We start from the raw sequence: 81,966 nt of genomic DNA, 5'->3' as shown, positions 1-81,966 counted from the left end.
CGAGCGGCCTCGCGGGCCTCGTCGGTGTCGGCGGCGGATGCCGCGGGCACGAGGTCGACACCGGAGGCGCCGGCGTTCGCGTGCTGGGCGGCAGCGGTGGTCGCGCTCGTCGCGCGGCGCGGCTGACGGCCCTGGCGGGTGCGTGCCGGAGCCGCGGGGGCTTCGGCGTCTGCTGCGGGAGCCTCGGCGACGGGCTCGGCCACGGCCTCGACGGCCGCAGCCACGGGCTCGGAGGCCTCGGGCGCGGCCGGTGCCTCGACGGCCGGAGCCTCGACCGGCGGCGCGTCGACGGCGTCGGCCGTCTCGACGTCGGGAGCCTCGCCGATCTGGTGGGCCGAGATCAGGTCCACGAGCTCGCCCTTGCGGCGCTTGGAGGCGCCGGAGATGCCGAGCGAGGAGGCGAGCTCCTGGAGCTCGGCGACCTTCAGGGTGGAGAGTTTGGTGCGGTTCGCCGCGCTCAGTTCAGCGTGGTCGGATGCGTTGGTCACTGGGTATGTTCCTTTCCCCTGGTCGCAAGATATGCGAACCCAGAAGAGCTGGTCGCTGACACGTCAGAGGTCATGCGCCGGGGGCGCAGACGTGCGCGAGCGAGAAAGCAATGATTGCCGGGAATTGCACGATGCGACGTTGAACGCGAACAGTGCGTCGCTCGTCGGGTGCGCTCCAATGCTATCACCCGACGAGCGATGCGCCGATTCGTGACGCGCCCTGTGGAGAACGAAACGGAGAACGGGCTCCCCGCTCAGTCGACCACGGGCGTGACGGTCGCACCCAGGAAGTCGACCGCGAGCGGCAGCGGCTGCCACGCGGTCTCGGCCGACTCCTCGACCAGACGCACGGCCTCGGCGCGTGCGCTCGGGTCGCTCGCGAGCACCAGGATCGACGGCCCGGCGCCGGACACGACGGCCGGGTGGCCGGCCGCGCGGAGCGCCTGGATGAGCCGATCGGTCTCGGGCATCGCCTGAGCCCGGTAGTTCTGGTGCAGCTTGTCTTCGGTGGCCTGGAGCAGCAGCTCGGGGCTCTGGATGAGCGCGGCGATGAGCAGCGCCGAACGCGACACGTTGAACACCGCGTCTTCGTGGGGCACCGACTGGGGCTGCAGCGATCGGGCGAGCGCGGTCGACATCTCGTGCTCGGGGACGAGCACGAGCGGCGAGACGCCGCGGTGCACGATGAGCTTCTTGTGGCGCGGACCGTCGGGGGTGACCCACGCGATGGTCAGTCCGCCGAAGAGGGCGGGCGCCACGTTGTCGGGGTGTCCTTCGAGCTCGGTCGCGATCTCGAGCAGGTCGTCGGCGCTGAGGTCGACGACGCCCTCGAGGAGCCCCGATGCCGCGACGACGCCGGCCACGATCGCCGCACCCGACGAGCCGAGTCCACGGCCGTGCGGGATGCTGTTGTGCGCCACGAGGCGGATCGAGGGCATCTCGACGCCGACTCGGGCGAAGGTGTGCGCGATGGCGCGCACCACGAGGTGCGTCTCGTCGAGCGGCACCTCGCCCTCGCCGACGCCGTGCACCTCGATGTCGTGGGCCGCGGCATCGATCGCCTCGATCTCGAGCTCGTCGTAGCGCGCGAGCGCGAGGCCGAGGGTGTCGAAGCCGGGGCCGAGGTTCGCGCTCGTCGCGGGCACCTTGACGTGCACGCGGCGGCCGACGAGGTCGACGGCGCCGGCCGAGGCCTGGGGCACGGTCACGCTCATGAGGTGAGTCCGAGCACCGCGGCGATCTGAGCCGTGTCGACGGGCACGATCGTGGGCTGCACGTCGGAGCCGTCGGCCGTGCGGAGCGCCCACTGGGGGTCCTTCAGGCCGTGCCCGGTCACCGTGAGCACGACGCGCGCGCCGGCGGGGATGACCCCGGCAGCCGAGCGCTCGAGCAGGCCCGCGACCGAGATGGCCGACGCGGGCTCGACGAAGATGCCGACCTCGGCCGAGAGGATGCGCTGGGCCTCGAGGATCTTGTCGTCGTCGATGGCGCCGAAGTAGCCGTCGGTCTCATCGCGCGCCGCGAGGGCGAGCTCCCAGGAGGCCGGGTTGCCGATGCGGATCGCGCTCGCGATGGTCTCGGGGTTCTTCACCGGCTCGCCGCGCACGATCGGCGCGGAGCCCGAGGCCTGGAAGCCGAACATGCGGGGCATGCGCGTGGCGTTGCCCGCGGCGATGTCTTCGCGGTAGCCGCGCGTGTAGGCGGTGTAGTTGCCCGCGTTGCCGACCGGGATGAAGTGGAAGTCGGGTGCGTCGCCATGGGCCTCGACGATCTCGAACGCCGCCGTCTTCTGCCCCTCGATGCGGTCGTTGTTGACCGAGTTGACGAGGTGCACCGGGTAGTTCGCCGCGAGGTCGCGGGCGATGTCGAGGCAGTCGTCGAAGTTGCCCTGCACCTGCAGGAGCTCGCCGTTGTGGGCGATGGCCTGGCTCAGCTTGCCCATGGCGATCTTGCCCTCGGGCACGAGCACCGCGGCCTTGATGCCGGCGTGCGTCGCGTAGGCCGCGGCCGACGCCGACGTGTTGCCGGTCGAGGCGCAGATGACGACCTTCGCACCGCGCTCGACGGCCTTCGTGACGGCCATGGTCATGCCGCGGTCCTTGAAGGAACCGGTCGGGTTCATGCCCTCGTACTTGACCCACACGTCGGCACCCGTGCGGCGCGAGAGCGCCGGCGCGGGCAGGAGCGGCGTGCCGCCCTCGCCGAGGGTGACGACCGGCGTGGCGTCCGTGACGTCGAGACGATCGGCGTACTCGCGGATGACGCCTCGCCACTGGCGGGACGTGGCCTTGGGGCTGGGCTGGTTCACAGTGTTCCTTCGACTCGGAGGACGGACGCGACGGATGCGACGACGGGATTCTCGGCGAGCGAGGTGACGGTCTCGGCGAGCGCGGACTCCGTCGCCTCGTGCGTCCCGATCACCAGCGTAGCCCGCTCGGACCCGCTGCTCACCGTCTGCTGGAGTTGCTCGACCGACACCCCGTGCTCGCTGAACACGTGGGCGATGCGCTCGAGCACGCCGGGCTCGTCGACGACCTCGAGCGTGATCGCGTAGCGCGTGGTGATGCGGCCGATGTCGAACATCGGCAGCTCGGCGTGCGTGGATTCGGCCATGCCGGGGCCGCCGATGACGTGGCGGCGGGCGATGGCGACGAGGTCGCCGAGCACGGCGGAGGCGGTCTGCACTCCCCCGGCGCCGGCGCCGTAGAACATGAGCGGTCCGGCGGCGGACGCCTCGACGAAGACGGCGTTGTTCGCGCCGCGAACCGAGGCGAGCGGGTGCTCGCGGGGCACGAGGGCCGGGTAGACGCGGGCGGAGACGCCCTCTTCGCCGGTCTCGGCGTCGACGAGGCGCTCGCAGATGGCGAGCAGCTTCACGACGAAGCCGGCTCGGCGGGCCGAGTCGACCTGCGCGGCGCTCACCTCGGTGATGCCCTCGCGGTACACGGATTCGACCGGAACGTTCGTGTGGAACGCGATGCTCGCGAGGATCGCGGCCTTCTGCGCGGCGTCGTAGCCGCCGATGTCGGCCGTGGGGTCGGCCTCGGCGTAGCCGAGCTCGGTCGCCGTCGCCAGTGCGTCTTCGAGCGAGGCGCCCGTGGTGTCCATGCGGTCGAGGATGAAGTTCGTGGTGCCGTTCACGATGCCGAGGATGCGCTCGACGCGGTCGCCCGCGAGGCTCTCGCGGAGCGGGCGCAGGATCGGGATCGCGCCGCCCACGGCGGCCTCGTAGGAGAGCTGCGCACCGACCTGCTCCGCGGCGGCGAAGAGCTCGGGGCCGTGGGTCGCGAGCAGCGCCTTGTTGCCCGTGACGACGTCGGCGCCGGAGGCGATGGCCTGCAGCACGAGCGTGCGGGCCGGCTCGAGGCCGCCCATGAGCTCGATGACGATGTCGGAGCCGAGGATCAGGGCGTCGGCGTCGGTCGTGAACAGCTCGCGGGGCAGCTCGACGTCGCGCCTGGCGTCGACGTCGCGCACGGCGATGCCGACGAGCTCGATGCGCGCGCCGATGCGCTGCGCGAGCTCGTCGCCGTGCTCGAGGAGGAGCCGGGCGACCTGCGAACCGACCGAGCCGGCTCCGAGGAGGCCGACCCGGATGGAGCGGTACTCGATCATGCGGTGATTCCTCCGGTGGAGTTCGGTGCGGGGCGCGTCGCGGTGAGGCCCGCGTCGCGCGCGAGCAGGTCGTCGACCGTCTCGCCGTGCACGATCACGCGCGCCTCGCCGTCGCGGACGGCGACGACCGGCGGGCGTGGGACGTGGTTGTAGTTGTTCGCGAGCGACCAGCAGTAGGCGCCGGTGGCCGCGACCGCGACGAGGTCGCCCGGGGCGACGTCGTGCGGCAGGTAGTCGGCGTCGACGACGATGTCGCCGGATTCGCAGTGCTTGCCCGCGATGCGCACGAGCGCCGGATGCTCGTCGGACACGCGGCCCGCGAGGCGCACCGTGTAGTCGGCGCCGTAGAGCGCGGTGCGGGCGTTGTCGCTCATGCCGCCGTCGACAGAGACGTAGTGCCGCCATCCGCCCTCGATCGGCACGGGCTTGACCGTGCCGACGGTGTAGAGCGTGACGCCGGCGGGGCCGATGATCGAGCGCCCGGGCTCGAAGGCGAGCCTCGGCACGGGCACGCCGTGGTCGCGGCACGCGCTCGCGACGGCGTCGGCGATGCCCTGCGAGATCTGCTCGATGGGCGTCGGCTCATCGGCCGAGGTGTAGGCGATGCCGAAGCCGCCGCCGAGGTTGAGCTCTGGCAGGGGTTCGACGCGCGCGAGCTCGGCGTGCGCGGCGAGCAGCCGCTCGGCCGACTCGGCGAAACCGGCGGAGTCGAAGATCTGCGAGCCGATGTGGCAGTGCAGTCCGAGGAAGTCGAGCGACGCGTGCGAACGGATGCGCGTGCCGAGCTCGACCGCGCGATCGAGCGAGACGCCGAACTTCTGGTCTTCGTGCGCCGTGGCGAGGAACTCGTGCGTCGAGGCGTGCACGCCGCTGTTCACGCGCAGGCGCACGCGCTGCACGCGACCGGCGCGCGCTGCGGCCTCGGCCACGCGCTCGATCTCGATCTCGGAGTCGAGGATGATCGCGCCGACCCCCGCGCCGACCGCGCGCTCGATCTCGGCGTGCGACTTGTTGTTGCCGTGGAACCCGATGCGGGCCGGATCGGCGCCGGCGGCGAGCGCGACCGCGAGTTCGCCGCCGCTGCACACATCGACGGCCAGCCCCTCGCCCGTGACCCAGCGCACGATCTCGCTCGAGAGGAACGCCTTGCCCGCGTAGTAGACGGTGACCTCGGTGCCGACGGATGCCGCGGCGGACTCGAATGCGGCCAGCAGGCGCCGCGCGCGGGCGCGGGCGTCGGCCTCGTCGACCACGTAGAGCGGCGTGCCGTAGGCCTCGGCGAGCGTCGCGGCGTCGATGCCGCCGATGACGAGACGGCCGGCGTCGTCGCGGTGCGCACCGATGGGCCAGACCTGCTCGGCGAGGGCGTTCGCGTCGGCGGGCGCATGCAGCCATCCGGGGACTGCGGTGGTCGTTGCCACGGGGAAACCTTCAGGGACGTGATGGATCGAGAACCTCGCTCGAGGCGAGCGAACCCGGATCGATTCGGCGAAGCCTGCTGCGAACCGTCCTTGTGGGGCGGCCTCCGGGGAGTCTATCGAGTGCTCGGGCAGCCGCCGAATCGGGTGACGCCCGGCTCAGCCGCAGGTGCCGAGCACCTGCAGGGCCTCCTCGCCGAGCGGCAGGTCGCTGGCCTGGAACGACACCGTCGCCTGACCGGGCGAGAGGTCGACGCCGTCGACCTCGGCTCCGGCAGGGAGGTACTTCGCGACGCACACGTCGATCGGGTTGCGGAGCAGGCTCGGCATGTTCTCGAGCACGAGCGCTCGGTCTCCGGAGCCGATCTCGACCCCGACGGGCGTGAGCACGACCGAGGTGCCGGCCGCCTCGGCCTCGGCGGTCACCGAGTAGGCGATCGAGAGTCCGAGCACCTCGAACCGACCGGTGTACCCGAGGGTGCCGTCGCCGAACACGATCTCGCCGTCGACGCCCGGCACGTCGACGAGCGCGTTGACGGATGCCGCGTCGGCCGTCACGGTGCCCTCGACGAAGTCGATCGTGCCGCCCTGCTGCACGGGCACGCCGTGCGCGACGAGATGCACGTCGATCGGGTTGCCGTCGACCTCGAGCTCGGGCGCATCGGCGGTGATCTGCGCGAGCGAACCGGTGAGCAGCTGCGCGAGCACCGAGAATCCGCCGACCTTGACGTCGACGTCGCCCTGCACGTTCGCGGGCAGCGACTGCCGCGCCTCGTCGGCGATGCGCTGCTCGATCGCCGAACGCGTCAGCAGGTCGGCGACGACGAGCACCGCGGCGATCACGAGCACGACGACTCCGGCGATGATCCAGCGACGACGCGTCCGGCGGCGGGCGGGGTCGGCCTGCGCCGTCTCGGCCGCGGGCGGCTCGACGGGCGCCGAGGCCTCCGTCGCGGTGCCGGCCGCCGGCGCCGATGCGGCCGCCGCAGCGGCAGGCACGACGCCGTCGCGGATCACCTCGGTGGGCTGGTGGTCGGCCGACAGCGGCTCGAGCACCGCGGTGGGCGCGAGCCCCTCGTCGGCCGGGCTTCCGTCGGCCGGGCTCTCATCGGTCGCGGTCTCGTCGGGCGCGGCCTGGTCGGGCACGACGGCCTGGTCTGGCACGGTGACGTCAGACGCCGCCCCGGGTACGACCGCCCCGTCGGGCTCACGGCCGCCCGCGGCATCCGTCTCGTCGAAGCCGTCGCGGGGTGTGCTCACGTGGTCCTCCGTGCTCTCGATGCGGGTCGGGCGACCGCGCACCCAACCTACATGCGCTCGGGAGCCGAGACGCCGAGCAGGTCGAGGCCGTTGCGGATGACCTGGCCGGTCGCGTCGTTCAGCCAGAGGCGCGTGCGGTGCAGGTCGCCGATGGGCTCCTCGCCGAGCGGCAGCACGCGGCAGTTGTCGTACCAGCGGTGGTAGAGGCCAGCCAGTTCCTCGATGTAGCGGGCGACGCGGTGCGGCTCGCGCAGCTCGGCCGCCTGGGCCACGATGCGCGGGAACTCCTGCAGCGCGCCGAGCAGGGCCGACTCGGTCTCGTGCTCGAGCAGCTCGGGCGCGAAGCTCGAACGGTCGACGCCGACGGATGCCGCGTTGCGGTCGACCGCGGACGTGCGCGCGTGGGCGTACTGCACGTAGAAGACGGGGTTGTCGTTCGTGCGCCGGGTGAGGATCTCGGGGTCGATCGTGAGCGGCGAGTCGGCGGGATAGCGCGCGAGCGTGTAGCGGAGCGCGTCGGTGCCGAGCCAGGCCTGCAGGTCGTCGAGCTCGATGATGTTGCCGGCGCGCTTGGAGAGCTTCGCGCCGTTGATCGACACGAGCTGGCCGATGAGCACCTCGACGTCGCGCTCGGGGTCGTCGCCCGCGGCGCCCGCGAGGGCCTTGAGGCGGTGCACGTAGCCGTGGTGGTCGGCGCCGAGCAGGTAGATCTTGTGGCCGAAGCCGCGGTCGCCCTTGTCGAGGTAGTAGGCCGCGTCGGCCGCGAAGTAGGTGTAGATGCCGTTGCCGCGGCGGATGACGCGGTCCTTGTCGTCGCCGAAGTCGGTCGTGCGCACCCAGACGGCGTCGTCCTCGTCGTAGACGTGGCCCTGCGCGCGCAGGCGCTCGACGGCCGTGTCGATGTCGGAGAGCCCGTCGTCGCCCTTGGCGTGCAGGCGGCGCTCGCTGGTCCAGACGTCGAAGTGCACGTTGAAGCGCGCGAGCGAGGCCTCGATCTCGCCGAGCTGCAGCTCGTAGGCGATCTCGGTCGCGGTGTGCAGCGCGACGTCGTCGGCGAGGTCGAGCAGCTTGGGCTCGCGCTCGAGCACGCGGGTCGCCAGGTCGCCGATGTAGCTGCCGGGGTACCCGCCCTCGGGGGTGGGCTCGCCCTTGGCCGCCGCGAGCACCGAGAGGCCGAAGTTCTGCATCTGGTTGCCGGCGTCGTTGATGTAGTACTCGCTCGCCACGTCGGCGCCCGCGGCGCGCAGCACGCGCGCGATCGAGTCGCCGAGGGCCGCCCACCGGGTGTGGCCGATGTGCAGCGGGCCGGTGGGGTTCGCCGAGACGAACTCGAGGTTGATGCGCGAGCCCGCGAGCTTCTCGGTGCGGCCGTACGCGGCGCCCGCATCGACGATGGTCTTCGCGAGCGCGCCGGCGGCGGCCGCGTCGAGGCGCACGTTGATGAAGCCGGGGCCGGCGACCTCGGCGCTGGTCACGCCGTCGACGCCCGCGAGGCCCGCGGCGAGCTCGGTCGCGATCTCGCGCGGGTTGGAGCCGAGCGGCTTCGCCAGGCGCATGGCGACGTTCGACGCCCAGTCGCCGTGCTCGCGGTTCTTCGGGCGCTCGAGCACGATCTGCTCGGGCGAGAGGGAGAGCTCGACCTCGGCGCCGGCTTGCCGACGTCGCTCGACCATGGCGGTCACGAGGTCGAACAGGGCGCGCGAGAGGTCGTCGGGAGTCACCCGCAAATCCTACCGTTCGACGTTGTACAGTCTGTCCATGCCCCGCCCTGCCCTGCGCCGCCCTGCCCGAAGCCTCCGTTCCGTCGTGGGTTCGACGCTGCTCGTCGCGGCATCCGCGTTGCTGCTGAGCGGCTGCAGCCCGGCAGGTGCCGACCCCACGCCGCCGGCGTCCGACCCGGCCGCATCGGGCTCGCCCGCGGCATCCGACCCTGCGGTCACGCCCGAGCCTTCCGAGAGCGTCGAACCGCCCACGCCGTTCGCGATCGCGTGCGATGCGCTCGTCACGCCCGACCAGCTCTACGCGTTCAACCCCAACTTCGGCGCCGCACCCGACTACGCCCCGAAGGCGGCCACCGTGAAGACCGTGGCGACGGATGCCGCGGGCACCGCGTGCGGCTACCTGAACCAGACGAGCGGCGACCTCATCGAGGTGGCCGTGGCCACGCCGTCGGCGAGCGCGCTCACGGGCTACGCCAACGAGGCGGCCGCCTCGAGCACCGCGGTGCCCACCTACGGCACGCCGCCCGCCGTCACCGGATTCTTCGAGCACAGCGGCTCGAACGGCCAGGTGCAGGTGTTCACGGGCGCCTACTGGGTCGTGCTCGACTCGCCCGAGTTCTTCGAGCCCGGCGACGCGCAGCGACTCGTCGAGGGCGTGCTCGCGAACCTCCCGGCGAGCTGACCCGACCCGACCGACCGAGCAGGACCGACCCCGAGGAGCGACGCGGTGGCGCCGAACACACCTGGAACCCCGTCCTGGCTCGGTGCGGTCAACGACCGGGCCGGGCTGGCCGTTCTGCTCGACCACGGGCCGCTCACGCGCAACCGCATCTGCGAGCTCGTCGGCGTCTCGAAGCCCACGGCGTCGCAGATGATGAGCCGCCTGCTGCAGCTCGGCGCGATCGAGGAGCAGGGCCTGCTCGCCGGCGCCGCGGGCCGTGCCGCCGTCGTCTACGCGGCGCGCACCGACCGGCGCGTGGGCGTCGCGCTCGACCTCGACGCGTTCGAGCTGCGCGCGACGGTCGTCGACGCGGCCGGCACCGAGCGCCCGATGGTGCGGATGCCGCTTCCGCGCGACCCGACGGCGCGCTCCGCCGTCGAGGAGGTGCGCCGGGCGATCGACGCGGCGAGCGAGGCCGCCGGCACCTCGCCCGACGCCGTGCACACGGTGTGCCTCGGCATCCCCGGATACGTCGACCCCGGCACGGGCGGCGAGCTCTTCAGCGAGACCCTGCCCGGCTGGCCCGTTCGGGGCCTCCGCGGCATCCTCGAGGCCGACCTGGGGCGCTCCGTGCTCATCGAGAACGACGTGAACCTCGCCGCCCTCGCCGAGCGCGAGGTCGGCGTCGCCGTCGGCCGCGACGTGTTCGCCCTGCTGTGGCTCGGCAACGGCGTCGGCGCCTCGTTCGACGTCGCCGGCGACCTGCACCGAGGGTCGTTCGGCGGCGCGGGCGAGATCGGCTTCCTCCCGGTCTCGTCGGAGGCGAACGTCATCGACCCGGCTGCACGCACGGTGCAGGACCTCGTGGGCGGGCGCGCCGTCGCGCTGCTCGCCCAGCGCCACGGCATCGACGCCGACGGCTTCCACGCCGCCCGCGAGGCGCTCGCCGCGCCCGGCGCCGACGACGCACGGCGCGCGGTCTTCGACGATCTCGCCCTGCGCGTGGCGCACATCGCCCTGCCCGTGATCGCGACGCTCGACCCCGGGCTGATCGTGCTCGCCGGGCCGACCGCCAACCTCGGCGGCGAGGCGTTCGCGCAGGCGGTCGCGAGCGGCATCCGTCGCATCAGCCGGTGGTACCCCGAGGTGCGCGCGACGACCGTCGAGGGCGATGCGGTGCTGCGCGGCGCGAAGAGCCTGCTCGGCACCCGTGTGCGCGACGAGCTCCTCGACTCGGTCGCCGCGCTCGGCCGCGCCTGACGTCCCCGCGGGCTGAGCGATGCCGCGAACGGTGCTAGTGTTGCTGGCTGTGCGCCTCCGTAGCTCAGGGGATAGAGCGCCGGTTTCCGGTACCGTAGGTCGGGGGTTCGAATCCCTCCGGGGGCACAGAATCCCGTCGATTTCGACGGTCACCCAACGAAACGCGTCATCCGTTCGTCTCTTCAAGTGACGGCGGACCCTCCGCCGTCGGGAGGAGCCCGACTTGGCCCGCACCTGGGACGACGTCGCGACACGACTGGTCGCCGAACGCGGTGATGCGCTCACGCGCTACGCGTACCTGCTGACCGGCAGCGTCGACGACGCCGCCGACCTCGTGCAGGACGCCCTCGTGCGCACGTTCGGCACCCCGCGGTTCCAGCTCGACCTGCCGCGCGCGGAGGCCTACGTGCGACGCGCGATCCTGAACGCGGTGATCGACCGTTCGCGGCGCGAGGGCACCTGGCGCCGTGTGCGGCACCTGGCCGTCGCGCCGTCGGTCGCCCAGTCCGAGTCGGCCGGCACCGACGAACGCCTCGACCTCATGCGCCGCGTCCGCTCGCTCGCGCCGCGTCAGGCGGCGTGCATCGTGCTGCGGTACTACGAGGACCTCACGGTCGACCAGGTCGCCGCGACGCTCGGGCTCAGCTCGGGCGCGGTGAAGCGGTACTTGAGCGATGCGCTGCGGGCGCTCTCCTCCTCGATCCTCGCATCGGATGCCGCGACCCCGCGTCCGATGCCCACCCGGACGGAGGGTGACCATGTCGCCTGACCCGATGTCGCCCGACGACCCCATGTCGCCCGACCCTCACGACCTCTCCGAGGCGCTCGCTCACGAGGCGGATGCCGCGGCCCAGCGCCCGGTCGACCTCGACGCCGTGCTGCGCGGCAGCCGTGCGAGGCGCGTGCGCCGCCGCCGCGCGGTCGTCGGCGCGACCGCGTCGGTCGCGGGCCTGCTCGTCGTCGGGGCGCTCGCGTTCGGCGTCGGCGCGCTGACGCAGGACGCCGCGACCACCGCGGGCTCGATCGCCGAGGACGCGCCGGTGTCCGAGGGCGCCGACGGCGCGGGCTCCGCCGAGCCCGATGCCGTCGCGCCGCGCGACGGCGAGCAGTTCGGCGACGACCTGCTCGTCGTCGGACCCGATTCGCTGAATCGCTGCGATGCTCCGATCGCCCCGGCGACGGATGCCGCGACCGGCCCGATCTCGGTGGTGCTCGTCGCCCCGGCCGAGCCGGTCTCCCCCGGCGCCGAGGGCGTGGTGCTCGTGCGCATCGCGAACGAGGGCACGACGACGGTCGAGGGGTCGGTTCGCTCGGCGCCCGCGGTGACGGTCTCCGACTCGGGCAAGACCGTGTGGCATCCGTCGCTCGCCGTCGACGAGGACTTCACGCCGGTGCGGCTCGCGCCGGGCGAGCAGATCGAGCTCGAGGGTCGGTTCGCCGCTGCGGCGTGCACCGCGGCCGACGAGCAGGGCGGTGCGATCCGGGCCGACCTGCCGCCGCTGGCGCCCGGCGCCTACGAGCTCTCGGCCGTCGTCTCGTTCGTCGCCGCACCCGGTGCCGCCCCGATGCTCGTCGTGTCGCCGACGGTGCCCGTCACCGTCGGCTGAGGCTCGCCCGACGGCGCGCGGTGTCCACCGGTCGCCGCGCGACGCCTGCCGGTCGTGGACGGCGTCGGCGGCGCGCCATAGACTCGAAAGCGGTCCGTTTCCGGGGTCTGGAAGGCATTGGTGCATGACGTCGAACCGTCGTAGTCCGGCGATCATCGCGAGCGTGCTCGGGCTCGCCGTCGCGCTCGGAGGGGTCGTGCTCGGCGGGGCGGCCCCCGCATGGGCCGAAGACCCGGTGGAGTTCGGCACGAGCCCGATCGTCGACACCGTCGGCGCGCTCGGCGACCGCGACGACGACGTGCTCGCCGCGATCGAGCAGACGTACGGCGCCACCGGCCGCCAGCTCTTCGTGGCGTACGTGAGCGAGTTCACGAACCCCGAGTCGGCGGTGACCTGGGCCAACGACACCGCCGTCGCGAACAACATGGGCGACGAGGACTACCTCCTCGCCGTCGCCGTCGACGGCCGCGCCTTCTACCTGTCCGCGGCCGACGGCGCAGGCGTCTCCGACGCCGAACTCGACCGCATCAGCGGCGAGGTCATCGAGCCCCGACTCGCCGACGGCGACTGGGCCGGCGCGGCGATCGCCGGCGCCGAGGCGCTCGACACGAGCTCCTCGGGTTCGGGCTGGGGCTGGGTGTGGTTCCTCGTCATCGCCGGAGCCGTGATCGCGGTCATCGCGATCGTGCTCTCCCGCAGGTCGAAGAAGAACCGGGCGACGGATGCCGCGGGCGGCGGCCCCGGCTCGGCCCCCCTCGTTCCGCTCGACGACCTGCGCCGCACGGCGGGCTCGGCGCTCGTGCAGGCCGACGACGCCGTGAAGACGAGCGAGGAGGAGCTCGGCTTCGCCACCGCGTCGTACGGCGACGAGGCGACCGCCGCGTTCCGCACCGCACTGGCGGCCGCGAAGGCCAAGGTCGCCGAGGCTTTCGGCCTGCAGCAGCGGCTCGACGACGACACGCCCGACACCGAGGCCGAGCGCCGCGCGGCCTACGAGGGCATCGTCCGCCTCACGGCCGAGGCCGACGCCGTGCTCGACGCGCAGGCCGAGGCGTTCGACGCGCTCCGCGACCTCGAGCGCAACGCGCCGGCCGAGCTCGAACGCGTCGCCGCCGAGACGACGGCGGCCGAGGCCGCGATCGCCCCGGCCACCGAACGCCTTCGCACGCTCGGGCAGGCCTACGCGGCATCCGCCCTCTCCGCCGTCGCCGACAACCCGGCGCAGGCGACCTCGCGCGTCGCCTTCGCGACCGAGGCCCTGAGCCGCGCACGGCAGGCCGTCGCCGCCTCGCAGAGCGCAGAGGCAGCGGTCGCGATCCGCGCCGCCGAGGAGTCCGCCGACCAGGCCGTGCTGCTCACGGGCGCCGTCGACCGGCTCGCCGACGAGCTCGCCCAGGCCGATCGCGCGATCGCCGCCGGCATCGCCGACCTCGAGGCCGACGTCGTCACTGCGCGGGCGCTGGGCGGCGCCGCCGCGCAGACCGCCGAGCGCACCGCCGCCGTCGCGGCCGAGCTCCGTGCGAGTGCGGCCGCTCCGCTCCGCGACCCGCTCGCGGCCGGTGCACGGCTCACGGCCGCCAACCAGGAGATCGACGCCGTCATCGCCGGCGCTCGCGAGGCCGCCGAGCAGGCCGCACGCGCGCAGGCGCTGCTCGAACGCTCCATCGCCGGCGCGCGCGTGCAGGTGCAGACCGCCGAGGACTACCTCGTGGCCCGTCGCGGCGCCGTCGGCACCGAGGCCCGCACGCGACTCGCCTCGGCCGCGCAGCTGCTGCAGCAGGCGCAGACCGGCACCGACCCGGCGTTCGCGCTCGAAGCGGCCCAGCGCGCCGAACGACTCGCGTCCGAGGCGCTCTCGCTCGCCCGCAACGACGTCGAGGGGTTCGGCGGCGGGTTCGGCGGTCCCGGCGCGAGCGTCGGCGGCACCCGCAGCGGTTCGGGCGGCGGCGACCTCATGGGCGCCGTGCTCGGCGGCATCCTCATCGACTCGATGCTCGGCGGCGGCCGGCGCTCCTCCGGAGGTTCCGGCGGGTTCGGCGGCTTCGGCGGCGGATCCCCGGGCGGAGGGTTCGGCGGCGGCAGTCGCTCCGGCGGCGGGCGCTCGGCCGGCAGCTTCGGCGGCAGCGCGACGCGCGGCCGTCGCGGAAGCGGAGGGCGATTCTGACCCATCGGCACCGCGTTGGGGCGCGGCGACGACGCCGGCCCCCGACATCCGCACGACCCCCGATCAGCCTGTGACGACCTGTACGTGACCAGCACCCGACGAAAGGAACCATCATGACCAAGCAGTCCATCTTCGGAAGGATCTCCACCCTTCTCCGCGCGAACGTGAACGCGCTCATCGACCAGGCCGAAGACCCGCAGAAGATGCTCGACCAGATGGTGCGCGACTTCACGAACAGCATCGCCGATGCCGAGGCCGCGATCGCCGAGACCATCGGCAACCTGCGCCTGCTCGAAGACGACCACCGCGAAGACGTCGAGGCCGCCCGCACCTGGGGCGAGAAGGCGATCGCCGCGAGCCGCAAGGGCGACGAACTGCGCACCGCGGGCGACACCGCCGGCGCCGACAAGTTCGACAACCTCGCCAAGGTCGCGCTCGGTCGCCAGATCTCGTCCGAGAACGAGGCGCGCGCCGCCGAGCCGCAGATCGCCGCGCAGTCCCAGGTCGTCGAGCAGCTGAAGTCGGGCCTGAACGGCATGAAGGAGAAGCTGGTCCAGCTGAAGAACAAGCGGTCCGAGCTCGTCGCCCGAGCCAAGACCGCCGAGGCGCAGCGCCAGGTGCACGACGCCGTCAAGTCGATCGACATCCTCGACCCCACGAGCGAGCTCGGCCGCTTCGAGGAGAAGATCCGTCGCGAGGAGGCCGTCGTGCGCGGCCAGGCCGAGCTCGCCGCCTCGAGCCTCGACGCCCAGTTCAACGAGCTCGACGACCTCGGCGAGCTCACCGAGGTCGACGCCCGACTCGCCGCCCTCAAGGCCGGCGGCGGCAGCCAGGGCGCGATCTCCGGCTGAGCCGCGCCCACGCGCGGGCGATCCGCCCGACGACCCGTCGGACGGATCGTCGCGAAGATCCTCCGTCCCGCGATCGGAACGGCTGGCACCAGCCGTTCCGATCGCGGGATACTGGGCACATGCCCGCAACGTTCGTCGTCGTCCCGCTCTGGCAGGGATCCGTCTCCTCCCGCGCGATGAGCCTCGCCGATGGCGCAGCCGCCATCCTGGGCGACCTCCCCGCGACCGCGACCGTGACCGTCGAGGTGCCCGTCGAGGCGGGCGAGTCGCTCGGCACCGGCATCCGGCGCTACAGCGCGGTGCGGCGAACGCGCGAGCGCACCGAAGAGGCGCTCTCCACCGTCACCGGCACGGCCATCACGGTCGGCGGCGACTGCGGCGTCGCACTCCCCGGCGTCGCCCACGCGGCTCGACGCTCGAACGGCGAGCTCGCCGTGCTCTGGCTCGACGCCCATCCCGACCTCAACACGCCCGACTCCTCGCCGTCGGGCGGCTTCGGCGGCATGGCCCTCCGGCACATCGCCGGCGAGGGCGCCGACGGCCTCGCGCTCCAGGGCGAGAGCCGCGTCGCACCGAACCGTCTCGTGCTGGGCGGCGTGCGCGCGATCGACGCCGAGGAGCACCGCTTCATCGAGGAGCACGGCATCGACGTGCTCACCGTCGAAGACCTCTCCGACCCGACCGTGGTCATCTCCTCGCTCGAGGCCACCGGCGCATCGCGCGTGTTCGTGCACATCGACCTCGACGTGCTCGACCCGTCGGCTCTCGCCGGGCTGTCGTACCCGATGCCGTTCGGCGTCGACGCCACGACGCTCGTCGCCCTGGTGAAGGCCGTCGTCGCCCGGTTCCCGCTCGCGGGCGCCGCGATCACGGGGTTCGCGCCGAGCACGCCCGAAGCCGCCGACGACGACCTGCCGACGATCCTGCGCCTCGTCGGCGCGCTCGCGAGCGGCGTCGCGACCGATCCCGCGGGCGAGCCCGCGGCATCCGTCTCCCCCACGCCCTGACCCCGGCGCGCAAGGGGGTGCCGTCGCGCTGCCGCCGTGCCTAGGCTTGGGCCATCCGTCCGCACCGGCGGGTGCGAGAGGAGACCGATGCAACGCGAAGTCGACGTCGTCATTCTCGGCGCAGGACCCGTGGGCGAGAACATCGCCGACCGGGTGCGCGCCGCCGGACTCGAGGTGGTGGTCGTCGAGCACGAACTCGTCGGCGGCGAGTGCTCCTACTGGGCGTGCGTGCCCTCGAAGGTGCTGCTGCGGAGCGCCGCCGCGCTGCGCGCCGCGAAGCGGGTTCCCGGCGCTGCCGAAGCCGTCACGGGCGACCTCGACGTCGAGGCCGTGCTGCGGCGCCGCGACTATTGGGTCTCCGACTGGAGCGACGACGGCGCAGCCGGCTGGCTGGCCGATGCGGGCATCGGGCTCGAACGCGGGCACGGGCGACTCGACGGGGTGCGGCGCGTGGTCGTGTCGCGCGACGGCGACGGCGACGGCGACGTGACGCTCGTCGCCCGGCACGCCGTGATCGTCGCGACCGGGTCCGACCCGGTGATCCCGCCGATCCCCGGGCTCGCCGAGGCGTCGCCGTGGACCAGCCGCGAGGCCACGAGCGTCGAGCGCCCGCCGGCGCGGCTCGCGATCCTCGGCGGCGGCGTGGTCGCCTGCGAGATGGCGACCGTGTTCGCGGGCTTCGGAACCGAGGTCGTGGTGCTCGCGCGCAGCGGACTGCTCGGCGGCATGGAGCCCTTCGTGGGCGACGCGGTGACCGCGGGCCTGCGCGGGCTCGGCGCGACCGTGCGCACGGGCGTGCAGGCCACGCTCGTCGAGCGCACGGCCGACGGCGAGATCGTGCTGACCCTCGACGACGGATCGACCGTGGTCGCCGACGAGGTGCTCGTGGCGACCGGCCGCAAGCCCCGCACCGACGCGATCGGCCTCGAGCGGGTCGGGCTGGAGCCGGGCAGTTGGCTCAGGGTCGACGACGGGCTGCAGGTCCAGGGCGCCGACGGCGACGATGGGGGCGCCGCATGGCTCTACGCCGCCGGCGACGTGAACCATCGCGCGCTGCTCACCCATCAGGGCAAGTACCAGGGCCGTGCGGTGGGCGACCTCGTCGCGGCGCGGGCCGCGGGGCGTCCGGTCGACCTCGGCGAATGGGGCGTGCACGCGGCGACCGCCGACCACGCGGCCGTGCCGCAGGTGGTCTTCGCCGAGCCCGAGGCGGTCGCGGTCGGGCTCACCGAGGCCGCCGCGACGAAGGCCGGGCACGCGGTGCGCACGGCCGAGGTCGCGATGACCTCGGCGAGCGGGGCCGGCATCCTCGCCGACGGCTACGAGGGCCGCGCGAAGCTCGTCATCGACGACGAGCGCGGAACCGTGATCGGGGCGACCTTCACCGGGCAGGACGTCGCAGAACTGCTGCACGCCGCGACCGTCGCGATCGTCGGCGAGGTGCCCGTCGAGCGGCTGTGGCACGCGGTGCCGTCGTTCCCGACGATGAGCGAGGTCTGGCTCCGCCTGCTCGAGGCCGACGGACGACCGGAGGCACGTGCATGAGCCGGGGCACGATCCGGCTCACCGATTCGCCCATCAGCCGCGCCGGCTTCTGGTGGGCGACGTGCGTGGGCTTCGTGTGGGGCTCACTCTGGAGCACGGGCCGCGTCGAGCGCCGCAACGGCCTGTTCGTGTTCACGGGCATGCCGAAGTGGACGTTCGGCCGCGGCGGCTCGTGCGTCGGCGCCTGCTACCTCACGAACCGCAACGACTCCGACACCGTGCTCGGCCACGAGGCCGTGCACAAGCAGCAGTGGCTGAAGTACGGCATGCTGCTGCCGTTCCTGTACCTGCTCGCCGGGCGCGATCCGCTGAGGAACCGCTTCGAGATCGAGGCGGGGCTCGAGGCGGGCGGCTACCTGCCGAAGCGACGACGACCGGATGCCTCGCGGCGGGCGAGCTGAGCGACGCCACCGGTGCCGACTCGCCGCCGCGGCATCCGCTCGCCCCGATGCGCGTGCGTACCCGGCTCGCGTGAGACGACGACGGCCGGCGAGCCCCGCGGAACGGGGTTCGCCGGCCGTCGGCCGTGAGGATGCGACTACTCGGCGAGCACGCCCGCGATGGCCGTGACGAGCGCGGGCATGCCGCCGGCCCAGTCGAAGCTGAGCGCGGTGGGCGGCGAGACCGACGACACCGTGACGGGGTCGTAGACCTGGGCGACCTTGCCGGCCGCGACGGCGGGGATCGCCTGCGTCTCGGGCTTGGTGAGGAAGGCCTCGGCCTCCTCCTGCGAGCTGGAGTAGTTCACGATGAAGTCGGCGTCGAGCTTGTCGAGCTGCTCGTAGCTGAGCTCGTAGAAGAAGCCTCCGTCAGTGGTGTCGAGCTCGGCGACGCTCGGTGCGACCTCGAGGCCGAGCTCGGTGAGGATCGAGATGCGCGGGTCGGCCTCGGTGTAGACGTAGACGAGTCCGTCGCCGTCCCAGACGCCCGCGAAGGTCTTGCCCTCGAACTCGGGGTGCGCGGCGGCCTCGTCGGCGAGGTAGCCGTGGATCTCGTCGAGGACGGCGTCGCCCTCGGCTTCGAGGCCGAGCGCCGTCGCGGTGATCGAGATCGTCTCGTCCCACGGCGTGGTCCAGGGAGCCTCGGGGTACGCGACGACGGGCGCGATGTCGCTGAGCGTGTCGTACTGCTCCTCGGTGAGGCCCGAGTACGGCGCGATGATCAGGTCGGGTGCGGCCTCGATGAACTCCTCGTAGGGGATCGTCGCGCCGCCCTCGTCGTCGTTGATCACGACGGGGTGTTCGACGCCCGCGGCGTCGTAGGCCTCTTCGACCCACGGCAGGAGGTTGCCCTCGCCGACGGTCCAGCTCTGCTCGGCGACCGCGACGGGGTAGACGCCGACCGAGATCGCGGCCTCGGTGGAGCCCCAGCCCCAGGTGGCGACGCGCTCGGGCGCGGACTCGACGACCGTCTCGCCGAACGCGTGCTCGATCGTGATCGGGAAGCCGGTGCCGGCGACCGAGTCGGAGGCCGACGTGGTCTCGTCGGTCGTGCCGGAGGCGCAGGCGGTCAGGGCCAGGGCCGCGGCGGCGAGGCCGGCCACGGCGATGAGCGGACGTCGAAGACGCACGGGGAACTCCTCGTTCGATGGGTGGGGATAAGGCAAGGCTAACCTAAGCGTGCGCAGGGAGCGAACCCGTTGCGTCACGGGCGCGTCACGATTCGCGCGACGCTCCCCCGCCGAGCCCGGCCGTGTGGAATCGGCCGACCGGCACGATCATCGGCGAACCGGCGACCGGGTCGGGGATCACCGACGCCTCGAGCGCGAACGCCCGGAGCACGGTCTCGGGCGTGAGGATGTCGGCAGGGCCGCCCTCGGCGATGATCGAGCCCGCCGACATGACCACGAGGTGGTCGGCGTACCGCGCCGCGAGGTTCAACTCGTGGAGCACCATGACGACCGTCGTGCCGCGCTCGCGGTTCAGCTCGGTGAGCAGGTCGAGCAGCTCGAGCTGGTGCGTCACGTCGAGGTAGGTCGTCGGCTCGTCGAGCAGCACGATGTCGGTCTGCTGCGCGAGCACCATGGCGATCCAGACGCGCTGGCGCTGGCCGCCCGAGAGCTCCTCGAGGCGACGCTCGGCGAGGTCGGCTATGCCCGTCGCGGCGAGGGCCTCGGCCACGAACCGGTCGTCGTCGCTCGAGTGGCGCCCGAACCAGCCCTGATGCGGATAGCGCCCGCGGCCGACGAGCTCCGCCACGCGCACGCCATCCGGAGCGATCGAGGACTGCGGCAGCATGCCCACCCGGCGCGCGAGCTCGCGACGCGGCATCGCGGAGACGTCGCGTCCGTCGAGCGTGACCCGGCCGCCCTCGAGCTGGTGGAGCCGGGCGAAGCCGCGCAGCAGGGTCGACTTGCCGCACGCGTTCGGGCCGACGATGGCCGTGATGCGACCGCTCGGGATCACCAGGTCGAGGCCGTCGATGACCCGGCGGCCGTCGTATCCGAGGCTCACGCCCTCGGCGGCGAGGCCGCCGGGCGCGGTCGGGACGGGCGCGGTCGAGCCGACGCGGGCGGTGGTCGGCTCGGAGCCCGACGAGGGCGGAACGGGTGCGGGCGCTGCGGTCATGCGCGGGACTTCCTCTCGGTGCGGGCGAGCAGCCACAGCATGTAGGGCGCGCCGATGAGGCCGGTCACGATGCCGACGGGCGCGGTGAACTCCGGCAGTGCGAACTGGCCGATCACGTCGGCGCCGAGCGTGAGCACGGCGCCGGTCATAACCGATGCCGTGAGTGCGGCGCTGCCGTCGTCGACGAGTCGTCGGGCGATGGCCGGGGCGATCAGCGCGACGAACGCGACGGGCCCCGCGACCGAGGTCGCGATCGCGATGAGCAGCACCGCGACGAGCAGCAGGATGCCGCGGCGCACGTCTGTGCGCACGCCGAGCGAGGCCGCGTGGTCGTCGCCGAGCGCGAGCACCGGCAGCCCGTGCGCGAACACGGCGGTGAGGAGGCATCCGATCACGACCCCGATGATGAGCATCGTGAGCGCGTCGCCGCGGACGTCGGAGACGCTGCCGACGGTCCAGAGCAGGGCGGCCTGGGCCTGCCGCACCTCGGCGCGCGCGAGGAGCCACGCGATGAGCGAGCCGCAGACATAGGCGAGGCCGACGCCGACGAGCACGAAGCGGATGCCGTGCAGCCCCTGCCGCCACGCGGCCGCCCAGATGATCAGGGCGACGAGGAGGGCGCCGGCGAGGGCGAAGCCCGACACCACGACGCCCGCGAGCCCGAGGCCGAGGATCGCCCAGACGGCGCCGAGGCTCGCGCCGGTCGAGACGCCGAGGATGTCGGGGCTCGCGAGCGGGTTGCGGAGCACCGCCTGGAAGACGGCTCCGGCGAGGCCGAACGCGGCGCCGACGAACACGGCCGCGAGGATGCGCGGCAGGCGAAGCTTGAACACCACGAGCTGCTCGGTGCGATCGCCCTGGCCGAAGAGGGTCGCGAGCACCCGGTCGGGCGACACGCTCGCCGCGCCCGACGAGATCGCGATGAGCGCGAAGGCGAGTCCGAGGGCCGCGCCGACGGCGAGCGTGACGACGAGTCGCCGCCGATTGCGATGGCGGACGGATGCCACGACGAGCCGCACGGCCTCGACGTCGCGGGCGGGCCTGGTCACCGGATCGGTCGTCGTCGTCATCAGAGCCCCGCCACGGTGCGGCTGCGCGCGATCGCGATGAGCACGGGGGCACCGAGGAACGCGGCGACGACGCCGGCCTCGAGCTCGGCGTTCGGCACGATGAGGCGCCCGATGACGTCGGCCGCGAGCAGCATGATCGGCCCGAGCAGGAGCGCGGTCGGCATGATCCATCGATAGTCGGTGCCGACGAGCCGGCGCGCGGCGTGCGGCACGACGAGGCCGACGAGCGCGATCGGCCCGGCGAGCGCGGTCGCGGTGCCGCAGAGCAGCACGAGGGCGATGCCGGCGATGGCGCGGGTCGTGCCCACGCGCTGGCCGAGCGAGTTCGCGACGTCGTCGCCGAGGGCGATGAGGTTGAGCCGGTTGGCGAGCACGAACGCGACGACCGCCCCGACGAGGATGAACGGCCAGAGCACGGCGGCGACGTCGAGGCCCCGGCCCGTGAGCGAGCCGACGGCCCAGAAGCGGTACTGGTTGAACGTCTCGGGGTCGCGGATCAGCACGAGCGCGATGAGGGGCGTGATGAACGCGGTCACCGCGGCGCCGACGAGCGCGAGGCGAACGGGCTGCCCGCGCCCGATCGAGAACACGATGGCCGCCGCGGCGGCCGCGCCGCCGAACGCGAACCAGATGTACCCGAGCGGCGAGCTCACGCCGAGCACGGCGATGCAGAGCACGACGGCGAGCGAGGCGCCGGAGTTCAGGCCGAGCAGGCCCGGGTCGGCGATCGGATTGCGCGTGACGCCCTGGATCAGCGTGCCGGCGAGGCCGAGCGCGACGCCGGCGAGCAGGCCGATGACCGTGCGCGGCACGCGCAGCTGCCAGACCACGTTATGGTCGGCGTTCGCGGGGTCGGGCCCGATGACCGCCTGCCAGACGACACCAGGGTCGATCGAGCGCACGCCCAGGGCGAGGCTCGCGGCGACGATCGCGACGAGGGCGAGCGCGCACGCGGCGAGCACCACGATCGCGCGCCCGGAGCCGATGTGCCGTGCGGAGCGCCGCCGAGGCTGCCCCACGGACGCCCCGGATGACGCGGCCGCCGAGGAGACGTCGGGTTCGGTCCGCGAGGTCGTCGCGCCCGACACGGCCTGCGACCCGCTCACTCGAGTTCGGCGCGCCCGCGGCGCCAGTAGCCCATGAACGCGACCTGGCGGCGGTCGAGCCCGGCTTCGCGCACGAGGAACCGGCGGAGGCCAGTGATGACCGACGCCTCGCCCGCGAGCCACGCGTAGCAGGCGCCGTCGAGGCTGTGCCCGGCCGGCACGTCCCAGAGCGGCGTGTCGGGCAGGTCGTCGCGTTCGGCCGCGGCGAGCGCGGCGGCGGACTCGTCGGTGCCGGCGCGCGAGACGCCGAGGTCGGCGAGGTGGCGCACGACCCAGTCGCGAACGGCGGGTGCGAGGAGCGAACCGTGGTCCGCGTGCGCGGAGCCCGGGGCGGCGTGCGCGGCACCCGGGACGGCACGCGCGAGCCAGCGCACCTCGACGCCGGCGGGCGCGCGCACGTCGAGCCGGTCGCCCGACTCGGGCACCTCGAGGAACGCGGCACCGGTCGCGTCGGCCGGCAGGGACTCGAGGATCGCGCAGATCGCGGGGGTCGCGGTCTCGTCGCCCGCGAGCAGCAGGGTGTCGACCTCGCCGGGGCGCCAGTCGATGCCGAGGGTGCGGCCGGATCCGAACTCGTCGGGGCCGATGAGCACGATCTCGTCGCCGGCCTTCGCGCGCCCGGCCCAGGCCGAGGCGGGTCCGACGTCGCCGTGGCAGGCGAAGACGACGTCGACCTCGCGCTGCTCGGGGCGCACCGCGCGCACGGTGTACGTGCGGAACGGGTTGCGCTGCTCACCCGGCAGTTCACGCCAGGTCGTGTACCAGTCCTCGCCGTCGGGGAACGATGCGAAGCCGTTCGCCTCGAGGGGCAGCACGACCTTCACGCGCTGGTCGAGCCCCGCCGTGCCGAAGTCGGAGAGGTCGTCGCCCGTGAAGGTCACGTTCACGAAGGTCGGCGACAAACGCTCGACACGCGAGACCGCGACGCGGAAGTTGCGATATGCGGGTCGCGCGCGCCGAGGGGCTTCGGTCGGTGAGGTAAGCATTACCTAAGTCTGACACACGGCCCCGCGGCATCCGAACCGCCGATGGGCCCGGGTGCGCTGGTCACCAGACGGGCGGATGCCGCGGCGGCCGACGCAGGCGGCGCTCGAGCTGCGCCGCGAGCGCGAAGAGCGTCGCCTCGCCGCCGGGCCGCCCGATGAGCTGGACGCCCATCGGAACCCCTGCCGGCGTGTACTCGATCGGCACGGTGATCGCCGGCAGGCCGGCGACGTTCACGAACGAGGTGTACGGCGTGACCTGCACCTGCTGGGCGAAGTTGCGTTCGCCGTCGTCGCCGTCGTACCAGCCGACGGCCGGCGGTGTGAGGGCGAGCGCGGGTGAGATCACGGCGTCGTACGAGGCGAACCGCGCGATCGTGCGCCGCTCGAACTCGGACAGCCACGAGAGCGCCTCGGCGAGCTGCCTCGCCGGGAGTGCGCGCCCGCGTTCGAGCAGCCACTGCGTGAGCGGTTCGAGCCGCCCGAGGAGCTCGTCGTCGACGGGGATCGTGGCGGCCCCCGCCTGCCAGATCGTGCGGAACGCGGCCGGGTAGCCGGGCTCGGGGGCCGACGGCACCTGCTCGACCCCGTGGCGGCCCGCGTCGAGCACCTCGATCGCCCGATCGAGCGCCGAGCGCGCCTCGGGCGCGATCGTGATCTCGTAGCCCTCGTCCCACGGGGTCTCGGTCAGCACGCCGACCTGGAATCGCCCCTCGCCGCGGATCGCCTCGCCGAGGTACGGGCCGTCATCGCCCGGCGCGCGGACCGCGAACGGGTGCGCGGCCGGGTACCCGGTGGGGGCGATCATGCCGTCGAGCAGCAGTGCGGCGTCGGCGACCGTGCGGCCGATCGCGCCCGCGACGCCGAGCCCCGCGAGTCCGCCGAGCCCCGACCCGGACGGCACGCGCCCGCGCGACGGCTTGATGCCGACGAGCCCGCAGACCGCGGCCGGGATGCGGATCGATCCGCCGCCGTCCGAACCGGGCGCGAACGGGAGCATGCCGGAGGCCACGGCGGCCGCCGCTCCCCCGCTCGACCCGCCGGCGCCGAGCGTCGGGTCCCACGGGTTGCGCGTCGGACGCCCGACGAGCGCCTCGGTGTACGACGGCAGCCCGAACTCCGGCGTCGCGGTCTTGCCGAGGCTCACCGCGCCGGCGGCGTCGACGGCCTGCACGAGGTCGTCCGAGGCATCCGGCACGAAGCCCTCGAACGCGCGGGAGCCGAAGGCCGTTGCGACGCCCGCCCGCGGGTGCAGGTCCTTGTCGGCGAGCGGCATGCCCCAGAGCGGCGCGACCTTCGGCACGTGGGCGGCGACGAACTCGGCTCGTTCGAGCGCACGCTCGGGTGTGAGCGTCGCGAAGGCGGCGATCTCGGGATCGAGGCGCTCGGCGCGTTCGAGGTAGTGCCCCGCGAGTTCGACGGGCGACACCTCCCCGCGCTGGAGGAGGCGGTGCTGTTCGAGGGCGGTCAGCTCGTGCAGGTCCACGCGTCGAGCCTACGGCCGCCGAAGCCGGACCTGCCGCTAGCATGGCGCCCGTGGGCACGAATCCGGTCACGACCAGGGTCACGAACTCGATCACGCGGCATCCGCTGGTCTGGGGCGTCGGGTGGAGCGTCGTGTTCGGCGCCGCGCTCGTCGTCGCGGTCTCGCTCGACTGGCACGGCCTGGTCGACTGGCTCCTGATCGGCCTGCTCGTGCTGCCGTCGACGATCGCGACCGTGCTCGTGCTGGCGGCGACGCCGAGAACGCATTTCGAGGAGATGAGCTCGGTCTTCTCGCACTTCTTCGTGCGCTACCTCGCGCTCGTCTTCGGCCTCTCCGCATGGGGACTCTCGGTGGTCGTCGGAGCGGCCATCTCGCAGTCGATCCAGCTCGGAGCCGAGGGCAAGGAGGACGAGATCATCGGCATCGGGCTCGACCTCATGCTCGTCGTGGTGCCGGTCGTGGCCGCCGTGCTCTGGGCGGCGTTCGTGCTGCGCTGCGCGTGGTTCCTCGTGCGCGTGCGCGGCTGGTCCGAGGCGCCGACGGCCGACCGGGTGCCCTCGCACCTGTTCGAGACGAGGCCGGCGCTGCGCCGGGTCGTGGTCGGCCTCGCCCATCCCGCGCTCTTCGCGGTCACCGGGCTGGTCGTGGCGATCGCGGGGCCGTCTGCCGCCGGGACCCTCGAGATCAGGTTCTGATCGCCGGCACGACCGGCGTTCCCGCGTCGCGTCGCGCCGAGGGCCGGCGCTACTTCAGCGAGCGCTGCAGCAGCACGGTGCCGAGCCACCGGTCGAACTTGAACCCGACGCGGCCCATGCGCCCGATCTCGGTGAAGCCGTACTTCTCGTGCAGCGCGATCGACGCCTCGGCGCCCTGGTCGGCGATGACCGCGAGCATCTCCTTCAGCCCCGCGGCCTTCGAGCGCTCGATGAGCTCGCCGAGCAGCGCCCGGCCGAGGCCCTTGCCGGCCGCGGCGGGACCGAGGTAGATCGAGTTCTCGACCGTGAACCGGTAGGCGCGCTTGGGCTTCCAGGGCGCGACGAGCGCGTAGCCGAGCAGCTGGCCCGACGGAGACTGGGCGACGATGAAGGGCATGCCGAGCTTCGACAGGTAGGCGAACTTCGCCTTCCACTCCCTGAGCGTCATCGCGTCCTCGTCGAACGTGACCGTGGAGTTGGCGACGTAGTAGTTGTAGATCTCCCGCACGGCGGGCAGGTCGGCGGCCACGGCGTTGCGGATCTCGAAGGAGAACGGCGGCTCGGGCTGCGCGGGCTTGCGCAGGTGCGGTGGCAGTTCACGGCGCGGCTGGTATTCCTCCTCGAGCATGGCGACCACCCTACGCCGCGCACGTCACGGGCAGATGTCACGGGCCGGATGTCACGGGGCTGATGTCACGGGGCTGATGCCGCGGCATCCGCCAGGCGATCAGTCGAGCGCCCAGCCGACCGGCGTCGCCCCCTGCGCCGCGAGCAGCTCGTTCGCACGGCTGAACGGCCTCGAGCCGAAGAAGCCCCTGCGGGCCGACAGCGGACTGGGGTGCGCGGACTCGATCACCGGGGTGTCGCCGAGCAGGGGCTTCAGCTGCTGCGCGTCGCGCCCCCAGAGGATCGCCACGAGCGGGGTTCCGCGCGCGGCGAGGGTGCGGATCGCGTGGTCGGTGACCCGCTCCCATCCCCGGCCGCGGTGCGAGCCCGCCTCGCCCGGACGCACCGTGAGCACGCGGTTCAGCAGCATGACGCCGGTGCGGGTCCACGGCGTCAGGTCGCCGTGCGCGGGCGGCGAGACGTCGAGGTCCGCCGCGAGCTCGGCGTAGATGTTGGCGAGGCTCCGGGGCAGCGGGCGCACGTCGCGGTCGACCGCGAACGAGAGGCCGATCGGATGCCCCGGCGTCGGGTACGGGTCCTGGCCCACGACGAGCACGCGGACCTCGTCGAGCGGCGCCTCGAACGCCCGCATCACGCGATCCGCCGCAGGCAGCACGCCGCGCCCGGCGGACGCCTCGGCGGAGAGGAACCCGTCGAGCTCGGCGATCGCGGGCGCGACGGGAGCGAGCGCTCGGGCCCAGCCGGGATCGACGCGACCTGCCGCGACGAGGTCGTCGAGCGTGCCGAGCCCGTCGAACCCGGTCGCGACGGGTGAGGCGGCGGCGCCCGTGGACGCCGTCTCGAGCCCGTCGAAGACCCCGAAGCCGTCGAGCGGCTCGCCGCGAGCCGCGGCCATGTCAGGCGCCGATGGTCGAGACCAGCACGCCGCCGTCGGCCGGGAGCACCCGCCAGACGCTGCCGGATCCGACGACCCGCAGTCCGCCCTCGCCGATGATCAGCGCGGTGCGCTCGTCGATGCCGAGCGCACTCTCGATGAGCCCGGACTCGACGGCCGCGACGAGGCGCGACAGGTTGCCGCGTTGGGCGACGTGCGCGTCGACCGCGACGTCGATGAGTCCGAGGCCCGCCTCGACCGCGAACTCCGTCCCGGCCTCCGAGGGGTCCTCCGGCGAGACGACCACGCCGTCGATGCGCGACCCGCCGCCGAGCGATCCCTCTGCGGCGATCATCGCGCCCGCCGAGATGCCGAGGTAGGGCACGCCGCTCGCGACCTGCCGCCGGATCTCGCCGAAGACCGGCTCGACGCCCGCCCTGACCTCCTCGACGATGCCGCCGCCCACGACGAGGCCGTCGACGTCGGCGATGGACGCGAGCTCGACCGTCGCGCCGCGCTCGGCCGCGGTCACCTGGGCGTCGAACTCGCCGGCGGCGCGCAGGACCTCGACCAGCACCTCTGCCTGGTGCGCGCCCCCCGGATGCACCGAGAGCACGGCGACGCGGGGCCGGGATCGGCCCGCGGCGCGACCGCGGGCCGCCGCCTCGACGAAGAACGGCGCGTACAGCGCGGCGTGCTCGGCGCCCAGCGCCCCGCCGCCGACGAGGTGCACGCTCATGCGCCGGCCCCCTCGACGTCGTCGGCGGCATCGAGCAGCTGCACGGGAGGCAGCGCCGACCAGGGGAACACGATCCAGTCGTCGGTGCGCTTGTAGTCGAAGTCGGGCTCGAGCACGGTGTGCGACTTCGTGTAGAGCGTCGCGCTGCGCACGTCGGCGCCCGCGTCGCCCAGGATGCCGACGACCTTCGCGAGCGTGCGCCCGGAGTCGGAGACGTCGTCGACGAGCAGCACGCGCTTGCCGCTGAGGGCGGGCGCGTCGAGCATGGGCGGGTGCAGGATCGGCTCGGCGAGGCGTTCGTCGACGCCCGTGTAGAACTCCACATTGATCGAACCGCAGGCCTTGGTGCCGAGCGCGTAGGCGATCGACCCGGCGAACAGCAGGCCGCCGCGGGCGATCGCGATCACGACGTCGGGGCGGAACCCCGAGGCGAGCACCTCTGCGGCGACCTTTCGCGAGGCCACGGCGAAGTCGTCCCAGGTGAGGATCTCGCGGGTGATCCCGTCGCCGGTCGTGCCGGCGTCATTCGCATCGAACGTCATGCTCCAAGGCTAGTCGGCGCGCCGCCGCCGCCGGGTCAGCGATCGCGGTCGTCGGGCGGGCCGCCCGCCTGGCCACGGTCGGGCGAGCCGCCCGCCGGGCCGTCGTCGGCGACCGGCTCGTCGGCGGCATCCGGAGTCCCGAGCATCTCGAGCATGGCGCCCGCGCCGCTCGCGTGATGCGACCGCACCTGGCTCACCTTGTCGCCGATGTACGAGATGACCGTCGCCGACGCGGTGCCGACGATGACGACGCCGCCGGCCATGAGGAAGACCGCGTACAGGCGCCCCTCGGTGGTGATCGGGTACATGTCGCCGTAGCCGACGGTCGCGAGCGTGACGATCGCCCACCACACGGAGTCGCCGAACGTCGTGATCGTCGCACCCGGCGCGTCCCGCTCGGCCTGGAGGGTCGCGAGCGCGACGAAGTAGACGAAGACCACGGCGTACGTCGTGCCGTAGATGATGATGTTGGCGCGCACGGCCGCACCGCTCCGGCGCTGCAGGTACGGCACCTGGCGCAGCAGCGAGAGCACCCGGAACGCCCGGAACACGGGCACGATCGCCGACAGCATGTCGATGGGATGGGTTCGGGCGAACGTCCACCGCCCGCCGCGCGGCGTGAGCGAGATGCGCACGACCACGTCGGCCACGAACACGAGCCACGCGGCGATGAGCGAGATGAACAGCACCGAGCCCGGTCCGCGCGGGATCCAGGGCGCGAGCACGTAGACGGTGTACGCGACGATGTAGACGGCGCCGAGCACCACGAGCGGCACCGTCGTGACACGCTCCCACGCCTCGCGGCGGGGAGCCGGCATCTCGGGCGCCGCGGCCATCAGTCCTCCGTGCGCACGGTCAGGGGCCCCTTCGCCACGAGATGCGGCGCGGACTGCGCGACGGGCTTCACGACGATGAGGTCGAGGTCGACGTGGCGGGGCTTGGTGATCGCGTCGACGATGACCTCGGCGATGTCCTCGGCGACGAGCGGCTCGGGCACGCTCGAGTAGACCGCGTCGGCCCGTGCGCGGTCGCCGCCGAAGCGCACGAGCGCGAACTCGTCGGTCTTCACCATGCCGGGCGCGACCTCGATCACGCGCAGCGGTTCGCCGTTCACCTCGAGCCGCAGCACCTCCGTGAGCGCGTGGGCGGCGAACTTCGCCGCGTTGTAGCCGCCGCCGCCGACGTACGCGGTGTGACCGGCGATGGAGGTCACGTTCAGGATGTCGGCGACGCCGCGCTCGACCGCACCCCGCCGCAGCAGCGGCAGGAGCGCCGAGATCACGCGCTTCACCGCGAGCACGTTGACCTCGAACATCCACGCCCAGTCGTCGACGTCGGACCCCTCGACGCTGTCGAGCCCCTTCGCGCCGCCCGCGTTGTTCACGAGCGCGTGCACGCCGCCCGTGGCCTCGAGGTGGTCGCGGAGCGCCTCGACGTCGGCCTGCACGGTGAGGTCGGCGACGAACACCTCGGCGCCCGTCTCGTCGGCGAGGGCGCGCAGCCGGTCCTCGCGGCGGGCGACCCCGACGACGCTCCAGCCCGCGGCCCGGAACGCGCGCACGGTGGCCGCTCCGATGCCCGAACTCGCACCCGTCACGACCACACGCAGTTCACTCATGCGCCCATTCTGCCGTGCGGCGGGCGGATGCCGCGTGCATGCGCCGTGCGCCGTCGCGCGTCGCCCCGCCGGACGGGTCCGCGGTCGGGCACGCCGGCCTGCGGCATCCGGCACTCTGCGCTTGAATGGGACGATGCATCGAACCGGCACGCCGCGACCGACGACGAGGCGACGGGTGCCCCTCTGGGACAACGCCCGCTGGATCGCGATCGCGCTCGTCGTGATCGGCCACGGCATCCTGCCGCTCATCGCCGAGTCCGACAGCGCGTACAGCGTCTACCTGTTCATCTACTCGTTCCACGTCGCCGTGTTCGTGATCGTGAGCGGGTACTTCGCGAAGTCGGGGCCCCCGAACGCGAAGGCGCTGAAGCAGATCCTGACCGACATCGTGATCCCGTACGTGATCTTCGAGACGATCTGGACGGTCGTGAAGTGGGCGCTCGGCGGCGACTTCACGCTCGACTACGCGACCCCGTCGTGGACGCTGTGGTTCCTCATCGCCCTCGCGGTCTGGCGCATCGTGCTGCCCTACCTCGTGCTGCTGCGGTACCCGCTCGCCATCTCGATCCTCATCTCGATCGGGGCGGGCTACACCGAGACGATCGACTCGACGCTCGCGCTCTCGCGCACGTTCGGCATGCTGCCGTTCTTCGTGTTCGGCTGGACCCTGCGCCAGTGGCAGGTCACCGACCGCTGGCTCGACCTGCGGCCGGCGATCGTGTGGCGGTGGCGCGCCGGCGCGATCGCCCTGCTCGGGCTCGTGCTCTGGTTCATGCCCGCGACGATCGAGACGCTTCGCGACCTGAAGCTGCGGCGGTTCCTCCTCTACGACGAGTCGTACGTGGCCATCGGCTACGAGGAGCCGTGGTCTGGCGGCATCCGGCTGGTGCTGCTGCTCTCCGCGATGGTGCTCGCGCTCGCGTTCCTGCTGCTGATGCCGCGCGGCAAGCACTGGTTCACGGCGTTCGGCGGCGCGACGATGTACATCTACCTGCTGCATCCGTTCGTGCTGTACCCGTTCCGGGAGACGCCGGTGCTCGCGGGCGACCAGCCGTTCTGGGTGCTGCCCGCGATGATGCTGTTCTGCATCGGCATCTCGATCGTGCTGGCGCTGAAACCCGTGCGGCGGGTGTTCCGACCGCTCGTGCAGCCCCGGGCCCGCTGGCTCTTCCGACCCGAGCCGTCGACGGCGACGGGCACGATCGTGCTGCCGCCGCACCCCGACGAGCGCTGATCGCCGAACGCGCCGAACGCGCGCCGAGGCGCATCCGACACGCTCGTGCGGCGACGTCCCGCGACGTGCGGCGACGCCGCGCGACGGGCCGCGGCACGGCGCGTCCGCCCGTGACGCCGTGTTTCCCCTGCCGTTGCCGCCCGTCGGCCGCGAACGTAGCGTGGCCTCATCGCGGCGAGCCCGCGCCCCGATCCAGAGCACAGCCCAGAAGGAGAACACGATGAGCGAACGCGCCGCCGACTGGCGTTTCGAGACCAAGCAGGTGCACTCCGGCGCGGCACCCGACCCGGTGACGCACGCCCGCGCCACACCGATCTACCAGACCACGTCGTACGTGTTCGACAACGCCCAGCACGCGCAGAACCTGTTCGCGCTGGCCGAGTTCGGCAACATCTACACGCGCATCATGAACCCGACCCAGGCGGTCGTCGAAGAGCGCCTCGCCGCACTCGAAGGGGGCACCGGAGCCCTCCTCGTCGCGTCCGGCCAGGCGGCCGAGACGTTCGCGGTGCTGAACATCGCCCAGGCGGGCGACCACATCGTCTCGTCGAGCTCGATCTACGGCGGCACGTACAACCTCTTCAAGTACACGCTCGGCAAGCTCGGCATCGAGACCACGTTCGTCGAGAACCAGGACGACGCCGAAGAGTGGCGCCGTGCGGTGCGCCCGAACACGAAGCTCTTCTTCGCCGAGACCATCGGCAACCCGAAGATCAACGTGCTCGACATCGAGCTCGTCGCCGAGATCGCGCACGAGGCCGGCATCCCGCTCATCGTCGACAACACGATCGCGACGCCGTACCTGATCCGTCCGTTCGAGCACGGCGCCGACATCGTCGTGCACTCGGCGACGAAGTTCCTCGGCGGCCACGGCACCGTCATCGGCGGCATCATCGTCGACGGCGGCACGTTCGAGTGGTCGAAGAACGTCGAGAAGTTCCCCGGCCTGACCGAGCCCGACCCGTCGTACCACGGCGCGAGCTACACGGCCGCGGTCGGCGACCCGCTCGCCTACATCATCAAGGCGCGCGTGCAGCTGCTGCGCGACCTCGGCGCCTCGATCGCCCCGGCGAGCGCATGGCAGCTGATCCAGGGCATCGAGACGCTGTCGCTCCGCATCGAGCGCCATGTCTCGAACACGCAGGAGATCGCGGAGTGGCTCGACAACCACCCCGACGTCGCGAGCGTCAACTACTCGGGGCTGCCCTCGAGCCCGTGGTACGCGGCTGCGAACAAGTACGCGCCCAAGGGCGTCGGCGCGGTGCTCTCGTTCGAGCTCAAGGGCGGCGTCGACGCCGGCCGTGCGCTCGTCGACAACCTCGACCTGTTCAGCCACCTCGCGAACATCGGCGACGTCCGTTCGCTCGTGATCCACCCCGCATCGACCACCCACTCGCAGCTCACGCCCGAGCAGCAGCTCACGACCGGTGTCACGCCCGGCCTCGTGCGTCTCTCGGTGGGCATCGAGAACGTCGAAGACCTCAAGGGCGACCTCGAGGCCGGCTTCGCCGCCGCACGTGCGGCGACGGCGGCCGCGCGCCTCTGAGTCCCCGACTCGACAGATCCGGCGTTCCGACGCCGACCACCAGCACGGCGGATGCCGCGGGCCACGCTTGCCCGCGGCATCCGCCGTCGGTCGTATCACACCCGCCCGACCGCCGTCGGCAGTCGCCCGCCCACGAGCGCCTCGTGTAACAAAGCGCCGAGCCGCCTCCGCATTCGGGAGAATCGAGAACATGGACTGGCAGACCACGGCAGCCGCAGCACCGGCGCCGATCATCCCCGAGGCGAACACGCTCGCGGTGGCCGGTCGCGCACCCGTGACGGGCGCCTGGCGCGCAGGAGATCCGGTCGGCGACCGCCGCTTCGTGCAGATCGGCGACCTGGCGCTCGAGTCGGGCCGCACGCTGCCCGGCATCGGCATCGCCTACGAGTCGTGGGGCGAGCTCTCCCCCGCACGCGACAATGCCGTGCTCGTGCTGCATGCGCTCACGGGCGACAGCCACGTGCTCGGCCCGGCCGGCGCCGCGCACGCGAGCCCAGGCTGGTGGCCGGGCGTCGTCGGCCCCGGCCTGGCGATCGACACCGACCGGTGGTTCGTGGTGGCCCCCAACGTGCTCGGCGGATGCCAGGGCTCCACCGGGCCGTCCTCGCTCGCGCCCGACGGCGCCGAGTGGGGGTCGAGGTTCCCGCTCGTCACGATCCGCGACCAGGTGCGGGCGCAGATCGCGTTCGCCCGCGAGCTCGGCATCGAGCGCTTCGCGGCCGTCGTCGGCGGATCGATGGGCGCCATGCACGTGCTCGAGTGGGCGATCGAGGCTCCGCAGGCGGTCGAGCGCATCGCCGTGCTCGCGGCGCCCGCGGCGACGACCGCCGACCAGATCGCGCTGAACTCGGTGCAGCTCGAGGCCGTGCGCTCGGACCCGGCGTTCCGCGACGGCGACTACTACGACGCGCCCGACGGCGTCGGCCCGACGCGGGGGCTCGCCCTCGCACGCCGCATGGCCATGCTCAACTACCGCACCGCGGCCGAGCTGAACGACCGCTTCGAGCGCAGCTGGCAGAGCGACCTCGACCCTCTCGGCGGCGGCGGGCGGTTCGCCGTGGAGTCCTACCTCGACTTCCACGGCAACAAGTTCACCCGCCGGTTCGACGCGAACAGCTACCTCGTGCTCACCGAGGCGATGAACTCGCACGACCTCGCGCGGGGGCGCGGCAGCGTGGCATCCGCCCTCGCCCGCGTCGAGGCGAAGAGCCTCGTGCTCGGCATCGACAGCGACCGCTACTTCCCGCTCGCGGGGCAGGTCGAGCTCGCGGCGGGGCTGCCGAACAGCGTGCACGGGTCGGAGCCCGTGGTGGTGCACTCCGAGTACGGCCACGACGCGTTCCTCGTCGAGCACGAGGTCGTGGGCGCCGCGCTCGCCGATCTGCTCGCACGCTGACCGGAGGCGGCACTCCGGTTCCGCTCGAGAACGCTGACCTCGGGCTGGGTACTCCGGTACAGTTCGAGAAGACGACGGGGCCGAACGACGGATGTCGCGGGCGGCCGCTCGACCGGGTCCGATCGGGCCAGAACGTGACGCACACCGAGGGGGTGGCGTGAAGCGCATCCACAAGGAACGCGACCGGCTGCTGCGACGCCTCACCCGCATCACCGGCCTCGCCGGCGCGACGGCCGCATTCATCTGCGTGCTGGTGCCGGGGTCCGGCACCACGCAGGAGCTCGCGATCGCCCTGGCCCTCACCGTCGTCATCGCCGGGCTCGTCTTCGTGCACACGACGCGCGGGTCATTCGCCGCCGCACTCGGCGTGGTCGCGGCATCCGTCGCCTTCATGCTGACCCTCGGCTCGGCGCCCGTGCTCGACCCGGCCACCGGCTCGGCGCTCGCCGTCATCGGCGGCGTGGCCTCGGCCTCCGTCGCCGCGCCGCTGGTCGTGCGTCGCCACGGCGTGCTGCTGGTCTGCGGGCTCGCGGGCGCGCTCGTCGCCTCGATCGCGTGGACCTCCGCCACCACCGGGCATTCGATGATCGAGATCCTCGTGACGACCGTCGTCGGGTGGTCCGTGCTCGCGGTGCTCGGCGCCTGGCTCGACAACGGCGTGCAGATCGCCGAGGCGCGCATCGGCGAGGTCGGGCGGGCGCACGAGGCCGAGCGCATCGCGAGCGAGCTCGAGGCGCAGCAGCGTCAGGACGCGCGCGTGCTGCACGACACGGTGCTCGCGACGCTGTCGCTCCTCGCGCACTCGGGCGTCGGCGTCAGTGCGAACGCGCTCCGCGACCAGGCCGGCGACGACGCACGGCTGCTGCGCCAGCTGCGCCTCGGCGTGCCGCTCGACAACGGGTCGAATGCGATCTTCTCCCCCGGCTCCGACGACGACCTGCTGAGCACGACGTTCGAGTCTGTGCGGCAGCGGTTCGTGCGCATGGGGCTCGACGTGAACTGGCACGGTGCGGGCCAGCTCGTGCTGCCGAGGGAGTCGCTCGACGCGCTCGTCGGCGCGCTCGGCGAATGCCTCGAGAACGTGCGGCGGCACTCCGGCGTCAGCGAGGCCGACGTCACGATCACCGACGACGAGCACACCGTGCGCGCGATGGTCACCGACTCCGGCGAGGGATTCGAGCCCGACTCCGTCGACCCCGCCCGACTCGGCTACGCCGAATCCGTCGTCGGGCGCCTCGCCGCGGTCGGCGGGCGTGCGCGGGTCTTCTCGTCGCCCGGCTCGGGCACGACCGTCATGCTGGAGGTGCCGAAGCCGTGAGCGCGAGTTCGGATCGGATGCGTTCGGGCATCGGCGAGCACTCGTTCCTGCGCCCGGCGCGATCGGCGAGGGCGGCGAGCAACATCCGGTCGAGCCACGGCGGCCGCCGGCTCGCGATCGGGGCGACGGTCGCCGCGGGCCTGATCATCCTCGGGCATCTCGTGCGCGCCGTCGCGATGGTCCCGTACTTCCCGCCCGGGCTGGGCCCGTGGCCCGGCTGGATCGCCCTGCTCGGCATCGTCGCCGTCGGCTGCATCGGCTGGCAGGTGTTCCGGGGCATGCCCGACTGGTTCTACCTGCTGCTGCTCGCGGGGCTCGCGGTGCCGGTCTGGTTCGACCTCCAGGCGACGGCGGGGCTCGCGGCGATCGGCGTGACGCCGACCGCGGCGCCGGCGATCGGCGCCGTGCTCATGCCGGTGTCCACGATCCGCTCTCGCGTGCTGCCGATCATCGTCGCGTGCGGCGTCGCGCTGGCGCTCGTGTCCGACGCGGTCATGCAGCTCCCCACCGCCGGTTCGGCCGTCGTGCCGCTGCTCGTGCTCGCGGGCGGCACGGTGCTGCCGGTGGCGCTCACGGTCGCGATGCTGCGCGGGTTCAGCCGGCTCGTGCGCCACGAGGCCGACCTCTCGCTCGTGCAGAGCACGGTCGGCACGGCGCGTTCGGCCGTCGGCATGCGCGCCTCCGAAGAGCTGGCGAAGCTCGACTTCGACGCCGAGAACCTGCTCGAGGACGTCTCGGCGGGCCGCATCGGACTGCCGCTCTCCGACGACGACGCCGCGCGCGCCGGCGGGCTGGCGGCCGGCCTCCGCATCAGGCTCATCGAGGGGCGCAACGACACCTGGTTGAAGCACGCCGTCACGGAGTCGCAGTACCTCAGCGGCCGCGTGCAGGTCGACGACCCCACGGGGCTCGCGGGTCCGCTCTCGGCGCCGCAGCGCGAGGGCCTGCTGCTCGCGCTCTGGCTGCTCGTCGCCGATCCGGCGAAGCCGTCGGCGGTGCCCGCCTCGGTGAAGGTGACGTGCCGCGAGCCCGACGAGACCGGGCTCGACGACGTCGACGCCGAGTCCGACGAGCTGCATGTGGCGACCGCCGTCGACATCGCGATCGAGGTCGACGGAGTCATTCACCGTCGCGTCGATCCCGCAACGTGGGATGCAGTCGCTAATGTCGGAGTGCATCAGATGATTCCGCATGCATCGGGGTTCCGCATCGAGATCATCTGCCGCATCGAACCCGAGGCGCTCGCGCCCGGCCAGCGTCACCCGGCTGGCCGCCCGATAGAGGAGAAGTCGCATGGCTGACACCGATGTTCCGATCCGGTTGGCGATCGTCGACGATCACCGCATGCTGCTCGGTGCCCTCTCGGAGTGGCTTCGAGGCACTGCGTCCGACATCGACCTCGTCGCGGCCGTGCCGTCGTGGTCCGAACTGCTCGCCCACCCCGCCTTCCCCGTCGACGTGGTGCTCCTCGATCTCGACCTCCGCGACAACATCCCGGTCTCGCTCAAGCTGTCGATGCTGAAGTCCGCCGGCGTGCAGACCATGCTCATGAGCACCTATTCCGAGCCCGCCGTCGTGCGCGAGGCGCTCGGCTCGGGCGCGCTCGGCTACCTCGTGAAGTCCGAGCCGGTCGAGAACATCGTCGAGGCGATCCGCGCGGCGCGCAACGGCGAGACCTACCTCACGCACGAGCTCGAGGTCGCACTCGCGGCCGAGGGCACGGTGCCCAAGCTCTCGGCGCAGGAGCGGCGCGTCATGGCGCTCTACGGCGCGGGCCAGCCGGTCAAGGCGGTCGCCTTCCAGCTCGGCATCTCCGAGGAGACCGCGAAGAGCTACCTCAAGCGCATCCGCGAGAAGTACCGCCTGTCGGGCTTCGACGTGGGCACGAAGGTCGCGCTGCGCAAGCGCGCGATCCTCGACGGCATCCTGCTGCAGTCCGACTGAGCGAGCGTATGCCGCGGCGCGGCGTCCCCCGCAGACCCGCGTCGGCCGGCGGCCGGGTTCGGCCCGCCGATCAGACCTCGACGACCTCCATCGCGCCCGTCGCGTAGGGCACCACGACGCCGCGCCGACCGCGCGAGCGGTCGATCGCGAACGAGGCGATCGCCAGGGCGATGCCCGCGAACGTGAGGGCGAGGCCGATCCAGATGGGCGCGACGTAGCCGAGGCCGCCGGCGATCGCGAGACCGCCGAGCAGGGCGCCGAGGCTGTTGCCGATGTTCAGCGCCGAGTGGTTCAGGGCGGCGGCGATCGACTGGCTGTCGCGCGCGACATCCATGAGCCGTGCTTGGATGGTGGGCGAGAGCGCGGCCGACGACCCGCCGATGAGGAACACGCCGACGAACAGGCCGACGGGGTTCGACGCCGTGAGCCCGAGCACGAAGAGCGAGACGGCGAGCACGGCGAAGAACAGGTACATGCTGCGCCGCACGCTCCAGTCGGCGAGGCGGCCGCCGACGAAGTTGCCGATGGTCATGCCGAGTCCGAACGCGACGAGCACGACCGGCACCATCGCGGCGGGCAGCCCGGTCACCTCGGTGGCGAGCGGGGCGACGTAGCTGTAGACCGCGAAGAGGCCGCCGAAGCCGATGGCGCCGATCGCGAGCGCGAACCAGACCTGCGCTCGCGAGAACGCACGGAGTTCGCGCTTCATCGTGGCGCCGGGGTCGCCGGGCTGCCACGGCACGGCGAGCGCGACGGCGACGAAGGTGAGCGCGAAGATGCCGGCGACCGCCAGGTACGCCGTGCGCCACCCCTGCGCCTGCCCGAGCCAGGTGATGAGCGGCACGCCGATGACGTTGGCGATCGTGAGTCCCGAGAGCACGAGGGCGACGCCGCGGGCGCGCTTGCCCGGGCCCATGAGGCTCGCGGCGACGAGCGACGCGATGCCGAAGTAGGCGCCGTGCGGCAGCGCCGAGAGGAACCGGGCGGCGAGCACGAGCTCGAACGAGGGCAGCACGGCCGACGCGACGGTGCCGAGCGTGAAGGCCGTGAGCAGGGCGAGCAGGAGGCGCTTGCGCGGCCACCGAGCGGCGAGGGCGGCGATCGTGGGGGCGCCGACGACGACGCCGAGCGCATAGGCCGAGATGATCCACCCGGCCTGCGCGTTGGCGTCGTCGGGCGAGCTCGCGGCGAGCGCCGGAAGCAGGTCGCGACCGATCTCGGGCAGCAGCCCCATGGCGACGAACTCGGTGGAGCCGATGCCGAACCCGCCGAGCGCGAGGGCGAGCAGCGCGAGGCGCACGCGGGTCGGCGACAGGGTCGACGTCTGGTCGGTTCGGCTGCTCATCCGTCGATTGTCGCACAGGAATCGAATCGATTCGACCCGCGCGTCGGATGTTGCGACGCGACGGCGAGCCCACCGTGCGACGACCGGGAGGACCGAGCCCGCGTCAGCGCGGCCCGTGCCACTCCATCACGCCGGGGCGGCGCCGTCGATCGCCGTCTCGAGCCGCTCGATCTTCGCGTCGAGCTCGCCCGAGTAGCCGGGCCGGATGTCGGCCTTCAGCACGAGCGAGACCCGCGAGCCGTACTCGCCGACCGCCTCGGTCGCCCGACGGACGACGTCGAAGACCTCGTCCCACTCCCCCTCGATCTCGGTGAACATCGAGGTCGTGCGGTTCGGGAGCCCCGACTCCCGCACGATCGTGACGGCTGCGGCGACCGCGTCGTGCACGCTGCCGTCGCTGCGGCCCGTTCCGCTCGGCGCGACCGAGAATGCCACCAGCATGAGTCCTCCTCGCGGGCTCGTGCTTCACCCCGTCCGGGGCGCGGAATCCCGCCTGACCCCAGCCTGCCACAGCGCCGCGACGCCCCACGCGAGCAGTGCCACGAGCAGCACGACCTTCGCCGTCAGGAGCAGCACGAACGCGGGGTTGGCGGCGAGCAGCCAGCCGTACCAGTACGGGTAGATGAGCTGCGTGCAGAGCGCGATCGATGCGGCGAGGGCCGCGGGAACGGCGAACCGGCGCGGACGGTAGACGAGTCCGAGGATCACGGGTGCGGCGAGCCACGCGATGAACTGCGGCGAGCCGACCTTGTTCGCGAGCATGAGCACCACGACGAACGAGAGCGCGAGCGGCGGCAGCACCCGCACGAACGCCGCGCCGCGGCGCACGGCCCGCACCCCGAGCAGCACGACGGCGAGCACGCCGATCGCCATGGCCGGCGTCGTGAGTGCGGCCGCGGCATCCGCCCCCGGCCCGTCGATCTGGAACGTGAGGATGTCCTGCGAGTACACGACGCGCACCCCCGGCACCCCCGCGACGATCTGCCACAGCCAGACGGCCGCGAGCGGCGCCTCGACCTGGAGGCCGCGACCCGCCTGCTCCTCGATGAAGCCGAACGCGTTCAGCCCCGACCCGGCGAGCAGGCTCACGCCGAGGATGCCGATGCTGAGCGCCGCGGCGATGCCCACGACCTCGGCGCGTCGACGCGAGGCGATCACGAGCGCGGCGACGAGCGCGGCCGGCCACACCTTCACCCAGGCGCCGACCGTGAGCAGCACGGCGGCGACGCGCGGCCGACCGGCGGCCATGAGCAGGCCGAGGATCGCGATCGGCACCGTGACCGCGTCGATGCGCCCGAGCGCGATCGGCCCGAGCAGGATCAGGAACCCGAGCCACCACCACGCGGCCGTGCGGCGCGGGCGCGAGAACCGGGCCGCCCCGAGCAGCACCGCGAACGCCACCGCGTTCAGCAGCGTCACGATCACGAGCCACGTCTGCGCGTACCAGGCCGAGCCGAACGCGAGCGAGGCCGCCATCGGCACGAAGGCGAGGATCGGGTACACCCACGGCGCGTCGATGCCCATGCGCAACCAGTCGTTCGCCGCGTTCTCGGCCCACACCCGGTAGACGCCCGTGACGTCGCCGAGCGGCTGCCCGGGAGCCGTGAGGTTCAGCCAGACGAGCCACGCGTGCACGAGCACGAACGCGATCCAGGCTGCGGCCCGCCCGCCGAGGAAGGGGGCGATGCTCCGAGCGACGGATGCCGCGGGCGCCGCCCGCTCGCCCGCATCCGTCATGACGGCGAGCCTATCCGAGTGTCACATTCCGCCACGCGCTCTCCGGCGGGCGTCGGTTTCGGCGAAGCTTGGAGACACGACCCCCACGGAGGCAGCCATGACCCGACGCCCACTCGCCGCGATCCTCATCGCGGCATCCGCAACCCTCGTGCTCGCCGCGTGCTCCTCCGGCGGTTCGAGCGACACCGGTTCATCCGACGACGCCTCCGCGTCGGGGTACGTCACCGAGGGCAAGTTCACCGTCGGCACCGGCGAGCCGGCGTACTTCCCGTGGGTCATCGACGACGCCCCCGAGTCGGGCGAGGGCTTCGAGCCCGCCGTGGCCTACGCGGTCGCCGCGCAGCTCGGGTTCGACGCCGACGACGTCGTGTGGGTGCGCACGACCTTCGACCAGGCCATCGCGCCGGGTCCGAAGGACTTCGACGTCAACCTCCAGCAGTTCTCGATCACGCCCGAGCGCGCCGAGAACGTCGACTTCTCGTCGCCGTACTACGAGACCACGCAGGTCGTCATCACGGTCGAGGGCTCGCCCGCGGCATCCGCGACCTCGATCGCCGACCTGAAGGACCTGCTGATCGGCGCGCAGGTCGGCACGACGAGCTTCGACGCCATCGAGAGCGAGATCGCCCCGACCGCGGGCGCCCAGGTGTTCAACACGAACGACGACGCCAAGCTCGCCCTGCAGAGCGGCACGGTCGACGCGATCGTCGTCGACCTGCCGACCGCGTTCTACCTGACCGGCGCCGAGCTCGACGGCGGCAAGATCATCGGCCAGCTGCCCGCGACCACGGGCGGCGACGAGTTCGGGCTCGTGCTCGCGAAGGACTCGCCGCTCACGGCCGACGTCACGGCCGCCGTCGACGCGCTGCGCGAAGACGGCACGCTCGACGAGCTCGCGACGACCTGGCTCGGTGGCGACGCGGCCCCGCTGCTCGACTGAGCGCCCAGGCTCCGATCGACTGAGACGACCGGCGGCGCACGCGGGCGATCGCGTGCGCCGCTACCGTTGCATGGTGGCTGAATCAACCAAGGCGGGCGCCTCGCGCGGCCCGACCGACCTCGGCGCGTCGGGTGCGTCGAACGAGCCCGCGTGGCGGCCGAGCGACCTCGAGCTCTCGCGTCGCACGTTCCGGCGCAAGCAGACCCGTCGCTCGGTGCTCATCAGTGCCGTCTCCACCATCGTGTTCGCGGCGCTGCTGCTCTGGGCCGTCGCCGGCTCCCCCGGATGGGCGAAGGTCAGGGAGTCCTTCTTCGACCCCGAGGTCGCGCTCGCGTCGCTGCCGCGCATCCTCGAGGGCCTGTGGCTGAACATCCAGGTGCTCATGGTCGCGGCGATCGGCGTCGTCATCGTGGCCCTGCTGCTCGCGTCGATGCGCACCCTCCGCGGCCCGGTGTACTTCCCGCTCCGCGCGCTCGCGGCGGGCTACACCGACCTCTTCCGCGGCATGCCGCTCATCATCGTGCTCTACCTCGTGGGGTACGGCATTCCCGGGCTCGACTTCTTCCCGCGCGTGCCGGTGGCGGTCTGGGGCACGATCGCGCTGATCCTCACGTACTCGGCCTACGTGTCCGAGGTGTTCCGCGCGGGCATCGAGGCCGTGCACCCGTCGCAGCGTCTCGCGGCCAGGTCGCTCGGCCTCGGTCACGGCCAGACCATGCGCCGCGTGGTGCTGCCGCAGGCCCTGCGCAAGGTCACGCCCGCGCTCATGAACGACTTCGTCGCCATGCAGAAGGATGTCGGCCTCATCTCGGTGCTCGGTGCGATGGACGCCGTGCGCGCCGCCCAGATCGAGACGGCGCACTACTTCAACTTCACGCCGTACGTCGTCGCCGGGCTGCTGTTCGTGCTGCTCGCGTGGCCGATGATCCGGCTGACCGATTGGCTCTCGGCGCGCATGCGCGTGCGCGAGCAGGGCGGGAGCATCGTATGAGCGGGTCGAGCGCGACCACGCCGGGGCGCGAGGCGACCTCCGCGCCCGGACTCCTGCGGCTGCGCGGCATCCGTCGCTCGTACGGCGAGAAGCTCGTGCTCGACGGCGTCGACCTCGACGTCGACGCGCACGAGGTCGTCGCGCTCGTCGGTGCCTCGGGGTCGGGCAAGTCGACGCTGCTGCGCACGATCAACCTGCTCGAGACCATCGACGACGGCGTGATCCTGCTCGACGGCGAAGACGTCAGCGACCCGCGCGTCAACGCCGACCGGGTGCGCGCCCGCATCGGCGTCGTCTTCCAGCACTACAACCTGTTCCCGCACCTCAGCGTGCTCGACAACGTCACGCTCGCCGCGCGGCTCGTGCACCGGATGCCGCGTGCGACCGCTGAGGCGAAGGCGCTCGAGCTGCTCGACTCGGTGGGCCTGGCGGAGTTCGCGAAGGCGTTCCCCGACCGCCTCTCCGGCGGACAGCAGCAGCGGGTCGCGATCGTGCGCGCCATCGCGACCGGGCCCGAGCTGCTGCTGCTCGACGAGGTCACGAGCGCCCTCGACCCCGAGCTGGTCGGCGAGGTGCTCGCGCTCGTGCGTTCGCTCGCGGAGCGCGGCACGACGATCGTGATGGCGACGCACGAGATGGCGTTCGCGCGCGAGGTCGCCGACCGGGTCGTCTTCCTCGACGCCGGGCGCATCATCGAGGACGCACCAGCGCGCGAGTTCTTCGCGGCCCCCCGCGAGGCGCGCACGCGGGAGTTCCTCGCGAGGTTCCTGCGCGCGTAGCCGCCGGTCGCTCGCGGGCGACCCGTCGGCCCATCGGTCCGTCGTCAGCCGGCGCGCGAGGCGAGCAGTTCGCCGACGACGCCGGGCACGGCCTGTGCGATGTCGAGCGCGACGATCGGTCCGCCGCCGTTCGCGGCGCTCGCACGCAGCGCCGCCTCGCCGTGGATCCACACGGCCGTCGCGGCGAGCGAGGTGAGCGCCTCGGCGTCGTCGGCGAGCTGCGCATGGTGCGTCGCGACGAGCGCGCCGAGGATGCCGCCGAGCACGTCGCCCGTGCCGCCCGTCGCGAGCCAGTGCGTCGGCGCCTCGAGGACGTACGCGTTGCCGGCCGGATCGCACACGTGCGTCGTCGCGCCCTTCAGCAGCACGACCACGCCGAGCTCCCGCGCGGCGCGCTCGGCCCACGCCGCCGGATCGGCGCGGATCTCGTCGAGGCTCGAACGGATCTCGCGTGCGGCGAGGAGCCGCGCGAGCTCCCGCAGGTGCGGCGTGATGACGGTCGGCGCGGTATGCGTGCCCACGAGGTCGAGGGCACCGGCGTCGAGCACCACCGGAACGCCGTCGGCGAGCGCGTGCTGCAGATCGCCGAGCAGCACGAACGAGCGCCTGGTCGGGTCGATGCCCGAGCCGAGCAGCCAGGCCTGCACGCGCCCGCGGCCGACCACCGTCTCGGGGCGTCGGAGCAGCACGGCGGCGCGCACGCCCCGCGGCCCGATGTAGCGTACGAGGCCGACTCCGGTGCGGTGGGCGGCTTCGACGCCGAGCACGGCCGCACCCGGGAACTCGATCGAGCCCGACACGAGGCCGAGCACGCCGCGCGAGTACTTGTCGTCGTCGGCGCCGGGCGCCGCGATCCAGGCGGCGGCGTCGTCGGCCCGCCAGCTTCTCCACTCGGTGGCCATGCTCCAACGATAGGTTGGATCACGATGTCTGCGACAGCCCCAGAACCCGCGCCCGCCCTGTTCACCCCGCTCACGATCCGGGCGCTCACGATCCGCAACCGGGTCTGGGTGCCGCCGCTCTGCCAGTACTCGGTCACGGCGCGCGACGGCGTGCCGCACGACTGGCATCTCGTGCACCTGGGCTCGATGGCCGCGGGCGGCGCGGGTCTCGTGATCGCCGAGGCGACCGCGGTGAGCCCCGAGGGCCGCATCTCCGACTACGACACGGGCCTCTGGAACGACGAACAGGTCGTGGCGTGGTCTCGCGTGACGCGGTTCATCCGCTCGCAGGGGGCCGCCGCGGGCATCCAGCTCGCGCACGCCGGCCGCAAGGCGTCGGTCTGGCCCGAGACCGTGGGCAAGCGCGGCTCGCAGCCGCTCGACGAGGGCGGGTGGACGACGTTCTCGGCGTCGGCGCAGGCGTTCCACGGGCTCCGCGAGCCGGTGGCGCTCGACGAGGCGGGCATCCGTCGGGTCATCGCGGACTTCCGCGCCGCCGCGCGGCGTGCGATCGACGCCGGGTTCGACCTCGTCGAGGTGCACGCGGCCCACGGCTATCTCGTGCACCAGTTCCTCTCGCCGCTGTCGAACCTGCGCGACGACGCGTGGGGCGGCGACCTCGAAGGTCGCGCGCGCCTGCTGCTCGAGATCGTGCGCGAGGTGCGCGCCGAGATCGGCGAGGATGTGCCGGTGTTCGTGCGCTTCTCGGCGACCGACTGGGTCGACGGCGGCTGGGACGAGGCGCAGACCGCCACGGTCGCCCGTTGGTGCCAGGACGCGGGCGCCGACTTCTTCGACGTGTCCACCGGCGGCCTCGTCGCCCACGCCGACATCCCCGTCGGACCCGGGTACCAGGCAGGGCACGCCGAGTACGTCGGCGAGCACGGCGAGGTCGCGGTGTCGGCCGTCGGCCGCATCACGAACGCCGAGCACGCCGACGAACTCGTCGCCTCCGGCGCGGCCGACGCGGTGATGTTCGGCAAGGCCATGATGCGCGACCCGCACTTCGCACTGCGCGCCGCGCACCAGCTCGGCGCAGGCAGCGACATGTGGCCCGTGCAGTACCTGCGTGCCCGGCCCGAGGTCAACGACGGCGAGTGGTGAGCGCCGCCCTCAGCTGAGCGGTCCGGTCATGCCGAGCCCGCCGACGATCGTCGCATCTGCATGGCCCGTTCCATCATCTCGGGCGAGAGCTGGCCGATCGCGAAGATGTTGCCCTCGCTGTCGGTGAACCACGCGCTGCGCTCGTCGCCGAGCTCGGCGACGCCGTCGACCGTCTTCAGGCCAGGCATGTCGTAGTCGGCGAACACGACGCCGTGCGTGCGGAGCGCGGTCATGTCCCGATCGAGGTCGTCGGTCATGAGGTTGAAGGCGGTGTTCCCGGCCGTGCCGGCGAACTCGGTGCGGTAGACCATCACGATGGTGCCGCCGACGTCGTAGAACAGGCCCATGCCCTCCAGGTCCTCGTAGACCGGATCGCGGCCGAGCACGTCGTGCCACCAGGCCTTGGCTCGGCCGAGGTCCGACGCAGGGAGGACGGCCGTCGCCATGAGTTTCTCGAACATGATGTTTCCTCGGATCCTCGGGTCGGCGCGAGTCTACGCCGGGCCCTCGCAGCCGATCCCGCACGCGGAACGAGTGGCACGCCGCCGCACCATGCAGAACGGCCGGCCGCGACATCCGTCGATCGGATGCCGCGGCCGGCCGTTCGCCGCGTGACGCCGCCGCGCGGGGTCAGCCGCGCCTGGTCGCGTCCTGGACCTCGCCGACGAGCTCCTCGATGATGTCCTCGAGGAAGATCACGCCCGTCGTCGCACCCTGCTCGTCGAACGCGCGCGCGACGTGCGTGCCGAGGCGGCGCATCGTGGCCAGCGCGTCTTCGAGGTCGGTGCCGTCGTAGATCGACACGAGGCGGCGGATCCGCTTCGCGGGGAGCGGGTCGTCGAACTCGTCGACCCTGAGGTCGATGACGTCCTTCAGGTGCACGTAGCCGTCGGGTTCGCCGTCGGCGCCGAGGATCACGTAGCGCGAGTAGCCGCGACGCGCGACCGCACGCTCGACGTCGGCGGGGGTCGCCGTCGCGGGCAGGGTCACGAGCGCGGACATCGGCAGCGCGACATCCGCCACGCGCTTGGTCGTGAACTCGAACGCCGCGGTGAGCGTGCCGCTCGCGTCGGCGAGCACGCCCTCGGCGCGCGACCGGTCGACGATGGTCTGCACCTCGTCGAGCGTGAAGGTCGAGTTCGCCTCGCTCTTCGGCTCGACGCCGAACAGGCGCAGCACGCCGTTCGCGGTCGCGTTCAGCGCCACGATCACCGGGCGGAAGACCCGCGCGATGAACACGAGCGGCGGGGCGAGCAGCAGCACCGCGCGCTCGGGCAGCGAGAACGACAGGTTCTTCGGCACCATCTCGCCGAAGACCACGTGCAGGTACGACACGAGCACGAGCGTCACGATGAACGCGACCGTCGAGATGACGGCCTCGGACCACCCGGTCAGGTGCAGCGGCACCTCGAGCAGGTGGTGGATCGCCGGCTCGGAGACGTTCAGGATCAGCAGCGAGCAGATCGTGATGCCGAGCTGGCTCATGGCGAGCATGAGCGTGGCGTGCTCCATGGCCCAGAGTGCGGTCTTGGCACTGCGTCTGCCCTGCTCGGCGAGCGGCTCGATCTGCGAGCGTCGCGCCGAGATGACGGCGAACTCCGCGCCGACGAAGAAGGCGTTGGCGAGCAGCAGCACGACGAGCCAGACGATGCCCATCCAGTCGCTCATCGGTCACCACCTTCCTCCGCGTCGTCGACCGGCACCGGGTCCGGCACGAACCTCAGGCGGTCGATGCGGCGCCCGTCGAGGCGCTGCACGGCGAGCGTCCCGCCCTCGATGCGCACCTCGTCGCCCACGACCGGCAGGCGGCCGAGCTCGGAGATCACGTAGCCCGCGACGGTCTCGTAGTCGCCGTTCTCGGGCACGCGGATGCCGGTGCGATCGACGAGCTCGTCGGGTCGCAGGATGCCGGGGAAGGCCACCGATCCCTCACGGAGCACGACGCCCGCACGGGTGCGGTCGTGCTCGTCGGCGACCTCGCCCACGAGCTCCTCGACCAGGTCCTCGAGGGTCGCGACGCCGGCCGTTCCGCCGTATTCGTCGACGACGACGGCCATCTGGAACCCGCGGCCGCGGAGCTCGCCGAGCAGCACGTCGAGGGTCATCGTCTCTGGCACGCGCAGCGCCTCGGACTGCAGGGCGGAGGCCGGGACATCCGCCCGACGCTCTCGCGGAACCGCGACCGCCTGCTTGACGTGCACGAGCCCGACGATGTCGTCGAGGTTCTCGTCGTACACGGGGAACCGCGAGAAGCCCGTCTGGCGGGCGAGCTCGAGCACGGTCTCGGCCGAGTCCTGGCGCTGGACGGCCGATACGGCCGGCCGCGGCGTCATGACGTCGGACGCGTCGTGGTCGGCGAAGCGCAGCGTGCGCCCGAGGAGGGTCGCGGTGTCCTGCTCGAGCAGGCCCGCACTCGCCGAGCGTCGCACGAGCGAGGAGAGCTCCTCGGCCGAGCGGGCGCCCGAGAGCTCCTCCTTCGGCTCGATGCCGAACGCACGGATCACGCCGTTCGCGCTGCCGTTCAGCACGACGATCGCCGGGCGGAACACCCAGGTGAACGCGGTCTGGAACGGCATCACGACCTTGGCCGTGGCCAGCGGAAGTGCGAGCGCGAAGTTCTTCGGCACGAGCTCGCCGATGATCATCGACAGCAGGGTCGCGACGACGACCGCGGTGATCGCGCCGATGGGGCGGATCATCGCCTCGGGGAGGCCGATCGCGGCGAGCGGGCCCGCGAGGAGCGAGCTGATCGCCGGCTCCATGGTGTAGCCGGTGAGGAGGGTCGTCAGCGTGATGCCGAGCTGCGCACTCGAGAGATGCGTCGAGGTGATCTTCAGCGCGGAGATGGTGAGCGAGAGCCTCGTCTCACCTCGCGAACGGCGCGCCTCCAGATCGGCGCGATCGAGGTTGACGAGCGCGAACTCGCTCGCAACGAACAAGCCCGTGCCGACCGTGAGGAGGAGTCCGATGCCGAGCAGCAACCACTCAGACATCCGCACCTCCCCGATCGATCACGGGCGAGGGTCTGTGACTGGGATTGGCAGAGGGAGGATCGTCCATTGTGCGTTCGAGTATATCGGCGACCGCCCCGGGATCTCCCGGTGGATCACCAGCTGACCGGCAGCGCCTTGCCCTCTTCGTAGCCCGCCGCCGACTGGATGCCGACGCGCGCGCGGTCGCGGAACTCGGCGAGGTCGCGCGCACCCGCGTACGTGAACGAGCTGCGCACGCCCGACGTGATCATGTCGAGGAGGTCTTCGAGGGAGGGCCGCAGCGGGTCGAGGTAGATCGACGACGACGAGATGCCCTCGGCGAAGAGCTCCTTGCGGGCGAGCTCGTAGGGCGAGAGGCGGTCGAAGCGCTCGCGCACGGCCTTCGTCGAGGCCATGCCCCAACTCTCCTTGTAGAGCCGGCCGCCCGCATCGCGGGCCAGGGTTCCGGGCGCCTCGATCGTGCCCGCGAACCACGAGCCGATCATGACGGATGACGCGCCCGCCGCCAGGGCGAGTGCGACGTCGCGCGGGTACCGCACTCCGCCGTCGGCCCACACGCGCGCACCGAGCTCGCGTGCGGCCTCTGCGGTCTCGAGCACGGCCGAGAACTGCGGACGCCCGACCGCGGTCATCATGCGGGTCGTGCACATGGCGCCGGGGCCGACGCCGACCTTCAGCACGTCGGCGCCGGCGTCGACGAGGTCGGCGACCGCGTCGGCCGTGACGATGTTGCCCGCGACGATGGGCACCCCGAGCCCCAGGTCGCGCACGATCGACACCGCGCGCACCATGCCCTCCTGGTGCCCGTGGGCCGTGTCGAGCACGAGCATGTCGACGCCGGCCGCGACGAGTGCGGAGGCCTTCGCCGCGACGTCGCCGTTGATGCCGACGGCCGCGGCGACGCGGAGGCGCCCCTCGGCGTCGACGTTGGGCTCGTAGATCGTGCCGCGGAGCGCACTGCGCCGGCTCAACGTGCCGACGACCCGTCCGTGCAGCAGCACGGGGGCGAAGTCGAGCCCCGCGTCGACCATGAGGTCGAACGCCCGGCGAGGGGTGTCGACGTCGTCGGCGTCGAGCGAGGCGAGGCCGCCGTGCACGAGGTCGCCGAGGCGCGCATCGGGCAGCGCGGTCGCGAGGCGCTCCGCGGCGATGCATCCGACGTACTCATTGCCTTCGCCCTGCAGCACGATGCCCTGGCCCGCGACCGGCGGCAGCACCGCGAGCGCATCGGCGACGGTGGCCTCGGGAGCGAACGTGTAGGGGGTGTCGAAGCGGGCGGACTGCGCCTTGACCCAGCGGATCGACTCCGCGAGATCCTGCAGGTGGAGGTCCTGCGGCAGCACGCCGATGCCACCCCGCCTGGCCAGTGATGACGCGAGTCTCGGGCCCGTGATGGAGTTCATGTTCGCCGACACGATCGGCACGGAGGCACCCGACCCGTCGTCGGGGGCGAGCGACACGTCGAGGCGGCTCGTGACGCCCGACCGGCTCGGCACGAGGAACACGTCGGAGTAGGTCAGGTCGTGGCTGGGTTCGGTGCGGTAGAACTCCATGCGCCTCACGCTACCGCCACCGGCTGGAAGCCGAGCCCGCAGAAGGGGTTTAGGCTTGTCGAGGCGATCGGCCCTCCGCGCGAACCGCGAAGTGTCCCGATCGTGAGAGAAAAATCCAGTATCAACGGAGAGAGTGGGCGATCGGCTGTGTCGAGCCAATTGACCGGGTCGGGGTCTGAAGAGACCACGGCGGGCGAATACGGGGCCAACGAGTGGCTCGTCGACGAGATGTACGAGAAGTTCGTCGTCGACCCTGAGTCCGTCGACCGGTCGTGGTGGCCGGTGCTCGAGTCGTATCGCGACGCCCGCTCCGGCGCAGCAGCAGCTCCGACGACGGATGCCGCGGCCGCGACGCCTGCGACCGAGACCCCCGTCGAGCCCGCCGCCGCAGCGCCCGCCGCCGCAGCGCCCTCGGCAGACGCTCCCGCCGCGCCCTCGGCATCCGCGCCCCCGACGACCCCGAACCCGGTCATCGGGCAGACGCCGGCGGCCCGCACGACGTCGGTCGCCCCGCGCTCGAACCCCGTGCCGGCCGACGTGCCCGTCACGAGCCCGGTGCAGGTCGTCGACGACGGCGAGCGCACCGACGTGGTCGTGCCGCTGAAGGGCATGCCCAAGGCGCTCGCCGCGAACATGGACGCCTCGCTCACCGTGCCGACCGCCACGAGCGTGCGCACCGTGCCCGCGAAGCTCATGATCGACAACCGCATCGTGATCAACAACCACCTGCGTCGCACGCGCGGCGGCAAGGTGAGCTTCACGCACCTCATCGGCTGGGCGCTCATCCAGGCGCTCAAGGAGTTCCCGAGCCAGAACGTCTACTACAGCGAGGTCGACGGCAAGCCCAGCCTCGTCAAGCCCGCGCACATCGGCCTCGGCATCGCCATCGACATCCCGAAGCCCGACGGCACCCGCGCCCTCCTCGTGCCCGCCATCAAGCGCGCCGAGTCGATGACGTTCAACGAGTTCCTGAACGCCTACGAAGACCTGGTCGGCCGCGCCCGCAACAACAAGCTCACCGCCGACGACTTCTCGGGCGCGACGATCTCGCTGACGAACCCGGGCGGCATCGGCACGGTGCACTCGGTGCCCCGCCTCATGAAGGGCCAGGGCTGCATCATCGGCGCCGGCGCCCTCGAGTACCCGGCCGAGTTCCAGGGCGCCTCCGAGAAGGTGCTCGCGAACCTCGCCATCGGCAAGACCATCACGCTCACCTCGACCTACGACCACCGCGTCATCCAGGGCGCCGGTTCGGGCGAGTTCCTGAAGAAGGTGCACGAGCTCCTCCTCGGCCAGCGCGGCTTCTACGAAGACCTCTTCGCGGCCCTCCGCCTGCCGTACGAGCCCATCCACTGGTCGCCCGACATCTCGGTCGACATCGCGAGCGCCATCGACAAAACGGCCCGCGTGCAGGAGCTCATCAACTCGTTCCGCGTGCGCGGCCACATGATGGCCGACACCGACCCGCTCGAGTACCAGCAGCGCTCGCACCCCGACCTGAACATCGAGAGCCACGGGCTCACCTTCTGGGACCTCGACCGCGAGTTCGTCACGGGCGGGTTCGGCAACACCCGCACGGCCCTGCTGCGCGACATCCTCGGCGTCCTTCGCGACTCGTACTGCCGCACCATCGGCATCGAGTACATGCACATCCAGGACCCCGAGCAGCGCACCTGGATCCAGGAGCAGGTCGAGCGCAAGTACGAGAAGCCCACGCACGACGAGCAGATGCGCATCCTCGGCAAGCTCAACGAGGCCGAGGCGTTCGAGACCTTCCTGCAGACCAAGTACGTCGGCCAGAAGCGCTTCAGCCTCGAGGGCGGCGAGTCGGTCATCGCGCTCCTCGACGAGATCCTCCAGGGCGCCGCGAAGGAGCAGCTCGACGAGGTCGCCATCGGCATGGCCCACCGCGGCCGCCTCAACGTGCTCACCAACATCGCCGGCAAGACCTACGGCCAGGTGTTCCGCGAGTTCGAGGGCACCACCTCGGGCCAGGGCTCGGGCGACGTGAAGTACCACCTCGGCACCGAGGGCACCTTCACGGCCGACGACGGCGCGCAGATCCCCGTCTCGCTCGCCGCGAACCCCTCGCACCTCGAGGCCGTCGACGGCGTGCTCGAGGGCATCGTCCGCGCCAAGCAGGACCGCAAGCCGATCGGCACGTTCTCGACGCTGCCGATCCTGATCCACGGCGACGCGGCCATGGCCGGCCAGGGTGTCGTGATCGAGACCATGCAGATGTCGCAGCTCCGCGGCTACCGCACGGGCGGCACGATCCACGTGAACATCAACAACCAGGTCGGCTTCACCACGGTCCCGGGCGACGCCCGCTCGTCGATCTACTCGACGGATGTCGCCAAGGCCATCCAGGCCCCGATCTTCCACGTGAACGGCGACGACCCCGAGGCCGTCGTCCGCGTCGCGGAGCTCGCGTTCCGCTACCGCCAGGAGTTCCACCGCGACGTCGTCATCGACCTCGTCTGCTACCGCCGTCGCGGTCACAACGAGGGCGACGACCCCTCGATGACCCAGCCGCTCATGTACAACCTCATCGAGGCGAAGCGCTCGGTCCGCAAGCTCTACACCGAGGCCCTCGTCGGCCGCGGCGACATCACCGAGGCCGAGTACGAAGAGGCGCACCGCGACTTCCAGGACCGCCTCGAGCGCGCCTTCGCCGAGACGCATGCCGCGCAGACCGGGTCGATCCCGATCGTCGGCGCGACCGAGTCGTTCGACCTCGAAGCGCCCGCGACCGGTGAGCTCGCCACCACGGGCGTCTCGACCGATGTCGTGCACGCCGTCGGCGATGCGTTCGGCAACAAGCCGGCCGGCTTCACGGTGCACCCGAAGATCCAGCAGCTGCTCACGAAGCGCGTCGACATGAGCCGCAACGGCAAGATCGACTGGGGCTTCGGCGAGCTGCTCGCGCTCGGCTCCCTGCTCATCGAGGGCACGCCCGTGCGCTTCGCCGGCCAGGATGCTCGCCGTGGCACGTTCGTCCAGCGCCACGCGATGCTCCACGACCGGGCGAACGGCCAGGAGTGGCTGCCGCTGCAGAACCTGTCCGAGAACCAGGCCCGGTTCTGGATCTACGACTCGCTGCTCTCGGAGTACGCGGCGATGGGCTTCGAGTACGGCTACTCGGTCGAACGGGCCGACGCGCTCGTGCTCTGGGAGGCCCAGTTCGGCGACTTCGCCAACGGGGCCCAGACCATCATCGACGAGTTCATCTCCTCGGCCGAGCAGAAGTGGGGCCAGCGCTCGAGCGTCGTGCTCCTGCTCCCGCACGGCTACGAGGGCCAGGGCCCCGACCACTCGAGCGCCCGCATCGAGCGCTTCCTGCAGATGTGCGCAGAAGACAACATGACCGTCGCGCGCCCGTCGACGCCGGCGTCGTACTTCCACCTGCTGCGCCGTCAGGCGTACGCCCGCCCGCGTCGTCCACTGATCGTCTTCACCCCGAAGGCGATGCTGCGCCTGCGCGGTGCGACGAGCGAGGTCGCCGACTTCACGAACGGCCGCTTCGAGCCGGTCATCGACGACGCCCGCATCACCGACAAAGACGCCGTCAAGCGCATCGTGTTCGTCTCGGGCAAGCTCTACTACGACCTGCTCTCGGAGCTCGACAAGAACCCGAACCCCGAGGTCGCCCTCGTGCGCCTCGAGCAGCTCTACCCGCTGCCGGCCGACGAGCTCAAGAAGGTGGCCTACAGCTACCCGAACGCCGAGTTCGTGTGGGCGCAGGACGAGCCCGAGAACCAGGGCGTCTGGCCGTACTTCATCGTCGAGACGAACAAGCTCGGCGAGAAGCCCGTGCGCGTGGTCTCGCGCGCTGCGTCGGCGTCGCCGGCCACGGGTTCGGCCAAGCGTCACGCCGCCGAGCAGGCCGACCTGGTGAGCCGCGCACTGACGCTCTGATCGTTCGGAGACCCGAAGAGGGCGGATGCCGCATGGCATCCGCCCTCTTCCGTTTCCGTCTGCTCGACGAGCGTGCGCCGGGTGCGCGGCGGGCCCGGGCGGGTTCCCCCGCCCGGGCCCGCGCGTCAGGCGCGGTGCTCTGCGTGGTGCTCCGCGGTCTCACGTGCGGTCTCGGCGTCGCCCGCGACGGCGGCCGTGACATCCGCCCGCCGCTCTCCGGCGTCGGGTCCGGCCCGCCACAGCTTCGACGGCCACCAGATCGCACGACCGAGGTCGTAGGCGAGGGCCGGCACGAGCAGCGACCGCACGAGGAACGTGTCGAGCAGCACGCCGAACGCGACGATGAACGCGAGCTGCGCCAGGAACAGGATCGGCAGCACGCCGAGCGCCGCGAACGTCGCCGCGAGCACGAGGCCCGCCGAGGTGATCACGCCGCCCGTGACGACGAGCCCGCGCAGCACCCCCTGGCGCGTGCCGTGCTTCACGGACTCCTCGCGCACGCGCGTCATCAGGAAGATGTTGTAGTCCACGCCGAGCGCGACGAGGAACACGAACCCGAACAATGGCACGACCGGGTCGGCGCCCGCGAAGACGAACACCTGGTTGAAGACGATCGCCGAGACGCCGAGCGCGGCGCCGAACGAGAGCACGACCGTGCCGATGAGCAGCAGCGGCGCGACGATCGACCGGAGCAGCAGCATCAGGATCAGCAGGATCACGCCGAGCACGAGCGGGATGATGAGGTTGCGGTCGTGGATCGACGCGACCTTCGTGTCGAGCGCGACCGCGGTGACGCCGCCGACGAGCACCGGCTGATCGGTCGTCGAGACATCCGCGAGCCCGTCGCGCAGGGCGACGACGGTCGCCTCGGCCGCGTCGGAGTCGCTCGCATCGGCGAGGGTCGCGTCGAGCTGCACGAGACCGTCGACGACGGTCGGCTCGCCGGCCGGGGTGCCGGGAGGGCCGAGCGGCTGGATGCCGTCCTCGGTGACCGGCAGCGACCCGCTGGGCGAGTCCGCCGAGACGACCGACAGCGAGTCGACGCCGTCGGCCGCGAGCACGACCTCGGCGACCGCGTCGAGGTCGTCCTCGGACGCGACGATGACGGCGGGCGTGCCGGAGCCGCCGGGGAAGTGCTCGCTCAGGAGCGCCTGCCCGTCGCGCGCCTCGGAGTGGCCGAGCACGAACTCGCTCGAGGGCACGCCGTCGGCCTTCAGCTGCGTCACGCCGAGCGCCATGACGGCCAGCAGCAGCGTCGAGACGATCCAGGTGACGCGGGGTCGACGGGCGACGAGTCTGGCCACCTTGGGCCAGATGCCCTTGCGCGCGACGACGTCGTCGGCCTCGACATGCGCGCCGAACTTGGGACGCACGGGCCAGAACGCCGCACGGCCGGCCCAGAACATGAGGGCGGGCAGCAGCGTGAGCGAGGTGAGCAGCGCGAACGCGATGCCGATCGCCGAGACCGGGCCGAGCAGCTTGTTCGACGTGAGGTCGCTCGCGAGCAGCATGAGCAGGCCCGCGATCACGGTGCCGCCCGACGCGAGGATCGGCTCCCACGAGCCGCGCAGGGCCGCCCAGGTGGCGTCCCACTTGCGCTCGTGCTGGTGCAGCGCCTCGCGATAGCGCGCGATGTAGAGCAGCGAGTAGTCGGTCGCGGCGCCGATCACGAGGATGAACAGGATGCCCTGCGTCTGCCCGTTCAGCACGAGCACGTCGGCCTGCGCGAGCGAGACCACCACGAGCACCGAGGCGCAGAGGGCGGTGAGGCTCGTGCCGAGCACGATGAACGGCAGCAGCGGCGAGCGGTACACGCTCACGAGGATCAGGAACACCGCGCCGAACGCGACGAGCAGGAGCAGTCCGTCGATGCCCGCGAATGCGGCGGAGAGATCGGTCGTGAAACCCGCCGGCCCGGTGACGGCGGCCTCGAGGCCGGCTCCGGATGTCTCGGCGACCCGCTCGCGGACCTCGCCGACGACTTCCTTGACCTCGGCCGACGTGTCGACCTGCACGAACACCTCGGCGGCCGCGCCGTCCTCGGACTCGACCGCGGGCGAGACGCCGTCGGCGAGCACGCCGTCGATCGCCGCGAACGCGTCGACGTCGGCGGCGATGGCCGCGACATCCGCCTCGGTGAGGCCGCCGTCGCGCGCATAGACGACGATCGCCGGGATCGACTCGTCGCCGCGGAACTCGGACTGCAGCGCCTGCACCTCGGCCGACTCGCTGGAGGCGGGCAGGAACTGGGCCTGGTCGTTCTCGACGACGTCGCTGAGCGTGCCGAAGGACGCCCCGCCGGCGCCGAATGCGGCGAACCAGACGAGGATCAGGACGGTGGGCAGGAGCACCCTGAGCCAGGTCGGAACACGACCGGATCGGGTGGTGGGCGGGGCTGACTCGTTCATCACCCTCGACGCTACGCGCGCACCTCGTGCGCCGGCGTCCGTCGAACGGTTGAACGTCGAGCGGGTGACCGTCGCGGCCGCCGAGGACCGGCGGCGCGCCCGGGATCAGTCGGCTGCGACCCCGTGACCGGCCTGCACCGTGCGGATCTGCGCGAGCACCAGGGTGCGCAGCGTCTCGGGAGCGCTCTCCTTGCAGGCGCGCTGCATCACCTCGGTGATGGCGACGCCCACGCGCACCTCGTTCGAGCAGTCGGGGCAGTTCTCGACGTGCGCACGGATGTCGGCGGCATCCGCACTGGCGAGTTCGTGGTGCAGGTACTCCTCGAGTTCTGCACGGGCCTTCTCACAGCCGCAGTCGTTCATTTCGGGCTCCTCGGCAACTTCTGCCTCTTGGGGGTCGGTGCGGCAGTGGCGATGCCCTGCTCGCTCGCGTACTCGGCGAGGGACTCGCGCAGCAGCCGCCTGCCTCGATGCAGTCGGCTCATCACGGTCCCGATGGGGGTGTTCATCATGTCGGCGATCTCTTGGTACGAGAAGCCCTCGACGTCGGCGAAGTAGACCGCGAGGCGGAAGTCCTCGGGCAGCGCCTGGAGCGCGTCCTTCACGGCGCTGTCGGGCAGGTGGTCGATCGCCTCGGCCTCGGCCGACCGCGTCGAGCGCGCCGTGGTCGACTCGGCGCCGCCGAGCTGCCAGTCCTCGAGCTCGTCGATCGTGCCCTGATACGGCTCGCGCTGCTTCTTGCGGTACGTGTTGATGAAGGTGTTCGTGAGGATGCGGTACAGCCACGCCTTGAGGTTCGTGCCCTGCGTGAACTGCCCGAAGGCCGCATAGGCCTTCACGAACGTCTCCTGCACCAGGTCTTGCGCATCGGCGGGGTTCTTCGTCATGCGGAGCGCCGCGGCGTACAGCTGATCGATGAAGGGCAGTGCCTGCTCTTCGAACAGTTCGCCGAGCGGACGCTCGGACTCCGGTGCGGTGTCGATCTCGTCGGCAGTCATCACCGGCCATCCTAGGCCGTCGCCCTGAGACGTCACCCTGCGGCGCCGACGGGTCGAGACGGGTGCCGACATCGAGGTCGACGCCGTCGTGATGGGGGTACGCAGCTCTGCCACGGGCACGCGCATCAACTCCTTCCGCGTTCGCGAACGCTACTGTTGGTAACCGATGCAGATCCAGAAGTATTCCGAGCCAGAGTTCGATCCCTACGGCGATCGCCGCGAGACCGAGCCCGACCCCGGGTGGCTCGCGCCCGTCGCCGCGCAGCCCCTCGACTCGGTGCTCGCGCTGCCCGGCTCGAAGTCGCTGACCAACCGCGAGCTCGTGCTCGCGGCCCTCGCCGACGGCCCCTCGACGCTGCATGCGCCGCTCTGGTCGCGCGACAGCGAGCTCATGATCGACGCGCTGCGCGCCCTCGGCACCTCGTTCGAGCGGATGCCGGCCACCGGCGGCTTCGGCGACGACCTGCGCGTCATCCCGGCCGACGAGCTGCTCGGCTCCACCACCGTCGAGTGCGGCCTCGCCGGCACCGTCATGCGCTTCGTGCCGCCGGTCGCAGCGCTCGCGCTCGGCCCCACCACCTTCGACGGCGACGAGGGCGCCCGGCGCCGGCCGATGGGCGGTTCGATCGAGGGCCTGCGCGCACTCGGCGTCGACCTCGACGACGACCGCCGCGGCGCGCTGCCGTTCACCGTGCACGGCACCGGACGCGTCGAGGGCGGCGCGGTCGAGCTCGACGCCTCGGCCTCCAGCCAGTTCGTCTCGGGCCTGCTGCTCTCGGCGGCCCGCTTCGAACGCGGGCTCGACCTCCGCCACACGGGCGAGCGCCTTCCGAGCCTGCCGCACATCGAGATGACCATCGAGACGCTGCGTCAACGCGGCATCGAGGTCTCCTCCCCCGAACCCGGGCGCTGGGTCGTCGAACCCGGCCCGATCCGAGCGGTGGATGTCGCGATCGAGCCCGATCTCTCGAATGCGGCGCCGTTCCTCGTCGCCGCGCTCGTCGCGGGCGGCAGTGTCAGCATCGTCGGCTGGCCCGACACCACGACGCAGGTCGGCGCCCAGCTCGAGCACCTGCTCCCCCGCTTCGGCGCGCGCGTCGAACGCGTCGGCGACCGGCTCACCGTGCAGGCGCCCGAGCGCACGGGCGACGGCGGCCGCGGCATCCGCGGAGCCGATCTCGACCTCTCCGAGGCCGGCGAGCTCGTGCCGAACCTCGTCGCCCTCGCCGCGTTCGCCGACGGGCCCAGCACGTTCACGGGCATCGGGCACATCCGCCACCACGAGACCGACCGGCTCGCGGCGCTCGTCGCCGAGCTGAACGGCCTCGGCGGCGACGTGCGCGAACTCGACGACGGCCTGCACATCGTGCCCGCACCGCTGCACGGCGGCCCGTGGCGCGCCTACGCCGACCACCGCATGGCCACGACGGGCGCGATCGTCGGGCTCGCCGTCGACGGCGTGATCGTCGACGACATCGGCTCCACGAGCAAGACGCTGCCCCAGTTCACCGCGCTCTGGGAGCAGATGCTCGCATGAGCTGGTGGGACGCTGGCGACGACGAAGACGACGAACCCGAGTTCGACGAGTCGAGCGTGCGGGTGCGTCCCAGTCGTCGCGGCAGCAGGCCCCGCACGAAGGTGCGTCCGCAGCACGCCGACGCCGTCGTCGGCCTCGTGCTCGGCGTCGACCGCGGCCGTTACACGGTCATGGTCGACGAGAACGGCCCAGACGAGCGCACCCTGACCGCCGCCCGCGCGAGCGAGCTGCGTCGCAAGTCCGTCGTGACGGGCGACCGCGTCGACCTCGTCGGCGACACCACGGGCGACGAGGGCTCGCTCGCCCGCATCGTGCGCGTGCTCGAACGCAGCACGCTGCTGCGCCGCAGCGCCGACGACACCGACGAGGTGGAGCGCGTCATCGTCGCCAACGCCGACCAGATGCTCATCGTCGTCGCCGCGGCGAACCCCGAACCGCGCATCCGGCTCGTCGACCGCTACCTCGTCGCCGCCTACGACGCCCGCATCCAGCCGATCCTCTGCATCACCAAGACCGACCTCGCCGACCCGTCCGAGTTCCTCGAGAACTTCGCCGGACTCGACCTGCCCGTCGTGCGCTCGCGCACCGACGACATGCCGATCGACCTCATCACCGCCGAGCTCGTCGACCACCGCACCGTGTTCGTCGGCCACTCGGGCGTCGGCAAGTCGACGCTCGTGAACGCGCTCGTGCCCGGCGCCGATCGCGCGACGGGCGTCGTCAACACCGTCACCGGCCGCGGACGCCACACCTCGTCCTCGACGGTCTCGCTGCGCCTCGACTCGCCGGCCGGCCGCGGCTGGGTCATCGACACCCCCGGGGTGCGCTCGTTCGGCCTCGGCCACGTCGACCCCTCGAACATCCTGGGCGCGTTCAGCGACCTGGCCGCGATCGCCGAGCGCTGCCCGCGCGGCTGCACGCACCTGCCCGATGCACCCGACTGCGCCATCGTCGAGGCCGTCGACGCCGGAGAGCTCGGCGACACCGGCCGCGCCCGCCTCGACTCGCTGCAACGACTGCTCGAGACGTTCCGCTGAGCACCGCCTGCGCGCGGCCTGCGAGTCGCCCGCGGCATCCGGCGACGCCATCGCCCCCACCTCGGACGCAGCGAAGCCGTGACACCATGGACGCATGACCCATGCACGACTCGCCCCCGGCGACCTCGCACCAGACTTCACCCTGAACGACCAGCACGGCACCCCCGTCACCCTCTCGGAGCTGCGCGGCGAACGCGTCGTGCTCTACTTCTACCCCGAGGCGATGACGCCCGGCTGCACCACCGAGGCCTGCGACTTCCGCGACAACCTCAACTCGTTCGCGTCGGCCGGCGTGCGCGTCGTCGGCGTCTCGAAGGACGCGGTCGAGAAGCTCGCCAGGTTCGCCGAACGCGACAGCCTGAACTACACGCTCCTCTCCGACGAGGACCTCGCCGTGCAGCAGCGCTACGGCGTCTGGGGCGAGAAGCAGAACTACGGCAAGACGTACGTCGGCTCGATCCGCTCGACCCTGGTCATCGGCGTCGACGGCGTCATCGAGCACGCCTGGTACAACGTCAAGGCCACCGGGCACGTCGCACGGGTGCGCCGCGAGCTCGGGCTCGACGGCTAGGCTCGCCGCCGCGATCCACGCCGACGGGCGCCCACGACGTTCACGCGCCGTGCGGCGCCCGTTCGTCGTCGGCGCGCGTGTAGGCCAGGCGCACGGGCGTCCAGAGCAGCAGGCCGATCACCGTGATCGCCGGCACGAGCAGCACCCAGCCGACATCGGGCCTCGCGAACATGCCCTGGAACGCGCCGACCGCGATCGACACCTGCAGCACCTGCCACACGATCGCCGACCCCCGCGCCCACGGCGCGCGTCGGAGCGAACCGACCGCGACCGCTCCGACCCACAGCGCGGCGATGAGCACGAGGACGAGCAGGGCGATCGCCGTCGCGTACGACGACGGCGCGAGCGAGAGCAGGTCGACGACGAGCCAGACCACCACCGCGACGAGCCCGAGCGCCTCGAGCACGAGCACGCCCGACACCGTGATGAGCGCGGCGCGGACGCCGCCGGCATCAGATGCGTCCTGCGGCATGTTCGCGTTGGTTTCGTCGGTATTCACAGCGTTATCCCATTCACGGCTATTGATTCGGTCTCATCACTATGCGAACATTTATGAGGCCGAATTGATGCTCACAGGGACGTGAGCCGATCGATACCGATCCTACTTCCCGTAATTCGGCCTTTCCCCCAATGCAGCACAGCCGGCTACGGCTCGCGCAATCGTGCGCGTCTGCAGACGAAACACATCGCAAGGAGCATCTTCATGGATTGGCGCGACAAGGCCGCCTGCCTCACGGCTGACCCGGAGCTTTTCTTCCCGGTCGGCAACACTGGTCCCGCAGTCGACCAGATCGAGAAGGCGAAGGCCGTGTGCGCCCGATGCACCGTCACCGAGATCTGCCTCCAGTACGCCCTCGAGACCGGCCAGGACTCGGGTGTCTGGGGTGGCCTCAGCGAAGACGAGCGCCGCGCCCTCAAGCGCCGCGCAGCCCGCGCGCGCCGCGCCGGCTGACCAGCCTGCACCACAGCACGGAGCGACGCCGTGGCCCTCGAGGCCACGGCGTCGTTTCGTGTGCCCCCTGCGGGCCGGCGGCCGACCCGGGCCGGACTGCGAGCGCTCCACCGCGCGGCGCCGCGGGCAGGTGTCACGCGCGCGGATCACGAACTGTGGATGCCGTCGACGGCACGCGCGACCGCGGCATCCGCTCGCTCGGCCGCGCTCCACTCGTTGATCGCTCGGCGAGCCCTTAGACCGCGGTGATCCAGCGCAGCGGGACCTCGATGGTGACCTCGGTGCCGCGACCGACGACGGTGTGCCAGTCGATGGTGCCGCCGAGTTCGCCCTGGATGAGGGTGCGCACGATCTGCGTGCCGAGGCCCTCGCCGACCTTGCCCTCCGGCAGGCCGGATCCGGTGTCGCGCACCTGCACGGTCAGCGTCGTGTCGGAGCGCTCGGCCATGATCTCGACGTCGCCCTCCTGACCCGCGAGTCCGTGTTCGACCGCGTTCGTCACGAGTTCGGTCAACGCGAGCGCGAGCGGGGTCGCGTACTCGCTCGGCAGGACGCCGAACGAGCCCGAGCGCTTCGGGTGCGCGGTGGTGTTGTGGGCCGAGGCGACCTCGGCGACGAGCAGCAACGCGCGATCGAACACCGCGTCGAAGTCGACGTTCTGCGAGAGGCCCTCCGACAGGGTGTCGTGCACGACGGCGATCGCGCCGACACGGCGCATGGCCTGCGTCAGCGCCTCGCGCGCCTCGTCGGAGTGCGTGCGCCGCGCCTGGATGCGCAGCAGCGACGCCACCGTCTGCAGGTTGTTCTTGACGCGGTGGTGGATCTCGCGGATCGTCGCGTCTTTGGTGATGAGCTCCTGCTCCTGGTGGCGGAGCTCGGTCACGTCGCGGCTCAGCACGATCGCGCCGATGCGCTCGCCCCTGCGCCGGATCGGGATGGCCCGGAGCGAGACCGTGACCCCCCGGGACTCGACGTCGGTGCGCCACGGGGCGCGACCCGTCACCACGAGCGGCAGGGATTCGTCGACCACGAGCTTGCCCGTCAGCAGGCGGGTGGTGACCTCGGCGAGCGACTCGCCCTCGAGCTCGTCGTCGAAGCCCATGCGGTTGAACGCCGACAGCGCGTTGGGGCTCGCGAAGGTCGTCGTGCCGTCGACGTCGAGCCGGATGAGCCCGTCGGACGCACGCGGGGCGCCGCGTCGCGGGCCGGTCGGCGCACCGAGATCAGGGAAGTCGCCCGAGGCGATCATCTCGAACAGCTCGTCGGCGCACTCGTTGAACGTGAGCTCCTGCCGGCTCGCGGTTCGCGTCGCCCCGAGGTTCGTGTGCCGCGTGATGACCGCGACCGGTTCGGGGGCGACCTTCGTGCCGGCCAGCGCCAGGCGCCGCATGACGGGCACGGCGCGAACGCGGGTCGGCATCTCCTCGTACCAGTCGGGCGCCGAGGAATCGGCGATGTGCGCGCCGTCGAACGCCTCGTCGACGAGTTCTCGCCACTGCGACTTGATGGGCTGCCCGACGAAGTCGCGATAGAACAGCGTGGCCGCGCTCGACGGCCGCGAGTGCGCGACGGCGACGAAGTCGTCGTCTCCGGACGGCACCCACAGGACGATGTCTGCGAAGGCGAGGTCCGCGAGCAGCTGCAGGTCGCCGACCAGCATGTGCAGCCAATCGACATCGGCCTGACTGCTGCGGCCCTGCGCGAGGACGAGATCACTGAGGGTCGACACGGTTCAAGCGTACTGGTCGGATGCCGCGGCCACCGCGACCGCGTCGCCTCCGGGTCGCGTCAGCTCGCCGCGACACCGGCGCGAACCGGCCCGAAGCGTCGTCGTGGCACGGTGACAGGCACCGCGGGGAGGAATACGTCGTGCGCGAAATCGCGCATCGCCGTGCGGAGCGGCGACTTGGATGCGGCGTCGCGGAGCGTGCGCGCGGTGAGGATCGCGGCGTCGACCGCCCGACCGTCGTGCGGGAGCATGACGACGTCGGAGAGCCCGGCGAATCGGCGCATCGTCTGGCGCACCTGCCCGTAGGCGTCGATGCCGAGGGCGCTCGCGCGCACCCGGTTCACGACCACGCGGATGCGCCCGGGGTCGACGAGGTCGACCAGTTCGGCGTGGCCTCGGAGCAGGCGCGAGAGCCCGACGGGGTCGGCCAGGCCGACGGCGACGACCTCGTCGGCGAGGGCGAGCGTCGCGAACGTGGCGGCATTGCGACGAGGGGCAAACTGGTCGCTCGTGAGTTCCTCGTCGTGCTCGAGGCTGAATCCGGTGTCGACCACGACGTAGTCGACCCACTCGCGGATCGCTCCGAGCGCGGTCGTGACCCGGTCGCGCGAGAGTTCGGGCCACCGGCTCGGCCCGACCAGTCCGGTGAACACGTCGAACGAGGCTCGGGCGCTCGAGTAGCGCTGCGCGATGCGTTCGAGCTCGCCGCGGTCGAGCGCCCCGGAGCCCGCGAGCCGGCATGCCGAGGCGAACCCCGGCGCCTCGTCGAGGAGGCCGAGCGAGGCGGCCACGACGCCGCCGTACGGATCGGCGTCGACGAGGGCGACCCGATGCCCGGCCGCAGCGAGCTCGGCCGCGAGATTCACGGCGACGGTCGTGCGTCCGGGGGCCCCGGCGGGGCCCCATACGGCGATGACCGGTGCCGTGCGCGCCGGTTCACGGCTGGCAGCGCCGCTCTGCCCTGCCGCCGCCACGGGCACTCCCCCGCTCACGATCGGCTCGAGCTCCCGCCAGGTCGCGGAGAGCGCGAACACCTCGTGGAGTCCGAGCGCCCGGGCCTGAGCGCGCTCGGCATCGTTCGCAGCGAGCGCGACGATGCGGATGCCGCGGATGTCGCAGGCCTCGAGCAGTGCCGCGCTCAGCGCAGAACGACCGGCCCCGACGAGCACGACCTCGGGCGCGATCGCATCGATGCCGGCGAGGAGCTCCGCCTGGGCGAGTGCGCGCCCCACGATGAGGTGACCGTGCTCGACGGCGTCGGCGAGCAGCCGGTCTTCGGTGGCCTGATCGAGTGCGAAGGCGAGGCGGCTCACCGATCGGCCTCGGGCCGGGCGGGTACGAGGTCGATCGCGTCTTCGGCGGCCAGCGCCTGCAGCAGCGCGGCCACGCGTTCGCGCGGCACGAGCAGTTCGACGGATCTGCTGTCGCCGTCGACCATTCCGCCGCTGTCGATGACGGCCGCGACCTCGGCCTCGGGAACGAGCACGGTCGGCGGGGCCGAGTCGCCCCGGTCGAGCCGGCGTGCCGACCACACGTCGACGACGGTGCCGCGCACCACGCCCTCGGGCAGTGCTCCCCTGCTGGGCACGACCACGGTCGCGAGTCCGGCGCGATCGACCTCGTCGACCGCGCCGAGCGGCACGAGCTCTCCCTGGCGGATGGTGCTCGTGACGAGCAGACCGCCGTCGGTCAGGGCGTCGGGCTCGAGGTACCGCACGTCGGCGGCACCGAATCGCACCCGCTCGACGACGAGGTCGGACTCGAGGATGCGGTCGCCGGGCGTGAAGGTCTCGGTCGCCGTGTAAACCTCGGTCGCGTCGTCGAGGCCGCTGACGAGCGTGTAGACGCCGACCGTCGAGCCGACGATCAGCACGACGCCGATGATCAGGCGCGGATCGATGCGGATCGAACCGCGCTCCGTGCGACGAGGCATCCTGCTCCCTTCGGCGACGCCCGCCGTCGCACCGGGACCATCGTTCCGGATGCCTGCCGAATCACCATGAAGTTATCCACATCGAGGCTCGGATCGCCCCTTCCGGTCGATAATCGAGAAATGAGCACATCAGATGCGAGCGAGCTGGGGCGTTTCCTGTCGATCGCCGACGCCGCGCAGATGCTCGAGGTCGACGCGGCCACGATCACGGGGCTCATCACGTCGGGCGAGCTCCCGGCCATCAGGGTCGGCGATGCCGGCCCGTGGCGCATCGAACGAACGCAGCTCGAGTTCTGGATCGACTTCCGGCTCGAGCAGACCCGTCGTTCGGCGCTGTGGGAGCAGGGCGAGTTCGCCGACGTCGCCGACTTCTCCAACGTCACCGCCCTCGGTCCTCGCCGCCTGCACACCTGAGACGCGGTCCAGGCCCGGCGCCGGCGCCGAGTTCAGGCGCCAGCGCGTACCCGAATCACGGCGCGCCGCGATCAGTTCGAGGGACCGAACGACACCAGCATCACGCGATCGAGCGGCACGATGCGATAGCCCTGCACGTCGCGCTCACGTCTCGGCGTGCCGACCGGGTGCAGCGCGAGATCGAGGTGGTCGCGGGCGACGCGGTCTATCGTGCCGTGCACGCGGCCGCCCTCGGTGTGCACGTGGACGGGCGCTCGTCGCCTGCTGAGGTCTCGAAGCGGAAACGCCAGCCCCATGCGGTCGGTGAGGCTCGACGACGGCTCCTGGAGTGGCTCGAGACTCCGCTCGAGCAGCGAAGGGCCTGCGAGCACGGCCGCGATCGCCTCGAAGGGGACGATGCAGTGGCGGCCGCTGCGGTCGCCGTCGAGCTGATCGGCGCTCATCCAGTCGCGACCGAACGCGGAGGGCCGCACGGCGAGCGTCGCGCCCGTGCGCAGTTCGAGGCGGATGAACGCGGCGAGGTCGTCGTGGATGGCGCGCGCCATGCCCGCGAATCGATCGCGGAGGCCCAGACGACCGAGCCGCAACCGCTCCTCTTCGAGCGCGAGGGCGCGCTCCTCGTCGCGCTGCTCCTGGTCGAGTCGCGCCTCCAGGTCGTCGAACAGGAGGTCCCACCGCATGCAGGCACGTTACCCGTCATGACGCCCGCAGGACCGCGGTTCTCCACAGGTCGAAACACCCTCTTGACATGTATTCCGCCACGCTCATACATTCATCGCAGGGTCCCCCGAAAACGTCCCCCGTTCGGGGGCACCGCCCCCACGGCTCACGCCACCCTCCCGATGGAGCACAGATGCCCGCACGCCCCGCCCTGCGCACCGACGCGCGCACGTCCGCTTCGTTCCTCGACGACGACGAGTTCTTCGGCCCGCAGGCGTCGAGGCGAACCGAACTGCCCGATCCGTCGGCCATGCTGCAGAGCCTCACGCACTGCGTCGTCGAGGTCATGGCGGGCGCACGCGACCTCGAGCAGCTCGCCCGGTGGGTCACCGACGACGTCTACCGCAGCCTCTCGATGCGCGTCGTGCTCGCGAACCGGTCACGACGGGTCAAGGGCGTCGCGCCGCAGCGGCCGGTGTTCCGCCTCGGCCGGGTCGTGACCTGCGAACCGGCCGACGGCGTGGTCGAGGCGGTCGTGCTCGTGCACCAGCCCCACCGGGTGCGTGCCGTCGCCATCCGCCTCGAAGGCCTCGACCAGCGCTGGAGGGCGAGCGCGATCACGGTGCTCTGATGCCGCGCACGAGACCCCAGACGCCCTGGAGCGGATCGAGGCGGCATACGAGGCGTCGCGGCGGCGACCGCAGATACGACGACGGGGCCGGACATCCATCGGATGTCCGGCCCCGTCGTCTGCGTGCTAGCTGCCCTTGCGCTCCTGCGCCCGACGCTCGGCGCGGTTCTGCGGAGCCGCATCGCCGCTGCCGTCGCCACCGCGCTGGCCGAACGCCCCGCGTGCCTGCTCGGCGGCCGGCGCCTGGGGCTGCGACTGCGCCTCGGCGACGGCGCGACGCGCGCGCTGCGTGGCGGCCTGCTGCACCTGTCCTCGCTGGTTGCGCACCTCGACGCCGCCCGAGTCGCTCGGCGCGGAGTAGCTGAGCTTGTCTTGAGGGGCTTCCTGGCGCGAGAGCCCCTTGGCCTCGATGCCGGCGCCCTGCGGCGCGACCTCGACCTCGAGGTTGAAGAGGAAGCCGACCGTCTCTTCGCGGATCGAGCCCATCATCTGCTGGAACATGGCGTAGCCCTCGCGCTGGTACTCGACCAGCGGGTCGCGCTGCGCCATGGCGCGAAGGCCGATGCCGTCCTTCAGGTAGTCCATCTCGTAGAGGTGGTCGCGCCAGCGGCGGTCGATCACCGAGAGCACGACGCGCCGCTCGAGCTCGCGCATCGCGGGGCTTCCGAGCTGCTGCTCGCGACGCTCGTAGGCGAGCTTCGCGTCGGACATGATCTCGGTGCGGATGAACTGGCGGTTGACGCGCCCCTTCTCGCCGGCCTCGGCGACGACCTCGTCGATCGTGATGCCGATCGGGTAGAGCGTCTTGAGCTCGGTCCAGAGGGCGTCGAAGTCCCACTCGTCGGGGTTGCCCTCTGCCGTGTGCGAGTCGAGCACCTCGTCGACGACGTCTTCGAGGAAGCGCTGCGTGCGCTCGTGGAGGTCGTCGCCCTCGAGCACGTGTCGACGGTCGCCGTAGATGGCCTCGCGCTGGCGGTTGAGGACGTCGTCGTACTTGAGCACGTTCTTGCGGATCTCGGCGTTGCGCGCCTCGACCTGCGACTGCGCCGAGCGGATGGCCCGGGAGACGACCTTCGACTCGATGGCCACGTCGTCGGGGACGCCGCGCGACATGAGGCTCTCGGCGGCACCCGCGTTGAAGAGGCGCATGAGGTCGTCGGTCAGCGACAGGTAGAAGCGGCTCTCGCCGGGGTCGCCCTGACGGCCGGAGCGGCCTCGGAGCTGGTTGTCGATGCGCCGCGACTCGTGGCGCTCGGTGCCGAGCACGTAGAGCCCGCCGGCCTCGAGCACGCGCTCGGCCTCGGTGGACACCTCGCCCTTGACGGCGTCGAACACGGCGTCCCAGGCGGCCTCGTACTCGTCGGGCGTCTCGACGGGGCTGAGCCCGCGTTCGTGCATCTGCTGCACGGCGAGGAACTCGGCGTTGCCGCCGAGCATGACGTCGGTACCGCGACCGGCCATGTTCGTGGCGACGGTGACCGAGCCGTAGCGACCGGCCTGAGCGACGATCGCGGCCTCGCGTGCGTGGTTCTTCGCGTTCAGCACCTCGTGCCGCACGCCCTTCTTGGCGAGCAGCCGCGAGAGGTACTCGCTCTTCTCGACGCTCGTCGTGCCCACGAGCACCGGCTGGCCCTTCTGGTGCCGCTCGACGATGTCTTCGACGACCTGGGCGAACTTGACCTCCTCGTTCTTGTAGACGAGGTCGGGCTGGTCGAGGCGCAGCATCGGCTTGTTCGTGGGGATCGGGACGACACCCAGCTTGTAGGTCGCCATGAACTCGGCCGCCTCGGTCTCGGCGGTGCCGGTCATGCCCGAGAGCTTGTCGTAGAGACGGAAGTAGTTCTGCAGCGTGACGGTGGCGAGGGTCTGGTTCTCGGCCTTGACCTGCACGCCCTCCTTCGCCTCGATGGCCTGGTGGATGCCCTCGTTGTAGCGGCGTCCGACGAGGATGCGGCCGGTGTGCTCGTCGACGATGAGCACCTCGCCGTTCATCACGACGTAGTCCTTGTCGCGCTTGAACAGGGCCTTCGCCTTGATGGAGTTGTTGAGGAACGAGATGAGCGGGGTGTTCGCCGACTCGTAGAGGTTGTCGATGCCGAGGTAGTCCTCGACCTTCTCGATGCCCTCTTCGAGCACGCCGACGGTGCGCTTCTTCTCGTCGACCTCGTAGTCCTCGCCGGGCGTGAGGCGACGCGCGAGGTTCGCGAACTCGGCGAACCAGCGGTTGGCCTCGCCCGAGGCCGGGCCGGAGATGATGAGCGGGGTGCGCGCCTCGTCGATGAGGATCGAGTCGACCTCGTCGACGACGGCGAAGAAGTGACCGCGCTGCACCATGTCGGCCGTCTGCCAGGCCATGTTGTCGCGGAGGTAGTCGAAGCCGAACTCGTTGTTCGTGCCGTAGGTGATGTCGGCGGCGTACTGCTCGCGGCGCACCTGCGGGGTCTGGCCGGCCACGATGCATCCGGTGGTCATGCCGAGGGCGCGGAACACGCGGCCCATGAGCTCGGACTGGTAGCTCGCGAGGAAGTCGTTGACCGTGATGACGTGCACGCCGCGACTGGCGAGCGCGTTCAGGTACGCGGCCGTGGTGGCCACGAGGGTCTTGCCCTCACCGGTCTTCATCTCGGCGATGTTGCCGAGGTGCAGCGCGGCGCCGCCCATGAGTTGCACGTCGAAGTGCCGCAGGCCGAGCGTGCGACGGCTCGCCTCGCGCACCGCGGCGAACGCCTCGGGCAGCAGGTCGTCGAGGGACTCCCCGTTCGCGTACCGCTCGCGGAACTCGACGGTCTCGTGCTTCAGCTCCTCGTCGGTGAGGGCGGTGAAGTCGTCTTCGAGCGCGTTGATGGCCGCCGCGTAGTTCTGCAGTCGCTTGAGGGTTCGGCCCTCGCCGACGCGGAGGACCTTCTCCAGAATCGAAGCCACGAATGATCTCCTGTCATTGCGGCGCGCCATGTTCTCGGAGGAACGTTCCTCGGGTGGAACGCCGAAGGCACGCCGGTTGCGCCGTATCGACGGCATCATAACCATGCTAGCGGGCACCGGGCTGGGCGGACTCGGAGAGGAGCCTGTGCAGCCCCGATCGGACTTCGCCCGTCGCGAACGCGACAGCGCCACCGACTCGCGGGTTCGCGAACTCGGTGGCGCCGTCGGCCCTCACTCGGGCGATGAATGACGGATGCCGCGGCTATGCGCTCGCGCGCTGCAGCGAGACCTCCTCGTCGTCGACGAACGCGTCGGCGTTCTCGTCGAGCCCGATCAGGCCGTAGTCCCAGCCCTTGCGGCGGTAGACGACGCTCGGCCGACCGGTCTCGGAGTCGACGAAGAGGTAGAAGTCGTGACCGACGAGCTCCATGAAGGAGAGCGCGTCGTCGACGGTCATCGGCGCCATGGCGAACACCTTGCGTCGGATGACGACGGGGCAGTACACGTCTTCGTCTTCGGCGACGGGCGCGGCGTCGTCGATGACGGGGATCGACCCGGTGCGCACCTGCTCCAGCACCTCCGGACGTGCTGCCTGCACTCCCACCTCGGCGAACCCGAGGTCGGTCGCCTCCCGGATGGACGTGGGCCGATGTTGCCCCCGATGGACCTTTCGCCGGTCCTTGGCTCGGCGAATGCGTTCGAGCAATCGGCCGAGTGCGACGTCGAACGCCGCGTACTTGTCGGATCCGTCGGCCTCGGCCCGGACGACGGGCCCCTTGCCGACGAGGGTGAGCTCGACTCGGTCGGGCCCGGTGTTGCCGTTCTTCTCGTGGTGCCGCGAGAGCTTCACATCGAGCTGAATGGCACGGTCGGCGAGGTGGGAGATCTTCTCCGACTTCTCGGTCGCGTAGGTACGGAAGCGATCCGTGATCCCCAGGTTTCGTCCGACGATGTTCAGTTCCATGACGACCTCCATCCACCGACGTGTCACCCGGTTCTGAAGGGTGGTAGACCACGCCTGTCCTGCCACCGTAGTCTGCGAACCATCGGATGTCACCACCTGTTCACCGAGAGGACCCTGAACGTCGTCCGCTTCGCAGGGGCGTCTCGGCGAGCACCGCCACCGCCTCGACGCACGCTCCCGCGGCCACGAGCGCACGACGGGCTTCGAGGAGTGTCGAGCCCGTGGTCAGCACGTCGTCGACGAGCAGGAACCGCCGTCCGTGGAGGCGTCTGCGAGCCACGAGCCCGCCCTCGGCGTTGGCCGCGCGGGCGGCCGCGCCGAGTCCGGCCTGGTCGTCGCGGTCGCGCGCGAGCCGCAGCACGGAGGTCGCGCGAAGCCCGCACGCCGCGAGCAGCAGGGGCACGGGCCGGTATCCGCGAGCCCGGAGCGCGGCCGGGGGCGAGGGCACCGTCGCCACGAGCAGGCCGGCCCCGCTCGAACCGCCCGTCCGCGGCACCTCGGCGAGCGCCGCACGGATCGACGCGGCCAGTGCCGGGGCGAGCACGCGCGCGACATCCGCCCGCCCGCCGTCCTTGAAGGCGCCGATGACGGATGCGACGACGTCGCCGTACTCGAGGCCGGCATGGGCCCGCAGATCGGCTCGCGACACCGCGACGGGTCGTGCCGCGACCGCGGCACGGCACGCGGGACAGACCGCGAGGTCTGGCCGGCCGCACCCGGCGCAGGAGACCGGCATCACGGTCGCGGCGGCCGCGGCGAGCGCGGCACGAGCGGCACCCGCGGCGCGGGCGGCGCGCGCGACCTCGACGGCACCGATGCCATTCGGCTCGTCGGGTCGGTGGGCGGGTCGAGAGGACATGCACCGAGCCTGTCCAGCGCGCCGCGGCATCCGCCCGCCCTCACTGAAACGGCACGGCGGATGCCGCCCGCGAGCGCCCGTGGAGGAGCGGTGCCGGTCAGCCGGGCAGCTGCGACGCGATGAAGCGGATGCCGCTCGCCCGCTCCTGCCAGCCGACGCCGCTCTGCACGACGAGCGAGCCGGAGTCGGTGAGCACCCGAACGTCGCGGATGCTGTTGCCCGCATCGAGGAGGCGGCCGGCGAGCGGGCCGTCGCGTGTGGATGCGAAGCCGCCGAGATCTTGGGTGACGATGCGCGTGGCCTCGCCGTCGACCCGCGTGAGCGAGACGACCGAACGGCCGTCGACCCAGGCGACGTCGAGTGGCACGCCGTCGACCTCGGCGAGCCGCAGCACCGTGGTGCCGAGTTCGACGGGCAGTCCGTCGCCGTCCCGCACGATCGCCGCCACGAGGAAGTACGTGCGCGGCCCGTCGCCGAGCAGGGCGAGCAGGCGGGTGCCGTCGCGGGAGACCTCGATCGCGGCGATCGACGTGCCCGACCACGGCACCGGTATCCGGTCGGACTTCTGACCGTCGGCCGAGAACCAGACGAGATCCGACGGAGCGTCGGCCGGCACAGACCAGACGACGCCGTCCCGGTCGAACGCGGGGGTGATCAGGCCCGATCTGGGATCGAGCGGCACCGGGTCTGCATCGGCTGTGATGACCGAGACGCCCGACTCGTCGAGGATCGCCGCGGATTCGGCATCGGGGCCGATCGCCGCGCCCGACGCATCGGACTGCGCGACCTGCTCGGAGATGCCGGGGATCGGCGTGATGCCGTCGCCCGAGGTCGAGAGGTAGCCGAGCGATTCGCCGTCGAACACGACCGGACGGGGGTCGACCCGGGGGTCGCGCACCGCCGGATTCGCCGGGATGCCGGCATCGGATTCGACGCCGTTCAGGATCAGGGCGACGTCGCCCACGTTGCGCACGCTGCCGACGAGGCTCTGGTTGAGCTGCAACTGCATGCGCTGGGCGGCGGCGATGTCGTCGAATGCGGCCCCCGTGAGCGAGACCTCGGCGACGCGCCCCGAGACCGGCACCGCGGCCGGCGAGAGCTCGGTGCCCTCGGGGAACGCCGTCACCACGCCGGGTGCGAGCCAGGCGGCGGGGCCGGCGAGCAGCGCCTGTACGACGCTCGTCTGCGCGGAGTCGCGGCCGGCGAACCATCGGGAGTCGGGCACCAGGAAGCGGTAGGCCGGGTCGAAGAAGTACAGCGTGTACTCCCGGAACACCTGCGTGAAGTTCGCCTGATCGATGACGATGCCGGCAGGCGCGCTCGCGATACGCCATTGGCCCTGCACCTGCTCGAACGTGTACGGGAGCTGGAGGGGCGCCGCCGAGGTCGCGACCTCGTACTGGCCGTTGTCGCGCAGCGACGCGGCCGGCGTCGCCGTGAGCTGGATCTGCGAGTCGGAGACCTCCTCGAACTCGCGATCGGCGAGCACGTCGATCGTGGCGTTCTCGTCGGCCTGCCACTGCTCCTTGAACGCCGGGGTGAGGAACTCGTACGCCGCCTGGTAGTTGTTGCGCGGGCTGAGCGCGGCCGTGAGGAATCCGTCGAGGATCTGCTGCTGGGTGCCGTCGACGATCGGCGGATCGACGAGGATGTCGAGGTCGAGCGACGAGGCGTCGGACGGCGCCGGGTCGCCCTGCTGCACGTTGCCGGAGCTCGGGATGGACACGCACCCGCTCAGCAGGAGCGACAGCATGGCGACGGATGCCGCGAGCAGTCCCTTACGCATCGTGCACCTCGCGATCGTCGTCGGGGAGGATGGCCCCCACGGAGGCCGTCGGCGGCGGACCGGCCGCCTCCGGGTCGCCCGGCTCGAGCGGCAGCGGGGAGACGACCGCGGCGTCCGCCGGCTCGAGGCCCGCGCCCACGGACCGCGGCAGGGTCAGCCGGAAGACGCTCCCCTTGCCGGGGTGGGACCAGACGTCGAGGTGCCCGCCGTGCGCGACGGCGTCTTCGAGCGAGATCGCGAGCCCCAGCCCGGTGCCGCCGATGGTGCGCACGCGGCTCGGGTCGGCCCGCCAGAAGCGGTCGAAGACGCGTTCGGCCGCCTCGGTGGTCATGCCGAGCCCGTAGTCGCGCACCGAGAGGGCGATCGCGCTCGCGTTGCTGTCGACCGCGATGACGATCGGGCGGCCTTCGCCGTGCTCGATCGCGTTGCCGAGCAGGTTGGTGACGATGCGGCGCACCCGGCGTGGATCGACCTCGGCGTCGAGGTGTCCGCCGGGGGCCTCGAGACGGAGCTCGGATCCGCGTTCGCGGGCGAGGCCGTGCATCTCTTCGATGACATCGCCCGCCAGGTGCACGAGGTTCGTCGGCTCGGTCGCGAGCTTCACCGAGCCGGCGTCGTACCGGCTGATCTCGAGCAGGTCGCCGAGCAGGCGCTCGAACCGCTCGGTCTGGGTGTGCAGCAGTTCGACCGTTCGGGCCGTGGGGCCGGCGAAGTCCTCGCGCTGCCCGTAGAGCACGTCGCCGGCGAGCCGGATGGTCGTGAGCGGGGTACGGAGCTCGTGCGAGACATCCGACACGAATCGCTGCTGCATGACCGAGAGCTCGGCGAGCTCGCGGATGCGCGCCTGCAGGCTGTCGGCCATGCCGTTGAAGGAGGCCGCGAGCGAGGCCAGCTCGTCTTCGCCCCGCTCGGGGATGCGCACGCCGAGGTCGCCTGCGGCCAGGCGCCGGCTCGTGGAGGCGGTCGTGCGGATCGGCTCGATCACGCCGCGCACGACCACGAGCGTGATGGCGCTGAGCAGGGCGATCAGGGCGATCGCCCCGACGGTGCCCGTGACCTGCATGAAGGCGAGGGTGCGCTGCGCCTCGGCGAGGTTGTACCCGATGTAGAGCTCGTACCGGCCCGCGCCGGCCGGCACCTGCAGGCCGCTGCCCACCACGATGCCGGGGTCGCTGCCGCCGGAAGAGCTCCCGAGCGCGACCGACTGCCAGTACTGGTTCTCGGAGTGCTCCTGCACCTGCGCCCGCAGCGCGGGCGAGATGACGCCCGCGAGATCGGGGCTGAGTCGGTCGGGCGGCGCGTTGTTGCTCGCCGGCTGGTCGGGCGCTCGGAAGATCGCGACGTCGTTGGTGCCGGCGATGCTCGTGACGGTGTCGAGGGTCGCCTTCATGAGCAGCTGGAGCGAGCCCCGGTCGGCCGCGTCGGAGGAGTCGAGGATCAGCTGCGCGGCCGTGGTGGCGTTGTTCGAGACCTCGAGCACGCGCGAGCGCTGGTCCTGGAAGAGGTTCGAGGCGACGCTGAACGAGATGTAGAGGCCGATGACGAGGATCGCGAGGGTCGACAGCCCGATCGTGATGAAGACCGTGCGCACCTGGAGCGAACGCCGCCAGGTCGACGCGACGGTCGCCCGCAGACGCCGCGGAAGGCCGCGCCACGAGCCCGTGGCGCGCGAGTCGTCGGCGGCGGTCATTCCCGTCAGGTGGTCGCGCCGGCGCGGTAGCCCACGCCGCGAACGGTCATCACGATGCGCGGGTTGTCGGGGTCGTGCTCGACCTTGGCGCGAAGGCGCTGCACGTGCACGTTCACGAGCCTCGTGTCGGCCTTGTAGTGGTAGCCCCACACCTGTTCGAGCAGCATCTCGCGCGTGAACACCTGCTGCGGCTTCGACGCGAGCGTGAGAAGCAGGTCGAACTCGAGGGGCGTGAGCGAGATGCGCTCGTCGCCGCGACGCACCTCGTGGCCGGCCGCGTCGATCATGAGGTCGCCGACCGCGTACGTCTCGACGGCCGACTCGGGCGTCGGTCGGAGTCGCGTGCGGATGCGTGCGACGAGCTCCTTCGGGTTGAAGGGCTTGACCATGTAGTCGTCGGCGCCCGACTCGAGGCCCTTCACGACGTCGGCGGTGTCGCTCTTGGCGGTCAGCATGATGATCGGCGTGCCGGATTCGGCGCGGATGCGCGCGCAGACCTCGATGCCGTCCATGCCGGGCAGCATGAGGTCGAGGAGGACGAGATCGGGGCGGCTCTCGCGGAACGCCGCGAGCGCGCTCGAGCCGTCGCCGCAGAAGACGGGATCGAAGCCCTCGGTGCGCAGCACGATGCCGATCATCTCGGCGAGGGCCGTGTCGTCGTCGACGACGAGTACGCGTGAAGTCATCGGTTCATTCCTGTGCGGCTGCGCCCGGGGCGGGGTTCTCGCGCCGGGCCGGATGGACGGTGTGACCAGCGTAGTCGTACGGCACGACAAGGGGGCGGATGCCGCGGGCGGGCGCGCATCCGGGCCGTGGCCCGCTCCCCGATATGCGAGCATGGGAATCCGCAGCGGAAGGAGCACGACGAGGTGGCCGAACACGACTGGCGAGCGCCCGGAGCGCCCGAGCCGCAGCCCGACGCCTCAGCACCACCGGTGCCGCCCGCGCCTCCGGCCCACGGCGCCCAGCCGTACGGCGCACCGCAGTACGCAGCACCGCAGTACGCGGCCCCTCAGTACGCAGCCCCGCCGTACGGCGCCCCGCAGTACGTCGCGCCGGCCCCCGGGGCACCCGCCGGCGGTCAGGGCTGGACCGCCCCGCCGAAGCCGGGCCTGCTGCCGCTGCGGCCGCTGGGGTTCGGCACGCTGCTCTGGGCTCCGTTCCGCACGCTGCGCCGCAACCCCGCGGCCACCTTCGGCAGCGGGCTGCTCGTGCAGCTCGCCGCAGGAATCCTCGCGGCCGCGGTCGCCGTGCCGGTGTTCCTCTGGTTCTTCGGCCGGCTCGACTCGGCGGGCCCGGCCGAGGTGGAGGAATTGCTGCCGGGGTCGATCGCGGCCCTCGTCGTGACGATGCTGTTCGCGGTCGGCATCTCGGTGGTGGCCGGCGCGTTCCTGCAGGGCGTCATGATCGTCGAGGTCGCCACGGGCACGCTCGGCGAGAAGCTGTCGCTCGGGGCGCTCTGGCGTCGCACGCTGCCGCGCATCGGCGCGCTCATCGGCTGGACCCTGCTCGTCACGCTCGCGCTGCTCGTCGCCCTCGCGATCCTCGTCGGCATCATCGTCCTCGGAGCGGCCACCTCTCCGGTCGGGCTGGGCGTCAGCATCGCGGTCGTCGTGCTCCTCTCGCTCGGGCTCCTCGTGCTCGGCTGGTGGCTCGGCGTGCGGCTCGCGCTCGTGCCGAGCATCATCGTGCTCGAGCATGCGGGCATCGCGACGGCGATGCGCCGTTCATGGCGTCTCACGATCGGCTACTTCTGGCGCACGCTCGGGGTGCTGCTGCTCGTCGGCCTCATCCTGAACGTCGCCTCGCAGGTCGTCGTGCAGCCCATCTCGCTGCTGGGCGGGCTGCTGCCCGCGATCATCGACCCGACGAACACGGGCTCGGCGATCACCATCGCGATCGTCCTCGGCGTCGTGTCCACTGTGCTCTCGCTCATCATCGCCGCGATCACGACCGTCGTGCAGGCCGCGGTCGTGGGCGTCGTCTACATCGATCTGCGCATGCGCACCGAGGGTCTCGACCTCGAGCTCGCGCGCCACGTCGAGCTCCGCGACGCCGGGCTGCCCGTCTCCGATCCGTGGATCGCACCCGACGAGGTCTCCCCCGGCCCGGTGCCGTCCGGCGGCGCTCCCGCATGATCCCGGCCGCGGCGGCGCGCGCGCTCGGCTTCGACGCGGACCCGCTCGATCCCGACGCCGACGAGGCCCGCCGCTGGCTGCTCGACGAGCTGTCGAAGCCGAGGTACCGGGCGAGCGAGCCCAACGCGTTCGACCGGTTCGCCCAGGGCATCCGCGACTGGTTCGTCGATCTGCTGAACGGCGCCGGCGCCGTTCCGGGCGAGGTCGTCGCGCTGCTCGTCGTGGTGATCGTGCTCCTCCTCGTCGTGGTCGGACTGCTCGTCTTCGGCCTCCCCCGACTCCGGCGTCGCCGGGCGTCCCTCTCGTCGGCGGCGTTCGAGGGCGATCTTCGCGATGCCGGCACCATCCGCCGCGCCGCGGAGGCCGCGGCGCGCGATCGCGACTGGCCGCTCGCGATCGAGGAGCGCTTCCGCGCGATCGTGCGCGATCTCGTCGAACGCGAGCTCGTGCACGTGCATCCCGGCACGACGGCGCGCGGCGTCGCGGATGCCGCGGCTCGCCCGTTCCCCGACGAGCGAACGCGGCTCGCGGCCGCGGCCGACGCGTTCGACGGCGTTCGCTATCTCGGGGCCGCGGGCGATGCGCCGACCTACGAACGGGTCACGACGCTGGATCGCGACCTCCAGGCGATGCGACCGATGCACGCGCCCGACGGGTCGGCGGATGCCGCATCCGACCGTTTCGAGGCCGTGCGATGACGCCCGGCTCACCGTCCGACGTCGCCGAGGTCGCCGCGCCCGCCGCGGGCAGCGCCCCCACGACCGCGTCGACCCCCCGCACGGAGGCCGCGACGGCCGTCTCGCCGACCATCGGGGCGCTGCTCAGACGCGGACGCACGTGGCTCGTGCTCGCGGGCGTGCTCGTCGTCGGCGTGCTCGTGCTCTTCGTGATCCAGGGCGGTGTGCGCGCCCAGGCCGGGCTGCTCGACCCCGAGAGCCCGGGCTCGCGCGGTTCCGGCGCGCTCGTCGAGGTGCTGCGCTCGCACGGCGTCGAGGTCGCGCCGACGCGCTCGCTCGATGCGGCGCTCGACGCCGTGGCGGCGGCCGACGGCGCGGCGACGCTGCTGCTCTTCGACGAGTTCGCCACCCTCGACGCCGACGGCCTCGATGCGCTCGCGGCGAGCGGCGCACGCCTCGTCGTCGTCGAACCGGGGTTCCGGGCCCTCGAGGCGCTCACACCCGGCGTGCGCATGGCGGGGGCGGCCGACGGCGTGCTCGACGACGCCGACTGCGACGTGCGGCCCGCGATCCGCGCCGAGGCGCTGTCCGACGGGCAGCGCCTGCTGACGATCGACGACGACGCCCGGAGCGCCGGATGGCACGGATGCTTCAGTCAGGACGACGGGTTCGCCGCGGCCTTCGGCCCGAGCCCGGGCAGCGGCGGAGGCGACGCCGATCCGTCCGCGGCGTCCGCCCCGCTCTCGCTGGTCGCCGCGACGACCGTCTTCGAGAACTCCCGCATCGACGAAGACGGCAACGCGGCGTTCGCGATCGGGCTGCTCGGGGCGACGCCCGACCTCGTCTGGTACCTGCCCGGCCCTGCCGACGCCGAGGCGACCGCCGCGCCGACGCTCGGGGAGCTCACGCCCGGCTGGGTCAGCCCCGTGCTCGTGCTCGGGCTCGTCGTGACCGTCGTCGCCGGACTCTGGCGCGGGCGCCGGCTCGGACCGCTCGTCGTCGAGCGGCTGCCGGTCACCGTGCCGGCCGGCGAGACGCGGCAGGGGCGCGCCCGCCTCTACGCCCGATCCGCCCAGCGCACGCATGCGCTCGACCAGATGCGCGTCGCCGCGATCCGACGTCTCGCGGTCGCACTGCGCCTGCCGCGCACAAGCGAGGTCGCGGCCGTCGCCCGGGCGGCGGCCGCCGCGACCGGGCGCGACGCGACATCCGTCATGCGCCTGCTCGTCGACGAGCTGCCCGCGAACGACGCGAGGTTCGTCGCGCTCGCGGCGGCTCTCGACGACCTCGAACGCGACGTCGCCGCCGCGAGCAGACCCGACACCGGCGTGCGGCCGGCGCACCCAGGCCCGACCGCCGCCGGCCCGACCACCACGACCACCGCGACACCCTCAGACGACCAGCCAGGAAGGCAGCGATGACCGACACGACGCCCACGAGCACCCGCCCGACCGATACCGACCTCCGTGACGCGCTGAACCGCGTGCGCCTCGAGGTCGGCAAGGCCGTCGTCGGTCAGGACGGCGCGGTCACCGGCCTCATCATCGCCCTCCTCGCGCGCGGCCATGTGCTGCTCGAGGGCGTGCCCGGCGTCGCGAAGACGCTGCTGGTGCGCACGCTCACGCGCACGCTCGACCTGCAGACCCGCCGCCTGCAGTTCACGCCCGACCTCATGCCCGGCGACGTCACGGGTTCGCTCGCGTTCGACCCGCGCACGGGCGAGTTCGCGTTCCGCGAGGGGCCCGTGTTCACGAACATCCTGCTCGCCGACGAGATCAACCGCACGCCACCCAAGACGCAGTCGGCGCTGCTCGAGGCCATGGAGGAGCGTCAGGTCTCGGCCGACGGCGTCACACGCCCGCTGCCCGAGCCGTTCCTCGTCGCGGCGACGCAGAACCCGATCGAGTACGAGGGCACGTACTCGCTTCCGGAGGCCCAGCTCGACCGGTTCCTGCTGAAGCTCGTGCTCGACGTCCCCGAACGCGACGACGAGTTCGCGATCCTGCGCCGGCACGCCGACGGCTTCGACCCGCACGACCTCGGCGCGGCCGGCGTTCGGGCGGTGCTCGGCGCCGACGAGCTCGAGCGGGCGCGGGCCGCCGCGGCATCCGTCCGCGTGTCCGACGACGTGCTGGCCTACCTCGTCGACCTCGCGCGTGCGAGCCGGCTGAGTCCGTCGCTGCGGCTCGGCGTGAGCCCGCGCGCCACGACCGGCCTGCTCGCCGCGTCGAAGGCATGGGCGTGGCTCTCGGGCTACGAATCGGTCACGCCCGATCACGTGCAGGCCATGCTGCTGCCCGTGTGGCGCCACCGTGTGCAGCTCCGGCCCGAGGCCGAGCTCGAGGGCGTCTCGGTCGACGCGGTGCTGCGCTCGATCATGCAGCAGGTGCAGGTTCCCCTCTGACATGGCGGTCACCGGTCGGTTCGTGCTGCTCGTCGCCCTCGGCGTCGTGCCCGTGGTCGTCCTGGGCGGGTCCGGGGCCGAAGCCGCGTGGTTCGCGCTGCTCGGCTGGCTCGCGCTCACGGTCGGGCTCGGCGTGCTCGACCTCTCGCTCGCGGCCTCGCCGCGACGGGTCTCGCTGATCCGCGACCTCCCGGCGAAGGTCCGCCTCGGCGAGCCCGTCGTGTCGGCGCTCACGGTCGTGAACACGGGCGAGCGGATGCTGCGGGCCACCGTTCGCGACGGGTGGGAGCCGTCGGCCGGGGTCGCCGGGGCGAACCGCTCCCGGCTCGTCGTCGCCCCCGGCGAGCGCCGGAGCCTCCGCCTGCAACTGACGCCATGGCGGCGCGGCGATCGTCGCACCGAGCAGGTCACGATCCGCTCGGCCGGGCCGCTCGGCCTCTGGTGCCGTCAGGCGACGCTCGCCTCGCCGGGGCGCCTGCGCGTGCTGCCGCCGTTCCACTCGCGCGTGCACCTGCCGTCGAGGCTCACACGCCTGCGCGAGCTCGATGGCCGCACGCCCATGCTCGTGCGCGGCCAGGGCACCGAGTTCGACTCGATCCGCGAGTACGTGCGCGGCGACGACGTGCGCTCGATCGACTGGCGGGCGACGGCGCGCCACGTCGATCCCGCGGCCCGCGGCGGCACGAAGCTGATGGTGCGCACGTGGCGGCCCGAGCGCGACCGCCGCATCGTGATCGTCGCCGACACCTCGCGCACGGCAGCCGCCCGCGTGGCCGACGAACCCCGGCTCGACACCGCCTGGGAGTCGACGCTGCTGCTCTCGGCGCTCGCAACGCACGCGGGCGACCGCGTCGACTTCTTCGCGTGGGACCGCCGGGCACGGGCCAGGGTCACCGGGGTCACGGGCTCGCAACTGCTCGCGCGCCTCGTCGACGCGATGGCCGGCGTCGAGGCCGAGCTCATCGAGGCCGACTGGACCGGGCTCCCCGCGCAGATCCGCGCGGTCACGAGCCGGCGCGCGCTCGTGGTGCTGCTCACGGCCGCCGACTCCCCGGGCTCCGCGCGCGGACTGCTCTCGGTGCTGCCCCAGCTCACGGCCAGGCACACCGTGCTCGTGGCCTCCGTGCAGGACCCCGAGGCGGATGCCGCGGCCGCGCGCCGCGACACGCTCGACGACGCCTACCTCGCCGCCGCCTCCGAGCGCGCGCGCCTCGACGTCGATCGCGTCGCTGCGGCGATCCGCCAGTCGGGCGCGCACCCGGTCTCGGCGGCGCCGCGCGACCTGCCGCCGGCGCTCGCCGACCGCTACCTCGAGCTGAAGTCGGCCGGGCTGCTCTGACCCGGCCGCGCCGCGCGCCCGGACGTGCTGCGCACCCGGACCTGCTGCGCACCCGGCGCGCCCGCGCGACCGCGCGACCGCGCGACCGCACGATGTCACGCCCGAATGCGTCGGCGTGTGTCCGCATGTGTCGTCCATCGGTCCGTTCGGGTAACGATTTGGTCATGCGCCGCGGATGTCCCGTGCCGCCCAACACGCGATCGCTATGGTCGCAACGAACGGCGACGGGGGGTCGCCGTTCCGCCTTCTCACGTTCGCGCCTCCAACCCGTCCCTACGAAAGGATCGGTCATGTCCGAAACCGCACCCGTCGACGCAGCGTCGACCACGTCGACGCCCGAAGCGCCGTCGACCGCTCAGAAACTCACCGCAGAGGTGCTCGGCACCTTCATCCTCGTCTTCGGCGTCATCGGCACCGCGATCTTCGCGGCCGGCTTCGCAGCGGGCGAGGGCGGACTGAACGTCGGCTTCCTTGGCGTCGCGTTCGCGCTCGGCCTCAGCGTGCTGGTCGCCGCGTACGCGTTCGGCCCGATCTCGGGCGGGCACTTCAACCCGGCCGTGTCGATCGGGCTCGCGGTCGCCGGCAGGTTCGCCTGGCGCGAGGTCGGCCCGTACATCGCGGCCCAGCTCGTCGGCGGCATCCTCGCCTCGACGGCGCTGCTCGGCATCCTCTCG

Annotated in this window: 74 protein-coding genes and 1 tRNA gene (1 of these 75 only partly in view); 34 read left to right on the top strand and 41 right to left on the bottom strand. The window is 72.2% G+C overall.

What is annotated here, in order from left to right; genetic code table 11:
* From GQR16_RS09775 to argS, 7 genes are all read right to left on the bottom strand, one after another.
* A partial coding sequence (locus tag GQR16_RS09775; protein ID WP_211373478.1) for a Rho termination factor N-terminal domain-containing protein occupies window positions 1–488 on the bottom strand: 488 nt, incomplete at its 3' end.
* A 254-nt stretch (window positions 489–742) separates the two neighbouring features.
* Window positions 743–1,702: a homoserine kinase gene (gene thrB / locus GQR16_RS09770; protein WP_157414945.1), complete on the bottom strand. Its 960-nt coding sequence runs from the start codon at window positions 1,700–1,702 to the stop codon at window positions 743–745.
* Window positions 1,699–2,796 carry a threonine synthase gene (gene thrC / locus GQR16_RS09765; protein WP_116083101.1) on the bottom strand — a complete coding sequence of 366 codons (1,098 nt, stop codon included), beginning with the start codon at window positions 2,794–2,796 and terminating at the stop codon, window positions 1,699–1,701. The genes thrB and thrC overlap by 4 nt, the downstream gene beginning before the upstream one ends.
* A complete protein-coding gene (locus GQR16_RS09760; protein WP_157414944.1) occupies window positions 2,793–4,103 on the bottom strand; it encodes a homoserine dehydrogenase in 1,311 nt (436 codons plus the stop codon). The genes thrC and GQR16_RS09760 overlap by 4 nt, the downstream gene beginning before the upstream one ends.
* Window positions 4,100–5,524, bottom strand: coding sequence for a diaminopimelate decarboxylase (lysA, locus tag GQR16_RS09755; protein WP_157414943.1), 1,425 nt, complete (start codon window positions 5,522–5,524; stop codon window positions 4,100–4,102). Before lysA ends, GQR16_RS09760 begins: the two co-directional genes overlap by 4 nt.
* A 156-nt stretch (window positions 5,525–5,680) precedes the next feature.
* Window positions 5,681–6,781 (bottom strand): LmeA family phospholipid-binding protein, encoded by a 1,101-nt coding sequence (locus tag GQR16_RS09750; protein ID WP_157414942.1) that lies wholly within the window; start codon window positions 6,779–6,781, stop codon window positions 5,681–5,683.
* A 47-nt stretch (window positions 6,782–6,828) separates the two neighbouring features.
* Complete coding sequence (gene argS / locus GQR16_RS09745; RefSeq protein WP_157414941.1) at window positions 6,829–8,502, bottom strand: arginine--tRNA ligase; 1,674 nt, start codon at window positions 8,500–8,502, stop codon at window positions 6,829–6,831.
* A 37-nt stretch (window positions 8,503–8,539) separates the two neighbouring features.
* Here argS and GQR16_RS09740 point away from each other — a divergent pair, with 37 nt between their 5' ends.
* The 10 genes from GQR16_RS09740 (at window position 8,540) to GQR16_RS09695 (ending at window position 17,998) form a co-directional block, all read left to right on the top strand.
* Window positions 8,540–9,184, top strand: a complete 645-nt coding sequence (locus GQR16_RS09740; RefSeq protein ID WP_157414940.1) for an iron ABC transporter ATP-binding protein — start codon at window positions 8,540–8,542, stop codon at window positions 9,182–9,184.
* 45 nt (window positions 9,185–9,229) lie between these two features.
* Window positions 9,230–10,423: an ROK family transcriptional regulator gene (locus GQR16_RS09735; RefSeq protein ID WP_157414939.1), complete on the top strand. Its 1,194-nt coding sequence runs from the start codon at window positions 9,230–9,232 to the stop codon at window positions 10,421–10,423.
* 53 nt (window positions 10,424–10,476) lie between these two features.
* A tRNA-Arg gene (locus tag GQR16_RS09730) sits at window positions 10,477–10,549 on the top strand.
* Window positions 10,550–10,646: 97 nt separating this feature from the next.
* Complete coding sequence (locus tag GQR16_RS09725) at window positions 10,647–11,192, top strand: sigma-70 family RNA polymerase sigma factor (protein ID WP_157414938.1); 546 nt, start codon at window positions 10,647–10,649, stop codon at window positions 11,190–11,192.
* A complete protein-coding gene (locus GQR16_RS09720) occupies window positions 11,182–12,030 on the top strand; it encodes a hypothetical protein (RefSeq protein WP_157414937.1) in 849 nt (282 codons plus the stop codon). Before GQR16_RS09725 ends, GQR16_RS09720 begins: the two co-directional genes overlap by 11 nt.
* A 124-nt stretch (window positions 12,031–12,154) precedes the next feature.
* Entirely contained in the window at window positions 12,155–14,194 is a 2,040-nt protein-coding gene (locus GQR16_RS09715) for a TPM domain-containing protein (protein ID WP_157414936.1), read from the top strand.
* Between the two features lie 113 nt (window positions 14,195–14,307).
* Window positions 14,308–15,045, top strand: coding sequence for a PspA/IM30 family protein (locus GQR16_RS09710; RefSeq protein WP_157414935.1), 738 nt, complete (start codon window positions 14,308–14,310; stop codon window positions 15,043–15,045).
* 119 nt (window positions 15,046–15,164) lie between these two features.
* A complete protein-coding gene (locus GQR16_RS09705) occupies window positions 15,165–16,052 on the top strand; it encodes an arginase family protein (protein WP_157414934.1) in 888 nt (295 codons plus the stop codon).
* An 87-nt stretch (window positions 16,053–16,139) separates the two neighbouring features.
* On the top strand, window positions 16,140–17,597 hold the full coding sequence (locus GQR16_RS09700; RefSeq protein WP_157414933.1) for a dihydrolipoyl dehydrogenase family protein: 1,458 nt from the start codon (window positions 16,140–16,142) through the stop codon (window positions 17,595–17,597).
* Window positions 17,594–17,998, top strand: a complete 405-nt coding sequence (locus GQR16_RS09695; protein WP_157414932.1) for a Fe-S oxidoreductase — start codon at window positions 17,594–17,596, stop codon at window positions 17,996–17,998. Before GQR16_RS09700 ends, GQR16_RS09695 begins: the two co-directional genes overlap by 4 nt.
* Window positions 17,999–18,135: 137 nt before the next feature.
* Here the strand turns inward: GQR16_RS09695 and GQR16_RS09690 are convergent, their stop codons facing one another.
* The 6 genes from GQR16_RS09690 to GQR16_RS09665 form a co-directional block, all read right to left on the bottom strand.
* Entirely contained in the window at window positions 18,136–19,167 is a 1,032-nt protein-coding gene (locus tag GQR16_RS09690) for an iron-siderophore ABC transporter substrate-binding protein (protein ID WP_157414931.1), read from the bottom strand.
* An 85-nt stretch (window positions 19,168–19,252) separates the two neighbouring features.
* A complete protein-coding gene (locus GQR16_RS09685; protein ID WP_157414930.1) occupies window positions 19,253–20,164 on the bottom strand; it encodes an ABC transporter ATP-binding protein in 912 nt (303 codons plus the stop codon).
* Window positions 20,161–21,234: a FecCD family ABC transporter permease gene (locus GQR16_RS09680; protein ID WP_157414929.1), complete on the bottom strand. Its 1,074-nt coding sequence runs from the start codon at window positions 21,232–21,234 to the stop codon at window positions 20,161–20,163. Before GQR16_RS09680 ends, GQR16_RS09685 begins: the two co-directional genes overlap by 4 nt.
* Complete coding sequence (locus tag GQR16_RS09675) at window positions 21,234–22,340, bottom strand: FecCD family ABC transporter permease (protein WP_246200683.1); 1,107 nt, start codon at window positions 22,338–22,340, stop codon at window positions 21,234–21,236. The genes GQR16_RS09680 and GQR16_RS09675 overlap by 1 nt, the downstream gene beginning before the upstream one ends.
* Complete coding sequence (locus GQR16_RS09670; protein WP_157414928.1) at window positions 22,337–23,326, bottom strand: siderophore-interacting protein; 990 nt, start codon at window positions 23,324–23,326, stop codon at window positions 22,337–22,339. The genes GQR16_RS09675 and GQR16_RS09670 overlap by 4 nt, the downstream gene beginning before the upstream one ends.
* A gap of 61 nt (window positions 23,327–23,387) precedes the next feature.
* Entirely contained in the window at window positions 23,388–24,809 is a 1,422-nt protein-coding gene (locus tag GQR16_RS09665; RefSeq protein ID WP_157414927.1) for an amidase, read from the bottom strand.
* A 50-nt stretch (window positions 24,810–24,859) separates the two neighbouring features.
* On the opposite strand from GQR16_RS09665, the gene GQR16_RS09660 reads away from it, so the two are divergent.
* Complete coding sequence (locus GQR16_RS09660; protein WP_157414926.1) at window positions 24,860–25,504, top strand: hypothetical protein; 645 nt, start codon at window positions 24,860–24,862, stop codon at window positions 25,502–25,504.
* Between the two features lie 49 nt (window positions 25,505–25,553).
* Here the strand turns inward: GQR16_RS09660 and GQR16_RS09655 are convergent, their stop codons facing one another.
* The 6 genes from GQR16_RS09655 to GQR16_RS09630 all read right to left on the bottom strand — a co-directional run bounded on the left by GQR16_RS09655 (window position 25,554) and on the right by GQR16_RS09630 (window position 29,904).
* On the bottom strand, window positions 25,554–26,132 hold the full coding sequence (locus tag GQR16_RS09655; protein WP_157414925.1) for a GNAT family N-acetyltransferase: 579 nt from the start codon (window positions 26,130–26,132) through the stop codon (window positions 25,554–25,556).
* A gap of 99 nt (window positions 26,133–26,231) precedes the next feature.
* Entirely contained in the window at window positions 26,232–27,026 is a 795-nt protein-coding gene (locus GQR16_RS09650; protein WP_157414924.1) for a uracil-DNA glycosylase, read from the bottom strand.
* 1 nt (window position 27,027) lies between these two features.
* Entirely contained in the window at window positions 27,028–27,744 is a 717-nt protein-coding gene (locus tag GQR16_RS09645) for a Type 1 glutamine amidotransferase-like domain-containing protein (RefSeq protein WP_157414923.1), read from the bottom strand.
* Window positions 27,741–28,286, bottom strand: coding sequence for a phosphoribosyltransferase (locus GQR16_RS09640; RefSeq protein ID WP_157414922.1), 546 nt, complete (start codon window positions 28,284–28,286; stop codon window positions 27,741–27,743). Before GQR16_RS09640 ends, GQR16_RS09645 begins: the two co-directional genes overlap by 4 nt.
* 35 nt (window positions 28,287–28,321) lie before the next feature.
* Window positions 28,322–29,122 carry a potassium channel family protein gene (locus GQR16_RS09635; protein ID WP_157414921.1) on the bottom strand — a complete coding sequence of 267 codons (801 nt, stop codon included), beginning with the start codon at window positions 29,120–29,122 and terminating at the stop codon, window positions 28,322–28,324.
* A complete protein-coding gene (locus tag GQR16_RS09630; protein WP_211373477.1) occupies window positions 29,122–29,904 on the bottom strand; it encodes an SDR family NAD(P)-dependent oxidoreductase in 783 nt (260 codons plus the stop codon). The genes GQR16_RS09635 and GQR16_RS09630 overlap by 1 nt, the downstream gene beginning before the upstream one ends.
* Before the next feature lie 133 nt (window positions 29,905–30,037).
* Here GQR16_RS09630 and GQR16_RS09625 point away from each other — a divergent pair, with 133 nt between their 5' ends.
* From GQR16_RS09625 to GQR16_RS09600, 6 genes are all read left to right on the top strand, one after another.
* Window positions 30,038–31,138, top strand: coding sequence for an acyltransferase family protein (locus GQR16_RS09625; protein WP_157414920.1), 1,101 nt, complete (start codon window positions 30,038–30,040; stop codon window positions 31,136–31,138).
* 220 nt (window positions 31,139–31,358) lie between these two features.
* Complete coding sequence (locus tag GQR16_RS09620; protein ID WP_157414919.1) at window positions 31,359–32,684, top strand: bifunctional o-acetylhomoserine/o-acetylserine sulfhydrylase; 1,326 nt, start codon at window positions 31,359–31,361, stop codon at window positions 32,682–32,684.
* Between the two features lie 190 nt (window positions 32,685–32,874).
* Entirely contained in the window at window positions 32,875–34,080 is a 1,206-nt protein-coding gene (metX, locus tag GQR16_RS09615; protein WP_157414918.1) for a homoserine O-acetyltransferase MetX, read from the top strand.
* 157 nt (window positions 34,081–34,237) lie between these two features.
* Window positions 34,238–35,398: a sensor histidine kinase gene (locus GQR16_RS09610; protein WP_157414917.1), complete on the top strand. Its 1,161-nt coding sequence runs from the start codon at window positions 34,238–34,240 to the stop codon at window positions 35,396–35,398.
* Window positions 35,395–36,699 (top strand): hypothetical protein, encoded by a 1,305-nt coding sequence (locus GQR16_RS09605; protein ID WP_157414916.1) that lies wholly within the window; start codon window positions 35,395–35,397, stop codon window positions 36,697–36,699. Before GQR16_RS09610 ends, GQR16_RS09605 begins: the two co-directional genes overlap by 4 nt.
* Entirely contained in the window at window positions 36,692–37,342 is a 651-nt protein-coding gene (locus tag GQR16_RS09600) for a response regulator transcription factor (protein WP_157414915.1), read from the top strand. The genes GQR16_RS09605 and GQR16_RS09600 overlap by 8 nt, the downstream gene beginning before the upstream one ends.
* Window positions 37,343–37,412: 70 nt before the next feature.
* Here the strand turns inward: GQR16_RS09600 and GQR16_RS09595 are convergent, their stop codons facing one another.
* The 3 genes from GQR16_RS09595 to GQR16_RS09585 all read right to left on the bottom strand — a co-directional run bounded on the left by GQR16_RS09595 (window position 37,413) and on the right by GQR16_RS09585 (window position 40,424).
* Window positions 37,413–38,687, bottom strand: coding sequence for an MFS transporter (locus tag GQR16_RS09595; RefSeq protein ID WP_157414914.1), 1,275 nt, complete (start codon window positions 38,685–38,687; stop codon window positions 37,413–37,415).
* A 126-nt stretch (window positions 38,688–38,813) separates the two neighbouring features.
* A complete protein-coding gene (locus tag GQR16_RS09590) occupies window positions 38,814–39,128 on the bottom strand; it encodes a thiamine-binding protein (protein WP_157414913.1) in 315 nt (104 codons plus the stop codon).
* A gap of 24 nt (window positions 39,129–39,152) precedes the next feature.
* Complete coding sequence (locus GQR16_RS09585; protein WP_157414912.1) at window positions 39,153–40,424, bottom strand: glycosyltransferase 87 family protein; 1,272 nt, start codon at window positions 40,422–40,424, stop codon at window positions 39,153–39,155.
* 97 nt (window positions 40,425–40,521) lie between these two features.
* Between GQR16_RS09585 and GQR16_RS09580 the strand changes: the two genes are divergently transcribed.
* The 3 genes from GQR16_RS09580 to GQR16_RS09570 all read left to right on the top strand — a co-directional run bounded on the left by GQR16_RS09580 (window position 40,522) and on the right by GQR16_RS09570 (window position 43,134).
* Window positions 40,522–41,364 (top strand): ABC transporter substrate-binding protein, encoded by an 843-nt coding sequence (locus GQR16_RS09580; protein ID WP_157414911.1) that lies wholly within the window; start codon window positions 40,522–40,524, stop codon window positions 41,362–41,364.
* A 70-nt stretch (window positions 41,365–41,434) separates the two neighbouring features.
* Window positions 41,435–42,355 carry an amino acid ABC transporter permease gene (locus GQR16_RS09575; protein WP_157414910.1) on the top strand — a complete coding sequence of 307 codons (921 nt, stop codon included), beginning with the start codon at window positions 41,435–41,437 and terminating at the stop codon, window positions 42,353–42,355.
* Entirely contained in the window at window positions 42,352–43,134 is a 783-nt protein-coding gene (locus GQR16_RS09570; protein ID WP_157414909.1) for an amino acid ABC transporter ATP-binding protein, read from the top strand. Before GQR16_RS09575 ends, GQR16_RS09570 begins: the two co-directional genes overlap by 4 nt.
* A 44-nt stretch (window positions 43,135–43,178) precedes the next feature.
* On the opposite strand, the gene GQR16_RS09565 is transcribed toward GQR16_RS09570, so the two are convergent.
* Window positions 43,179–44,036 carry an ADP-dependent NAD(P)H-hydrate dehydratase gene (locus GQR16_RS09565; protein WP_157414908.1) on the bottom strand — a complete coding sequence of 286 codons (858 nt, stop codon included), beginning with the start codon at window positions 44,034–44,036 and terminating at the stop codon, window positions 43,179–43,181.
* Between the two features lie 24 nt (window positions 44,037–44,060).
* Between GQR16_RS09565 and GQR16_RS09560 the strand changes: the two genes are divergently transcribed.
* Window positions 44,061–45,179: an NADH:flavin oxidoreductase/NADH oxidase gene (locus GQR16_RS09560; RefSeq protein ID WP_157414907.1), complete on the top strand. Its 1,119-nt coding sequence runs from the start codon at window positions 44,061–44,063 to the stop codon at window positions 45,177–45,179.
* A gap of 26 nt (window positions 45,180–45,205) precedes the next feature.
* Here the strand turns inward: GQR16_RS09560 and GQR16_RS09555 are convergent, their stop codons facing one another.
* The 4 genes from GQR16_RS09555 to guaB1 form a co-directional block, all read right to left on the bottom strand.
* A complete protein-coding gene (locus tag GQR16_RS09555; protein WP_211373476.1) occupies window positions 45,206–45,640 on the bottom strand; it encodes a VOC family protein in 435 nt (144 codons plus the stop codon).
* Between the two features lie 169 nt (window positions 45,641–45,809).
* Window positions 45,810–46,847: a hemolysin family protein gene (locus tag GQR16_RS09550; protein ID WP_157414906.1), complete on the bottom strand. Its 1,038-nt coding sequence runs from the start codon at window positions 46,845–46,847 to the stop codon at window positions 45,810–45,812.
* Entirely contained in the window at window positions 46,844–48,172 is a 1,329-nt protein-coding gene (locus GQR16_RS09545; RefSeq protein ID WP_157414905.1) for a hemolysin family protein, read from the bottom strand. The genes GQR16_RS09550 and GQR16_RS09545 overlap by 4 nt, the downstream gene beginning before the upstream one ends.
* 113 nt (window positions 48,173–48,285) lie before the next feature.
* A complete protein-coding gene (guaB1, locus tag GQR16_RS09540) occupies window positions 48,286–49,725 on the bottom strand; it encodes a GMP reductase (protein ID WP_157414904.1) in 1,440 nt (479 codons plus the stop codon).
* Between the two features lie 147 nt (window positions 49,726–49,872).
* Here guaB1 and GQR16_RS09535 point away from each other — a divergent pair, with 147 nt between their 5' ends.
* On the top strand, window positions 49,873–53,643 hold the full coding sequence (locus tag GQR16_RS09535) for a multifunctional oxoglutarate decarboxylase/oxoglutarate dehydrogenase thiamine pyrophosphate-binding subunit/dihydrolipoyllysine-residue succinyltransferase subunit (protein WP_157414903.1): 3,771 nt from the start codon (window positions 49,873–49,875) through the stop codon (window positions 53,641–53,643).
* 125 nt (window positions 53,644–53,768) lie between these two features.
* Here the strand turns inward: GQR16_RS09535 and GQR16_RS09530 are convergent, their stop codons facing one another.
* From GQR16_RS09530 to GQR16_RS09520, 3 genes are all read right to left on the bottom strand, one after another.
* Window positions 53,769–56,051 (bottom strand): MMPL family transporter, encoded by a 2,283-nt coding sequence (locus GQR16_RS09530; protein ID WP_157414902.1) that lies wholly within the window; start codon window positions 56,049–56,051, stop codon window positions 53,769–53,771.
* A 105-nt stretch (window positions 56,052–56,156) separates the two neighbouring features.
* Entirely contained in the window at window positions 56,157–56,414 is a 258-nt protein-coding gene (locus tag GQR16_RS09525) for a zf-HC2 domain-containing protein (RefSeq protein WP_067878250.1), read from the bottom strand.
* Window positions 56,411–57,049 carry a sigma-70 family RNA polymerase sigma factor gene (locus GQR16_RS09520; protein ID WP_157414901.1) on the bottom strand — a complete coding sequence of 213 codons (639 nt, stop codon included), beginning with the start codon at window positions 57,047–57,049 and terminating at the stop codon, window positions 56,411–56,413. Before GQR16_RS09520 ends, GQR16_RS09525 begins: the two co-directional genes overlap by 4 nt.
* A 166-nt stretch (window positions 57,050–57,215) precedes the next feature.
* On the opposite strand from GQR16_RS09520, the gene aroA reads away from it, so the two are divergent.
* From aroA to bcp, 3 genes are all read left to right on the top strand, one after another.
* Window positions 57,216–58,586, top strand: coding sequence for a 3-phosphoshikimate 1-carboxyvinyltransferase (aroA, locus tag GQR16_RS09515; protein WP_157414900.1), 1,371 nt, complete (start codon window positions 57,216–57,218; stop codon window positions 58,584–58,586).
* Window positions 58,583–59,623, top strand: coding sequence for a ribosome small subunit-dependent GTPase A (rsgA, locus tag GQR16_RS09510; protein WP_157414899.1), 1,041 nt, complete (start codon window positions 58,583–58,585; stop codon window positions 59,621–59,623). The genes aroA and rsgA overlap by 4 nt, the downstream gene beginning before the upstream one ends.
* Before the next feature lie 94 nt (window positions 59,624–59,717).
* Window positions 59,718–60,194 carry a thioredoxin-dependent thiol peroxidase gene (gene bcp, locus GQR16_RS09505; RefSeq protein WP_157414898.1) on the top strand — a complete coding sequence of 159 codons (477 nt, stop codon included), beginning with the start codon at window positions 59,718–59,720 and terminating at the stop codon, window positions 60,192–60,194.
* 40 nt (window positions 60,195–60,234) lie between these two features.
* Here the strand turns inward: bcp and GQR16_RS09500 are convergent, their stop codons facing one another.
* Window positions 60,235–60,693, bottom strand: a complete 459-nt coding sequence (locus tag GQR16_RS09500; protein WP_246200681.1) for a hypothetical protein — start codon at window positions 60,691–60,693, stop codon at window positions 60,235–60,237.
* Between the two features lie 204 nt (window positions 60,694–60,897).
* Between GQR16_RS09500 and GQR16_RS09495 the strand changes: the two genes are divergently transcribed.
* Window positions 60,898–61,146, top strand: a complete 249-nt coding sequence (locus tag GQR16_RS09495) for a WhiB family transcriptional regulator (RefSeq protein WP_055859573.1) — start codon at window positions 60,898–60,900, stop codon at window positions 61,144–61,146.
* A gap of 235 nt (window positions 61,147–61,381) precedes the next feature.
* Here GQR16_RS09495 and GQR16_RS09490 read toward each other — a convergent pair whose 3' ends face one another.
* The 3 genes from GQR16_RS09490 to GQR16_RS09480 are packed head-to-tail and all read right to left on the bottom strand — an operon-like array spanning window position 61,382 to window position 64,808.
* A complete protein-coding gene (locus GQR16_RS09490; protein ID WP_157414897.1) occupies window positions 61,382–62,875 on the bottom strand; it encodes a sensor histidine kinase in 1,494 nt (497 codons plus the stop codon).
* A gap of 59 nt (window positions 62,876–62,934) precedes the next feature.
* Window positions 62,935–64,188 carry a CpaE/TadZ family protein gene (locus GQR16_RS09485; protein ID WP_157414896.1) on the bottom strand — a complete coding sequence of 418 codons (1,254 nt, stop codon included), beginning with the start codon at window positions 64,186–64,188 and terminating at the stop codon, window positions 62,935–62,937.
* On the bottom strand, window positions 64,185–64,808 hold the full coding sequence (locus GQR16_RS09480) for a hypothetical protein (protein WP_157414895.1): 624 nt from the start codon (window positions 64,806–64,808) through the stop codon (window positions 64,185–64,187). The genes GQR16_RS09485 and GQR16_RS09480 overlap by 4 nt, the downstream gene beginning before the upstream one ends.
* 120 nt (window positions 64,809–64,928) lie before the next feature.
* On the opposite strand from GQR16_RS09480, the gene GQR16_RS09475 reads away from it, so the two are divergent.
* Window positions 64,929–65,222 (top strand): helix-turn-helix domain-containing protein, encoded by a 294-nt coding sequence (locus GQR16_RS09475; protein WP_157414894.1) that lies wholly within the window; start codon window positions 64,929–64,931, stop codon window positions 65,220–65,222.
* Window positions 65,223–65,293: 71 nt separating this feature from the next.
* Here the strand turns inward: GQR16_RS09475 and GQR16_RS09470 are convergent, their stop codons facing one another.
* Window positions 65,294–65,902 carry a hypothetical protein gene (locus tag GQR16_RS09470; RefSeq protein ID WP_157414893.1) on the bottom strand — a complete coding sequence of 203 codons (609 nt, stop codon included), beginning with the start codon at window positions 65,900–65,902 and terminating at the stop codon, window positions 65,294–65,296.
* A 173-nt stretch (window positions 65,903–66,075) separates the two neighbouring features.
* Between GQR16_RS09470 and GQR16_RS09465 the strand changes: the two genes are divergently transcribed.
* On the top strand, window positions 66,076–66,513 hold the full coding sequence (locus tag GQR16_RS09465) for an Rv3235 family protein (protein WP_157414892.1): 438 nt from the start codon (window positions 66,076–66,078) through the stop codon (window positions 66,511–66,513).
* A gap of 126 nt (window positions 66,514–66,639) precedes the next feature.
* Here GQR16_RS09465 and secA read toward each other — a convergent pair whose 3' ends face one another.
* The 6 genes from secA to mtrA form a co-directional block, all read right to left on the bottom strand.
* Window positions 66,640–69,435: a preprotein translocase subunit SecA gene (gene secA, locus GQR16_RS09460; protein ID WP_157414891.1), complete on the bottom strand. Its 2,796-nt coding sequence runs from the start codon at window positions 69,433–69,435 to the stop codon at window positions 66,640–66,642.
* A 262-nt stretch (window positions 69,436–69,697) separates the two neighbouring features.
* The gene (gene hpf, locus GQR16_RS09455; protein ID WP_157414890.1) at window positions 69,698–70,399 is read right to left on the bottom strand and encodes a ribosome hibernation-promoting factor, HPF/YfiA family; all 702 of its coding nucleotides are present in this window, start codon (window positions 70,397–70,399) and stop codon (window positions 69,698–69,700) included.
* 100 nt (window positions 70,400–70,499) lie between these two features.
* Window positions 70,500–71,258, bottom strand: a complete 759-nt coding sequence (locus tag GQR16_RS09450; protein WP_157414889.1) for a ComF family protein — start codon at window positions 71,256–71,258, stop codon at window positions 70,500–70,502.
* Between the two features lie 97 nt (window positions 71,259–71,355).
* Window positions 71,356–73,044, bottom strand: coding sequence for an LpqB family beta-propeller domain-containing protein (locus GQR16_RS09445; protein ID WP_157414888.1), 1,689 nt, complete (start codon window positions 73,042–73,044; stop codon window positions 71,356–71,358).
* On the bottom strand, window positions 73,037–74,734 hold the full coding sequence (gene mtrB, locus GQR16_RS09440; protein ID WP_157414887.1) for an MtrAB system histidine kinase MtrB: 1,698 nt from the start codon (window positions 74,732–74,734) through the stop codon (window positions 73,037–73,039). The genes GQR16_RS09445 and mtrB overlap by 8 nt, the downstream gene beginning before the upstream one ends.
* A gap of 5 nt (window positions 74,735–74,739) precedes the next feature.
* Window positions 74,740–75,420: an MtrAB system response regulator MtrA gene (gene mtrA / locus GQR16_RS09435; RefSeq protein WP_157414886.1), complete on the bottom strand. Its 681-nt coding sequence runs from the start codon at window positions 75,418–75,420 to the stop codon at window positions 74,740–74,742.
* Between the two features lie 183 nt (window positions 75,421–75,603).
* Between mtrA and GQR16_RS09430 the strand changes: the two genes are divergently transcribed.
* The 6 genes from GQR16_RS09430 to GQR16_RS09405 all read left to right on the top strand — a co-directional run.
* On the top strand, window positions 75,604–76,872 hold the full coding sequence (locus GQR16_RS09430) for a DUF7847 domain-containing protein (RefSeq protein ID WP_157414885.1): 1,269 nt from the start codon (window positions 75,604–75,606) through the stop codon (window positions 76,870–76,872).
* The gene (locus GQR16_RS09425; RefSeq protein WP_157414884.1) at window positions 76,869–77,570 is read left to right on the top strand and encodes a DUF4129 domain-containing protein; all 702 of its coding nucleotides are present in this window, start codon (window positions 76,869–76,871) and stop codon (window positions 77,568–77,570) included. Before GQR16_RS09430 ends, GQR16_RS09425 begins: the two co-directional genes overlap by 4 nt.
* Window positions 77,567–78,970: a DUF4350 domain-containing protein gene (locus GQR16_RS09420; RefSeq protein ID WP_157414883.1), complete on the top strand. Its 1,404-nt coding sequence runs from the start codon at window positions 77,567–77,569 to the stop codon at window positions 78,968–78,970. The genes GQR16_RS09425 and GQR16_RS09420 overlap by 4 nt, the downstream gene beginning before the upstream one ends.
* A complete protein-coding gene (locus tag GQR16_RS09415; protein WP_157414882.1) occupies window positions 78,967–79,953 on the top strand; it encodes an AAA family ATPase in 987 nt (328 codons plus the stop codon). Before GQR16_RS09420 ends, GQR16_RS09415 begins: the two co-directional genes overlap by 4 nt.
* Window position 79,954: 1 nt before the next feature.
* Complete coding sequence (locus tag GQR16_RS09410) at window positions 79,955–81,292, top strand: DUF58 domain-containing protein (RefSeq protein WP_157414881.1); 1,338 nt, start codon at window positions 79,955–79,957, stop codon at window positions 81,290–81,292.
* A 290-nt stretch (window positions 81,293–81,582) separates the two neighbouring features.
* Window positions 81,583–81,966, top strand: partial view of an aquaporin gene (locus tag GQR16_RS09405; protein WP_157414880.1) — the start only. It continues 399 nt past the right edge of the window; 384 of the gene's 783 nt are visible here — the first part of the coding sequence; the start codon lies at window positions 81,583–81,585; its stop codon lies beyond the right edge, outside the window.

The organism is Agromyces allii (assembly GCF_009749385.1).
GTDB classification, from domain to species: Bacteria; Actinomycetota; Actinomycetes; order Actinomycetales; family Microbacteriaceae; genus Agromyces; species Agromyces allii.
Note: the sequence above shows the minus strand (reverse complement) of the source record. Positions and strands in the feature narration are given on the sequence as shown.

Bases quoted from the DNA above. Each gene is read 5' to 3' on its own strand.
- mtrB (WP_157414887.1), bottom strand. From the start codon at position 74,734: ATGACCGCCGCCGACGACTCGCGCGCCACGGGCTCGTGGCGCGGCCTT.
- GQR16_RS09520 (WP_157414901.1), bottom strand. From the start codon at position 57,049: ATGACTGCCGACGAGATCGACACCGCACCGGAGTCCGAGCGTCCGCTC.
- GQR16_RS09560 (WP_157414907.1), top strand. From the start codon at position 44,061: ATGTCTGCGACAGCCCCAGAACCCGCGCCCGCCCTGTTCACCCCGCTC.
- GQR16_RS09720 (WP_157414937.1), top strand. From the start codon at position 11,182: ATGTCGCCTGACCCGATGTCGCCCGACGACCCCATGTCGCCCGACCCT.
- GQR16_RS09580 (WP_157414911.1), top strand. From the start codon at position 40,522: ATGACCCGACGCCCACTCGCCGCGATCCTCATCGCGGCATCCGCAACC.
- GQR16_RS09710 (WP_157414935.1), top strand. From the start codon at position 14,308: ATGACCAAGCAGTCCATCTTCGGAAGGATCTCCACCCTTCTCCGCGCG.
- GQR16_RS09740 (WP_157414940.1), top strand. From the start codon at position 8,540: ATGCCCCGCCCTGCCCTGCGCCGCCCTGCCCGAAGCCTCCGTTCCGTC.
- GQR16_RS09760 (WP_157414944.1), bottom strand. From the start codon at position 4,103: ATGATCGAGTACCGCTCCATCCGGGTCGGCCTCCTCGGAGCCGGCTCG.
- GQR16_RS09695 (WP_157414932.1), top strand. From the start codon at position 17,594: ATGAGCCGGGGCACGATCCGGCTCACCGATTCGCCCATCAGCCGCGCC.
- GQR16_RS09545 (WP_157414905.1), bottom strand. From the start codon at position 48,172: ATGTCTGAGTGGTTGCTGCTCGGCATCGGACTCCTCCTCACGGTCGGC.
- GQR16_RS09650 (WP_157414924.1), bottom strand. From the start codon at position 27,026: ATGGCCGCGGCTCGCGGCGAGCCGCTCGACGGCTTCGGGGTCTTCGAC.
- GQR16_RS09700 (WP_157414933.1), top strand. From the start codon at position 16,140: ATGCAACGCGAAGTCGACGTCGTCATTCTCGGCGCAGGACCCGTGGGC.
- GQR16_RS09470 (WP_157414893.1), bottom strand. From the start codon at position 65,902: ATGCGGTGGGACCTCCTGTTCGACGACCTGGAGGCGCGACTCGACCAG.
- GQR16_RS09495 (WP_055859573.1), top strand. From the start codon at position 60,898: ATGGATTGGCGCGACAAGGCCGCCTGCCTCACGGCTGACCCGGAGCTT.
- GQR16_RS09445 (WP_157414888.1), bottom strand. From the start codon at position 73,044: ATGCGTAAGGGACTGCTCGCGGCATCCGTCGCCATGCTGTCGCTCCTG.
- GQR16_RS09585 (WP_157414912.1), bottom strand. From the start codon at position 40,424: ATGACGGATGCGGGCGAGCGGGCGGCGCCCGCGGCATCCGTCGCTCGG.
- GQR16_RS09600 (WP_157414915.1), top strand. From the start codon at position 36,692: ATGGCTGACACCGATGTTCCGATCCGGTTGGCGATCGTCGACGATCAC.
- hpf (WP_157414890.1), bottom strand. From the start codon at position 70,399: ATGGAACTGAACATCGTCGGACGAAACCTGGGGATCACGGATCGCTTC.
- GQR16_RS09645 (WP_157414923.1), bottom strand. From the start codon at position 27,744: ATGAGCGTGCACCTCGTCGGCGGCGGGGCGCTGGGCGCCGAGCACGCC.
- metX (WP_157414918.1), top strand. From the start codon at position 32,875: ATGGACTGGCAGACCACGGCAGCCGCAGCACCGGCGCCGATCATCCCC.
- GQR16_RS09410 (WP_157414881.1), top strand. From the start codon at position 79,955: ATGGCGGTCACCGGTCGGTTCGTGCTGCTCGTCGCCCTCGGCGTCGTG.
- GQR16_RS09620 (WP_157414919.1), top strand. From the start codon at position 31,359: ATGAGCGAACGCGCCGCCGACTGGCGTTTCGAGACCAAGCAGGTGCAC.
- GQR16_RS09465 (WP_157414892.1), top strand. From the start codon at position 66,076: ATGCCCGCACGCCCCGCCCTGCGCACCGACGCGCGCACGTCCGCTTCG.
- GQR16_RS09625 (WP_157414920.1), top strand. From the start codon at position 30,038: ATGCATCGAACCGGCACGCCGCGACCGACGACGAGGCGACGGGTGCCC.
- aroA (WP_157414900.1), top strand. From the start codon at position 57,216: ATGCAGATCCAGAAGTATTCCGAGCCAGAGTTCGATCCCTACGGCGAT.
- guaB1 (WP_157414904.1), bottom strand. From the start codon at position 49,725: ATGGAGTTCTACCGCACCGAACCCAGCCACGACCTGACCTACTCCGAC.
- GQR16_RS09480 (WP_157414895.1), bottom strand. From the start codon at position 64,808: ATGCCTCGTCGCACGGAGCGCGGTTCGATCCGCATCGATCCGCGCCTG.
- GQR16_RS09525 (WP_067878250.1), bottom strand. From the start codon at position 56,414: ATGAACGACTGCGGCTGTGAGAAGGCCCGTGCAGAACTCGAGGAGTAC.
- GQR16_RS09530 (WP_157414902.1), bottom strand. From the start codon at position 56,051: ATGAACGAGTCAGCCCCGCCCACCACCCGATCCGGTCGTGTTCCGACC.
- GQR16_RS09705 (WP_157414934.1), top strand. From the start codon at position 15,165: ATGCCCGCAACGTTCGTCGTCGTCCCGCTCTGGCAGGGATCCGTCTCC.
- GQR16_RS09555 (WP_211373476.1), bottom strand. From the start codon at position 45,640: ATGTTCGAGAAACTCATGGCGACGGCCGTCCTCCCTGCGTCGGACCTC.
- GQR16_RS09670 (WP_157414928.1), bottom strand. From the start codon at position 23,326: ATGCTTACCTCACCGACCGAAGCCCCTCGGCGCGCGCGACCCGCATAT.
- GQR16_RS09630 (WP_211373477.1), bottom strand. From the start codon at position 29,904: ATGAGTGAACTGCGTGTGGTCGTGACGGGTGCGAGTTCGGGCATCGGA.
- GQR16_RS09475 (WP_157414894.1), top strand. From the start codon at position 64,929: ATGAGCACATCAGATGCGAGCGAGCTGGGGCGTTTCCTGTCGATCGCC.
- GQR16_RS09570 (WP_157414909.1), top strand. From the start codon at position 42,352: ATGAGCGGGTCGAGCGCGACCACGCCGGGGCGCGAGGCGACCTCCGCG.
- GQR16_RS09595 (WP_157414914.1), bottom strand. From the start codon at position 38,687: ATGAGCAGCCGAACCGACCAGACGTCGACCCTGTCGCCGACCCGCGTG.
- GQR16_RS09685 (WP_157414930.1), bottom strand. From the start codon at position 20,164: ATGACCGCAGCGCCCGCACCCGTTCCGCCCTCGTCGGGCTCCGAGCCG.
- GQR16_RS09415 (WP_157414882.1), top strand. From the start codon at position 78,967: ATGACCGACACGACGCCCACGAGCACCCGCCCGACCGATACCGACCTC.
- GQR16_RS09550 (WP_157414906.1), bottom strand. From the start codon at position 46,847: ATGAGCGACTGGATGGGCATCGTCTGGCTCGTCGTGCTGCTGCTCGCC.
- GQR16_RS09655 (WP_157414925.1), bottom strand. From the start codon at position 26,132: ATGCTCGAGGAGGAATACCAGCCGCGCCGTGAACTGCCACCGCACCTG.
- GQR16_RS09450 (WP_157414889.1), bottom strand. From the start codon at position 71,258: ATGTCCTCTCGACCCGCCCACCGACCCGACGAGCCGAATGGCATCGGT.
- GQR16_RS09420 (WP_157414883.1), top strand. From the start codon at position 77,567: ATGACGCCCGGCTCACCGTCCGACGTCGCCGAGGTCGCCGCGCCCGCC.
- GQR16_RS09680 (WP_157414929.1), bottom strand. From the start codon at position 21,234: ATGACGACGACGACCGATCCGGTGACCAGGCCCGCCCGCGACGTCGAG.
- GQR16_RS09575 (WP_157414910.1), top strand. From the start codon at position 41,435: ATGGTGGCTGAATCAACCAAGGCGGGCGCCTCGCGCGGCCCGACCGAC.
- rsgA (WP_157414899.1), top strand. From the start codon at position 58,583: ATGAGCTGGTGGGACGCTGGCGACGACGAAGACGACGAACCCGAGTTC.
- GQR16_RS09640 (WP_157414922.1), bottom strand. From the start codon at position 28,286: ATGACGTTCGATGCGAATGACGCCGGCACGACCGGCGACGGGATCACC.
- GQR16_RS09715 (WP_157414936.1), top strand. From the start codon at position 12,155: ATGACGTCGAACCGTCGTAGTCCGGCGATCATCGCGAGCGTGCTCGGG.
- GQR16_RS09590 (WP_157414913.1), bottom strand. From the start codon at position 39,128: ATGCTGGTGGCATTCTCGGTCGCGCCGAGCGGAACGGGCCGCAGCGAC.
- GQR16_RS09635 (WP_157414921.1), bottom strand. From the start codon at position 29,122: ATGGCCGCGGCGCCCGAGATGCCGGCTCCCCGCCGCGAGGCGTGGGAG.
- thrB (WP_157414945.1), bottom strand. From the start codon at position 1,702: ATGAGCGTGACCGTGCCCCAGGCCTCGGCCGGCGCCGTCGACCTCGTC.
- bcp (WP_157414898.1), top strand. From the start codon at position 59,718: ATGACCCATGCACGACTCGCCCCCGGCGACCTCGCACCAGACTTCACC.
- GQR16_RS09565 (WP_157414908.1), bottom strand. From the start codon at position 44,036: ATGGCCACCGAGTGGAGAAGCTGGCGGGCCGACGACGCCGCCGCCTGG.
- GQR16_RS09425 (WP_157414884.1), top strand. From the start codon at position 76,869: ATGATCCCGGCCGCGGCGGCGCGCGCGCTCGGCTTCGACGCGGACCCG.
- mtrA (WP_157414886.1), bottom strand. From the start codon at position 75,420: ATGACTTCACGCGTACTCGTCGTCGACGACGACACGGCCCTCGCCGAG.